At 47.8% G+C, this 101952-nt stretch carries 85 protein-coding genes, 1 tRNA gene and 1 pseudogene; 46 read left to right on the top strand and 41 right to left on the bottom strand.

Features of this window, described 5'->3' with window-relative positions; translation table 11 throughout:
- From BGO59_RS13380 to BGO59_RS13390, 4 genes are all read right to left on the bottom strand, one after another.
- On the bottom strand, positions 1-1198 hold a 1198-nt coding region (locus tag BGO59_RS13380; RefSeq protein WP_293684116.1), incomplete at its 3' end, for a phospho-sugar mutase.
- Complete coding sequence (locus tag BGO59_RS36445) at positions 1189-1431, bottom strand: PIN domain-containing protein (protein ID WP_366937045.1); 243 nt, start codon at positions 1429-1431, stop codon at positions 1189-1191. The genes BGO59_RS13380 and BGO59_RS36445, both read right to left, overlap by 10 nt.
- A gap of 175 nt (positions 1432-1606) precedes the next feature.
- The gene (locus BGO59_RS13385) at positions 1607-1819 is read right to left on the bottom strand and encodes a hypothetical protein (RefSeq protein ID WP_293684117.1); all 213 of its coding nucleotides are present in this window, start codon (positions 1817-1819) and stop codon (positions 1607-1609) included.
- A gap of 110 nt (positions 1820-1929) precedes the next feature.
- A complete protein-coding gene (locus BGO59_RS13390; RefSeq protein WP_293684118.1) occupies positions 1930-3228 on the bottom strand; it encodes a DUF4249 domain-containing protein in 1299 nt (432 codons plus the stop codon).
- Positions 3229-3459: 231 nt separating this feature from the next.
- On the opposite strand from BGO59_RS13390, the gene BGO59_RS13395 reads away from it, so the two are divergent.
- From BGO59_RS13395 to BGO59_RS13420, 6 genes are all read left to right on the top strand, one after another.
- Positions 3460-5865: a TonB-dependent receptor gene (locus BGO59_RS13395; RefSeq protein ID WP_293684119.1), complete on the top strand. Its 2406-nt coding sequence runs from the start codon at positions 3460-3462 to the stop codon at positions 5863-5865.
- A gap of 13 nt (positions 5866-5878) precedes the next feature.
- Positions 5879-7189, top strand: a complete 1311-nt coding sequence (locus BGO59_RS13400) for a DUF4249 domain-containing protein (protein ID WP_293684120.1) — start codon at positions 5879-5881, stop codon at positions 7187-7189.
- A gap of 19 nt (positions 7190-7208) precedes the next feature.
- Positions 7209-8507: a DUF4249 domain-containing protein gene (locus BGO59_RS13405; protein WP_293684121.1), complete on the top strand. Its 1299-nt coding sequence runs from the start codon at positions 7209-7211 to the stop codon at positions 8505-8507.
- A gap of 17 nt (positions 8508-8524) precedes the next feature.
- Positions 8525-9832, top strand: coding sequence for a DUF4249 domain-containing protein (locus BGO59_RS13410; protein WP_293684122.1), 1308 nt, complete (start codon positions 8525-8527; stop codon positions 9830-9832).
- A gap of 174 nt (positions 9833-10006) precedes the next feature.
- On the top strand, positions 10007-10423 hold the full coding sequence (locus tag BGO59_RS13415; protein WP_293684123.1) for an element excision factor XisH family protein: 417 nt from the start codon (positions 10007-10009) through the stop codon (positions 10421-10423).
- Entirely contained in the window at positions 10411-10752 is a 342-nt protein-coding gene (locus tag BGO59_RS13420) for a XisI protein (RefSeq protein ID WP_293684124.1), read from the top strand. Before BGO59_RS13415 ends, BGO59_RS13420 begins: the two co-directional genes overlap by 13 nt.
- A gap of 4 nt (positions 10753-10756) precedes the next feature.
- Here the strand turns inward: BGO59_RS13420 and BGO59_RS13425 are convergent, their stop codons facing one another.
- The 6 genes from BGO59_RS13425 to BGO59_RS13450 form a co-directional block, all read right to left on the bottom strand.
- Entirely contained in the window at positions 10757-11818 is a 1062-nt protein-coding gene (locus tag BGO59_RS13425) for an NAD-dependent epimerase/dehydratase family protein (RefSeq protein WP_293684125.1), read from the bottom strand.
- Positions 11819-11909: 91 nt separating this feature from the next.
- Positions 11910-13862: a KUP/HAK/KT family potassium transporter gene (locus BGO59_RS13430; RefSeq protein ID WP_293684126.1), complete on the bottom strand. Its 1953-nt coding sequence runs from the start codon at positions 13860-13862 to the stop codon at positions 11910-11912.
- A 293-nt stretch (positions 13863-14155) separates the two neighbouring features.
- A complete protein-coding gene (locus tag BGO59_RS13435) occupies positions 14156-15616 on the bottom strand; it encodes a M20 family peptidase (protein ID WP_293684127.1) in 1461 nt (486 codons plus the stop codon).
- Between the two features lie 451 nt (positions 15617-16067).
- A tRNA-OTHER gene (locus BGO59_RS13440) sits at positions 16068-16131 on the bottom strand.
- A gap of 201 nt (positions 16132-16332) precedes the next feature.
- Positions 16333-17862, bottom strand: coding sequence for a TROVE domain-containing protein (locus tag BGO59_RS13445; protein WP_293684128.1), 1530 nt, complete (start codon positions 17860-17862; stop codon positions 16333-16335).
- Between the two features lie 197 nt (positions 17863-18059).
- Positions 18060-19394, bottom strand: a complete 1335-nt coding sequence (locus tag BGO59_RS13450) for an Nramp family divalent metal transporter (RefSeq protein WP_293684129.1) — start codon at positions 19392-19394, stop codon at positions 18060-18062.
- Positions 19395-19580: 186 nt separating this feature from the next.
- Between BGO59_RS13450 and BGO59_RS13455 the strand changes: the two genes are divergently transcribed.
- The 7 genes from BGO59_RS13455 to BGO59_RS13485 all read left to right on the top strand — a co-directional run bounded on the left by BGO59_RS13455 (position 19581) and on the right by BGO59_RS13485 (position 28395).
- Positions 19581-20234 (top strand): metal-dependent transcriptional regulator, encoded by a 654-nt coding sequence (locus BGO59_RS13455; RefSeq protein WP_293684130.1) that lies wholly within the window; start codon positions 19581-19583, stop codon positions 20232-20234.
- Between the two features lie 44 nt (positions 20235-20278).
- On the top strand, positions 20279-21355 hold the full coding sequence (locus BGO59_RS13460) for an LptF/LptG family permease (protein ID WP_293684131.1): 1077 nt from the start codon (positions 20279-20281) through the stop codon (positions 21353-21355).
- An 81-nt stretch (positions 21356-21436) separates the two neighbouring features.
- Positions 21437-22369, top strand: a complete 933-nt coding sequence (locus BGO59_RS13465) for a DMT family transporter (protein WP_293684132.1) — start codon at positions 21437-21439, stop codon at positions 22367-22369.
- Between the two features lie 65 nt (positions 22370-22434).
- Entirely contained in the window at positions 22435-23865 is a 1431-nt protein-coding gene (locus BGO59_RS13470) for a DUF6056 family protein (RefSeq protein ID WP_293684133.1), read from the top strand.
- A gap of 91 nt (positions 23866-23956) precedes the next feature.
- Complete coding sequence (locus BGO59_RS13475; RefSeq protein ID WP_293684134.1) at positions 23957-25711, top strand: hypothetical protein; 1755 nt, start codon at positions 23957-23959, stop codon at positions 25709-25711.
- 79 nt (positions 25712-25790) lie between these two features.
- Positions 25791-26768 carry a glycosyltransferase family 2 protein gene (locus tag BGO59_RS13480; RefSeq protein ID WP_293684135.1) on the top strand — a complete coding sequence of 326 codons (978 nt, stop codon included), beginning with the start codon at positions 25791-25793 and terminating at the stop codon, positions 26766-26768.
- Positions 26769-26862: 94 nt separating this feature from the next.
- Positions 26863-28395, top strand: coding sequence for an MBOAT family O-acyltransferase (locus BGO59_RS13485; RefSeq protein ID WP_293684136.1), 1533 nt, complete (start codon positions 26863-26865; stop codon positions 28393-28395).
- A gap of 15 nt (positions 28396-28410) precedes the next feature.
- Here BGO59_RS13485 and BGO59_RS13490 read toward each other — a convergent pair whose 3' ends face one another.
- From BGO59_RS13490 to prmC, 5 genes are all read right to left on the bottom strand, one after another.
- Positions 28411-29106, bottom strand: coding sequence for a nucleotidyl transferase AbiEii/AbiGii toxin family protein (locus BGO59_RS13490; RefSeq protein WP_293684137.1), 696 nt, complete (start codon positions 29104-29106; stop codon positions 28411-28413).
- Positions 29103-29654, bottom strand: a complete 552-nt coding sequence (locus BGO59_RS13495) for a hypothetical protein (RefSeq protein ID WP_293684138.1) — start codon at positions 29652-29654, stop codon at positions 29103-29105. The genes BGO59_RS13490 and BGO59_RS13495 overlap by 4 nt, the downstream gene beginning before the upstream one ends.
- A gap of 75 nt (positions 29655-29729) precedes the next feature.
- The gene (msrB, locus tag BGO59_RS13500) at positions 29730-30239 is read right to left on the bottom strand and encodes a peptide-methionine (R)-S-oxide reductase MsrB (protein ID WP_293684139.1); all 510 of its coding nucleotides are present in this window, start codon (positions 30237-30239) and stop codon (positions 29730-29732) included.
- 76 nt (positions 30240-30315) lie between these two features.
- Entirely contained in the window at positions 30316-31293 is a 978-nt protein-coding gene (locus tag BGO59_RS13505; protein WP_080057038.1) for an AAA family ATPase, read from the bottom strand.
- A gap of 94 nt (positions 31294-31387) precedes the next feature.
- Positions 31388-32236, bottom strand: a complete 849-nt coding sequence (gene prmC / locus BGO59_RS13510; RefSeq protein ID WP_293684140.1) for a peptide chain release factor N(5)-glutamine methyltransferase — start codon at positions 32234-32236, stop codon at positions 31388-31390.
- A gap of 61 nt (positions 32237-32297) precedes the next feature.
- Between prmC and ribD the strand changes: the two genes are divergently transcribed.
- The gene (ribD, locus tag BGO59_RS13515; protein WP_293684141.1) at positions 32298-33380 is read left to right on the top strand and encodes a bifunctional diaminohydroxyphosphoribosylaminopyrimidine deaminase/5-amino-6-(5-phosphoribosylamino)uracil reductase RibD; all 1083 of its coding nucleotides are present in this window, start codon (positions 32298-32300) and stop codon (positions 33378-33380) included.
- A 195-nt stretch (positions 33381-33575) separates the two neighbouring features.
- Here the strand turns inward: ribD and BGO59_RS13520 are convergent, their stop codons facing one another.
- The 3 genes from BGO59_RS13520 to nagA form a co-directional block, all read right to left on the bottom strand.
- A complete protein-coding gene (locus BGO59_RS13520) occupies positions 33576-34082 on the bottom strand; it encodes a hypothetical protein (protein ID WP_293684142.1) in 507 nt (168 codons plus the stop codon).
- A gap of 12 nt (positions 34083-34094) precedes the next feature.
- On the bottom strand, positions 34095-36980 hold the full coding sequence (locus BGO59_RS13525) for a TonB-dependent receptor (protein ID WP_293684143.1): 2886 nt from the start codon (positions 36978-36980) through the stop codon (positions 34095-34097).
- A gap of 895 nt (positions 36981-37875) precedes the next feature.
- Entirely contained in the window at positions 37876-39036 is a 1161-nt protein-coding gene (nagA, locus tag BGO59_RS13530; protein WP_293684144.1) for an N-acetylglucosamine-6-phosphate deacetylase, read from the bottom strand.
- 169 nt (positions 39037-39205) lie between these two features.
- Between nagA and BGO59_RS13535 the strand changes: the two genes are divergently transcribed.
- The 3 genes from BGO59_RS13535 to BGO59_RS13545 all read left to right on the top strand — a co-directional run bounded on the left by BGO59_RS13535 (position 39206) and on the right by BGO59_RS13545 (position 42122).
- A complete protein-coding gene (locus tag BGO59_RS13535; protein WP_293684145.1) occupies positions 39206-40480 on the top strand; it encodes a 3-phosphoshikimate 1-carboxyvinyltransferase in 1275 nt (424 codons plus the stop codon).
- A gap of 209 nt (positions 40481-40689) precedes the next feature.
- Positions 40690-41268 carry a hypothetical protein gene (locus tag BGO59_RS13540; protein WP_293684146.1) on the top strand — a complete coding sequence of 193 codons (579 nt, stop codon included), beginning with the start codon at positions 40690-40692 and terminating at the stop codon, positions 41266-41268.
- A gap of 44 nt (positions 41269-41312) precedes the next feature.
- A complete protein-coding gene (locus BGO59_RS13545; RefSeq protein ID WP_293684147.1) occupies positions 41313-42122 on the top strand; it encodes a phytanoyl-CoA dioxygenase family protein in 810 nt (269 codons plus the stop codon).
- A gap of 10 nt (positions 42123-42132) precedes the next feature.
- Here BGO59_RS13545 and BGO59_RS13550 read toward each other — a convergent pair whose 3' ends face one another.
- Entirely contained in the window at positions 42133-43050 is a 918-nt protein-coding gene (locus BGO59_RS13550; protein ID WP_293684148.1) for a hypothetical protein, read from the bottom strand.
- 231 nt (positions 43051-43281) lie between these two features.
- On the opposite strand from BGO59_RS13550, the gene BGO59_RS13555 reads away from it, so the two are divergent.
- Positions 43282-43626, top strand: a complete 345-nt coding sequence (locus BGO59_RS13555; protein ID WP_293684149.1) for a DUF4260 domain-containing protein — start codon at positions 43282-43284, stop codon at positions 43624-43626.
- A gap of 4 nt (positions 43627-43630) precedes the next feature.
- Here the strand turns inward: BGO59_RS13555 and BGO59_RS13560 are convergent, their stop codons facing one another.
- The gene (locus BGO59_RS13560) at positions 43631-44713 is read right to left on the bottom strand and encodes an AraC family transcriptional regulator (protein WP_293684150.1); all 1083 of its coding nucleotides are present in this window, start codon (positions 44711-44713) and stop codon (positions 43631-43633) included.
- A 22-nt stretch (positions 44714-44735) separates the two neighbouring features.
- Positions 44736-45485, bottom strand: a complete 750-nt coding sequence (locus tag BGO59_RS13565; RefSeq protein ID WP_293684151.1) for a helical backbone metal receptor — start codon at positions 45483-45485, stop codon at positions 44736-44738.
- 122 nt (positions 45486-45607) lie between these two features.
- Here BGO59_RS13565 and BGO59_RS13570 point away from each other — a divergent pair, with 122 nt between their 5' ends.
- Positions 45608-46468 (top strand): GLPGLI family protein, encoded by an 861-nt coding sequence (locus tag BGO59_RS13570; RefSeq protein WP_293684152.1) that lies wholly within the window; start codon positions 45608-45610, stop codon positions 46466-46468.
- A 65-nt stretch (positions 46469-46533) separates the two neighbouring features.
- The gene (locus tag BGO59_RS13575) at positions 46534-49545 is read left to right on the top strand and encodes an outer membrane beta-barrel protein (RefSeq protein ID WP_293684153.1); all 3012 of its coding nucleotides are present in this window, start codon (positions 46534-46536) and stop codon (positions 49543-49545) included.
- A 73-nt stretch (positions 49546-49618) separates the two neighbouring features.
- Here BGO59_RS13575 and BGO59_RS13580 read toward each other — a convergent pair whose 3' ends face one another.
- Together BGO59_RS13580 and BGO59_RS13585 are read right to left on the bottom strand one after the other, a co-directional pair.
- Positions 49619-50689 carry a M42 family metallopeptidase gene (locus tag BGO59_RS13580; RefSeq protein ID WP_293684154.1) on the bottom strand — a complete coding sequence of 357 codons (1071 nt, stop codon included), beginning with the start codon at positions 50687-50689 and terminating at the stop codon, positions 49619-49621.
- 93 nt (positions 50690-50782) lie between these two features.
- Positions 50783-51190, bottom strand: coding sequence for a helix-turn-helix transcriptional regulator (locus BGO59_RS13585; protein WP_293684155.1), 408 nt, complete (start codon positions 51188-51190; stop codon positions 50783-50785).
- 135 nt (positions 51191-51325) lie between these two features.
- Here BGO59_RS13585 and BGO59_RS13590 point away from each other — a divergent pair, with 135 nt between their 5' ends.
- From BGO59_RS13590 to argB, 10 genes are all read left to right on the top strand, one after another.
- Entirely contained in the window at positions 51326-52015 is a 690-nt protein-coding gene (locus BGO59_RS13590; RefSeq protein WP_080057022.1) for a ClpP family protease, read from the top strand.
- A gap of 237 nt (positions 52016-52252) precedes the next feature.
- The gene (gene clpX / locus BGO59_RS13595; RefSeq protein WP_293684156.1) at positions 52253-53485 is read left to right on the top strand and encodes an ATP-dependent Clp protease ATP-binding subunit ClpX; all 1233 of its coding nucleotides are present in this window, start codon (positions 52253-52255) and stop codon (positions 53483-53485) included.
- A gap of 209 nt (positions 53486-53694) precedes the next feature.
- Positions 53695-54297 (top strand): hypothetical protein, encoded by a 603-nt coding sequence (locus BGO59_RS13600; protein ID WP_293684157.1) that lies wholly within the window; start codon positions 53695-53697, stop codon positions 54295-54297.
- Between the two features lie 203 nt (positions 54298-54500).
- Positions 54501-55079 (top strand): hypothetical protein, encoded by a 579-nt coding sequence (locus BGO59_RS13605; RefSeq protein WP_293684158.1) that lies wholly within the window; start codon positions 54501-54503, stop codon positions 55077-55079.
- A gap of 198 nt (positions 55080-55277) precedes the next feature.
- Positions 55278-55907: a hypothetical protein gene (locus BGO59_RS13610; RefSeq protein ID WP_293684159.1), complete on the top strand. Its 630-nt coding sequence runs from the start codon at positions 55278-55280 to the stop codon at positions 55905-55907.
- A 19-nt stretch (positions 55908-55926) separates the two neighbouring features.
- Positions 55927-56646 carry an alpha/beta hydrolase gene (locus tag BGO59_RS13615; protein WP_293684160.1) on the top strand — a complete coding sequence of 240 codons (720 nt, stop codon included), beginning with the start codon at positions 55927-55929 and terminating at the stop codon, positions 56644-56646.
- 155 nt (positions 56647-56801) lie between these two features.
- A complete protein-coding gene (locus tag BGO59_RS13620) occupies positions 56802-57938 on the top strand; it encodes an aminotransferase class III-fold pyridoxal phosphate-dependent enzyme (protein WP_293684161.1) in 1137 nt (378 codons plus the stop codon).
- Between the two features lie 18 nt (positions 57939-57956).
- On the top strand, positions 57957-58091 hold the full coding sequence (locus BGO59_RS13625; protein ID WP_293684286.1) for a GxxExxY protein: 135 nt from the start codon (positions 57957-57959) through the stop codon (positions 58089-58091).
- A gap of 69 nt (positions 58092-58160) precedes the next feature.
- Positions 58161-59135 carry an N-acetylornithine carbamoyltransferase gene (locus BGO59_RS13630; RefSeq protein WP_293684162.1) on the top strand — a complete coding sequence of 325 codons (975 nt, stop codon included), beginning with the start codon at positions 58161-58163 and terminating at the stop codon, positions 59133-59135.
- An 84-nt stretch (positions 59136-59219) separates the two neighbouring features.
- On the top strand, positions 59220-60002 hold the full coding sequence (gene argB, locus BGO59_RS13635; protein WP_293684163.1) for an acetylglutamate kinase: 783 nt from the start codon (positions 59220-59222) through the stop codon (positions 60000-60002).
- Positions 60003-60085: 83 nt separating this feature from the next.
- On the opposite strand, the gene BGO59_RS13640 is transcribed toward argB, so the two are convergent.
- Both BGO59_RS13640 and BGO59_RS13645 read right to left on the bottom strand, forming a co-directional pair.
- Positions 60086-60640 carry a C40 family peptidase gene (locus BGO59_RS13640; RefSeq protein ID WP_293684164.1) on the bottom strand — a complete coding sequence of 185 codons (555 nt, stop codon included), beginning with the start codon at positions 60638-60640 and terminating at the stop codon, positions 60086-60088.
- 244 nt (positions 60641-60884) lie between these two features.
- Complete coding sequence (locus tag BGO59_RS13645; protein WP_293684165.1) at positions 60885-61319, bottom strand: cytochrome B; 435 nt, start codon at positions 61317-61319, stop codon at positions 60885-60887.
- Between the two features lie 90 nt (positions 61320-61409).
- Between BGO59_RS13645 and BGO59_RS13650 the strand changes: the two genes are divergently transcribed.
- The gene (locus tag BGO59_RS13650) at positions 61410-61712 is read left to right on the top strand and encodes a DUF4286 family protein (protein WP_293684166.1); all 303 of its coding nucleotides are present in this window, start codon (positions 61410-61412) and stop codon (positions 61710-61712) included.
- A gap of 24 nt (positions 61713-61736) precedes the next feature.
- Here the strand turns inward: BGO59_RS13650 and BGO59_RS13655 are convergent, their stop codons facing one another.
- On the bottom strand, positions 61737-64121 hold the full coding sequence (locus BGO59_RS13655; RefSeq protein WP_293684167.1) for an MMPL family transporter: 2385 nt from the start codon (positions 64119-64121) through the stop codon (positions 61737-61739).
- Positions 64122-64336: 215 nt separating this feature from the next.
- On the opposite strand from BGO59_RS13655, the gene BGO59_RS13660 reads away from it, so the two are divergent.
- The 7 genes from BGO59_RS13660 (at position 64337) to BGO59_RS13690 (ending at position 77676) form a co-directional block, all read left to right on the top strand.
- Positions 64337-66514 carry a GEVED domain-containing protein gene (locus BGO59_RS13660; protein WP_293684168.1) on the top strand — a complete coding sequence of 726 codons (2178 nt, stop codon included), beginning with the start codon at positions 64337-64339 and terminating at the stop codon, positions 66512-66514.
- Positions 66515-66826: 312 nt separating this feature from the next.
- A complete protein-coding gene (locus BGO59_RS13665) occupies positions 66827-69175 on the top strand; it encodes a glycosyltransferase family 4 protein (RefSeq protein WP_293684169.1) in 2349 nt (782 codons plus the stop codon).
- Positions 69176-69281: 106 nt separating this feature from the next.
- Complete coding sequence (locus BGO59_RS13670) at positions 69282-70781, top strand: glycoside hydrolase family 130 protein (protein ID WP_293684170.1); 1500 nt, start codon at positions 69282-69284, stop codon at positions 70779-70781.
- A 580-nt stretch (positions 70782-71361) separates the two neighbouring features.
- On the top strand, positions 71362-74598 hold the full coding sequence (locus BGO59_RS13675) for a SusC/RagA family TonB-linked outer membrane protein (RefSeq protein ID WP_293684171.1): 3237 nt from the start codon (positions 71362-71364) through the stop codon (positions 74596-74598).
- A gap of 22 nt (positions 74599-74620) precedes the next feature.
- Positions 74621-76171, top strand: coding sequence for a SusD/RagB family nutrient-binding outer membrane lipoprotein (locus BGO59_RS13680; RefSeq protein WP_293684172.1), 1551 nt, complete (start codon positions 74621-74623; stop codon positions 76169-76171).
- Positions 76172-76696: 525 nt separating this feature from the next.
- Entirely contained in the window at positions 76697-77212 is a 516-nt protein-coding gene (locus BGO59_RS13685) for a hypothetical protein (RefSeq protein ID WP_293684173.1), read from the top strand.
- Between the two features lie 92 nt (positions 77213-77304).
- Positions 77305-77676: a hypothetical protein gene (locus tag BGO59_RS13690; RefSeq protein ID WP_293684174.1), complete on the top strand. Its 372-nt coding sequence runs from the start codon at positions 77305-77307 to the stop codon at positions 77674-77676.
- Between the two features lie 64 nt (positions 77677-77740).
- Here the strand turns inward: BGO59_RS13690 and BGO59_RS13695 are convergent, their stop codons facing one another.
- The 6 genes from BGO59_RS13695 to BGO59_RS13720 all read right to left on the bottom strand — a co-directional run bounded on the left by BGO59_RS13695 (position 77741) and on the right by BGO59_RS13720 (position 83711).
- Positions 77741-79222 carry a hypothetical protein gene (locus BGO59_RS13695; RefSeq protein ID WP_293684175.1) on the bottom strand — a complete coding sequence of 494 codons (1482 nt, stop codon included), beginning with the start codon at positions 79220-79222 and terminating at the stop codon, positions 77741-77743.
- A gap of 52 nt (positions 79223-79274) precedes the next feature.
- Positions 79275-80345, bottom strand: coding sequence for a plastocyanin/azurin family copper-binding protein (locus tag BGO59_RS13700; protein WP_293684176.1), 1071 nt, complete (start codon positions 80343-80345; stop codon positions 79275-79277).
- Positions 80346-80404: 59 nt separating this feature from the next.
- Complete coding sequence (meaB, locus tag BGO59_RS13705; RefSeq protein WP_293684177.1) at positions 80405-81382, bottom strand: methylmalonyl Co-A mutase-associated GTPase MeaB; 978 nt, start codon at positions 81380-81382, stop codon at positions 80405-80407.
- A gap of 49 nt (positions 81383-81431) precedes the next feature.
- Positions 81432-82115 carry a 2-C-methyl-D-erythritol 4-phosphate cytidylyltransferase gene (locus tag BGO59_RS13710; RefSeq protein WP_293684178.1) on the bottom strand — a complete coding sequence of 228 codons (684 nt, stop codon included), beginning with the start codon at positions 82113-82115 and terminating at the stop codon, positions 81432-81434.
- Between the two features lie 72 nt (positions 82116-82187).
- Positions 82188-83231 carry a tRNA preQ1(34) S-adenosylmethionine ribosyltransferase-isomerase QueA gene (gene queA, locus BGO59_RS13715; RefSeq protein WP_020595360.1) on the bottom strand — a complete coding sequence of 348 codons (1044 nt, stop codon included), beginning with the start codon at positions 83229-83231 and terminating at the stop codon, positions 82188-82190.
- Positions 83232-83345: 114 nt separating this feature from the next.
- Positions 83346-83711 (bottom strand): hypothetical protein, encoded by a 366-nt coding sequence (locus tag BGO59_RS13720; protein WP_293684179.1) that lies wholly within the window; start codon positions 83709-83711, stop codon positions 83346-83348.
- Positions 83712-83852: 141 nt separating this feature from the next.
- On the opposite strand from BGO59_RS13720, the gene BGO59_RS13725 reads away from it, so the two are divergent.
- Positions 83853-84839 carry an SMP-30/gluconolactonase/LRE family protein gene (locus BGO59_RS13725; RefSeq protein WP_293684180.1) on the top strand — a complete coding sequence of 329 codons (987 nt, stop codon included), beginning with the start codon at positions 83853-83855 and terminating at the stop codon, positions 84837-84839.
- A gap of 67 nt (positions 84840-84906) precedes the next feature.
- Here the strand turns inward: BGO59_RS13725 and BGO59_RS13730 are convergent, their stop codons facing one another.
- Positions 84907-85548, bottom strand: a complete 642-nt coding sequence (locus tag BGO59_RS13730; protein ID WP_293684181.1) for a DUF1080 domain-containing protein — start codon at positions 85546-85548, stop codon at positions 84907-84909.
- A 199-nt stretch (positions 85549-85747) separates the two neighbouring features.
- On the opposite strand from BGO59_RS13730, the gene BGO59_RS13735 reads away from it, so the two are divergent.
- Both BGO59_RS13735 and BGO59_RS13740 read left to right on the top strand, forming a co-directional pair.
- Positions 85748-86638, top strand: coding sequence for a PE-PGRS family protein (locus tag BGO59_RS13735; protein ID WP_293684182.1), 891 nt, complete (start codon positions 85748-85750; stop codon positions 86636-86638).
- Positions 86639-86735: 97 nt separating this feature from the next.
- A complete protein-coding gene (locus BGO59_RS13740) occupies positions 86736-87920 on the top strand; it encodes a sodium:proton exchanger (protein WP_293684183.1) in 1185 nt (394 codons plus the stop codon).
- Here the strand turns inward: BGO59_RS13740 and BGO59_RS13745 are convergent.
- Positions 87915-88241, bottom strand: coding sequence for a hypothetical protein (locus BGO59_RS13745; protein WP_293684184.1), 327 nt, complete (start codon positions 88239-88241; stop codon positions 87915-87917). The two genes, BGO59_RS13740 and BGO59_RS13745, sit on opposite strands and share 6 nt — an antisense overlap.
- 126 nt (positions 88242-88367) lie before the next feature.
- Between BGO59_RS13745 and nhaD the strand changes: the two genes are divergently transcribed.
- Positions 88368-89654, top strand: a complete 1287-nt coding sequence (gene nhaD, locus BGO59_RS13750) for a sodium:proton antiporter NhaD (protein ID WP_293684185.1) — start codon at positions 88368-88370, stop codon at positions 89652-89654.
- 99 nt (positions 89655-89753) lie between these two features.
- Positions 89754-90452, top strand: a complete 699-nt coding sequence (locus tag BGO59_RS13755; RefSeq protein ID WP_293684186.1) for a hypothetical protein — start codon at positions 89754-89756, stop codon at positions 90450-90452.
- A gap of 66 nt (positions 90453-90518) precedes the next feature.
- Here BGO59_RS13755 and xrtN read toward each other — a convergent pair whose 3' ends face one another.
- The 7 genes from xrtN to BGO59_RS13790 all read right to left on the bottom strand — a co-directional run bounded on the left by xrtN (position 90519) and on the right by BGO59_RS13790 (position 97185).
- Positions 90519-91634, bottom strand: coding sequence for an exosortase N (gene xrtN / locus BGO59_RS13760; protein ID WP_293684187.1), 1116 nt, complete (start codon positions 91632-91634; stop codon positions 90519-90521).
- Positions 91621-94275, bottom strand: a complete 2655-nt coding sequence (locus BGO59_RS13765; protein WP_293684188.1) for an XrtN system VIT domain-containing protein — start codon at positions 94273-94275, stop codon at positions 91621-91623. Before BGO59_RS13765 ends, xrtN begins: the two co-directional genes overlap by 14 nt.
- A gap of 111 nt (positions 94276-94386) precedes the next feature.
- Entirely contained in the window at positions 94387-94686 is a 300-nt protein-coding gene (locus tag BGO59_RS13770) for a transcriptional regulator (protein ID WP_293684189.1), read from the bottom strand.
- Positions 94658-95329, bottom strand: a complete 672-nt coding sequence (locus BGO59_RS13775) for a hypothetical protein (RefSeq protein ID WP_293684190.1) — start codon at positions 95327-95329, stop codon at positions 94658-94660. Before BGO59_RS13775 ends, BGO59_RS13770 begins: the two co-directional genes overlap by 29 nt.
- A gap of 69 nt (positions 95330-95398) precedes the next feature.
- Positions 95399-95830: a diacylglycerol kinase family protein gene (locus BGO59_RS13780; protein ID WP_293684191.1), complete on the bottom strand. Its 432-nt coding sequence runs from the start codon at positions 95828-95830 to the stop codon at positions 95399-95401.
- A gap of 32 nt (positions 95831-95862) precedes the next feature.
- Positions 95863-96441: a hypothetical protein gene (locus BGO59_RS13785; RefSeq protein ID WP_293684192.1), complete on the bottom strand. Its 579-nt coding sequence runs from the start codon at positions 96439-96441 to the stop codon at positions 95863-95865.
- A gap of 45 nt (positions 96442-96486) precedes the next feature.
- A complete protein-coding gene (locus BGO59_RS13790) occupies positions 96487-97185 on the bottom strand; it encodes a DUF1361 domain-containing protein (protein ID WP_293684193.1) in 699 nt (232 codons plus the stop codon).
- Between the two features lie 162 nt (positions 97186-97347).
- On the opposite strand from BGO59_RS13790, the gene mazG reads away from it, so the two are divergent.
- From mazG to BGO59_RS13805, 3 genes and pseudogenes are all read left to right on the top strand, one after another.
- Entirely contained in the window at positions 97348-98157 is an 810-nt protein-coding gene (gene mazG, locus BGO59_RS13795; protein WP_293684194.1) for a nucleoside triphosphate pyrophosphohydrolase, read from the top strand.
- A 69-nt stretch (positions 98158-98226) separates the two neighbouring features.
- Positions 98227-98958, top strand: coding sequence for a metallophosphoesterase (locus BGO59_RS13800; RefSeq protein ID WP_293684195.1), 732 nt, complete (start codon positions 98227-98229; stop codon positions 98956-98958).
- Between the two features lie 66 nt (positions 98959-99024).
- A pseudogene (locus BGO59_RS13805) lies at positions 99025-101952 on the top strand (M36 family metallopeptidase); the annotation flags it as partial.

A 101952-nucleotide genomic window follows, 5' to 3' on the forward strand; every position in this document is an offset into this window, starting at 1 on the left:
CAATAAATTTCTCTTTGCCTTCGAGTTCGCGAATGACTTCAGCGATGTATTTAAAGCCAGTGAGGGTATTGTAACAGGTAACACCGTAGTTCTTACACATCTGATCGATCAGATCGGTGGTCACGATGGTTTTAGCGACAAACTCCTTCCCTGTCAGCTTCCCGGCATCTTTCCAGGCGTTGAGCAGGTAGTAAATGATCAGACTGGCCATCTGGTTACCGTTGAGCAACTCAAATTCGCCATGATGATTACGGGCACCAGCGCCAACACGGTCGGCATCGGGGTCGGTTGCCATTACCAGGTCTGCGTTGATCGATAAGGCCAGATCCAGCGCCAGTTGCATGGCAGCCCGTTCTTCGGGGTTGGGCGATTTTACGGTGGGGAAATTACCATCGGGAGTCGCCTGCTGTTCGACAATATGGACGTTGTTGAAGCCCAGGGCATCAAGTACGCGTGGTACCAGCGTAATGCCTGTTCCGTGAATGGGTGTATAAACAATGTTCAGGTTCGCCTGGCGCTTAATCACATCAGGGTTGACAGCGTTCGACTTTACGCGCTCCACATACGGAGCATCGATTATTTCGTCGATCATTGTGATGCGTTCTGGAATACCCAGGAACTTAATGTCATCGACAGAAGTCACTTTATTGACCTCGGCAATAATACCCTTGTCGTGCGGAGACACAACCTGACCGCCATCGTTCCAGTATACTTTATATCCATTATACTCAGGCGGATTGTGTGAGGCCGTGATAACCAGGCCGCTTTGGCAACCTAATTGCCGAATGGCGAACGACAGCTCCGGTGTTGGGCGCAAACTGCTGAACAGGTATACTTTAATACCATTGGCCGAAAAAATATCGGCTGCTAACTGGGCAAATTCCGGACTCATCCGGCGGCTGTCGTGCGCGATAGCCACGCTTACATCTTCACCGGGAAATGCCGCATTGATGTAGTTGGAAAGCCCCTGTGTAGCTGCCCCGACGGTGTAACGATTCATTCGGTTAGAGCCAACGCCTAAAACCCCACGAAGTCCCCCGGTTCCGAATTCCAGATCGCGATAAAATGAGTCGGTAAGTTCCGTGGTATTTCCTGAGTCGATCAAATGCTGAATCGATTCTTTCGTGGCGGCATCGTAATTGCCACTGAGCCATTTATCAACACGCTGCTGGGTAGAAGGGTCGAGGGTTAATTCCATTGGTCTAAAGTAATAATTTGAGGTTGATTTAATTGGATCAGACGTTTGTCGTTTGTTATAAATACGTCGCAGTTGTGAACTAAAGTAGCACCAAGCTGAAGCGAGTCAAAAGCTTTCAGGCTAAATAATTTCTGTTGTAAATTAAGTGCTTTCGATACGATCTCTGTTGTAATAGAAACCTTTTGCATGCGAGAATCTACCAGCAGTTGATCAAAAGCTTGTATAATATCGATACGATTTTCTCATACAGGTTTTGTTTTAAATTCTAACTCCGTTAAGACACTGGTTGTTAAACTGACAGACCGCTGTTGGCAATAAATCAGAATATCGTTAACCACTGATGCGAACTGAGGATGCCCTTCGATCAGGTATATTAATGGAGCCGTATCGAGAAAGGCAGATTTAAAGTCAATCTTCTTCACGACTCTTGTTTATATACGTTTGAGCATCTGTTTCCCAAACTCCCTTGCCAATACCTATATACTTATCAAAATCAGCAATAGTAGGCAATTCGGTGGGGCGAGCTGCCAGCATTCGATCGACTAATTGATGTAAGAGTTGAAGCTTTTCATTGGGCTTTAACTTATCTACTTCCTGCAAAATAGCTTCTACGGCTTCCATACTAAGTTGACTCCTTTAGTTCGCCAAAATTACAATTACCTTATAGACCACCAAATCTGCACGATAGATTCATGCCGTTTTTTCCTGAATGGAAAGAGAGGTCTTCTGAATCAATCCTGCCAACCATCTGGCTTGTAGGGCGTTCGGCTGTCGCTGGGAACACAGATAGCGGTCGCGGGTCGGGGAGGGCCACCCCATATTCGGATACTGGGGTATGGATAAATGGGTTCTGGTATCGGTTGCCTCCGATTTAAGGAATAGAAAAAGGCTGCTCCCGGTTGCCAGGCTACTTTTTCAGGAACAATATTGCCAAAGGGAAGCCCAGTCACATCGTTTCGGTCGATCCAGTATCGTTTCGGCGAAACGGCCGATGCTGTAAAATATCCTACTACTTTCTCCCGATTATCAGCCACATTGCGGATGTTACCAACAGGTGCAGAAGGGGCCGTATCGGTCAGTCCATTGGTCATCTGGGTGCGTTGAAATTGATTGAAGTAGGCATGAGCGGATTGGGTTAGCGACGACTGACGAATTTCGACCAGGCAGGCGGTACTATCATAATAAGGAATCTGAGCCACGGACCGATGCTGAATCAGGTTGCCATTCGTGTATTGATCATCGAAGACATTTAGTGCATAACTATAGAGGATTTCCCAGCAATCGGTACGGCAGGGATAGTCATAGACATATAACCCTGCCTGAAAGGGCGGCTGACCAGCTTCCATATAATTTACAGGAACGAAACAGTCTTCATAGAGGTCATTGCCCGCTACGTAAAATGTTTTGTCTTTATAAGTATGAAGCAGGATGTTATTCACGGAATAAACACCTTCCTGACAACTTCGGCACCAGCTTTGCTTTTCCCAGAGTTTCCAGTCCCAACGGTAATAATTTGCCTGATCGGCGGGGTCCTGCGTATCGATAAAGACATCATGACCCGCCCGATAGCCTCCATCCAACTGCTGTTCAGCAGGCAATGCCACTGGATTGAAGCGGGCTGATACACTACGAATTGGCGCTACGGCTGGCATGACCTGCCGGGTCGATAGATAGCGAGTACCATCGGAAAGGGTAAACCGCAGTTGGTAAGCGTGTCCGACCTGCCCTTTAAAATCCGAAGGAAGTTGGTAGCTACCATCAACGGTTTCATGACAGGGAATAACCTGTGTGGAGTCAACGATTACCTCTACGGTTGCTTTGGTGATGGGAACAGCACCAAACCGCCCGGTCAATCGGTCGGCTTTGGAGCGGTTTAGCCGGATCACCTGCGGCTCTGGAAGATTCGTGATCGTACCATCCACGACCAGCACATCGATCGTACTGTTGAGGGTAAGATCAAGTGAATCGACACAGGCGGTGAGCCAGTAGGTGATTGATAGACAGATCGCAAGCAAAAGAAATGAACGCATACTTCTGATAAATAAGCTGGCCAGCACGGCTGGATCGCTATTTGGTTAACGAATTAAGTGGCTATTTTGGCAAATGGACTATGTTTATAGGTAGATTTTATAGAAAAGATGGTTTGACTAATATAGTATCATATACTGTTGAACACTAGCCTGTTGTTCCCTGCTCACGAATAAAACAAAGCTACTGTGTGCAATAAAGTATAACCGCACCTTTGTTTACCTTTTCTTTTCATGCTTCGATTTCTATTTATCCTTCTTTTCGGGCTGAACAGTTTATCGGCTTCTGCTCAGATTCTCTATACCCTATCCGGTACGATTCGGGACTCGACCTCCAATCAACCCGTTGTTCGGGCCGCTGTTGTGCTGGACTATGACAAGTCGGCTACGGGTACGTACACCGACGAGCAGGGGCGCTATTCGATCAAGACCCGGATGGGCCAGCACATTGTGGTGGTGCGTAGTATTGGCTTTGTCCCCTTCCGAACAACGATTTCCATTCGGGGCAACACTACCCTGGATGTACGCTTGCCCTCCGTAGCCAGCCAGCTCGAAGAGGTAGTCGTTACCAGTAAAGGCTACGATCGGAATGTTCGTCAGCCGTTGCTGGGTGTCAGTCAGATCAATATTGCTACGCTCAAGAAGATGCCGGCTGCTTTAGGGGAGGTCGATATTATGCGTAGCCTGCAAATGTTGCCGGGCGTTACGAGTGTGGGCGAAGCGGCCAACGGAGTCAATATTCGGGGTGGAACAACCGATCAGAACCTGATTCTGATGGACGATACGCCCATCTTTAATCCTACCCACATGTTTGGGCTTTTTTCGGTATTCCCGCCCGATGCCGTAGGGGGCCTTGATTTATACAAAGGTAATGTGCCCGCTCGGTACGGTGGGCGAGCGGCTTCGGTGCTGGACATTAGCTTGCGCAATCCTGATCTGAACGAGTTTAAGCTGAGCGGAGGAGCCAGTCTGGTGGCCAATCGGTTAACGGTCGAAACCCCAATCATAAAAGGAAAGCTGGGCTTGCTGGTTTCGGGCCGAGGAGCGTTTAATGATTTTCTGCTTCGGCTGGCCTCCAAACGACTGGATGATATTCGGGCTAAGTTTGGCGATGGGGCTGCTAAGCTTTTCTGGCGCATCGACGACCGCAATACAGTTACGGCAATGGGGTATTTCAGTCAGGATTTATTCCAGACTAATCTGCTGGGTAGTCTGGCGAATGTGAATGCAATTAATACGCAGTATGCCCAGCAAACCGCCAATGGGATGGTACGCTGGTTCCATGCCTTCAACCCCCGACTGAATCTGCAAACAACGGCATTGGTCGCTCAGTATATTCCCCGCATCCTGTCGACTGAGGATAGTACGTTCAATAAAGTGGTGTTGAAACAGTCGCTGTTACAGCGGCAGGTCAAGTCGAACCTGAACTATCAGTTAGACAATCAGAAAATCGAAATCGGGATTAGCGGAACACACTACCGACTGAATCCCGGCGAGTTGATACCGAATAACAGCCTGGCGGTAAATTATCAGCGGACACCCATCGAAAATGCTATGGAACTGGGCATCTATGCCGAAGACGAGATGAGTGTGTCGGAAAAGCTGGCGGTATCGGTCGGGCTTCGGTATTCGCATTTTCTTAGCCTGGGACCATCGGTAGTTCGTCGTTACGGTAGTGAAGGAACGGGCGGTGCTGTTTACGATATTACCAATGTTGTCGATTCTGTCCGATACGGGGCTGGTCAGGTGGCGAGTCAATACGGTGGATTCGAACCTCGGCTGGGTTTACGCTATGCATTGGGTGATAACTCATCCATCAAACTGGGTTATAACCTGATGCGGCAGTATTTGCAGGTGATCACCAATACCACAACGCCATTGCCTACGTCGCGCTGGAAGACCTCGGATGCGCACATCCAGCCGCAAGTGAGTCAACTATGGTCGGCGGGGTACTTTCATAATTCGAAGAATAACATTTTTGAGTTGTCAGCCGAGGTGTACTGGCGTAGTACCCAGCATATTCTGGATTACAAACCGGGAGCTGATTTCCTCTTGCAGCCTTATCCCGAAACGCAATTGCTACCCGGTCGAAGCAAGGCCTATGGACTGGAAATCATGATGGCCAAAAAGAAGGGCGAGCTTACGGGTTGGGTCAACTACACCTATGCCCGAACGCTGAATCAGGTAGCCGCAGGGGTCGATTTTCAGCAGCAGATCAATGGTGGCGATTGGTACAAAGCTAATTACGACCGACCGCATAGCCTGAATATCAGCCTGAATATCAACCAGGGCCGACATCACAGCTTTTCGTTCAACTTTTCCTACAGCACGGGCCGACCCTATACGGCCCCAGAAGGGTTCATCCGATATCAGGGGCGAACTTATCCGTATTACGACGAACGGAATCAGTACCGACTGCCCGACTACCATCGGCTGGATTTCGCCTGGAACATTTACAACCCCAGCATGAAAAACCGTCGATGGCAGGGTCACTGGACGTTCACCGTGTATAATCTATATGGTCGCCGGAATGTGTATTCGATCTTTTACCGGACTGAAGGACAGGCGACTAATCCGTATCGGCTGAGCATTTTTGCTGCCCCGATTCCCAGCCTGACCTACAATTTCGAGTTTAAGTAAACGGCTCTACGGAATGCGTTTGTTTCTCACATTATTGCTGGCTGTTGGTTTAGTATCCTGCGTCGATCCTGTGGACGGAATACTGCTTGGAACGGTGGACGTGCTGGTGGTGGATGGGATCATTAATAACCTGCCAGAACCACAGGTAATCCGACTTAATCGATCAAAATCCGATCCATTTACGGGCCAGACCGGCTTTACGCCAATCACCGGGGCAACCATAGAGGTCGTAGTTGATTCGGCCGAAGCGATACCTTGCCATGAAACCACCGAGGGCAATTACCAACTCCCCAGCGATTTTAAGGGGAAAATTGGCCATGCTTATCAACTCCGTTTTTCACTGGCAGATGGAACCCGGTATGCGTCGACTCAACAGATTATGCCAGCTTATCCAGTTCCAGCGATCAATAAACTAACAGCCCGGTTCAATCCGAAAAGTTTACGAACGCCACTGGATGGTTTTTACACGGCTGGGCATGACCTGTTTGTTGAGTTTAAAGACCCCGTCGAGGCTCATAATTATTACCGATGGGACTGGAAGATTTGGGAAAAGCAACAATGGTGTCGGACTTGTCAGCAGGGCGTTTATGCGGTTTACGGCATTCGAGACAGCTTGGTATTGTCGAATGCATCGCGGGGGAACTACTATATCTACACAGAAGATCGGTCAACCCGGTTGGAAGATTGTTATCGGGAATTAACGCCCCCCGCTTTCTCCTATCGTACGCCTTTGCCCAATTACGCCTACGATTACATGTGCCGAACCAATTGCTGGGAAATCTTTTACAGTCACGACATTACCGTGTTCGATGATGTGTATACCAACGGCGGGTTAATTACAGGACTTAAGGCTGCGCAAATTCCGTTTTATACCTATAATCCATGTCTGGTCGAGGTTCGACAAAGCTCGCTCACGGTCGATGCTTATGGCTATTTTAAAGCGATTCAGGATCAGACCGAACGCACTGGCGGCCTGGCCGATACACCGCCATCGGTTTTGGCGGGCAATGTGCATAATGTAGCGAATCGTAAAGAGGTTGTTGTTGGCTTTTTTTCTGCATCTGTCCTAACCTCGCTGCGGTATTGGCTCGACCGGAAAGATGCCTCTGGTGTGTCGTTTGGAGGCTCTGGGCCAGCGGGTTATGGAGGGGATGTAGGGTCAGAGCTATTTTATGTGTTGAACAGGCGTCAGCCTGCCATGGAGCCTACTCCGCCAGCCATTCCACAAATGGTGATACAGAATAGCCTGAACCGGCCCCCAACAGCCTTTTGTTTGCCGAGTGATACACGAACACCCAATAAACCCGAAGGCTGGCGGGATTAAAGCCGTCTGCACGCAACCTATGAAAGTCTTAGGTGATAATAAGTGGCTATGTGTTCGGGTGGTGGGCTGGCTGGTACTTGGCTGGCTACCAATGGCCTGTGTTGATCCAGACGATGTACTATTGCGCGGTACGTTGGATCTTATAGTCGTAGATGGCACGCTGACAAACCTGATTGAGGAGCAACTTATTACGCTCAATCGCTCCCGCGCTGACCCACTTACAGGCCGATTTGGGGTATTGCCGATTACCAAAGCGCAGGTTGAGGTGGTAGTAGATTCGGCCCAAGTCGTAAAAGCCGAAGAAACGGAAGACGGTACTTACCGATTGCCCAGTGATTTTCGCGGGCAAGTGGGCCATGCCTATCAACTGAGGTTTACACTCAATGAAGGTACCCGTTATGTGTCCAGTCAGCAGGTGATGCTACCAGTTTCGCCAATCGATAAAGCACGCGTACAGTTCAATCCGGTCAGTTTGCCGCCGGGCCTGTACCCGACAAATTTCCGGGCAGGGTATGATGCGTTTGTTGACACCAACGACCCGCCCGGTCAGCGTAATTATTATCGTTGGGACTGGATTTTGTACGAAAAGCAGAAATGGTGCAAAAGCTGCTACCAAAGTATTTACATCGACACCATGCAGACCCGCTACATCCAGAATGGTGTGGTAGCTACCATGAAACAAGCCATTGAAAACTGCGTAAATCCATTAACGGTGTTCACAGCTTTTGGCTTTCCCAATGGCGACTGGTATTCCGACTACCTGTGCCGGACACCCTGCTGGGCACGGATTCGTAATTATAACCTGAATGTATTCGACGACCAGCTCAGTAACGGTGGTTTGTTGGTGGGCCGCAAAGTAGCCCAGGTTCCTCTATTGACCCGCCAGCCTGCGTTAATGCAACTGCGGCAGTCGTCGCTAACGGCAGAAGCCTACCGGTATTTTTATCTGTTTCAGCAGCAAACCCAGAATACGGGCGGTCTGGCCGACACGCCCCCGACGGCTTTGGTGGGGAATGTCAGAAATGTTGCGAATGCTAGGGAAGCGGTAGTCGGATTCTTTACGGCAAGCACGGTAGCTGTGAAAGAAATCTGGCTCGATAAAAAAGACGCTACCAAACTACCACTAGGTGCCTATGACGATGCCGGAAATATTGTACAGGACGATGATGAACTATTCTACGCGCTGAAGGTTCGTTTGCCAACGCAAGGTCCCGAAGGACCACCGTTTACGCCGGGTAGTCACGGCCGTTTTATCACCGCTCCCTGTACACCCGGCCCTAACCAAACCCCGCTAAAGCCAGAAGGCTGGCGGGATTAATTCTCAACGTTTCGACTATGTACCTACGACTTTTTTTGATCGGACTTACATTCCTGGTAGTGGCCTGCGTTGACCCTGAAGATTTGTTATTGCATGGTACCAACGATATCATCGTGGTAGATGGTACGATTACAGATCGGGCAGAAGCACAGATTATCAAACTGAATCGCTCCCAGGCCGACCCGCTCACGGGGCGATTTGGAACCCTACCCATTACCAGGGCCACCGTACAGATAATGGTCGATTCTTCCGTTCTGATTACCTGCCATGAAACGATTGATGGCAGCTATCAACTGCCCAGCGATTTCAAAGGGCAAACTGGGCATGCCTATCAACTACGGTTTACGCTAACCGATGGAACCAGCTATCAATCGAGCCAGCAGGTTATGCCGGCTGTAGTACCTATTCAAAAGGCGTATGCTGAGTTTAATCCGAAAAGTCTGCCCGCTAATCAGTTCGACGGTTTTACCGCTGGTCACGATCTTTCTATCGATGTGCAGGACCCGGTTGATCAGCATAATTATTACCGCTGGGACTGGATACTCTATGAACGGCAGTACTGGTGTAAAACCTGCCAGCAGGGCGTTTATGCCGTTTATAAAGTGCTGCCCCACACCTATTTATACGAATACTATTTTGTGGCTGGAAATGAATTGTTCGAAGATTGCTTTAGTCCACCTACCTATACGACTGACTTTGGGGCTCCGTATGTACCCAAAGGCTATTGGTATTACGATTACAATTGCCGAACAGCCTGCTGGGAGATTTTGCGCAACGTAGCGATCAATGTGTTCGATGATCAATACAGCAATGGAGGACTACTGGTGAAACGAAAAGTAGCTAGTATCCCATTTTATCAGCACGCTCCCTGCCTGGTCGATGTTCGGCAGCTATCGCTGACGAAGGATGCTTATCGCTATTTTCAACTGCTCCAGCAACAGACGCAAAATACGGGAGGACTGGCCGATTCGCCCCCAACGGCGTTGGCTGGGAATGTGCGAAATACAGCAAATAGCCGGGAGTCGGTGGCGGGCTATTTCACCACTTCAGCGGTGTCTTTGTATCATCAGTGGCTTGACCGAAAAGATGCAGAAGGTATCCCATTAGGGGCTATGGACCCGGAAGGACCGCACGATAATATTGGGGAGGATTTGTTTTATGCCCTGAATAGCCGTCGGCCCAACCCCGAACCATCGCCCCCGTATCAGGGCAATCGTTTCCCTCCAAATGTTAGAATCTGGCCCAATAATGATCGCCCACCTACCGCTCCCTGTACACCCAGCGAAACAAAAACTCCTTACAAACCCGAAGGCTGGCGGGATTAAAACCGACACTCCTTCCCCCTGTCCAATTGTTGATGAGGGGGAAGGAGTGTCGATTGAAAATAAGTTAAGCTTATTTCAAAATTGGCTCCAGTGCGGCCCGGTTAGCATCGAGCTTATAGGTTAACCTAACTTTGAATGCTTAAATTGCAAAACACTAAGTTTGCAGAATGATTTATGCCCGCCAAAGATGCATATCATACAATTGTCCGCACTGCACTTGAAAAAGACCAATGGCAGATTACGCATGATCCTTTACGAGTTGTTCTGGGGCGGAAAAAAGGGTATGTGGACTTAGCTGCTGAAAAATTACTGGCCGCTCAACGTGGGACAAAAAAAATTGCAGTTGAAATTAAGAGCTTTTTAGGGGCATCAACGCTAGACGAATTTGAGGATGCTCTCGGCCAGTTTTTGATTTATAAGGTTGCCCTGGAAGTAGATGATCCCACTCGCCAACTCTATCTTGCAGTGCCTTTCAGTGTTTATACTGATTTTTTCGACGATTCTTTCTTCTCGGGTATTCTTAAGCGGTTTATGGTGCAATTGCTTATTTTTGATGAGGAACAGCAAACAATAGTGCAATGGATAGACTGAGCAAACATAAAACTATTGTCAGACGTATTCTGGAAGAAATCGCATCAATAAGCCCATCGGATGATCACTCGGAAACACAAGTGATCATCGATGAGGAGCGCGGTCATTATCTTCTGTTTTCTGTGGGATGGGGGCGTAATCGCCGGGAGTATGTCCCATTTGTCCATCTTGATGTACAGCCTAATGCAAAAGTATACATCCAGCACGATGGTACTGATCTGAAAATAGCCGAACGTTTAGTGGAAGAGGGGATTGAAAAGAATCAAATTGTATTGGCTTTTCAATCCCCTAACCGCCGAAAACTTATTCCAGATTTTGCTGTAAGTTAAGAATTTACTTCAAAATTGGCTCCAGCACGGCCCGGTTAGCGTCGAGCCAGGCATGAATGTCGGTGACAATTTCGCGGATGCCGAGTTCAGGCTTCCAGCCCGTTAACTTCGTTACGTTGGTATTATCGGTAATATACAGGCGAATATCAGCGGCTCGGTTCTCTGTAACCTGCTTGATCGGGATGGTTTTGCCCGTAACTTCCTGGCAGATTTTAGTCAATTCCTGGAGTGATGCGCTGCTTTCTACACCACCGCCCGCGTTCAGAATTTCGCCATTGACTTTGTCCAGATTGTGTAGCTCCCAATCGATCAACCGATAAAGATCGGCTATGTGGAGCATGTCGCGGGTTTGCTTACCCGTGCCACCGTACCCGATGTACGCGAGTTGCTGCTCAAAATAGTGTTTGGCGATCCAGAGCACCATGACTCCCTGATCGACTTTACCCATCTGCCAGGGGCCAGTAATAACACCACAGCGATTAATAACCGTTTTCAGTCCGTAGAATTCATTATATTCCTGAATCAACAGTTCAGAGGCTAGTTTCGTAGTACCATACAGCGACCGGGCACCATCGAGTGGGAATATCTCGGCAATGCCTTTCGACGAAACACCGGGTACAGGTTGATCGTCCGTCAGGACAAATCGTGTTTCGGCTTCCTCGAAATTCAGGGTTTCAATCGTCTTGATTGGGTAAACACGACTGGTCGACAGGAAGATAAAGTTGGCCCGGTGCTTTAGCGCATAATTTAGGCAATTGACCGTACCGAATAAGTTGGTGTTGATCAGATAATCGGGCGTTCCATCCAGACCCGCTAGTACCGACGGCTCGGCCGACGCTTCGATAACGGTATCAACGGCAGGCAGCGCATCAAAATCTTCCTTATTCCGAATGTCGCCATGTAGAAACTCGATTCCAGCCGCTTTCAGCCGCGCCAGACTAAGTTCTGAACCCCGGCGTTTGAGGTTGTCGAGGGCAAAGATTTGATAATCGGGATAGTTTTGCTTGAGTGAAATGGCCAGCGATGAGCCAACAAATCCGGCCCCGCCGGTGATGAGAAGTTTCATAAAATCAATGATTGAATGATTGAATTGTTGAATGATTGAATAAAGCGGGCATAAGGCCATTCGTCAATTCAATCATTCAATCATTCAATCATTACGATGTGATGCGTTTGAGTTGGACGTTTTCGACTGGACGAATAACCAGGGGGACTTTTTCGACTTTAACTGAACTGCTATCCAGCCCGAACCAGCGATCTTCGGGCGTTGTGAAATTCTTGATGGTAAAGTAGATGTTCATGATGAGCCGTTCGCGGGGAGGTAGTTCGTTCTCAAATGATAAGAATTTCTCCAATACTACGAACCGGAAATCACCAATGACATTCTGGCGGCTCAGCGATTCGTAACGGCTGGTAATATCCACCTCTTTATTTTTTACCATGTCTTCGATCACCTTGCGGAAGAAGAGGTTAATGCGCTGCTCGACCCGGAAACCTAATTTAAACGTCACTTTATAGGCATCGTCGGGCGCAATGGTGTTCACTTTATACTCCATTGTATACGGGTCATCAGTCGTATCAACGTGTACAAACCAGTAAATATCAGCGCGTTTGGGGCGTTTCTGGAAAATGGAGTAGATAATTTTAGATTCAATTTCCGACTGGCGGGCCGCGTTGCTCATGAATACCAGGTGCGTCGCATACTTGGGAATACTGATGTCGCGGCTAAGTTCTTTGATGGCCTGAATGTATTGGTCGATGCGGACGTACTCGGTCAGGCGAAGTTTGATCTGGAACGCCTGTAGCCAGATATACATGACACCGGCAATGGTAGAACCAATCAAAACGGATACCCAGCCACCATGCGGGAATTTGATCAGGTTAGCGACCAGGAATGAGCCTTCGATACCCAGATAAACCGTCAAAAACAAAACCACCCACCAGGCCTGATACTTGTGGGTGTAGAGGTAATACGACATAAGCAGCGTGGTCATCAGCATCGTCAGGGTGATCGCCAGACCGTAAGCGGCTTCCATGTTCGATGATTCACGGAAATACAGCACCACACCAACGCAGCCTGCCCACAGCAGCATATTCACACTGGGTACATAAAGCTGCCCCTTCTGAACACTCGGATAACGCAATCGAACTTTAGGCCAGAAATTTAATCGGATGGCTTCACTGATCAGGGTGAACGATCCGCTGATCAGGGCCTGACTGGCAATGACCGTAGCGGCTGTAGCAATACTGATACCGATGGTCAGGAACCAGGGAGGCATTACTTCATAAAACGGAATCCGCTCTTTCAGAACCTGTCCTTCCTGTCCAATTAACCAGGCTCCTTGTCCAAAATAGTTGAGAATCAGGCAGGTTTTGACAAATACCCAGCTAACCCGAATATTGGCCCGGCCGCAGTGCCCCATGTCGGAGTAGAGGGCTTCGGCACCCGTTGTGCAAAGGAAGACAGAACCCAGAAGCCAGAAACCGCCGGGGTATTCGGTCAGTAGCCAATACGCGTAATAGGGATTTATAGCCGACAAAATCCCCGGTGCCTGAGCGATTTGAATAATACCGAGTGTTCCCAGCATCACAAACCAAACAAACATGATGGGGCCAAAGGCAGTCCCTACAACGCTGGTACCAAATGCCTGAATCAGAAACAGTATCGTGAGAATAGCGATTACAATTTCGATGATCTGGACATGTGTAATGGCCGGATACAATAAACGTAACCCTTCAACGGCTGACGATACTGAAATAGGGGGCGTAATGATCCCGTCGGCTAGTAGAGCCGCTCCACCTATGATTGCCGGTAATGTTAGCCAGCGAGCGTGCCGACGTACCAGTGCATAAAGGGCAAAAATGCCACCCTCACCCCGGTTGTCGGCCCGAAGGATCAGGATCACATACTTAACCGTTGTTTGCAGAGTGAGCGTCCAGAGTACACAGGAAAGCGCTCCACGAACCACATCGGCTCGAATTGCATTATTGGGTCCAACGATCGCCCGGAGAGTGTACAGAGGGGATGTACCAATATCACCGTAGATAATTCCCATGGCTACCAGCAGTCCGGCAGCGGTAACGGTGTCTAAATGTTTTTTGTCTTCCATAAAATAGGCTTACGCCTTTTTGCCTTACGGGCGGGTCAAAACGGCGCAAAGATAACCGATGTTTAGATTCATTAATCGCACTTTAATCGAAAGTTGCCTTCCCTGTCAAAATGCAATAATCCAGCCGTATGCCGAATAGACGTTGAGTGTGGCCAGAAAACTGTCGGTCGAGAAAATACGTACATACATGTGCCCATATTCTAGTCAGTTTGGGTTTTAATTAGGTGTAGTTGGTAGATGGTCTGTTTACTCAACAGGCCATCTCTTTTGATAGCCCTCCTACAATGAATTGTTTAGTTAGACTGACTATTTCGGATTAAAGCCACATAAAATCGGATCATAGTCTGATAATCAATTAGGCGGATACGTTCATTCGTGCCGTGAATACTCTGGGTTTCCGCTTCATTGAGTGGAATGGGTGAAAATCGATAGATGGCTGGCGAAACGGCTGCATAGAACTTGGCGTCTGTGGCTCCCAGCATCACATAAGGCGCTACAACTACATCAGGGAAAATGCTTCGAATGGTTCGATGGATGGTTAAGAATGAAGGCGAATCCGGATCCGATACGGCGGCTGGATTGTTACCTTTTCCTAGTATCGTTACCGAAAGGCTATCGTTATCAATAACTTGCTTTACACGCTCGATCACACCCTCTACTGTGTCGCCGGGGAGCAGGCGGAAATTTATGGTAGCGGTTGCGTCGATGGGAAGGACATTGTCTTTGGCTCCTGCCCGAAATATGGTTGGGGCTGTGGTGGTGCGGATGGAAGCATTGCCTGATTTGGTTTGGGCAATCGTTTGTTTGATCAATGGGCCAAAAAGCCAGCGATTAGTCAGAACCATCCGTTGACCAAACGGAACCTCAGAGGCCAGGTAGTCCAATAAGCGATCCACCCCACCATCCAGCCGAGATGGGAAAGGGTTATGTTCTAGACGACTAACGGCTTCGGCCACCATACCGATGCTGGTTTGTGCTGGAGGCATAGACGAATGGCCCCCTTTACCAATGGCGCTGATTTCCAGACTTAAATAGCCTTTCTCACTAATGCCGATCAGGGCAACAGGTTTATTGAGACCGGCTACGCCTTCGGTTTTAATGACTCCACCTTCGTCCAGAATATAGTCCAGTGAAATGTTTCGTTTTTTCAGGGCAGCCGCAATGGTTTGCGCTCCTCGCCCCGATGTTTCTTCATCGGGACCAAAGGCTAGAAATAAGGTTCGCTCGGGTTGGAAATTGGTTCGCAGTAGGTATTCAGTCGATTCCAGTAAAGCAATAACACTCATTTTGTCGTCGAGCGTACCGCGTCCATAGAGGTAGTCACCCTCAATAATACCGCCGAAGGGAGGACGCTTCCACATCGTCTGAGTACCCTGAATGACAGGTACTACATCGTAGTGACCCATTAGCAATATAGGTTTCAGATTGGTATTACGCCCTTTCCATTCGAAGAGTAAGCCATACTGGTTAAATGTTTCATGTTTCAGTCGCTGATGGACAAGTGGAAACGCTGTTTGAATGTAAGCCAGGAACTTATCGAATTGAGTCGTATCGGTCAGCGTATAGTCAGTATAGGATACCGTAGGGATTCGAATAGCTCCGGCCAGTCGCTGAGTGGCAGAATCGGGGATGGAAATCGGAGCAGCAGGCGGTACGTTGATCAGTTGGTGCGGTGTCAGGCGAAAGGTATTGACAACCAGCACAATGAGCAGCAACGCAAGCAAGAGCGCTAAAATTCGTAAAAATAATCGCATAGTTTAGGTCAGTATAGCTGATGAAGCCAATAAAACGTGCAGAAAACAATGAAGCCCGTTCATTTCGCTGGCCCAAAAATGAAATTATTTATCAGAATGCAAATGCAGGTGAATTAAAAACAACCTGACGGCTAAAATAAACTCAGTATCGTCCTGATAAACCTATAAAAAACACCAAAGCTGAGCAGCCTGGCAGAGTTTTTAGGCTTCCACATACTACTCAGTTTTGGTAAAATTGAAAAGCAAGGCAACAGGCGAAACGAGAACGTTTGGTGCTCTACCGCTGAGCTACAGATAATCCTATCTGGCCGGATTCGAACCGGCGACCGCCCGGTTATCAGTCGATGGAACTCGTTTCTACGGCACTTGCTAAAGTCATGCAGGGCAACAGGCGAATACGGTGTTTAGATGCTCTAACCAACTGAGCTACACCGGGAAGTTAGGTACAATGTCCCGGAGGCCAGACTCGAACTGGCGACCCTCTCGATCGAAGCGAAGTAACCCTACTCTACGGCACCTGCATCAATGATAAAAACAGGAGTATCAAGCGTAGCGAGAACGGGGCATTGTGAAGCCAGAGTCGAACGGCAGTGGCCGACCGTTGGACCATCTCGTTTCACCGTGGGAACCGCATGGTTCTTCCCCTTATGGTGCGAAGGAGCTCACTTCTACGACATCCTGTTTAGAGCCACGAGCCCAAACTCGTGGCACATTCGTTACAGTGCAATCTGTTCGATGGCACTTAACGTCGTTTGCCCTTCCTCAAGAGCTTGCAATACATCGAACACCTTGTCGGACCAACCTGCTATCAGGTAAACATCGTTTTGTTCGACCCGTAAAGGAGCGTTTCCGTAACCAGCCAGATCGAACACATAAAGTCGCGCATTGGGGAACAAGTGCTTGTACTGTATCCATTTAGCCGATAAACTGTTTGCCTTGTTCTGTTTTGCCGTGCGGTTATCCCACAACTGGGTGTCCGTAAACAGCATGACTTTATCGGCTTTGTACCGTTGCCGGATCAAATCGTCGATGACCAGATATCCATTGGTCGCATAACCGACTTCTCCTTCGCGACCGTAAAATTCATCGACATTCGCTAGTACCTGACCAGGGGGTAGGGCAATGGTTTTCCAGGTATCGCCAAACATTCCGCTCAGCACATTACGGCATTTCGTGTGCAGTAGCATTCCTAACAGTAGGCCGATGTCATACAACAGCACTTTACTTTTTGGCGAAACTGGTTTCTGCATTGATCCCGATACGTCGCAGGCAACCACCACACGGGTATTTGCTGCGAACCCCCGTAGGTTGGCGGTGCTGGCATAAATAGCATCTTCCAGGGCTTCGAGCAGGATGGGTACGTGCCCAAACGGTAACACTTTCAACTCCCGATACGCAGCCAGAAAACGGAACGGTAACTGTTTCGCCTTCTGAACCGCTTTCGCGTCGGCCAGTAAGGCACAGACTTTTTCAACATGGTCTCCGCTGACATCTGCTTCGAGCATATTACGAAGGTTCCGAAGTGTGGCCATGTAACCCAACCGGCCACTATCGATTAGCTCTTCCCATTTTGCCCGTACGGCCAACTGTTTATCGGATGGACCATCGAACGATTGCTGACCTAATGCGCTCAACTCGGTTTCCCAGGTGTAGGGCGTGTTGAGTGTACCAGTCACTAACTTATCGAAAACGGCTTGCTGGGTTTCGCCTTTTGCTTTTGGATGGACCAGAAACAGGGCATCCCGTAGCTTAACGGCCGTATCCCGGTTGTATTTGGCAAATTGGTATTCGTCAAATTTATTGAAGGCCGTCGACAACCCTTTCTGCATCTGCTTCGACAGGCGGTTGAGTTTTTTAGCTCCCGTTCGCCCGTTTGCTAACTGGTAATATGACAACAGTTCGGTAATCTCATCCGGTCGTTGCACAGTCCGCGCTACAGCTTTTCCAACCAAACCATCGCCGTGGTGTACCTTGGCTAATTCTCCCAGCAACACAACCGGAGCCGAACGGAGGTACATCTGCTCCCGAACATAGACCGCCAGCTTTGCAACAAACACTGGATCGACCTGCGCAACTAATTCCTGAATGCGTACCAATCGCTGGTCTTCACTTTCATAATGTGAGTCGTTGAGCATAGTGGTGACCACCGCCGAATACAGGCTTAGTTGTGGCGTCAACGCATAGGCCTGCCCCCCTTCATAGTTGACGGTTTTCGTTACATCGCGGTTGTGGCTGTTGAATTTCATGATCGTCGTTGTTTTGTTAAACTTGACGATACAAAGGTTTTAAGCACCTGCGCAGTCTTTTTGCGCAGTTCAGAAATTTTTTGAGAAAAATGAAAATTTTGCGCAGATTAGAAAAATCACTCTAATGAAAAGCCTCCGCTCGTTCGCAATACAATTAGGGACGAGCGGAGGCTTGGTGGGGGACGAAATTAATACGGTTACGTTAACGTATCCCAAAGCAAATACCCGTTTAGCCCCATGATGATCAGCGCAACGGCCCAGGAGAGTATTTTTAACCAGCTCGGATTGACAAAGCGACCCATTTTGGTTTTATCACTGGTGAACTGTACCAAAGGGATAACCGCGAAGCTGAGTTGTAAAGATAGAATGACCTGGCTAAGGACCAGTAATTCGGCAGTTCCACGTTCGCCATACAAGATAGCTACGATTAAAGCAGGAATAATGGCCACCAAACGAGTAACCAGCCGGCGAACCCAGGGCTTTAGCCGTAGATTCAGAAATCCTTCCATCACAATCTGACCGGCTAGTGTACCCGTCAGTGTAGAGTTCTGGCCGGAAGCAAGCAGCGCTACGGCAAACAGAATACCTGCTAATTTAACACCAAGGATCGGATCGAGCAGACGGTGGGCATCGGCTATATCGGCCACCTGCTGATTGCCTGAAAAGTGGAAGGCCGCTGCCGACAGCACAAGAATGGCGGCATTGATAAAAAAGGCCAGGAAGAGCGAGACCGTTGAATCGATTGTTGCGAACGTAATAGCGACTTTACGACCAGCATCATTGCGTCCATAATTGCGGGTTTGCACAATACTGGAATGTAAATAGAGATTGTGCGGCATAACGGTGGCTCCTAATATACCGATGGCTATGTAAAGCATCCCCGGATTCGTGACGACGGCTGAACGAGGAATCAATCCCGCAGCAACGTCGGCCATGACGGGCTGAGAAACGATCAGTTCATAACCAAAGCAGCCTACGATCAGAAAGATTAAACCCGCTACGATCCGCTCCAGAATCTGGAAACCTTTGTTTTGCAGGTACAGCAGGAGTAATGCGTCGAGCGCTGTAATGAGTACGCCAATCGTAATTGGAAGGCCAAAGAGTAAATTCAGGGCTATAGCTGACCCGATTACTTCGGCCAGATCGCAGGCGGCAATAGCTATTTCGGCCAGTAGCCACAGCCCTATACCTACCGGGCGACTAAAATGATCGCGACAGGCCTGTGCCAGATCACGGCCGGTGGCAATCCCCAGTTTCAGCGCCAAATGTTGCAACAGAATGGCAAACAGGTTGGAAATCAGAACAACAGATAGGAGTTGGTAGCCGAACTGGGCTCCCCCGGCAATATCGGTCGCCCAGTTGCCGGGGTCCATATAGCCAACAGCTACCATCAGACCTGGCCCTGCATAGGCCCGCAATGTTCGGAAGAAACCACGTCCGACCGGAACATGTACTGACCCATGAACATCGGTCAAGGGCGAGGCTGTATCTTCAGTGTACCAGTGTTTCGTTGATGTATTCGTTACTTCCATTGAGCTTAGTCAAGCTGCTTTAGTTGAGTCGATTGATTGTTACCATCTATAACGTAACAAATATAAGTAATGTTGAAATAAAAATTTAGGCTAGTCTAAATTTTTAGAAAGTTTAACATAAAAACTACCTTTGCCCGTAAACTGTTTTGATTTTGTTCGTCGTTCTGAACAAGAGCGCGGTACTGTATGCAATCGTTCACGGAAGAAAACTATCTGAAGACCATCTATAACCTGGCTAATCGGCAGCAGGGCGAAGTCAGTACGAATGCCCTGGCAGAAGTAACCGCTACCAAAGCCGCTTCAGTAACGGATATGCTGCGAAAACTGTCAGAAAAACAGCTTATTCATTACAAAAAATATCAGGGTGTTCGGTTGACGGAAGAAGGGGAGCGGTTGGCGTTGCAGATTATCCGGCGGCATCGGCTCTGGGAGGTTTTTCTGGTTGAAAAACTGGGATTTAGCTGGGACCAGGTTCACGACATTGCCGAAGAACTTGAACATATTCGATCGGAAGAGTTAGTAACGCGGTTAGATACGTATTTAGGCAATCCTCAGTTTGATCCACATGGTGATCCGATTCCAACATCGGCCGGACAAATGCCCGAAACGGGGTATCGGAAGCTGTCAGAAGCAGAGGTTGGAGAAGGCGTATGCCTGATGGCTGTGCTGGAGCATTCGGCAGGGTTTTTACAACACCTTGACTATTCTGATTTGTCGCTTGGGAGCACGGTTATTGTTCAGGAAATCAGCGCGTTCGATAAGTCATTTCGGGTTCAGACCGAAACCGGAAGGACGGTGTTTGTAAGCCACGAAGTGGCTAAAAATTTATTAGTGAATTAGTGCGTGTTTGCGGTTTTGGGAAATCGTAAACGATCAATCGGAATATGAAACTTTTAGACTGGTATATTCTTAAGCGCTTTTTACAGACCTACATTTTTGTGGTAATGGTGATTGTGCTGGTGGTTGTAATGATCGATTACACCGAAAAGGTGGATAACTTTCATAAGACCAACGCACCTGGCAACGAAATTCTGTGGGACTATTATCTCAATTTTATTCCGTATTGGGCCAATTACATCAGCCCGCTGATGGTCTTTATCGCCACCGTATTCCTGACCTCGCGATTGGCTGCCCGGACCGAGATTATAGCTATTCTGAGCAGTGGGGTTAGTTTTGTCCGGCTATTATTTCCCTATACACTAGGAGCAACCGTGCTGGCGGTGCTGACGTATTTTATGGTTAATTACGTGATTCCGAAAGCCAATAAAACCCGGATTGCGTTTGAAATCAAATACATCAACGATGCCTTTACGTACTCGAACCGAAACGTACACCTCAAAATAGCTCCCAATACCTACGCCTATCTGGAAAGCTATAACAACATGAGCAACACCGGGTATAAATTCACCCTGGAACGTGTAGAAGGCAATCAGTTGAAACAAAAACTTTCGGCCGACCATATCGAATGGGATGCCAAGAAGAAGAAATGGTCAATTGTCGATTATCGGATTCGGGATATTAATGGAATGCGTGAAACCCTCACGCCCGGTTCCCGTATCGATACGACACTGAATCTGAAACCAGACGATTTTAGCTCTAATTTCAACCTTTTCGAAACCCTTACCCGACCGGAACTCAACAAATACATCGACTTACTGAAAAGCCGTGGTTCTGATGGGGTTGAGACGTACCTGCTTGAAAAATACAGCCGGGATACCCGCCCGTTTGCGATTATTATCCTGACGATAATTGGAGTTATTATGTCGGCCCGTAAAAGCCGTCGGGGGGTTGGCTGGCAAGTGGCGCTCGGTTTCATACTGGCCTTTACCTACCTGCTGTTTTTCATGCTGGCAAAGGGCATTGCCGAGTCTGGGAATCTGAATCCTATTATCGCCGTATGGCTTCCCAATGCTATTTTTACCGCCATTGGCGTGCTGTTGTACAATACAATTCCCCGGTAATTCTGAATGAGTGAATGATAAAATGCGTGAATGGTTAGCTGTTCCAATTCTATTATTCACTTATTCTATCCGTCAAAGTTGATGACTTATAAACCCACGTTCACCGACTACCTACAGCTCCATTTCATCGTTCTGATCTGGGGGTTTACCGCTATTTTAGGGAAACTACTGGCTCCGCTCGATGCGTCGGGAGTCGTATTGTTTCGTACGGTGCTGGCGGTAGTGGGAATGGGACTCGTTCTACTGGGCCGAAAGCAGAATCTGAACGTAGCTTCTACCGATTATTGGCGATTACTGGCTACGGGTGGATTGATTGGCCTGCATTGGGTATTATTTTTTCTGGCTGCCCGACTGGCCAATGTATCGGTGTGTCTGGCCGGTATGGCGACGAGTTCACTTTGGGCGAGTGTGTTGGAGCCATTGGTGTTGCGTCGGCGGGTAAGGCCGATTGAAGTCGTGCTGGGAGCCGTTGTGATGCTGGGGCTTTACCTGATTTTTCGGTTTGAGTTCGACAAGGTGGTTGGGTTGACAGTAGCTGTGCTATCGGCCATGCTGTCGTCGTTGTTCACCATAATTAATAGTCGGTTTACTCAGCGTTATAATGCCTTGGTTATTTCGTTTTATGAAATGATTGGCGCATCGGTGGCGGCTCTGTGCTTGTGGCTGCTGGTTCAATGGACGGCTTCGGCCGATGCAGCGGTCAGTGCTCAATATGTGCCTGAATCTCCCTGGCAATGGCTTTGGTTATTAGTACTTTCACTGGTTTGTACGGTCTATGCCTATTCAATAGGGGTGAGCCTATTACGAAAGTTCTCGCCCTATATGGCAGTGTTGACCGTAAATTTGGAGCCAGTTTATGGTATCTTGCTGGCCGTTTTGATTTTTGGCGATACCGAACGGATGACATTGGGCTTTTACGGTGGAACGCTGGTGATTCTGGCGGCTGTACTGGCTTATCCGTTTCTTAATAGCCGATTTACAAAAACTCAAGCTCAGTTGCCCACCTCAACCTAATAAGGTGACTGAAGAAGCGATGTATGGTTCACCATTTACCATGATCGTAAACCATAAAGCATTTTATGTCTGGATCTTTATTACGTATTATTACTATTCTGCTGGGTCTGTTTACCATTGTTGTCCTTACGCCTTTAATTGCGCTGGCCACTTATAACCACCCATCACCCACCGACGATTATTGTTTTGCGAATACTGTGATCCACTATGGATTCTGGCAGGCTCAACAGTATTATTATGATGGATGGACTGGGCGTTTCTTTCATAATTTCATTGTTCATACTAACCCAATCATACTGGGCTGGTACGGTGCCTATAAAATTTATCCAATGATTTTGCTGGCGCTGGTAATAGCGGGTTGCTTTGCTGTTGCTAACCAGTTACTAGCCAGTTTTTTGGATCTGAATGCCAAAATCGCCCTGGCCTTTGGGATGTTTATCGGCTTTATTACGACGCTCGCAGGGATTCCTGAATATTTATATTGGTATACAGGGCTGGCTAGTTATGGTCTGTCCAGCGCCCTGTTTTTGTTCTTGCTGGCTGTATTAATGGCGCATCAGCAACGTGGATTCAACTGGAAGTCGGGTTATGTGATTACGGAAAGTTTGCTGGTTACGGCGATTATCGGGTCAAGTGAGATGACGATGGTGCTGGTACTATCTGTGCTGGTGCTGATTGTCTTTGGCGACTTAATCGAACGTCGACGGGTTTCGGCGACGATGGTTATTTTGCTGGGGGTAGCAGCCGTAGCTTGTTATTATTTATTCAAAGCACCGGGCAATGCCATTCGCCTGGGCGGTAATCCGCATGGAAGCGATATTCCGTTTACCCTGATATCGTCGCTTAAATTTGCGATTACATACATTCCTAAACAACTATTTACAACGCCCTGGCTACCGCTGTCGATTTTATACCTGCCTCTGGCCTGGAAACTGGCGGGCACGCGTCGACGTCGATCCGATTTTCCACCCTACCTGCGCTTGCATCCATTTTGGGGGCTGTTGTATATGGTGGCAACGCTTCTGGCTCTTATATCATTACACTTTTACGGTGTGGGTATCGCCCCCATTCCCCGGCTGATCAATTTGATTAACCTGGCTTTCTGGCTATGCTTGTTGTATAACCTGACCTTACTGGTTATTCGGATTCGATACCGCTTCGATCCTGATGCGTTGGTGCCGTATCTGCGCCCGATTATGCTGTTGGCTGTAATCTGGGCGGTAGTGGCTGCGTCGATGGGAACGTTGCTGCCGGTAGTATATGGCGACTGGCTTAGTGGTCGAGCGGCTCAATATGATCGGGAGATGCTCGAACGATATGCTCAGTTGTCAAAACAGGGTGACGCCAACAGCGTTATAACGCCACTGAGCCAATACCCGGTTTCCTTATTTCTGGAAGATATTCATGATAACCCGCAACACCTCTGGAATCGCTGCTGGGCCGATTATTTTCATAAAAAAACGATTATACTGAAAGGCCATCAGCCAACCCCATAATCGGTACACGTACTAACTGGCATATTGCCCTGAAAATTAAATAACGAGTTTCGCCAATTCGGCTTGAGTTGGATGGAATTGGTCAAATCGAATGAATGTAGCGTACCTATCTCGTAATCGGTCGTTGGTTGTTGGTCGGTTCGACAGACTCGCCTGGGTGCTGATCGGTATTCCGATTGTGTGCTTCAGCCTGTTGCTGTTTGCCTATATTGTCGATGTACCCTGGATGGACGACATCGATGCTTTTCTGAGTTTTATCGTTGGGTACATTGATGCGCCTACCGTTGAGCGAAAAATCTACTGGCTGCTAAGCCCTAACAATGAGCATCGTATCCTGACAGGTAAGCTCCTTACCCTGCTCTGTTACAACCTGACAGGAGCCGTTAATTTTCGTTGGTTGATCTTCGCAGCTTTTGCGTTTCTATTAGTACTACTGGCGATTTTTTATCGGGTTTTTCGATTAACGGGACTACCGATTCTGGCGTTTGTACCTATTCCATTTTTATTGCTCCAGCCACAATACTATCTGACAACGACCTGGGCTATCACCAGTCTACAGCATCAGGTCGTGGTTGCGATGGTGATAGCCGTCATATACCTACTGGCCGATGGAAGCCGCAGCCGGTTTGGGATCGGGCTTATCCTACAGGTACTCACATCTTTTTCGATGAGTAACGGCTTGTTTGGCTGGGTGGCCGGGGCTGTGGTACTGGTTATGCAGCGGCAATGGGTTCGACTGGGTATATGGCTGGCCGTTGGGGGAGGGGCTATCGTCTACTATTTTCATGATTTCCCGAATACGCAGGGCAATGACAGTAGTGTCTCATTCTTTCTGGAACACCCGCATCTGATCTTTCTGGGCTTTTTTACTTTCAATGGCGGCCTTTTCGATTTTTTGCCTGAGACATCTATTCTGGTGCGGAGTATACTGCCTACCCTGGCCGGACTGATCCTGATTCCGGCGATGCTATGGCTACTCTGGCAAATGGCGGAACCGATTTTGCGTAGGCCAGTCAGGGCATCTGCCAATTTAGATCGGGCGACGGCGGCACTCTGGAAGCGTCGCTATTTCCTGACGGGCTGTTACGCTTTTCTGATGGTCAATGCGGTGGTAGTTGCTTTTCTGCGGCCCCGGTTTGGTTATGCGGTTATGCTCATCAGCAACTACATGATTTACCCAGCGCTTCTGGTTGTACTGCTGTACCTGAATGTGTTGAGTGAACAGTATAAAAATTCGCGTGTTCTGGAAACCTGGGTACGAGCTGGATTGGTTGTCGGTTTCGTTGTTTGGGGAGCCTGGTATGTCTTTCGGCTGCCCAAAATTGCGTTCCGAAAAGAGCAACTCCTCACCAGCGCATTTAATCAGAAATACAACGAAACGGGTTTAGGGCCAAGCTGGGGACATCCATTTGTGAGTCTGGCTCGTCGGAGCCTCGATCAGGCCGTTCAACGGGGCCTTTATCAGTACCCTACAGATGCCTATTACTCCGCCTATGAACAAATCCTGCTAACCAAAGGGCGGTCCATGAAACCCGATACAAGCCTTACCCTGCATCGTTCGGGTGGAGGGTACAGCTATCTGGTCGAAACGGATTATGGGGTGCTGCCCAAACCGGTTGGTCAGTCAGCCGTAGTGGTTCAATCCGATCAGCGGACGTATTTATTCGCTTCGTCGGTTCATTTTTCGCCAGCAAATTTCTACCTGAATCGACCCATTCAGACGGTTTTTGCGGAGGTAATTATTCCTATGTTACCGCCCGGAACATATCGTTTAGGCATTCTGACAACGTCAGACGAGGCTACTACTCCTATTCGATTTAGTCCGCAAACCATTACCATTCCTTAACAAATGCGCTGTGGGAGTGGCCCAAACGCCAAAAAAACGTACTTTTGCCAACGCTGATACCGTCTCAAGCTATACTACCTTGTTAGAACCTCAGATTTCGATCATTGCTCCACTTTATAACGAAACCGAGTCGTTTCCCTATCTGATTTCCCGGCTGAATGCCGTTATGGAGAAATCTCCCTTACGTATTGAAGTTGTGCTGATTGACGATGGAAGCCGCGACAATACGGCGCTGTTGATGCAGCAGGTAGCCTTGACTGACTCTCGTTATCACTGTGTCTTTCTATCCCGAAATTATGGACACCAGATCGCGCTGACGGCTGGCATTGCGGCTGCTCGTGGCTCCGAAGCCCTGTTTATAATCGATGGCGATTTACAGGACCCGCCTGAGTTACTGACCGAATTTTATGCAAAGTACCAGGAAGGTTACGACGTAGTGTATGCCATTCGGAAGAAGCGAAAAGAGAATTTCTTTAAACGAACGGCGTATGCTGCATTCTATCGGTTTATGAAGGCTATTTCATACGTGGACCTGCCGCTCGATAGTGGTGATTTTTCGCTAATCAGTCGCCGGGTGGCCGATGTGCTGAATCAAATGCCGGAAGAAAGTCGCTTCATCCGGGGTATGCGTAGCTGGATTGGCTTTAAACAAATAGGCGTGGAGTATGAGCGCGATGCCCGGCAGGCGGGTGAGCCGAAGTACTCGTTCAAGATGCTACAGCGGCTGGCCTACAATGGTATCTTCAACTTCAGCGAATACCCGGTCAAGATTATTACCCGGCTAGGGATGCTTACTATTGGGGTCGCGATGATTTACCTGATTCAAACGTTAATCAAGCGCTTTATTTACCACGATGTACCTCAGGGGTTTACGGCTCTCCTGTTTGTTATGGTTTTGTTCAGTGGCGTTCAGCTTATTGCGCTCGGCTTGATTGGTGAATACGTACTCCGCATCTTTTTTCAGGCGAAAGGGCGCCCATTGTACGTCTTACGGGATGTCATTAAGGATCAGCAACGGCAACCCTTAATACCACTGAGGCCGACTAGTGTGTCCTGATCATTGTGTCAGTCAATTTTAGTAATACAGGTTTACTGGTTCTGATGCCCGGCACTACTGAGGCCGAATGCCCTAAACCGTAACGGTAGAACGGATGCTATTTAATTCACTACAGTTTTTACTGTTTTTTATAGTCGTTACCCTGAGCTATTTCAGTCTGAAGTGGCAGGGGCGATGGATATTGTTGCTGGTAGCCAGTTGTTATTTCTACATGGTTTTCCAGCCGTCGTATATCCTGATTCTGTTTCTGACCATTGTCATTGACTACATCGCCGGTATCTGGATTGAACGGTCGAGTGGGCGTTCCCGGCGCTGGCTGCTTATTCTGTCGCTGATTTCGAACCTTGGGATTCTGGCCTTTTTTAAATACCTCGGTTTTTTTACCGAAAACATTGCCGGTTTATTCGACTTTCTGGATATGCCACATATTGCCGAAACCGTGACGGCAGGAGCCAATCGGGTGTTTGTAAAAGTGTTACATATATTCGGTAAAAGCGGTATTTCGTCCTACAAAGACAACATGAGTATTCTGCCCATCGGTTTGTCGTTTCATACGTTTCAGGCCATGAGCTATACGATTGAAGTGTATCGGGGGAACCAGAAAGCCGAGCGACATTTTGGCATTTACGCGCTCTACGTTATGTTCTACCCCCAGTTGGTGGCTGGGCCCATCGAGCGCCCACAGAACGTCCTGTGGCAATTCCATAAAACCTTTGCCTACGATGCTGAAAATGTAAAGGCCGGACTCATGCAAATGGCCTTTGGGTTATTCAAAAAGCTGGTCATTGCCGATCGGTTGGCCATGCTGGTCGATTATGCGTACGGTAACCCGTCGGAACAAAATGGGCTGACACTGCTGGCGGCCACATTTTTTTATACCTTCCAGATCTATTGTGACTTTTCGGGCTATTCAGATGTAGCGATTGGAGCGGCCCGCGTTATGGGTTTCACACTTATGGAAAACTTCCGAACGCCTTACATTGCCCAGTCGATTTCGGAGTTCTGGCGACGCTGGCATATTTCGCTGTCGACCTGGTTTCGGGACTACCTCTATATTCCGCTGGGGGGCAACCGGAAAGGTGAGTTTCGGCAATACCTGAACATGCTGATTGTGTTCCTGGCTAGTGGTCTCTGGCACGGCCCCAACTGGACGTATGTTATTTGGGGTGGATTAAATGGCGTGTATCAAATTCTGGCGGTGCTGCGGGATAAACTTCTGTCGAAGCTGGGCTTCTCGCGTACACAACCCAGTTTGGTTACCTCGCCCGTTAATGATCGGGAAAGTCGGAAGTCGCCCGTGCGGGTGGTTATCAATACGCTTATTACGTTCGTACTGATTATGCTGACGTGGGTGTTTTTCCGAGCGCGGAGCGTGGGTGATGCGTTTATGATTCTGGGGCGAATTGGTACACTGTCTTTCAGTGATGTCATTCATAGCCCTATGAATGCTGTCGAAATGTGGTTCAGTCTCTTTCTGATCGTTTTTCTGCTCATTAAAGAGGCCTTTGTATTTTCCATTCCAACGCGGAATACGGTTCAGTTTGTCCTGCTGTTTACGGTTATTACGTTCGTTACCTATCTGTTCGGCGTCTTCTCATCCAACCAGTTTATCTATTTCCAGTTCTGATATTGTTCAGTGTATCTACAATGCCACGATCTCATTCCAGATTGTAAGCATACGCTTGGTTCGTTGACTGGCCGTCGTGCGTTCCAGATGACTATTAATATTTTCGTAGACACTGGGGTCTTTTAATAATCTCTTTAATTCCGTTTGTAGATATGAGCGGACAGATTCTGGGCATGTATAAATCTCACCCAAAAGGCTTTCCCGATTATCGAACACATAGATAAGATCTTCAAAATCAGAGTTCTTTCTTGGGTCTTGCCCATGCCTAAATGAGTTAAACGCTTCAAGTTTGGTTGCAATAAAGTAAGGGGCGGAGAGAATTCGTATAGACTGTTGTTCACTGATTGGATAATTAATTGCCGTTAGAAGGCCTTCGCCATACCATCGGTTGCTGAATCCTAACACGTTTTCGTCGGTAGGCATAATATCTACAATTATCCCCTGGATTCGATAACGGCAGATTATTCCTGATTCTATATCATTAACAAAACCTAACTGACGTAGCCTTTCTTCAATTTGGCCACTAAATTCAGTATAGGTAGTCACTTCTATGATAAGGTCTATATCGTTGGTTGGTCGGGGTTCTTCTGATGCTGCGTTAGGAGAGTAAAGACTTACGACGGCTCCACCAACAAAAACGACCTTTTCATTTAGTTCTGATAAGGCTGATGCAACAGTGCGTAGACGGGTCAGGTTGATAAGATGGCTCATTCGTTTGTCAGTAATCGTTTTTGGAGTTCGTTTACTGCCAGGTTTACCTCTCTCGCTTTACCTACCCTGATCGAGTCAACCAGCGCCAAGAGTTCATACAAGGTTGGGTCTATGCTAATAGCCTGAACAACAGTAGGGTAAAGAGGTTCAATAGCCTGCCCTCGAACGGGGCCATCGGCACTTGGCCATACATACGGTTCACTTGATTGGATTATATCAGCTAAGGGTTTAGCCGAATGGGCAGTTGGTACACCCCTCACCAACGCGCCCGGTTGCTGTGGAAAAACATATTTTAACCCATGTTGTAAAAACTCGAAAAAAGCTTGTTTCAACACGGCTTTTTGATCTAAATCATACAAACCTGCAAAGGCAGACCTAGCTAGAGACTCGGTTATTTCCGAGGAGCTAATGCCTAGTTCTGTAGCTAAGTTTTTTTGTAAGAGTGGACGTCTTACGTCCCACTGCCCAGCCGTATTTTTCTGTCGGTGGGCGTCAATCTTCAACAGGACTACTATATCCTGTGGCCGCATTCCATTGTGCTTTTTCATGATTCGCGATTCGCGAATTGCGAATTTTCTCAAATCTAGTACTCTAAATAATATGAATATCCTATAGTGCTCAAATTATTTAGTTGGTATAAACGTCAGCGCTACGCCGTTCATGCAATACCGAAGCCCGGTTGGATCGGGGCCGTCGTTGAATACGTGACCCAAGTGGGCATCACAGACCGAACAGCGCACTTCCGTTCGGTTGCCATCGGGTTCGGTGTAAATGGCGTTTGGGACAATGGGTTCGTAAAAACTTGGCCAGCCCGTATGCGAATCGAATTTGGTGGCTGATGAGAATAGGGGATTACGACAACAGACACAGGCATACGTTCCGGTTCGATGTTCATGGTTTAGTTCGCTGCTATTAGGCCATTCGGTCCCTCGTTCGCGTGTGATGTGGTATTGTGCTCTTGTTAATAGCGACTTCCATTCTTCATCGGTTTTCTCGACCCTGCGACTGCCCGGTGAGGTTGTACCTGCCGGAGGATGATGCAGAGGTCGGGGTGTTTTTATAAACGTACCATAAAGCCATAACCCTCCAATGAATATCAGGGCGACAAATAAAAAAAGGTACGTTGGCTTCATTGATTAAAGGGTGAACGAGTAAAAAGAGCGAACAGAGCTAAAATTGATTACTGAAATCTCACTCTTTCGCTCTTGATTACCGTCCAATGGCTACTTTTCGGAGTATGGAATCAATGACCTGTAAGGTGGTAACACCATCCGCTTCGGCTTCGTAATTGAGCATGATGCGGTGATTGAACACATCGGGGGCCACTTCTTTAATGTCCTCAGGAAGGACATAATCGCGCCGGTCGAAATACGCGAGGGCTTTGGCAGCCAGGTTCAGATAAATAGTAGCCCGTGGCGACACGCCGAACTGAATGTAGCGGGCTTCGTCACGTAGATTATACTCCAGGGGGCGTCGTGTTGCAAAAACCAGTTCGATGATGTACCGCTCCAGGGTTTCCGAAATCGTGATGCTATTGATTTCATTTCGAATGGCACTCAACTCTTCTTTTCCCAGTACTGGCTGTACTTCATAATCGAAATTGAGGTTCGACATTCGGCGCATCACCTCCAGCTCGTCGTCTTTGTTGAGATAATCGACAAAGACTTTCATCATGAAGCGGTCTACCTGTGCTTCGGGCAGTGGATAAGTCCCTTCCTGTTCGACCGGGTTTTGGGTAGCCAGTACCAGAAAGGGTCGGTCGAGTACAAATGTTTCTTCGCCAATGGTTACCTGTTTTTCCTGCATGGCCTCGAGCAGAGCCGATTGCACTTTGGCGGGAGATCGGTTGACCTCGTCGGCCAGAATCAGATTGGCAAAAATAGGCCCTTGCTTTACTTCGAATTCAGCCGTTTTCTGATTAAAAATCATCGTGCCGATCAGATCGGCAGGGAGTAGGTCAGGCGTAAACTGTATACGCTGGAAGTCGAGTTCAAGAACTTTGGCGAGTGTATTGATCGTGAGTGTTTTTGCCAGACCGGGAACACCTTCCAATAAAATATGACCACCTGTAAACAGGCCGATCAGCAGGCGGTTGAGCAGGCGTTCCTGCCCAACTACGACCTTGCTCATCTCGCCGAATACCTCGCGGATTTTTGTATGGTAACTAAATGAAGTGGTCGATTGCATCTTTTATTGTTTTCAGTTTACGGTTTTACGGTGGGCTGACGCATTAACGGTTTCACACCTGCTCACCGTAAACCGTGGGCTGTAAACATATAAACTAAAACGTAGCCCGGATACTGCGATCCTTGCCGTGAATATCTTTGTACACCTGTATGTTGGAGAATCCCCGATCGGCAAATACCTGCCGGGTAGCTTCGCCGAAACGCTCATTAATTTCAACGTAACAAGCCCCATCTTTAGTGAGATGGCGTGTGCAGAAATCCGCTACAGCTTTATAGAAAACCAGCGGATCATTGTCATCGACGAATAAGGCCAGATCGGGTTCGTAATTGAGTACGTTCCGGTCCATGACAGCGGCTTCGGAGCGTGTCACATAAGGCGGATTACTGACAACGCAATCAAACCGTCGGCTAAAGTCGGAAGAAACGGCCAGAATGTCCTGAATCTCGAACTGTACATCCGCTTTCAGGTTTTGTGCATTACGGTGGGCGAGTGTTAACGCTTCGGCCGAAACATCCCAACCCGTTACAACAGATTGGGGGAGAAACCGGGCCAGGGTGATGGCAATACACCCACTACCAGTACCAATGTCCACGATCGGCACATCGTCGGTCCGGTCGGCAAAATCGTGCATGATAAGCCGAACCAGGTCTTCGGTTTCAGGTCTTGGAATGAGTACATCAGGCGATACTTCGAACTCTAATCCACAAAAGATCGTCGTACCAATAACATGCTGAATGGGTTCCTGGCGATTAAGGCGTTCCAGAATTTTAAACCAGTCGGGTTCCGTGCGGTTTGGCGGGAGTGGTTTATCGGTCAGGACATCCGTTTTGCGTAGTCCGAAATAATGGTCGAGTAACATGAACGCCATTTCCCGCGCTTCTTCGGGCGGGTAAGCCGTAATGTTCTTGCTGAGTCGGTCGTATAGAGGTTTGGCGGTGGCCATTGGGTTCTATCAGGTAATTTTGCCAAAAATAGGGAAGTTTATGATATTCGGTTTACAGTTTATGGAAAACCCATTTATGCGCCGTGCGCTCGAACTGGCTACACTGGGTCGTGGTTGGGTGAGCCCTAACCCAATGGTTGGCTGTGTAATCGTACATGATCGAAAAGGAGAAGTTGACATTCCCTTCGCCCGAATCATAGGAGAGGGGTGGCACCAACGATACGGCGAAGCGCATGCCGAGCGCAACGCCATCCTGTCGGTTCGGCCAGAGGATACCCATCTGTTGCCCGAAAGTACTGCCTATGTAACGCTGGAGCCCTGCTCGCATTACGGTAAACAGCCCCCCTGTGCCGATTTGTTGATCGAACGAGCGGTTGGTCGGGTCGTTTGCTGTAATGATGATCCTAATCCGCTCGTGGCTGGTCAGGGTTTTGCTCGGCTTCGTGCTGCGGGTATTCAGGTCGAAACAGGGGTTATGAACGAACTGGGCCGTCAGTTGAACGCCCGCTTTTTTACTTTTTTTGAAAAGAAACGTCCCTATATCATCCTGAAATGGGCCGAAACAACCGACGGGTTCCTTGGGGGGGAAGGTAGTAAGCCTGTCAAGGTCAGTGGGAATCTGGCCCATCGGCTGGTGCATCGGTGGCGGAGTGAAGAAGATGGCATTATGGTGGGTACCAATACCGCCTGCAACGACAATCCTCAGCTCAATACCCGCCTTTGGCCCGGTAAAAATCCTGTTCGCATTGTATTGGACCGCAACCTGATCTTACCTGCTGATCTTCATCTATTCGACGGTTCTCAGCCGACGATCGTGTATCATCAAAGCGTAAACAGGAGTCTCGAATCGGAACCAGAAGAACACAACGCAGATACAGCCCTTTTTCCGCTCGACTACGCCATCACTCCATCACTCAACCACACCTTGCAGGACCTTCGCCAACGAGGTATTCAATCGGTTCTTGTCGAGGGCGGAGCGGCACTGTTGCAATCGTTTATGGACGAGGGTGTTTGGGATGAGATGCGCGTATTTCGCAGTCCTGGCTTGATGGGGAAAGGTATAAAAGCGCCTGTTGTACAAGGGAAATTAGTGAGTCGCGAGCAGGTAGGAAAGGATGAATTAAGCATTTACCAACCCAACTAGACTATGGATTGAGATGATTCGTATAACCAGTATCGGCCGTAGTAACGCCAGTAGATTGACAGTTTTTTGTCGGTAGGGCTGTATACGAAAATAGCTCTGGAAAAGAATCCAGAGCTATTAAAAAACACATTTTGCGGAAAAATTCTTAACCTACACGTTATCGATGTGGTGCTTTGAGCGTATTGAAAACGAACCTTACGATTGTGCAACTGGCATTGCATTAACGCCGATATTGCCACTGGCTACCAGTGTTGTGCCCTGCATTATCTTCACATTGGCATCGTATGTACTCAGCTTATCATAGAAGCCCGCTTCATTGATTGTGAAGTACTTGTTGCTGGAGAATATGCCAGTGGCTCCGTTGATGGTGTCCAGCGTTTTCAGCGATGTAGTCGATGCGGTTGATAGTTTGCCCTGGAAGATCGAGGATGAATACGATGTGCCGGTTGCGGTGTTGTACAGACCAACTTCTACCAGCGTAACCGATGTATTGTATTTATAAAAGACAACACGCCCATAAATATTTTTCCCATCCGTCGAAGCCAGGGTATACGCCTTATATGTAGTCAGTGTGCCACCACCCGAAGCCGTATTATAGATGGGCTCATAGTTTTCCTGTTCGCAGGAGGTTGATAGTACAAGCAGTGCAAACAAAAGACCTACAGCAGGCATTGAGCGAAAGAAATAAACAAGGTGTTTCATAGTCGGGATACATTAAAGGTTGAATGACACACGGCCATAGTAATAGGCACCATTTGACCCTTGCTGGTAGTTGGAGTACAGATAAAAACCACGGTTTTCAGGACGAAGGATCTCTGGATACTGGTCCAGAATGTTGCTGCCACCAATAGAGAATTTCAGATTTTTATTTACAGCGTAGCCAATGCTTAGGTCGAAGATCGTCTGGGGTTTAAAGGTCTGATCGTAGTAATTCCCCTTATCGTCGGCCGATACAGAAAGGGCTGTAATTTTCCCATAATAAGTGCCGCGTAACATGACATCCCATTTGTTTTGCCGAAACATCACTGAGCCAATAAGTTTGGTGCGGGGTGTTCCGGTTTCGAACTGACCAATCACATCCCGGCTAAGGTATTTTTCGACTACCTGATCGGGGGTAAGATTCTCTACTTTCAGGCTGGGTGGATTCCGGCTTAGTATGCTGTTCTTGCTGAAAATGGCTGCCAGGCTGTAGGTGAGGCTTTTGTTGCGGGACAGATTCTGGGTGTAATTGCCAACCAGTTCAAGACCTTTGGAACGCACATTGGCCCCATTGACGAAGAACTGAGCCTGACCAGCACCGATTACCTCATCGTAGTGATTGCCTACTTCCTCGGCACTAAAGAAGCTGGTTTGGAAAATGCGGTTATCAACATCAATCTGATAGGCATCTACAGTGACCTCAAAACCCCGTGTAGGCTGGTAGGTTAGCCCTAACCCATACGTCCGGGAGTTTTCCTGGCTTAGCCCTTTGATGCCCAGCACGCGTGCGGCTGTACTATTGGTTGCATAAGTGGTAACGTCGAGGGGTTGAGGAACTCCGTTAGCATCGGGAATGAAAGCTGTAGTTGTGTGCGTGAAGTTCAACTCCTGCAACGAAGGAGCCCGGAAGCCTGAGGCAATAGAGCCCCGGACAGTGAGATTCTTGGCGATGTTGTACCGGGCGGCTAATTTACCGATCGCTACTCCGCCGAAGTCAGAATAGTTTTCAATCCGTACGGCAGCCGCCAGCAAGAGTTTCTGAGTTAGCTCAAGCTCCGTATCCAGGTAAGCCGCCATCGTTGTTCGGAATGCGTTACGTTCATCTTTAGGCCCGAATCCAGAAAAACACTGGCAGTTGGCTGCAAAGTTTTTGACCGTAATTTGTTGACCGGCAAAGACTGACAACGGTTTCCCATCGGCCCCAACAATCGGCTGAGCGGCTTCATTCTGCAACGGTAACCCATTTGGGCCAACCAGCAACCCTGCCTGCGTAGCGGTTAGAATGCCCGCGTCGCCGTAGGTGTAGCTCTCTTCCTGACCTTTGATGATTTTGTAGTTTTCAACCCGCATCTCCGCACCAAACGCGACGTTCAGGCCGTTCATAACTCCCTTGAAATACCGGGAGAAGTCAAGGTTGGTAGAGTTCTGGGTGAACTGGTTCGTGCCAATGTTCATATCGACCGGCGAGTTGGCACCAATCGACGCATTGAAGGTATTGGTCATGCTAATCAGCGAGGTATTCCGACCGAATGTGTTGCTGAAATCGACGCTGAACTCGCCCAGTTTGCTGCGGATACCGACTGTGTTGGATATATCGGCTGTATTGGTGATCAATTGCGGCCGGAAGCCGTTGGGATAGAGCAGGTAGTTGAATCGATCCGTTTGAGCCGGGCGACGGTAGTAGCAGGAGAACCCCTTCAGGTATTTGTACGACATGCCTCCGAAGCTGTAGAGTGTCGTATTGGCGTTGATTTCATAGCCTGCGTTGTAGAACATCGAGCCCATCGTGATACCGGGCATACCCGCATATACCGAAAAATCAGAGGGAGTAAGCCCACGGGCGCTCAGTAAACCCGATTCTGTTTTCAGGCTAGTGGCTAAGGTTGTATTGCCAGTTGCCTGTGCATTAACCAGTTCGGGATTGGTAATAATGGGACGGCCATATTTGTCCGTACGCAGGTTATTTAGGTACGTATTGTCATAGATTTGCCAGTCGTTTACAAATTGACGAATGGTTGGCCGACGCTGGGTGATCTGGCCTGTCAGGTTCAGAAAGCCTTTGTCGCCAATCTTGAAGCCATAGTTTGCATCGAACTGGTAGTTGAAGCCATCGGGTTTGCCCGCCTTCGTCAGATCGCCAGCCTGCCCGCCTGAGTTGAGATAGCCACCACCCGTCAGGCTACTTGTTAATTTATTCGTCCCTTTTTTAAGAATAATGTTAACCACCCCGGCAACGGCATCCGAACCGTACTGAGCGGCTGCGCCATCGCGCAGAATTTCGACCCGATCAATTGAAGCGGCTGGTATGGTCATCATATCGACCGATGTGGAAGGACTACCGACGGCTGTTGTTCCGATCAGGAGCGACGATGTGTGCCGCCGTTTGCCATTGACGAGTACCAGAATCTGGTTGGGGGCCATATTTCGTAGCTGTACCGGATCGACGTGGGAGTCGAGGTCGCCCCCCTGATTTCGGACCGCGTTGAAGCTAGGAGCAACGAAGGCAAGCATCTGGGCCAGGTCAATTTGGGGAAGATCGCCCATAATGTCTTTAATCGAGATGACATCCACGGGAACAGGTGTTTCCAGAATGGTTCGTCCTGTATTGCGTGTACCCGTTACGACTAGCTCGGTCAGTTGGGTGGCATCCTCGTCGAGCGATACGTTAATATTGGTTTGATCGCCTACTTTTATCTCTTTGGATTTGAAGCCGATAAAGCTAACAACCAATACATCACTCGGCGAAGCGTCTACCGAAAACATACCCTGAGCATCTGTAATAGCGCCTTTGCGACTATTGCCTTTCACCAGGACATTGACGCCCTGTAAAATTTCGGTATTGCCGCTGGAGGTGACTTTTCCGGTTATCTTTCGGGTCTGAGCCAATGTTGTTATTGGCACTAGAGTTACCAGTGCCAACATGGTAACTAGCACTGGTAGTACATGAAGTAGAAGTCTCTTTTGTTTCATAATTATTGATGAAAAGTTAGATTGGATAATCCACGGATAAGGAGTAGAAAAGCGCAGAAGTAAGGCAGTCAGTGTGGAAGTACACCCTGTAACTGTCTGGCTTTAAAAAGAATATAGCTGTAGTGGTGAACGAGAAGGAGAAATCAGCTTCGTTGTCGATGAGATTCGGAGGGGTGTTGTTGGCTTAAATTGGCCATGTGCTGCTTAGTGGAGTGTCGCACCTCAGATCGCCCCATTGTCAGGCCGGTTGGCGACCGATAAAGTAGAATTCCAGGAGAATATCTTCGGCCTGTTGTGTATCCGCTGATTGATTCGTACGGTTTCATCATATTGATAAGTTGAACGGTAAGTAATACTTAGTTTTAACGACAAGACAATACACAACCTGACAGGGCTTTTACGACCCATACAGAAGGCGAAAAATTACTATTGAAATCAGGCTATAGCGTATCGACTACGAGTTAGTTTCTGGCTAATAGCTTCTTTGATAGAGTGCCTCTCAATTAGAATTCTATTGCGCGATTTGAGAGTATATTTTGTTGTACTTAGTCGAAATTACAAACTATAATAACGTTGTCAAGTGTAAATATAGAATATAATACTGAATTATATAAATAGTACAACAGAAAATTATATAGCTTCTATTTTTCCTTTGTCTGTTTTATATATATCCGTATTTATACTTACTTGATAAACCGTAAGCGCAGTGGTTCAACTAAAACAAATTACCCCCGAAAAATAGCTGTGCAAGATGGGGTTTATCTGAGCCAGCTACCGTTCGAGAGTAACGTTAGATTATTAGAGAGGAAAGGGTAGGGTACAGCCCTCAACGGATAGCTACACCCTGGGTCCAGACCCCTTTTGTGTGGAGTGATTGATCTGTCCGTACCAGGTTAGCGACGTACCCTGGCTGAATCTTTCCCAGTTGATGACCCATGCCGATAATGTCGGCTGGAACCGTTGAAGCCATGCGAAGCGCATTGGTCAATGGAATCTCCGCTTGCTCAACCGCTATCCGAACGCAGTCGATCAGCGTTATAGCGGAACCTGCCAGATTACCTTCATCGTTGACATAACGCCCTGGGCCGTTGCTATCTGGTTCATAATGAACGACAAACTGGCCTAAGGTGAACGAAGGGCGGGGGGGATTGGCGAATAGAGCATCCGAAATAAGAAATAATCGTTCGCCAAGCAATCGGTAGGCAATGCGGATGGTGGTGGGATTGCAATGGTAGCTGTCTGCAATGATGCTGGCCCGAACAGTAGGATGGTCGAATACGGCCCCGACAACACCCGGCTCTCGACTTTCGAAACCTCGCATGGCATTATACAGGTGCGTAGAAAGCGGCACACCATTGTCGAAGGCGGCTGTAGCCTGCTCATATGTGGCATTACTATGGCCCAGCGAAAGTAGCGTGTTAGGATGCTTCAGCTGCTTGATGGTCTCAAACTGCTCAGGCGAAAAAATTTCAGGAGCCAGTGTTAGTATACGGATGATATCGGCATTTGTACTGAACAGAGCTTCCAGTTCACCTTCGGCGGGCGTTCGTACATACGCCATGCTATGGGCTCCCCGCTTGACAGGGTTGAAATAAGGCCCTTCAATGTGCAGCCCCGGTACCCCAAATGGGTCTTCGTCTCGGGCAACCGCTACGGCTGCCATCGCCTGTTGCATAACAGCCAGCGAGGTTGAGTGAATGGTTGGCAGGAGTGTGGTCGTGCCATTTTGGGCATGCGAATTATAAATATGCCGAACCGTATCCGGGGTCGGCACTTCGTTTAAGAACAGATTCGAACCGCCATATAATTGAAGATCGATGAGGCCAGGAATAAGATAATCGCCAGCCAGATCGATGCTGGACGTTATATCGGTAGAAATATTGTCGGCTGTTGTAATTTCCTGAATCCGGCCGTTTTCTACGCGGACGGTTGCATTGGTAAGCCATTCATCGCCAGTAAAGACGGTCGCATTAACAAACTGATTCATGTAAGGATGGAGCTTTTACTTCGTATTACAGACAAATGATGGCCGGAATCTACCCGATTTTTCGTTTTTTTGTGAATAAATTCTTTTACGGTTTTCAGTTTATGGTGGGCTAACACACGAAGTTTTGTATTCGCCTAGCATAAACTGAAAATTCTAAACAATAAACTGCTTGAACGCTGCTCGTTTAACTCCTCCTGCCAGCCTAACCAGCCCTGGTCTTGTCCAGGCTACAATTCCATTGGCTTCGTCGAAAAGTGAAAGTAATCGTGCACTGATCATTGATGCCCTGACCGGCTTTCAATCGGATCTGCATAACCTGTCGACCGCCCGCGATACACAAACGATGATTCGGTTGCTGAAATCGGATGACAATACCGCCGATGTACTGGATGCAGGTACGACAATGCGTTTTCTGACGGCGTATTTTGCAGCAACTGGACAGAGTAAAACGATGACGGGTACCCCGCGCATGTGTGAACGGCCCATTGGTATTCTGGTCGATGCGTTGCGAACCCTGGGTGCCGATATTACCTATTTGAACAAAGATGGCTATCCTCCGCTGCAATTGAATGGGTTTAAGCCTTCGGATACCAACCGAGTGCAAATTCGGGGTGATGTAAGTAGCCAGTATATTTCGGCCTTGCTGATGATTGCTCCTACCTTGCCCAATGGGCTGACCCTGGAATTGACCGGGGCTATCGGGTCGCGTCCGTACATTGAAATGACACTGGAGCAAATGATCTGCTTCGGGGCCGATGTGCAGGCTGACTGGGATTCGAAAACGATTACTGTAGCTCCCAGGCCGTATACCCCTACAAACTATACTATCGAGTCGGATTGGTCGGGAGCCAGTTACTGGTATAGCGTAGCAGCTTTAGCGCTTGACGAAACGGCTGAGATCTTCCTGTTGGGGTTAAAACCAAAATCGTTGCAGGGCGACAGTGCTATTGTGTCGATTATGCGATTGTTAGGTGTCGAAAGCACGTTTACAGAACAGGGCGTTCGGCTCACCAAACGCCCGGCTGCTGAGTCGCTGGCCTGGGATTTTACCGATTGCCCTGACCTGGCGCAGACGGTGGCGGTTTGTGCAGCTGTAAAAGGAATTACGCTACGACTAACGGGTATCGAAAGTCTGAAAATCAAAGAGACCGACCGGGTAGCCGCTCTACAGGCTGAATTACAAAAAATTGGCGCCGAGTTAGTTGAAATAGAGACTAACCATCGGTATGAAGTTCGACGAATGGACCAGACACACACGGTTCCAGCCATCATCAAGACCTACGACGATCACCGGATGGCTATGGCGTTTGCACCTGTAGCCATGCGGGAAGAAATTATCATTGAAGAACCGGGCGTAGTTGCTAAATCGTATCCTAGTTTCTGGGATGATATGGCCCGAGTGGCTACCGTTGAGTTTGTCTCAGCAGGCCAGATAGCCAACTGACGGATACACGATAGGCGCAAAAGTTTTGGGATGCAGACTGCTTCCAGACTTATTATAGACGGGTAGCGTGTTTTTAAGTATGCATTTAGGTTTGTATTGGTTGCTAAATTCTTGTTGTGTATATTGCGAATAGGTATATTGCCCGACGCTTTACTAATTATATTCGCTAAATGACCCCTAATCGTAGACTTGATCAGTTGGAGCCACTAATGGCTGATTCACTTCAGAAGATTGATCGCTTGATCGAAGGACAAGGCCAGCTTGTTGAATTGGCTACCAATACAAAAAGTGAACTCGACCAGGTAAAAAAAACAGGAGAGCTTACAGCCAGTGGGTTAGCAAATCTAACCGTTACCACGCAAAAACAATTGGAGATATTGCAAGCTGGTCAGGATGAGCTTCGACTTGAACAGAAGAGCTTAAACGAAAACTTCGATGAACTTCGACTTGGTCAGCAACGGTTGGAGGTAAACTATGATGAACTTCGACTTGGACAGGAACGATTAGAGGCCAACTATGATGGATTGCGTCTAAGTCAGGAACGATTAGAGACAAACTATGATGGATTACGCCTAGGTCAGGAACGGATAGAAGCAAATTATGATGGATTACGAATTGGTCAAGAACGGATAGAGGCAAATTATGATGAATTGCGAATTGGCCAGGAAATCTTAAAAATAGGACAAGGTCAGTTAACAAAAGCTTACGAAGAACTTAAAGTGAATCAGGAAAAATTGGTAGCTGGTCAGGAATTGATTTTACAGATTCTACGAGAAAAACTCTCATAAATAACGTTAGGTAAAAAAGTGAATGCCGTTTTGGGCTAAATAATATGATGACACGCCGGGAGCAATTTGATGAACAGGGGTATCTTATCGTTCGGAACATTTTTACACCCGATGAAGTAACCCAATTGCGGCAGGCAGCCTATACCTATCGAGACCAACAGCAGAAACTAGGCCTCGTTAAACAGGTAAAGCAGGCTGCTTCCGTAAAAGGTGATTTGTTGAGTAAGGAGAAGCTGGGCTGGGTAATTTATGATCCACGAATTGTAGCCATTGCTACCGAACTTCTGGGCGATACGCCCGTTTACTTCTCCGACAGTACCTATCAGATTGGCACCGGAACCCGTGGTTTTCACCGTGATAATATTGATCGGTATCAGTTTGGACAGGGAACTGATTGGGATGGCCCGTATCCGCTCATCCGGTTTGGTATTTATTTGCAGAATCACGATACCTACAGTGGCGGCATTCGCTTTAAGGCTGGTAGCCATAACGCAGCCGATGGGGCCGATGTATTTGCCGACACCCGCGCGGGGGATATTGTCGTCTGGAACATGCGGACTCTACATAGCGGAAATGCCCGGCGGATGAAAGTGCTTACTAATCTACCGCTGCACGTTGGGCTTGAAAATCGCCTGCCCGACTTTCTGTTTCGCGAGCAGCAAGGCGAACGGGTTTCTCTCTTCTTTAGCTATGGACTGGAAGGTAAACACCTCGACCGATATCTTGAACAACATATCCAAAAGCGGGCGGATATGCAGGAAAACGTCCGGCTGTCGACCTATTCGACAGACACTCTTCAAAAAGCCAGTGCGAATAACATTCGGGTACTTGACGTAAAAAAACTGGTTGAGTAGGCTTACGGTGCTATCGATCTCGTTCCTGCTTTAGTTCGTGCTGCTTGCCATATATGTACCGAAGTGACATACCAAATCCCCAGCCAGTGCCATTGGCCGTAGCAGATGCGTATTGAATAGAGGATTTGTTGACCGAATAAATCATATCGGATCGAAGGGCATCACCAAGCCCCCAAAATTTTCGTAAATAACCCCCTAGTTCTAGCGAAGAGGATAAGCGCACGTTGTACTCGAAACCTGCCTCTGCAAGCCCGGTAATCTGGTTTGTACTGGTTATGTTGTCGAGCCGGAGGGTATCGATACGGTTGTTACGACCCCCATAAATATACCCGATTAGTTTGAAGTCGTCCAGTTGTTTCGTGCCATTAGGAATAAGCCAGGCGCCACCTGTAACCCAGAAACCTGTACCATTTTCGGCTTTTTTACCAGAGCCAATCCGGCGTTTTAGCCGCACCGGAATACCACTTCCACTATTCTGATACGTAAACACCAGGGGCTGGCTTCCATTTGCAATGGTGATGTTCAGATGAATGGGAGCCCGCGCATAGCCTGTTTCGACTGCCCAGGCATTCCGATATGTGTATCCTGCCAGTACGCTCCAGACACCTTTAAACTGAGTAGCACTGCTAACCAGTCGATTGAACGTGTTTGTTAGATTACTGGCATCGCTCCGAAAGCCACCTTCTATAGCCACAGACCAGGTTTGAATTTCACGAAGCTGATGAAGTAGTAAATAATCGGACTGTCGGCCACTTGCGGTTCGGCTGGTACTTGATCGGGGCAAAGTGGAACGTTGTTCCGGGTCGTCAGTGAGTACGTTCCGGCGGATAGGCGGTGGGGCCGTTTCACTGGTGTCAATCTCAATAATCTGAGCAAGTGCCCAGATGGGTTGACAAAACAGAAACAAGAAGAGTAAACAGTGTTTCACAATATAGGCTTGTTCTGGTAAGTAATGCTACTCACGGTTACGCAACTTTTCTGATAAGTGTTGCCAAATTTAATAAGTTATCGTATTCTGCTAACTCAGAACTTATTTGTTAGTCTACTAGGGCTGCCAGCCTTCATTTTTTCGTGAAAGGTCAGTGGAATTGCGTGCTTTGTCAGCGACCGATTTTGGTGTTCGTCGGACCTTTGTCATGTACTAAAGAGACACAAACCAATGAAGACCTTACTGAAATCAGAAGAGTTGATTCAATTCCTGGCCGCTATTTATTTATTTTCTCGACTAAATTTTGCCTGGTGGTGGTTTCCTGCCCTGATTTTGGTGCCAGACATCAGCATGATTGGTTATCTGGTTAATCCGGCTATTGGAGCTGTTCTATACAATATCGTGCACCACAAAGGTTTGGGGATTGCGATTGGGCTGGTAGGGCTGATGTTGGGTAATCAGCAGTTGATGCTGGCCGGGGTTATTTTGTTTGCCCATTCAAGCATGGACCGAACGATGGGTTACGGCCTGAAATACTTCGATAGTTTCAAACATACCAGTCTGGGAGATCTGTAACACGTTACGAGGCCATTCGGAAAGCTCCCGGCGTTTGGCCTGTCCATTTTTTGAACGACCGGAAAAAGACGCTGGGTTCAGCAAAACCGAGCAGGTAAGCAATATCGGTAGTACTGAGATTGGGTTCACGCAAGTGCCGAACCGCCAGTTCCTTCCGAGTTTCATCGAGTAATTGCTGGTAAGAGGTACCTGCCTCTTTCAGCCGTAGCTGCAAAGTCCGAATGCCCATGGCCAATCGGTCGGCTACGGTAGCCAGGGTAGGTTCTTCGCCTTTCATGATCGTGACAATTTCTGTTTTGACCCGGCTGCTGATGGTTGGTGTTTTTAGTTTGTCGAGTAAATCTTTGGCATGCTTCTCAAATAGCGCCGACAGAGTTGGGCTGGCATTTAAGATAGGAAGGTCGAGCAGAGAGGCATCGAGAATCATGACTGTTTCAGGGGCATCGAAGGAGAGTTTCGCGGGGGCAAATACCCGCTCATGCTCCCGAATATCGATGGGACGCGGATAGGCAAATTGAATTTCCTTTGCCGTTATAGTGATCCCTGTCAACGCCCGCATGGCCGCCAGATAGACCGACAGTTCGGAATTGTAGGTATAATCCGGGTATCGAATATCGGTACTGGTGATTCGTAACGATAGAATATATTGATTGCCAGTTAGTTGCCCGGTGGTGGCAACTCCTTCGCAGGCAATATCCTGATAATGACAAAGTTTTTCCAGCGCCCGGCCTAATGTAGGGCTGTGCATCATCACATAGGCCAGTACACCAACGGCCACGGGATTAACTAGTTCGCCCAGTTTCAGCGGAATGGAGGGATCGCCTGTAACACGAACAATCTCCTGCCATAGGGTCTGTATCTGCCAGATAAATACGCGTCCGTCGGGGTCACGGAGTTGCTCAGGTGTGATTCCAATCGTTTGAATGAGTGGCTCCGTATCAACCCCCTGTTGTCGAACAGCAAACAAAATCAGATTGATGGATGCAACAGAAAGCGTGTCGTTAGTAGTGGTCATGTAGCAGGAAATACGTTCGTCAGCAATAATCAATGATTGGCGATGCCGGGTCTCGTTGCGAATAAAAGCCATTTCCTTTGTAGGCTAGTAGGTACTATGGTTTAGACGCAGCCAGTTCGGTACGCAAGTTCCTAAAATAGTCGGACGACCGTAACAGTCGGCTACCGTACCAGGAAAACAGTTCGCCATCAACCAGCACCACTCGAGCATTTGGACAGATGGCCTGTAGTTCAGCAATATGCTTTTCTGCAAATGGGTACGGCTCAGAGGATAAGAAGATCAGGTCGGGTCTGGCTGTCTGAATATCATAGGCCGCTATTTCGGGGTAGCGTAGGCGATCCGAAAATGCATTGGAAAAACCGGCTACTGCCAGCATGGAATGAATGAACGTCTGCTCGGCTGCCACCATATATGGATTTCGCCAGATCAGATAAGCAACCCGCTTGACCGACGGATCAGGAACTGGGCAAAGCCTATCAGCAATCTGTTGGGCTAGGTCGGTTGCTTCCTGCGTTTTACCAACCAAAGTACCTACCTCACGTATCATCGCCAGCGCATCCGATACCGTAACCACATCCGTTACATGAACCTGGTAGTGCTGTTGTAATTCTTCAATCTGCTCTCGGCTGTTTTCCTCTTTATTGGCAAGGATGAGGTCTGGATATAAGTCTCGAATTTTGTTGTTATTCAGGGTTTTAGTGCCACCGACAATCGTCTTGCTCGTAACTTTATTAGCTGGATGAATACAAAATTTAGTAATGCCCACTATCGCGCTGTCCAGCCCAAGATCAAATAGTAGTTCGGTTTGCGAAGGTACCAGTGAGACAATTCGTTGCGGACTCATAACATATGACATTCGACGGGTAAAATTACCGACTCAGCACTTAATAAACCCCTTTTAACGAGATTTGGACTGCTAGTTGAAAAAATTATGCAACGTTTACAATCAGAAACCCTCATTGCACTATGAAATCAGGTATTTTCACCCTATTACTTACCGGGCTGACCACGACCGCAGTGTTGGCACAGACCACTGCCCCTACATCGGGCAAGATTACATACGAAGGAATGCGTCAGATCGATCGTTCGCAAATGCGGATGGTCATCAACGGCCAGGAGGTTCGTCCGGGAAGCCCTTCCGGGGCTCCTGATGCCCCGGAAGGGCTTCCCGAAACCATATCGTTTACGCAGAAACTGGTGTTTTCCGGTTCAATGGCTAAAGAGGAACGGGATCGACAGCAGGGACCAATGATGTTTCGTCGGCAAATGGGCGATGGCGCTCCCGATGGAAACGGTACTCCCGGTGGTGAACGGCCTAATCGTCCGCGTGGTGATATGCGAATGAACTTCCCATTTGAGCAACAGACATACCTGGACCTGACGAATAAACAGCGGATCGATGTGCTGACTGTAAAAAAAGATTCGGTCACGACCACCTACCGAACTGACCGCCCTATGCCAGCTGCAACTGATTGGCAAACCAGTGAAAAAACGAAGAAAATTGCGGGGTATGTCTGCCATAAAGCCACGGCTACGCATCGAAAAATGCCGTATACAATCTGGTATACAACGGATTTACCATTTACGTATTCGCCCGTATCCGACCTTACACCTCCTCAGGGCGTGGTATTATTGATCGAGTCCGATACGGAATCGTATAAGGCAACTGGCGTATCGACGGAAAGCGTTGCCGAAGCATCTGTTCAGCCGCCTAAAGAGGCAAAAGTGGTTTCTGCCGAAGAAATGGAACAGATTCGCCGGAAAGGCATGGCCGATTTCCGCCAACGAATGATGCAGAACATGCCGTTTCAGCGGAGTAACAACTAGTTATAGAATGAATAATGGACAATGAACAATGTATAATGGACTGTATTTGTGGTCTCAACTGTAAAATGAACACTTCTCAAGTACCTCTGAAGCGATTTCTATTTGCTACCGTATTCATTTTTCTTTGTACATTATTCATTACCTCGGCCTTTGCCCAGTCGACGGGGACCATCAGCGGGGTTGTTGTCGATTCTGTCACTCGCAAGCCGTTAATGGAAGCCTCCATATCGCTGATGCAGGCCAAAGATTCGTCGCTGGTATCGTTTGGGATTACCGATGGCGATGGCAAGTTTGTGTTTTCGAAAATAGCCGAAGGCCAATATCGTGTGCTGGTCACGTACGTAGGCTATCGGAGTCGCGTCAAACGGGTGGCCATCACGCCCAATGACCATACCGTTGATGCAGGAACGATTGACATTGTCGCGCAGTCGCAAACCCTGATGGAAGTATCCGTACAGGGTGAGAAAGCGCCCATTGCAGTGAAGGGCGATACCCTGGAATTCAATGCCGGTTCGTTTAAAACCCGCCCCAATGCGCAAGTGGAAGAATTGCTCAAGAAACTTCCTGGCGTTGAAGTCGACCGCGATGGAGCCATCAAGGCACAGGGGCAAACAGTAACCAAAGTGTTGGTCGACGGAAAGCCTTTTTTCGGAAATGATCCCAAAATGGCTACCCGGAACTTGCCTGCCGATATTATCGATAAAGTACAATTGTTTGACCAGTCATCCGAGCAATCGGCATTTTCGGGTGTGGACGATGGCGACCGCGAAAAAACCATCAACATCACAACCAAACGTGATAAACGCAAGGGCACTTTTGGTCAACAGTCGCTTGCGGCTGGGCCCAAACCCGGCGATGATGCCCGTTATTCCGCTCGTCTGAGCCTGAACCAGTTTAATAATGGCCGACAGATTTCGATGCTGGGGATGGCCAACAACATTAACCAGCAGGGCTTTACCGCACAGGATTTAGGGTTGGGCAATAGCTTCGGTGGCGCTGGGCAGGGCCAGGGCGGTGGCGGAGGTAGCAACGTGGTGCGGGGTGGAGCCGGGGGCGGCAGCTTTGGTGGTGGTGGTCAGGTTGGTAGCAGTGCCATTACGTCGTCGTGGGCGGGGGGAATCAACTACCGCGATGGCTGGGGCAAGAAAATAGATGTTGTGAGCAGCTATAACATCAGCAATACCAACACTATTACCGATCAGAGTAGCCACCGGGTCAATGTAATTCCCAGTACAGGCAGCACGACGCCCACGCGGTCGGATGCCGGGTTTATCCGCGATCAGACCAACGGTTCGGATAATACGAACACCAATAATCGATTCAATCTTCGGTTCGACTATCGGCTCGATACGCTGACGACGATCCGGGTGATTCCGAGTTTATCGTGGCTGAATTCGTCCTACAGCAACCATAGTGAAGCCAATACAAAGACGAGTGAGGGCGTGATGGCCAATACTAGCCAAACGAATTACAACTCGACGGGGGATGGGTTTACGGGAAGCAATCAGTTATTGTTCATGCGGAAGTTCCGTAAAAAAGGACGGACATTTTCGGTGAACTGGACCATTTCGTCTAATAACCAGGATAACGAGGGATTCAACAAGTCGCTGAATCAGTACAATGGTGCGTTCAACGGCGCTTCGACAAGTCTAACTACGGGCATTGTCACAAGAGATACAGTAACGGGTATTACAACCCAAAGGATTGATCAGCGGAACAACCAGCAGACTCGGTCTATGACCAATACGATCAATGTGAGCTATACCGAGCCGCTCTCACTTCGACAAACGCTGGAGTTTCACTACAACCTGTCCGACAACCACAACACCTCGAACCGGGCTGTTAACGATTTTAATGGAACCACAAACCAGTATGACCTGCCGAATACATTACTGAGTAATAATTTCATAAACGACTACGTAACCAACCGGGGCGGGTTGACCTGGCAAACTAAACGCCTGAAATATACCTATGCCCTTGGGGTCGATGCACAACAGGCAAGCCTGAATTCTGATAACCTCAGCAACCGGGATCGAAGTGTAAATAAGTCGTTTTCGAATATTCTGCCCAATGCGTTGTTTACCTACAACTTCGGGAAACAGCGCACGTTACGGTTCAACTACCGTACCCGTATGAATGCCCCTTCGGTAAGCCAGTTACAGGAGGTACCCATCAACACAAATCCATTGAATATTCAACTGGGTAATTCAGGCCTTCAACCCGAATACAGCCATAACCTTACGCTGAATTTCAATCGTTTCGACGCGGCAACGTTCCGGAATCTATTTGTATTCATCAGTGGGAGCCGAACGGATAACAAGATTGTTAATTCAACGACGTTCGCGCCAAATGGAGCTCAGACAACCCGGCCGGTCAATACCAATGGGTACTACACGGTCAATGGCTCATTGGTGTGGGGACAGCCGGTTAAATTTGGTACGCAGAAAACAAACCTGAACCTTAATACTAACCTGACCTACAACAAGGGGCTAAGTTTTGTGAACAACCAGCCCAACGAGGCTAAAAATTTCCTGATTGGACAGGGTGTACGGCTGAGTTCAAACTTCTCGGAAAAACTGGATTTGAATATTGCGGGCAACGTCAACCTGCAATCGGCCAAGTATTCGTTACAGCCCCAGCAGAATACAACCTTCCTGAACCAGACGGCCACGCTGGATATTTTCTATCAACTGCCACTTCGGTTCACTTTTTCTACAGATGTGTATTACAACCATTACGGAGGAAGTTCGGCCAGCTACAACCAGTCGTATACGCTCTGGAACGCTACACTATCGCGGCAGTTGTTCAAGCAGAATCAGGGCGAAATACGGTTTCAGGCATTCGACCTGCTAAATCAGAATCAGAGCATCGTTCGAAACGTAACCGATACCTATACCGAAGAAGTGCGGAGCCGTGTCCTGAATCGCTATTTCATGATCAGCTTCGTCTACAACATACGCCGATTCAATTCAGGGACAACGCCCCCCAATGACCCCTTCCAGCAACGCACCCGTGGGCAGGGCAATTTCCAGCGCGGCCAGGGGAATGGTGGCGGTGGTTTCCGACGTAATGAGTAAGAGAGTAAGTTTTGTTAAAACCCGATGAGTAACATAGACTTATGTTGCTCATCGGGTTTTTTTATGTGGCTATCTATTTGATATACCGAAAATCCTCGTCGCCTTTCAGGGCCAGTAAGGTCTCGTACATCAGTTTGATCACGTTCTGCACATCATCCATATGCACGGTTTCGACGGTAGTATGCATGTATTTGAGAGGCAGTGAAATCAGCGCCGATGCGATCCCTTCAGTTGCGTAGGCAAAGGCATCGGTATCGGTTCCGGTAGAACGACTAACGGCCTGACGCTGGAAAGCGATCTCACTCCGTTCAGCCACGTCGATCATAAAATCGAGGACGTTATTCTGAACCGCTGGACCGTAGCATAGTACTGGACCGGCTCCACATTTGAGGTCGCCCTGTTCTTTTTTGTCATATTTAGGCGATTGCGTGTCGTGCGTAACGTCGGTACAAATGGCGAGGTCGGGTCGTAGTCGACGGGCAATCATTTCGGCACCGCGCAAACCAATTTCTTCCTGCACAGCATTGACCACATACAGTGTGAACGGCAGGGTAACATTATTTTCTTTCAGCAAGCGGGCCACTTCAGCAATCATGAAACCGCCCATTCGGTTGTCGAGCGCCCGGCCCACATAATACCGATTGTTCATCTCCGTCAGTCCATCGACAAACGTGCAGACCGTACCCACATGAATACCCATGTCGAGTACTTCCTGTTTGGAATTTGCCCCCACATCAATAAACAGGTCGGTTACTTTGGGAGCGGTATCTTTAGCCAGATCGCGAACGTGGATAGCAGGCCAGCCAAATACACCCTCAACGACCCCCTTTTTTGTATGCAGATTGACCCGCATCGAAGGGGCGATCAGGGCATCGGAACCACCATTCCGACGGACGAAAATGTAGCCGTCATCGGAAATGTAATTGACGAACCACGAAATTTCATCCGAGTGGGCTTCAATCACCACTTTATACTCTTTGCCGGGTCCGATTACCCCAACGGCCGTACCGTATGTATCAACGATATACTCGTCGGTATAGGGTTTGATGTAATCCAGCCAAATCTGCTGCCCCGACGATTCGAAGCCGGTGGGCGAGGCATTGTTGAGATACTTGTACAGGAATTCTTTACTGTGTTCGTTCATGTAAGCAAACGTATAGGAGTACTTGTAATATGCGAATAACGCTGATTTTGTCGAGCTAAACAGCTTAAATTGCAGAAACTCGTTGATGAACGATTAGAAGCCAATTCGTTCCCGTTCGGGAGAAACACCCATGGAGCGTAGGAGTTCAAAGGCGATGCGCTCGTCGTATTTGCGTTTCCAGTAGTCGGTTTCCAGGCGAAGTTTGTCCAGCTCAACCTGTTGCTTTTCGACCAGTAGCCGGAGCGTTTCAAGTTCGTGGTTGACTGCTGGTTTTTCGTCGACAACCTGGGCGGTAATGACCTCGTCGGAAAGCAGACTCAGGGGAGAAACGTCCAAAACCGTAGCAATCTGGGTCAGACGAGAGAGCGTCAGGTCGGTTTTACCGCGTTCGATATCGCCGTAAGCGGTGGTGGAAAGATTGAGCAGATCGGCCATATTTTCCTGCGATAAACCGCGCTGGAGCCGCTGTAGACGTATTTTTTCGGCAATGGAGGCTTTCATATCAAGTAACGACGATAAAATCTAAACCTAAACTGACAGGGTTTTTCGAGATGATAACGCAATTTTGTGACGAAACGATTCTCGAACTTACACCAAGTGTTCTTGGTTTTCAAATTAACGAATAGAAACCCTAGTATGAATTACGAACAAGAGTTCCGCAAATTCGCCGTTCACCACATGGGCCTCAATGGCCTGACGGTTGATGGCTACATGAATCATACCGTTAATAATCTTACGGTTGAAAACATGACTCGCTCGGTCATTGAAGAACGGCCGATGAATTTCCGCGAAGTAGACGTGTTTTCGCGGTTGATGGCCGACCGGATTATTTTTATGGGCCTGCCTGTTGATGACAACATTGCCAATATTATCGTGGCTCAGTTGCTGTTCCTGGAATCGGCCGATCCGAAGAAAGATATCCTGATGTACCTGAATAGCCCTGGTGGGTCGGTATATGCTGGTCTGGGTATTTACGATACCATGCAGTATGTTCGTCCTGACGTGGCCACGGTTTGTACCAGTCTGGCCGCTTCGATGGGAGCTGTGTTACTAGCCGGTGGAGCGGCTGGCAAACGGTCGGCTCTTCCCCACGCTCGTATCATGATTCACCAACCATCGGGTGGTGCTCAGGGGCAATCGGTCGACATCGAGATTACAGCTCGCGAAATTGTTAAACTTCGCGAAGAACTGTATCAGATTCTGGCGAACCACTCCGGTAAATCGGTTGAACAAATTGAGAAAGATTCGGATCGCGATAAGTGGATGCGTGCTGAAGAAGCTAAAGAATACGGCCTGATCGACGAAGTGTTGCGCCGGGAAAAATAAGAAGTCGCTCGAATAATGCGCTATGATTTCTTGGCTCTGACGGAGAAAATCATAGCGTATTATTCGGTATTCGATGATCCTTTTAATAATTTTGTTTATTACAAAAGACTCAGGTTCGGCCTGAGTCTTTTTTTTAGCGAAATTTAGGTCAATAACGAGTCTGTTTATAGGCAATTGGACGAACGATAAACCATCGGTAGTCTGCTAAACCCCAGCTCTTTTACCCTGCAAACATTCATGCCACAAATTAGCTGCTCGTTCTGTGGACGGCGCAAAAATGAAGTAATGGTGCTGCTGTCGGGCATCGACGCACACATCTGTAACTATTGCATCGAACAAGGCCATCAGGTGGTGCTGGAAGAAATGCGCCCTCGCCGAAGCGAACCAACCGAAGTGAATATCAATCTCATCAAACCTGTTGAGATGAAAAAACACCTCGATCAGTACGTAATTGGTCAGGACGATGCTAAAAAAGCCATTACGGTAGCGGTTTACAATCACTATAAACGGTTGATGCAGCCCAAGACCGATGACGACGTAACGATTGAAAAGTCGAACATCATTATGGTAGGCGAAACGGGAACGGGCAAAACCTATCTGGCCCGCTCCATTGCCAAAATCCTGGAAGTGCCATTCTGCATTGCCGATGCCACCGTTATTACCGAAGCTGGGTATGTGGGTGAGGATGTTGAAACGATTTTGACCCGGTTGTTGCAGGCAGCCGATTACAATGTAGAAGCGGCTGAGCGGGGAATCGTGTATATTGACGAAATCGATAAAATTGCCCGTAAATCAGATAATCCAAGTATTACGCGTGATGTCAGCGGAGAAGGTGTTCAGCAGGCTCTGTTGAAGTTGCTGGAAGGATCGATTGTGAATGTTCCTCCTCAGGGTGGACGCAAGCACCCCGATCAGCGACTTATCGCCCTCAACACCGAGAATATTCTGTTTATCTGTGGGGGAGCCTTTGATGGTATAGAACGCCATATCATGAAGCGGATCAATACCCGCCCCATCGGTTTTTCGGGCGATCGCCGGTTGAACGAGACGCTGGAGCGGGGGCATTTGATGCGCTATATTTCGGCATTGGATCTCAAATCGTTTGGCCTGATTCCCGAACTGATTGGTCGCCTGCCGGTACTAACGCACCTTGAACCACTCGACCGGAAGGCGCTTATGCAAATTCTGACTGAGCCCAAAAATGCCATTACAAAGCAGTATAATAAGCTTTTCACGATGGAAGGCATTACACTGCATTGGGACGATAGCGCCCTGAATTACATTGTTGATCAGGCGCTTCAATACAACCTGGGTGCGCGGGGATTACGGTCGATCTGTGAATCCATCATCATGGATGCCATGTTTGAGTTGCCCTCACAAACAGGCATTAACGAACTGACGGTTAGCCTGGAATATGCCCGTGAGAAATTCGGAAAATCGAGTACCTATCAGATGCGTTCGGTAGCTTAATGGTCTACTGGTAGATTATCTACATGAAATAGCGTACTCTGCATCTATAAGCGGAGTGTGCCTGGCTAAATCCCCTGATTTTTTATGAAAAGTCGGGGGATTTTTTTGTCTGAATCAAATTTGTATCGATGGTCAGTAACAAATGTGAATTTGTCTAGTTTATCGCTTTGATAATGTATTCGTTACACTAAACAATCTCTGGATTTGTTATGAAAAACACATCTAATTCACTGCTGACTAGTTTATTGATGATTCTGGTAATTGCCGCTTGTAGCCGCCCGGTTGCCTATTTCCAACCCAGTCAACGGGAACACTTCTCGGCAAAGACAACCAGCGAAACAACGTCCCCCATCACAACGCCCGTCACTACAGAAGCCACTGATCAACAGGTTGTTGTCACTCCCGCTGAACAACTAGCTCAAACAAATTCGGCCCTTGATAAAGTAGACGCGCTCGTTCGTAACGATAGCAAACTGGCTGAAAATAAATCCGTTCAGAAACGGCTCAATCGAATTCGCACGATGTTGGCCGCCCAGCCAACCGATCGTCAGACCACTACCGCTGTCACAGCTCCCAAGAAAATGAATCTGGTGGAGCGGATGATGGTAAAGAAAATGAATAAAAAAATCAGCCGGCAACTGGCTCCTGCCAACCCTGATAAAACAATGATGAATTCAGGTACATTGGCCACGGGAGCCGTTTTAGTACTCATCGGTCTCTTGTTATTATTACTGACAACGGGTACTGGGGCTACTATAGGGGTAATTGCCCTTATTGTTGGTGCGGTATTACTACTTGTTGGCTTATTATAAATACCCTCTTCATTAGCGCTGTTTATCCCTGGTACCGATTAGCTAAATCGCCATTGGTCAGTCTACTGCTGGCTAATGGCGATTTACTTTTTATTCGGGTGGCAAATGGGTAGGATTTAATCAGGAATTTATCTGTGGTGAGCATAAATGAGTTAAGTTGCACACCACGATGAAATCTATACGGTGTAAAGCTGTTTTCTCCTATGCAGGTAGTCTTTAAAAAATCATTTTTGTTGTTGGGGCTAATCAGTCTGATTTCCTGCCATCGTTCTGCCGTTTCTTTACTACCTGAGCAACGAGTCCGTTTTTCTGAAATACAACCGATTCGTAGGGTATCCGCAATTATGCCCGATGCACCAGATCATTCAGTAAAGCCAACATGTAGCGTATCAAGTAGTAAACAGGATACGGCTGAGGTTTTAGTGCGAAACGACAACAAAATAAACACGGACAATGCTGTTCGGCAGCGGTTTCGTCATACCAAAATCTGGCTGGATTCTCCATCAGCCAGCATCGTAAAGGCGTCTTCTCAATCAAACGAATCCCGGAGGATGACAGGGTTGCAACGGCTCTTGTTGAAAAAAATAACAAAACGGTTGAGTCATCAACGCTCCTCAGTAAATCCGGCAAAACCGGTTCTTGTCGAAGGGATTCTGGTTTTAGGCGCAGTGCTGTTGCTGGGTGGAATCTTATTGGTTTTGCTGGCGTCGGGAACGGGCTTTGCCGTTGGCGTTATCGCGCTGGCTGCTGGTTTAGTATGCTTATTAATCGGTTTGTTTTAACTTTTGAGCTGTTAGAATCGTAGTCCCGTAAAATTGAATTTTAATTGTTACACTCAGCATTTTCTATTGTTTTTCAGGCTATTCCCCAACTTGTTTAAATTTTTTTTTTGCCCTAGCCCAACAAACCAATGATGTTGTAGTTGTTGAGGATGATATTGCAATCGTTTATACTAAATCGTTCACTTTAATTCTTTACTTATGAAAGCACTGTCTAAGTCGTTGTTTTTCCTGCTTTTTGGTCTTGTTGTTCTGGCTTCCTGTAGCCGTCCGGTTGCCTATTTTCAACCCAGCGCCCGTGAGCATTATGCGTCAACACAACCTAAATCAATTGCTCCCACTACTCCTGTCGAAACTACAGTTCCTACAGAAACAAATATCTCTACCCCCGAAGTGGCTCCGGCTGTAGCAGCTCCAGCGCCGGCTGAACAACTTGCTCAGGCAAAAGAAGCCGTTAGCCAGGTAGAAGCCTACGTTCGTAACGATAGCAAACTGGCGTCGAACAAGAAGCTGGCTAAACGGATGGCCCGGCTGAATGAAATGATGACGACTGCTACTGAAAAGGCCGCCGTATCGACAACAACCGCTTCCACCAAAAAAATGACGTTCATGGAGCGGACCATGCTGAAAAAGCTTGATAAGAAAATTAAAAACCATGTAGCGCCCGAGAAAACGAACGTAATGGATCGCAACGTTCGTCTGGGGCTGATCATTGGTCTGATTGGTTTACTGCTATGGCTGCTGGGTGGTGCCAGTGTGCTGGCTGTGATTGGTCTGATCATGTTCGTTGTCGGCTTAGTACTGGTGCTGATCGGTGTTATTAATGGCTAACTGCTAACCTAACGTTGGCATGAGCCAATCTCCTGTTATTTGCCTCATCCACGGTCACGGCGTAGATGCTTCCATCTGGGATAGCATCTACGCCGATTTGGCATTGGAGACCCGCGTGTTGAAACCTGACTTCGCCTATCTGACGAGCCATCATACCATTGAAGCCTATGCTGAGGACTTATACACCCAGTTACAGACTGCACAGGTGGATCAGGTCGTTCTGGTTGGCCATTCGATGGGCGGGTATATTGCCCTTGCATTTGCCGAGCAACATCCCGCTATGATTCATGGCCTGGTTTTGTACCACTCAACGGCCCTTGCCGATGACGAAAATCGCAAGGAAGTACGCCGACATGCGATCGAGGACTTGAAAACGAACGGATCGGCTCCCTTTATTCAGAAACAGCTACCGAAAATGGTTGCTCCCGATTACCCCGTCGATAAGACGCAGCAGTTAATAGATCGGTTTATCAAGTTGCCTGCCGATGCACTCATTGCAGGCATGTCAGCGATGGCCGGTCGCCCTGATCGGACGCATGTGTTGCGTGAAGCTACCTATCCGATTTTGCTGGTGCTGGGTCGGAACGATCAGATTATTGCCCACGATAAAGCGGCTGATCTAGCCAATCTTTCGGATTACATTCGTATCGAAACGATTGAGGATGCAGGGCATTTAAGTATGGTTGAGCAACCCGGCGAATCGTTTCAGATACTCAAAGCATTCGGCACTTTGTGTTAGAATAGGCAAATTGGTAAATAAATTGGGAAGCTTAGCGGCTTCCTTTTTTGTTTTAAGCCCATTTTCAACGGATTATCCGTAAACTTGCACCTCATTTTTTTCAATAACCTGCTGACAAAACCCAGTTTGGGGGAGTCGGCTAATTGTTTACTAGAATGGCTGAGCTTTTTAACGTGTACCCGTTGTACGACATTGAGCCTGTTCGCGCTCAGGGTAGCTATCTTTGGGATGTCAATGGCACCCAATATCTGGACCTTTATGGTGGTCATGCCGTGATTTCGGTAGGGCATACTCACCCCCGGTACGTAAAAGCACTGACCGATCAGTTAAATAAGATTGCGTTTTACTCTAATTCGGTCAAAATTCCTCAGCAACAGGAACTTGCCGATAAGCTGGGAGCTATTTCAGGACATCCGGATTATGCGTTGTTTTTATGTAATTCTGGGGCGGAAGCCAACGAAAATGCCTTAAAACTAGCGTCATTCCACAATGGACGAACTAAGGCTGTTGCGTTTACGAAGTCGTTCCACGGCCGTACGGCTGGGGCTGTAGCCGTTACAGACAACCCATCAATAGTAGCTCCCATTAACTATAAAGAGCACGTTACGTTCTTGCCCTATAACGATGTAGAAGCCGTAAAAGCAGGTATTACCTCCGAAACATGCGCCGTTATTGTTGAAGGAATCCAGGGCGTTGGCGGTATTCAGGTGGCAACAGATGCGTTTTTGCAAACACTCCGCCAGCGTTGCGATGAAACAGGGGCTATCCTGATTCTGGATGGTGTTCAATGTGGCTATGGACGTTCTGGTAAATTTTTCTCGCACCAGTACAGCGGTATCGAAGCGGATATTATTTCAATGGCAAAGGGTATGGGGAACGGGTTTCCAATTGGTGGGATTCTGATTTCGCCCAAATTTAAAGCCACTCATGGTATGCTGGGAACTACCTTTGGGGGTAATCACCTGGCGTGTGCAGCCGCCATTGCCGTACTGGATATTATGAAGGACGAGGGTTTGATGGAAAATGCGCTTCGTGTGGGTAATTACCTCATGGATGGTATCCGACAGGTTGGTGGCTACAAAGACTTGCGTGGTCGTGGCCTGATGATTGGGATCGAATACGATTTTCCTGTCGATTCGCTACGTAAAGCGCTGCTGTTCGATCATAAACAGTTTACCGGTGTAGCTGGGAAGAACACGATTCGTTTACTCCCCTCATTGGCTATCGGGGTAGATGAAGCCGATCAATTTCTGGAAGCGTTGCAATTGTGTTTGAAGGCGGAAGTTGCTTAGAGGCCAAGCTAAAAAGTTATAGTTGAATTGAAAGCAGTTGAGTCATTGATCGATGCTCATCTTGCGCAGATGATGACCAACTTACGCTTATCCGGATGTCGGTTAGGGCTATTGATTAACGTTAATGTGACACTCCTGAAAAACGGTGTGTAGGGTGGTAACTAATCTATAAACACTTTGTGATCTTTGCGAAATACTTAGCGCCTTTGCGTTTTATTACAAATGACTAATTTTCTTTCCCTTTCCGACGTCGTAAATCTGGATGCCCTTATCCAATCGGGCATTGATGCCAAAGCCAACCCGTTTGCTGACCAACACCTTGGTAAGAATAAAACCATCGGTCTGATTTTCTTCAATTCCAGCCTGCGTACGCGGATAAGCACGCAGAAAGCGGCTCAAAACCTGGGATTGAATGTCATAACGATGAACGTTGGACAGGATAGCTGGGGACTCGAAATGGAGGACGGTGTGATCATGAATAGCGACAAGGCCGAACACGTTCGGGAAGCTGCCGCTGTAATTGGTCGCTACTGCAACATCATAGGTATTCGTGCATTTGCCGAACTCAAAGACCGCGCAAAAGACTATCAGGAGCAGGTAATGCACCAGTTTGCAAAGTATGCGGGTGTTCCTATTGTGAACCTTGAATCGGCTACCCGGCATCCCTTACAGTCACTGGCCGACTGCATTACCATTGAAGAAGTTAAACGCCAAACGCCTACATTACCTGCTAAACCTAAAGTAGTGCTGACCTGGTTGCCCCATTTTAAGCCACTACCGCAGGCTGTTGCCAATTCGTTCTGCGAGTGGATGAACGCCCGCGCCAAATCGGGGGATATAGAATTTGTCGTAACTCACCCCGAAGGCTATGAGTTAGCCCCTGAGTTTGTAGGAAATGCGCGAGTCATTTACAATCAGGATGAAGCATTCGAAGGAGCTGACTTTATCTATGGTAAAAACTGGTCGTCGTATACGCATTATGGGCAGGTACTCACACAGGATCCATCCTGGGCAGTAACCATGAACGATATTCACCTGACCAACAATGGTAAGTTTATGCACTGCCTACCCGTTCGTCGGAATCTGAAAGTGGCTGACGAGGTACTTGATAGTCCGCATTCGTTGGTGATTGAACAAGCTGCCAATCGGGAGTGGTCGGCACAGGCGGTATTAAAGGAAATTTTAAAAAGTAATTGAAACGCAGCGGCATAGAGAGTACAGAGCAACTTAATTAAGTACGACTAGTTCTCTATACTCTACGTGCCTTTGTGTTGATAAAACATGAATACACTTACTGTTATTAAAATAGGGGGGAATGTCATCGACGACCCGGCTGCTTTACATCGTTTTCTAACGGCTTTTGCTGGTTTATCAGGCGCTAAAGTGCTTATTCATGGGGGCGGTAAGGTAGCTACTCAGGTTGCCGAAAAATTGGGTATCCAGACCACTATGGTCGAAGGTCGGCGCATTACCGATCAGCCAATGCTCGACGTCGTGACGATGGTTTATGGCGGTCTGGTCAACAAGCAGGTAGTAGCTAAGCTTCAGTCGCTAGAGGTGAATGCTATTGGCCTGACAGGAGCGGATGGGGGCACTGTTCTGGCCCGGAAGCGACCCGTAAAAGATATTGATTACGGTATGGTTGGCGATATTGAAGAAGTTGATTCGGGGCAGATTCAGTTTTTTCTTCGCCAGGATTTAACACCGGTTTTCGCTCCTATTACATACAATACGGCTGGTAACTTGCTTAATACCAACGCCGATACAATGGCTTCGGCTATTGCTGTTGATATGGTCAAGCACAATCAGGTGACGCTGATTTACTGCTTTGAGAAAAAAGGGGTGTTGAAAGATCCGAATGACGATACCAGTGTCATTAACGAACTCAACCCCAGCGCATACGCTGACTATAAAGCGGCTGGAACAATCAACAAAGGCATGATTCCGAAACTGGACAATGCCTTTAAAGCATTAGAAAATGGAGTTTCGAAAGTGATTATCTGCCATGCCGATGAACTGGCTTCGGCGGTCAATCAGGGAGCAGGAACAACGCTACAACTATAACGAGTAAAAATTGGTCAGGCCATAGCCGTTCGTCCGATATAGATACGAATGGCTATGGCCTGACCAATTGTATTGAAAAATGCTTATTTCTCGGCCAATAAATGGGCAACACGTCGGACTCCCATAAACCGACGCTGATAATAGCTGGCGTTTAGGTAGTCGTAGCGAACACCTCCATTCCAGGCGGAGTGTATAAATTTGATCTGATCGCCAATGACTTCGGTAATTAGGCCAACATGCCCGATCCGATTGCTGCCTGAACTGTGACCTTTAAACAGAATCAGATCGCCAGGTTGCGCAGCGTCTTTATCGACGGCCGTTCCTACTGAACCCTGAGCAGCACTAGAGTGGGGGAGGGAAATGCCAAATTTATTGAAACAAAACCGGGTGAAGCCTGAGCAATCGAACCCATGCGTACTTGAACCACCCGATCGGTATCGAATGGAAAGATGCCGTTTGGCAAAACTTAGTACCTCATTCACGAGCGGAATCTGCTCATAAAAACTTGTTTTTTCAGAAGATACGGTGGGTACGTCAGTTACGGCGGGTACTTCGGACGTTACGGAGGATACGTTCTGTGCTTGAACGATGCTAAACGAGACAGTACAAAATACTGCCAGGAGCACTTTCTTCATCATAGAAATAGGTTAAAGCCAGGTTACATGTATAAAAGTATGGCATTGTGGTCAAACTACCTATTTTATGAGGAGGAATTTCTACAAGTTTTTCGAAATTTTTTGTGCCAGATTTATTAAATCTCTGACCGTTAACTAATTGAGTGTTGCTATTTCGAGATTTTTATGAAAAGGATCTAGTTGAAACAAAACTTCCCGAAAGTTCAACGCTTTCGGGAAGTTGATGAGCTTGCCTAGTTGAAGCTTGTTAGAACCAGCCTGCACCGACGATGCGGAAAGGCCAGGGGATGGAGGCCAGAATCAGGAGAAGGCCGAGGCCATAGAAAATACCAACTAGTCGATGTTTGGTTGTAGCGTCAGCGGCTCGTTTAGAGCGAGAATAGCCAATGGTGATCAGGGCAATGGCTATGAGCATGCCTGTTGTATGTTCGACACTATAAAAGCGGTACATTTTCTCGCCTAACATACTGAAATTGACCTTTGGGCTAATAAACAGCAGGATCAGGCCAAGAATGAATTGGGTATGTATGGAAATGAGCGTAAACAAATAAAGCTTCCGATTGCCATCGGTATAACTGCCTCGACCCTGCCATTTGCTAATGCCAGTGCCAACGGCAGCAACCAATAAAACAAGAGCTACCCAGCGAAGCCCTGAGTGTGCATGAAGTAATCCAGAATACATAAAATGTCAGTTTAGCGTATAAATTGCTTTTGGGTAGCAAATAAACAACCAAAAGCTCAACTTACACTGACCATTTGGTGTTTCTGCGATATGATTCTATTTAATACTACCTATAGCGTTGCTACTGAAATAGCCGATGATTGGGTACGCTGGATGAAGCGGTTCTATTTACCTGCTGCCATAGCCACCGAACTTCCTGTGAGCTATAAAATTCTTCGTCTGCTGACGGAACTGGATAACGGGGGGACCACATTTTCAGTGCAGCTCGATTTTACCTCAAGGGCAGACTACGAAACCTACCTGGAGCATCATGCAGATACCCTACGTCAGCGGATACAGCATCGGTTTGGCGGGCAGTTCGTTTCATTTGATACGCTTCTCCAGGAAGAGTGATGAGTTGTCATGAAGGTGAAATGACTATTCATTTTTAACGCTAACTTGCTTTCTGCGGGTATCGACAGTAAGCAGAAAAGCGGGTAGCAGAATCAGGTTGGAGGCCATACCCATCAGCAACGTAATGGAAACCAGAATGCCCAATGCGATAGTCCCCTGAAAAGTGGAAGCCGCAAAAATGGCGAAGCCCGCAAACAGGATCATGGCCGTGTAAAACATGCTGATGCCTGTATAGCGGATTGTTTCGGCAACAGCCTGGTTTAGCGTAAGCTTCTGATTTCGAAGCTCATCCCGGTATTTAGTGATAAAATAAATGGTTCCGTCGGACGAGATACCGAAGGCAATACTAAAAATAAGAATTGTTGAGGGCTTCAAGTGAATGTCAAAGAAACCCATAATCCCCGCTGTAACGATCAGAGGCACCACACTTGGCAAAATGGCAATCAGACTTAGTCGTATATCGCGGAGTAGAATAATCAGAATTATTGAGACCAGTACCACCGCCAGTACAGTACTTTCAGCCAGATTTCTAAGCAAATAGTCATTACCACGGGTGAATACTACGCTGTTGCCCGTAATGTTCACCTCATACTGTTCATCGGCGGCTACCCGTTTGCCAGTTGTTCGGTCGACGTTGAAAATGGAATCGGCTTTGGGTTGTAGTGTATTGAGCAATTGGGTCGTGCGAACGGTGCCGACATCGGGCATCTGAAAACTGATGCGGGTATATCGGAACGTCGTATCCATATATGCTTTAAAGGCAGCACCACCGCCTGACCCTTTTGCACCTTTTAACTGAGGAGCATAGCTGGCCAGCTTACTCAGTTCCAAAGCACCGGGCATCGCGAAGTATTTTGGATCGCCCCCACGATACGACTGGTAAAAGAATTTGACGGCTTCGACCAGCGATAGAGGCCGTGTAAACTCGTTGTATTTACTGAATTCCCGCTCCAGAACCTTAATTTTTGTCAGCGTTTGCGGAGTCAATACTCGGCCCGGCCGTTTGGTATCGATACTAACCTCAAACGGCATCACTCCTTTAAACCGACTTTCAATAAACTTGAGATCTGTATAAATAGGGTCGTTTTTGGGTAAATCATCGACGACATAACCGATTGGGTTGATCTGCAAAGCGCCTATAGTGGCAACAGCCGTCACGATGCCAATAAATGTGTAGATGACGGCTCGTTTATGATGGACAATATGGTTGACCCAGGTCAGAAAACCGCTAACCTGACGGCGTTCCAGATGACCCCGCTGCTTGTTTGAGGGAACTGGTAAGTAGCTGAAAACAATCGGTATCAGAATGAGCGATACCGCATAGGTAGTCATAATGCCAAAAGCGGCCACCAGTCCAAATTGAAGCAGGAGGGGACTGCCTGTGAAATAAAAGACAAAGAAGCCGATGCTGGTGGTGATGTTGGCGAAGAACGTTGTTTCCCCAACTTTCTCAGTGGCTATCTGTAGGGCTTCGTGCTTACTGCGGTGTCGATTAAGTTCTTCATGATAGCGATTAAGTAAGAAAATGGCGTTTGGTACACCGATTACAATAATGAGCGGGGGTAGTAAGCCGGTTAGCAATGTAATGTCGTAACCAAACACCACGATGTATCCCGTTACCCAAATCACCCCTATACCAACCACTAATAATGCGACCAGCGTAACAGTGATCGATCGGAAAAAGTAGAAGAGAATCAACCCCGTAACCAGAAAAGCCAGCCCCATGAACAGGGATAACTCATGACTGATCTTGGCCGAAAACTCTGTCCGAATGTACGGCATGCCTGACATATGGACGGTGGCATCGGGGCCAAGCAGGGTATGGCGCCGTCCAAACGAATCGGCAATCGCTTCTACCTGTCGAACAAGGCCAATCCGATTCTTGGTATTGACTACCTTCTGATCGAAAGTGATGGCCATTAAATGAGCACGTCCTGAACTGTCGCTGACCAGGTTTCGGTAAAAGGGTAAAGCGGCTATGCGCTCACGCAGGCTGTCAACACTTGATTGGGTAACAAGTGGACTGGTAATTAATGGACGAATGCGAAAGGTATGGGCAGTGTCGTCACGAATGACTGTAAATAGATTGGCATTTGATACCACGTCTTTAATTCCCCCAATACGACGAATTTTCTGACTCAATGCATACCAGTCGTTGAAGAAGGGTAAGTAATACATGCTATCGGTTTCGACGCATAGTACCATTACGCTACCGTCCTGGCCAAAGCGTGATTTGAAGGCTTCGTACCGCTGATATTCTGGATCGCTAACGGGCAGGACTTTGGCAAGCTCATAGGAGAGTTTAACCTTGGTGGCCTGATACCCCATGAAGGCCGTACCCAGCAAAACCACTATAATCAGCGCGATTCGATTCGATAGTATAAAGGAGGAGATTCGGGGCCAGATCATGCCTGATGAACGCGGGATAAGGGCGCAAGGTACATAAAAATGATGGCGTTTAGGAAATTTAACAGCAGGCTAAACGTAATCCGGGATGTAGTTATTGGAAATAAATACGAGGGTGATTTTACTCAAAATGGCTCAGTTATTGATACTAATAAGTATACGTAGTTAGTATTAATGATTGATTATAAATGGGCAAGCTATAAGACTTTTTTTATGATATGTCTGATGTACATAGCATCCGTTTGGCACTAAGAGCGAATAGCTTCTGGTATGTATTCATTAGTGTACTACTTATTCCGACCAGTACACTAGTAGCACAGATGGCTCCTCAGCCAGTAGTGCTGTGTGCTACTGAAACGTTGTCTCCTTCTGACCGGAAAGCGCTTGAGGCTGAAGCCGCACTTGCACTACAGTTAAAACGGGCTTCTGGCGCGGCCTTTACCACGCTAACTTATGTACCGATCAGGCCCCATATACTCCGTAAATCGGATGGAACGGGCGGGTATAGTCTGGCTAGCCTGAATAATGTAATGGCGCTTACCAATAAATATTTTCTCCAGAATGGAGCGGGTATTCAATTCTATTTTGCTGGTACCACGCCCGATTATATCGATAATGATGCATTATATAATCAATATCGACAAGGAACGGATGATGCCACAGTGGCTCCATATGATGTCACAAATGCATTGAATCAATACTACGTGCATAAATTTGACAAGGACGGATTAGGTGGCTATGCCCAGTTCCCATCTAACAATGTTAGCTCGACCCGAACCATTATCCTGGATGAAAATTATGATGAGGATATGGGCAACCGACTGGTTCCTCATGAGCTTGGGCATACCTTTAATCTGCTACACACGTTTGAAGCTGCTTACGGATACGAACGGGTTACGCGTGGAAGCGGGGCTAATTGCAGTACTGCCGGAGATTTGGTTTGCGATACACCGGCTGATCCCTACGGTCGATTCCCAGGTGCCAGTGCTTCCTGTGTTACAGGTTGTCCATCAACGTTCACCTGTACATTTACGGATGATCAGAACAACGTATACCAGCCATCGGCCACAAATATCATGTCGTATTATTATCCTTGTACCCATGATTTTACGGCAGGGCAATACGATCGTATTCAGGCTGGGCTGGCGATCCGTCAGAGTCATACGGCGTATACCTTAAATGCGCCCGAAACGAGTATGGCGGCCCCGTCGAATGTAGTTGCTACCATAATGAACGGCACTATCGTTATCAACTGGCAAGATAATTCGAGCAGCGAAATGGGGTATTTTATCGAACGATCTACCTCACCTACAACTGGGTTCGTACCCATAGTGGGCTTGGCTCCCAATACAACAACCTTTACGGATGCATCGACAACAGCGCGTATTCGATACTATTATCGGATTAAAGCGTCTAATACAACAACAGGGAGCACTAGCCCAGTCGTCAGCGTTGTGGCCCCTGTCTGCCAGCCTGACTTTGATGATGATGGTTGTCCCTTTGCTATCTATCTAAAGGGTGTTACAATTAATGGTGCTGTTATAAGTCAGAATTCAGGCTGTTCACCCGCCACTACTGGTTACTATAGTTCATTTACAGCTGTCAGCGGGACGGTTACCGCAGGGCAATCGGCAACAGTGGCCATCAGCAAAGGAACGACTAATGAAATGGGGGTTGCCATTTGGGTTGATTTGAATAACAACGGCGTTTTTGAAACGAGCGAGTTGCTCTATCAAATGACAAATGTCGATTTTGCCAGCACAGTTTCAGCGACTTTGACAATACCTGCCAGTACCACGGCCACTAACGTAGCCATGCGTGTTGTTGGGGCTTACGCAGAAGTTCCTGCTGACCCCTGTGGAAAGTATTGGTATGGCGAAACAGAAGACTATAGGCTGATCGTGAAGCCCCCATGCACACCTCTAGTCGCTACACTGAGTGCAACGACAACCACCATTACGGCCGGACAAGTGGCTACACTCACTGCCAGTTTAACCGGTAATTCGCCTTTTTCACTCACGCTCAATGCCAGCAATGGCGTACCGTCCATATTCACAGATATTACTAGTTCTTTATTTAGTTTTACAGTTGCCCCAACGGTCAGTACGACCTACACAATAGGCCAGGTGGCCGTTGGCTGTAGCTCTGGTACCACAAGCGGTACGGCCATTGTAACGGTCATCCCGTGTACTGTGTTATATACCCTTAAAGCTGGAAGTTGGGATGACCCAACCGTTTGGTCATGTAATCGAGTTCCCACACAAACCGATCGGGTTCGCCTTGCACATATAGTTACAGTCCCCATCAATGATATGGCAAGAGCATCACAAATCGAGTATGTTACGGGTGGAGCCATCGCAATGGGTATAGGTGCCCAGTTACTTTTTACTCCCTGATTACTTTTCTGACAGGTAAAATACCAATTGGAATGCGTGGATTACTGGCTCAACGCATTGCTAAATGAGTTGCGTATAGACAGCATCGAACGCCTTTATTATGGTAGACCTATATTATTCTAGATCATAATTTGATTTGTTAATTATAGGGTAAAAATGTGAAATAGTTGGATAATAAATTGTTGGATTGCAAAATAGCCTCATTACGCTATTAAAATATCTGATTAGCCCAAACAAAAGGTATTACTAGTCGATTATAGTTGTATAGTTAATAGCGCGGCTACCAACCTTCTAAAAAATTAACTCAACTATATGACTACTCTTACAGGCCATACCCAACTGTCTGACCAACAAGAACAAGCAGAACTTTGGAAACATCAACCCAAAAACGTTGCCTTTATTGGTGATTATCTGCCCCGGCAGTGCGGCATCGCTACATTTACATCCGATCTATTTGCCTCCTATAATTCGTTTATTCCAGAATCTAAACCTATAGTTATATCGGTTAACGATACGCCAGACGGATATATATACCCTAGTGAAGTTCGGTACGACTTTTATCAGCAGGACCAGGAAGCTTACCGGAAAGCGGCTGAGTTTTTGAATTCGAAAGATGTTGATGTGGTTTGTCTTCAGCATGAATATGGCATTTTTGGAGGATCGGCCGGCAATTATATTTTGACATTGCTGCGGAATCTGACTATGCCGATCATAACTACCTTTCACACGATTCTAAAAGATCCTAATGAAGAGCAGTTGCTTGTCCTGAAAAGTATTGCCGATTTATCGTCGCGGGTGATTTGCATGTCAGAAAAAGGTCGAGATTTTCTGATTAATATTTACGAGATACCAGCCGATAAAATTGACCTGATTCCGCATGGCATTCCGAACATGCCCTTTGTGGACCCACATTTTTACAAAGACAAGTTTGGTATGGAAGGCAAGCAGACGTTACTGACGTTTGGGTTGCTTTCACCCAACAAAGGGATAGAGAATGTTATTCGGGCATTACCACATATCGTTGCGCAGCATCCGAATGTGGTCTATATGGTGCTTGGCGCCACGCATCCGCATTTGTTGAAACACGAAGGCGAAGCCTATCGCGACAGTCTGAAAAAGTTAGCCGCCGATCTTGGGGTTCGAGACCATGTTCGGTTCTATAATCAATTTGTTGAACTGGAGGATTTGCTTGAATACCTTGGTTCGGCCGATATATACATCACTCCCTATCTGAACCCGGCCCAGATTACTTCTGGTACCTTATCGTATGCTTTTGGATGTGGGAAAGCTGTTGTGTCCACACCTTACTGGCATGCGGAAGAATTGTTGGCAGATGGGCGCGGTGTATTAGTACCCTTTGGCGACTCAGAAGCTATTGCTGATCAGATTACCAATCTGCTCACTGATGAGCCGGTACGTCATGCCATGCGTAAAAAAGGCTACCTGATGGGCCGGGAGATGATCTGGGAACGGGCTATTCAGATGTATGCCAACGCGTTTGCCAAAGCGCGCCAGGAACGTATGAGTACCATCAACAGTCAGGTGCCCTATACGATGGGAGCAAACACCAGTGCCGCTTTTAAACTGCCTTCGATGCAACTGGATCACTTGTATCGCCTGACCGATTCAACGGGTATCGTTCAGCATGCCCGACATCATCTGCCGTTTTATGAAGAGGGGTATTGTTCGGACGATAATGCACGGGCTCTTATTCTGGCGCAGATGCTACTGGAGGGAGGAATAAATGACCCTAAACTAGCTCGAACGGCTGATAACTACTGCGCGTTCATCAACCATGCTTACAACCATGAGTACAAGCGGTTCCGTAACTTTATGAGTTATGATCGGCGCTGGCTCGAAGAGTTTGGGTCAGATGATAGCACTGGCCGAACGATATGGGCGCTAGGTACCTGCATTGGTCGCTCGACGGATCGTAATACCATTTCCTGGGCTATTCCATTGTTAGAGTACGTACTGCCAAGTGTCGTTCAGATGACTTCGCCCCGTGCCTGGGCTTTTGCGTTGTTGGGTATTTATGAATACCAGAAGAAATTCAACGACGACCGGATGGTCAAGACCATTCAACGGCAATTGCTTGATAAGTTGCTATTCCGATATACCGAAACAGCTACGGAAGATTGGCCGTGGTTTGAGAATACACTATCGTACGATAACGCCGTATTAGCTCATGCACTTATTCGGTCGGGCGAAGAGAAACTGGTGCCTATTGGTGTCAATTCGCTTCGCTGGCTCATTGGAATACAAACGGCTAAGAGCGGCCATTTTCAACCAATCGGCTCGAACGGATTCTACACAAAAGGCCAACCCCGTGCTTACTTCGATCAGCAACCTCTTGAAGCGCAAAGCACAGTATCGGCCTGCCTGGCTGCCTTCGACGTAACAGGCAATGACGAGTGGCATCGTACCGCTATCCGTGTGTTCAAATGGTTTTTAGGATTGAACGATCTGGGGCTTTCGCTCTATGACCAGCAAACTGGCGGTTGTCGCGACGGTTTGCATATCGATAGAGCAAACCAGAATCAGGGGGCAGAATCAACTCTGTCGTACTTGATTGCCCTGGCTGATCTGTACACGGTTCAGAAAAAAAACACAGCCGTAAAGCCCGTTAATGTAGCCATGCCCATGCTGATGAATGGGTAGTTAGAGAGGGCATACGGTTTTCAGTTTCTGATATAATGTGATATAATTTAAGAGCTATATGCCGTTATGGCTTTAGTTCTTCTTTTTGAAACCATCCATTCCGACAATGAGTGTAAAAGCTATTCGAACCGGGATTGTGCTGCAACCCGATCCGACGCGGGTGTTATTTCGACCATTTGAGCTGGGTAGCACAACCCGTACGCTGAAAATCATTGCCCGCGTGGGCAGCATGACTGATGAAGAAGCCGAACAGAAACTTGATGAGGTAATCCGGGAGTTTGGCGGTCGCCATTATAAACTAGAGCGATTTCTGCTACAGCGATTTGAGCAGATCAAACCACAGCTTCTAACGGACGAACCCCTGACCGAAGATCGGAAACTACTTCTGGGCGCTTATTTTACGATGGAATACTCGCTCGAATCGGCAGCGTTGTTCAATCCATCGATGGTATGGCATCCCGATCAGACGAATGTTCCACCGGGCTATAAACGGTTTATCTTAAGCCTGCGGGCAACCGGCGAAGGGCACGTTTCATCCATTTCGTTCCGGATGGGCTACATTGATGAGGCAGGAAAAATCATCCTGAGAAAGCCATCGCGGTATGTTACGTCCCCCGATATGGTGCCTAATCACCTGTTCAACCGGACCGTGTTTGAACGCAAACTGTATGAGTTGCGGCTGGAAAATAGTATCCAGGAGAAAATGATGGCTGGACTTGGTGATGAATTCAGCCTGGCAGAACTCGAAGCACAAATAAAGCGAGTCTCTTCTCAATATCGCTACAATGCGGAATATGAGACTATTGCCAGCGGTTTGTTAGCCTTAGCCAAGTCAAATTATGAGATTCATTTTGAGGAAGATCAAAGTCTGGATGAACGATGCATTTTCCCTAATTCGCCCAACGAAACCAACGGAATCGAAGACGCTCGCTTCGTTCAGTTCACGGATGATAACGGCGAAGTTACCTATTACGCCACCTACACTGCTTATAATGGGAAAGTGACATTCCCGCAGTTGCTGGAAACTAAAGATTTTACCCATTTCAGTGTCAGCACGCTCAACGGAGCTGAAGTGTCGAATAAGGGTATGGCGCTCTTTCCACGTAAAGTGAATGGGAAATATGCCATGATTTCGCGTCAGGATGGCGAAAACATCTACCTCATGTACTCCGATGACCTATATTTCTGGCAAACGAAAGATATTCTGCTCAAGCCAACCTATAGTTGGGAATATGTACAACTGGGAAACTGTGGATCGCCTATTGAAACCGAGGATGGCTGGCTGGTTTTAAGTCATGGGGTAGGGCCTATGCGGAAATATGCTATCGGCGCTTTCTTACTGGATCTGAACGATCCCGGTAAGGTAATTGGCCGAACGGCGGAGCCAATTCTTAGCCCTGATGAGAATGAACGGGAAGGCTATGTACCCAATGTCGTGTACAGTTGCGGAGGATTGATTAACAACGAAGAGTTAATTATCCCCTATGCCATGGCGGACTACGCGAGTAGTTTTGCAACCGTGAATGTAAAGGAACTATTGGCCGAATTGAAAGGCGAAGCTACGGCTAAACCTATTGAAAAGCAGGAAGAAATGATCAATAAATAAGCCTGTTTTACTAATTGAACCAAGCAGCACATTGAGGCTTGTCCTTTTAAGTTGTGTCCTGTTAAATCATTTAGTAAAGCATCAGAAACCCACCTTTCAGCATTTATGTAGGAAAGGTGGGTTTTAATTTTTTATACGTATAAATACTGGCTTTGGTGGTTAATATTCTTATAGTGAGTGTTTTTACTTAGCCAAGAGTTAACCTTAAGCGAATAGTAATTTTGTTATCATTTAGATTACAAATCATTTTTTTGAAAAATAGCCAAAAACTAGTTTCTTAATTGGCTAATCAAATTTTAATAGTTGACCTGTATTTTTTAATTTTTCGGGTATATACGCAGACAAAAAAGTATTTGTTGCATCTGACTGAATAAAAATTTATTATTTTTTTTATTTTATTATTAGTGATAATATTTTGTTTTTGTGGTATTGTAGATTGAAATATAGAAATAATATTTTGTAAAAGTTGGTTATGTAACCTCTGGTGGTGTTAGGGGTGATTTTAATGTGATTAATATTTTTTTAATACATTTGGATTGGTTTTTTACCAGTTTTTCATTCTTAACTTAAACGAGAGCATATGCGTAAATATTTACTCACACAGTTTTTACTGTGTCTGTTCGCTATTCCATTGCTTGCCCAAAATCGGACAATCACTGGAAAAATCACTTCATCAGAAGACGGCTCAGTCTTACCAGGGGTCACCGTATTATTAAAAGGTACGAACCAGGGTACAACAACAAACTCCGACGGTACATACCAGATCTCTGCAAATAAGGGTGATGTGCTTCAGGTAAGCTTTATTGGTTTTGCAACCACAAGTATTAAAATTGAGAACCAATCGACGGTTGATGTTGCGTTAAAGCCTGATGCTTCTCAGCTTCAGGAGGTCGTTGTAACGGCCCAGGGTGTTCGGAAAAGTCAGCGGGAATTGGGGTATGCCGTATCGAAGGTGGCTACGGAGGACGTAACCGTAGGTCGTTCTCCGCAATTAGCTCAGGCGCTTTCCGGTAAAGTAACTGGTCTTGCTGTTTACAACATCAACAACAGTGTTGACCCGGCGGTAAAAGTCGTACTCCGTGGGTATCGTTCGCTAACGGGTAACAACGAGGCCCTGGTTGTATTGGACGGTATGCAAACTACGTCGACGGTTCTGGCATTGATCAACCCCAACGACATTGAGAGCGTAACGATTCTGAAAGGCGGTCAGGCGGCTACACTGTATGGTTCAGCAGGTATCAACGGAGCCATTCTGATCACGACAAAGAAAGGGGTGAAAGGAAAGCTGAAAGTTGCTTATTCGAACAGTACAAACTTCGACCAGATCAGCTTTCTGCCAGCACTTCAGGATAAATACGGTTCGGGTTCTCACTATGCTACATCGTTTGGTGGCGCTGGTTATAAGACCGATTACCTGGAGCGCATGAAAGACAACTGGCGGCCGTACGAAAATCAGCAGTATGGCGATGCGTTCGATGGGTCAACACGGATTCAGGGCCGTACAGCCGAAGATGGTAGCCAGCTAATTATTCCTTACTCGGCTATTCCCGATGCACGTAGGAAAGCATTCAACACGGGCGTATCGGTAAACAATCAGGTAAACTTTTCAGGAGGAGACGAAACCAGCTCATTCTATATGTCGATTGAAAATCAGTCGATTGCCGGTATCGTTCCCAATGATAAAAGTAACCGCACGGGTACTCGTCTGTCGGCAACCAAAGAATATGGTAAAGTAACGGCTAGCTTTAATGCGGCTTATACGCAGGCCAATTACGACCGTACTTCGTCTGATTTCTATAACGATGTGCTGAACCAGCCTGCCAACTTACCGCTGGCTGATCTGCGCAACTGGCAGACCAATCCGCTGGCTAATCCGAACGGTTTTTATAATGACTACTATAATAACCCGTATTTCAACGCTGATAACCAACGCATGAAATACAAGGATGCCAACCTGAACGGTAACCTGAACATCAACTTCAAGCCTACTCCCTGGTTGTCGTTCAATGAGCGTCTGGGTGTAATGAACAACTCGCGTACGGGTAAGAATACAACGGGCAAATTCCTGTATTCGGACTGGGCCAAGACCAAGTCGTTCATTCCGGCACCGTATTATCATGATGGCGATGGTACAGGTATCTATCGGGCTATTACGGATATTCTCGGTAGCGTTCTGGATTATTCGGGTACAGAGAACGTTATCAACAACGAATTTCAGATCAATCTGACCAAGGATTTTGGTCCGGTGACTACCAAATTATTACTGGGTAACAGCGTTTATCAGCGTACAACTAAGAACATTGCCATTGGGTCAAGCTCAATTGTTGTACCAAATGTATATAACGTAGCCAACCGCCAGGGAGAATTGACTGGGGGCGAAATTCTTACACAGGAACGTCGTATCGGTTATTATGCTGACTTAACGGCAAACTACAAGAACTGGCTGATTTTGAACGGATCATTCCGTTTCGACCAGACGTCGAAGTTCTTTAAGCCAAGCCGTCCATCGAATTATTACTCGTACCCCTACTATGGTGCTGCTCTTTCGTTCATTGCAACGGATGCTTTTCCAAACATCCGGTCGTCGTTCCTGAACTATGCCAAGTTCCGGGCTAACTACAACAAAAATGCGAACGACAACATCCCATTATACGGCCTGGATCTGACCTACCCGAACGGCTCTGGTTTCCCCTACGGAAACACTGTCGGCCTGACAGTTGGTAACACGCTGCCCGATGCAAACCTGAAGCCCGAGATCGTGTATTCGTCTGAAATCGGTGCCGAATTCCAATTGCTGAACAACCGGATCAACATTGACGTATCGGCGTATACGCAGACATCGCAGGGCCAGGTAATTACGGTTCGTATCCCGAACTCAACTGGTTTCCAGAACCTGCTGATCAACGTGGGTGAAACCAAGAACTGGGGGTATGAGGCAGAATTGAAGTACCTGATTGCTCGGGGTAACAAATTCTCCTGGGATGCCAGTGTACGGTATTCATACAACGACAATAAAGTAGTGGATCTGTATCCGGGTGTAAATGAATTCCAGTATGGCGGATTCTCGTATGCTAATACGAACGTAATCAAAGACTTGCGTTTCCCATATCTGAAAACGGACGGCTATCAATACGCTCCGGATGGTTCGGGCCGAGTACTGGTGAACGCTACCACCGGTTATCCATTACGTAATACTCAGTTGCAGGGTCGGGGAGGGGTGTTGCCACGCCACATCGCTGGGTTAGGTTCTAAGATTGAATACGGTGACTTCGGCTTTACCTTTAACTTCGAGTATCGGGGTGGTAACGTGATGTTCAGTGATCTGGGCCGTCAAATGACCTTCACCGGAACCGGTAAATGGACCGAAGACCGCGCACCACACATCTTCCCGAATTCGGCTTACTTAGGTCCAGATGGAACCACGGTTGTTCCGAACACGACGCTGAACGTTCGGGAAGCTGAGTACTCGCTATGGGTAGATAACTACCGGCTGATCTCTGAAAACTTCGTCACGCCAGCCTGGTTTATCAAACTTCGCGATATTAACCTGTCGTATCGGTTGCCACAGAACCTGATCAACAAAACGAAAATTTTCTCGGGAGCCAGCATCGCCCTGTATGGCCGGAACCTGCTGACGATTGTTGATAAGCTCAACTACTATACCGATCCTGAGTTCAGCTATCAGGGTAACCCAACGCCAGGTAGCCAGGCAACTTCGACACCTACGGTGACATCTGCTATTGGAACGGGTATCAACACCACAACCCAGACTCCTCCAGTACGGCAGTATGGCGTGAACATCAACCTCTCGTTTTAATTATCCCAACGATTGACTTGACATGAAATTAAAAACATTAGCTATAGCGGCTCTTATTGTCGCAGCAGGAACCAGTTGTGATACGAAATCATTCCTGGATATTAACACCAACCCGAACCAGTTACCCACGGCTTCGCCCAGTTATGTATTTACGAATGCCCTGAATACATCGGCACGAAATATTGCCGGTAATAATGACGGGGGTGGTTCGAGCGAAATCGGCTTCTACTGGTCGGGTCAGTGGACACAAGGCAATGGTTATATTATCAATACGGCCCAGTTCGCTTACCAGTATACCAACGGGGACTTCAACTTTTGGGACCCGTACTTCGATAACCTGGAAGATTACCAATATGTAATCAATAATGCAGATGCCAATAACCAGAAGTATCTGAAGGGACCATCGAAAGTAATGAAAGCGATGCTGTATCAACAGCTTGTGGATATGTATGGTAACGTTCCTTATTCCGACGCGTTGAAAGCAACCGCTTCGCTGGCTCCTAAATTTGATGATCAGAAAACGGTTTATGAAGGATTGATCACATTGCTGGACGAGGCTATCGTTGATCTGAAAGCCAATCCATTTGCAAGTGCTTTTACTGGCTCCGACATCGTTTTCAACGGGAATACAACCAAATGGGCTCAATTCGCCAATTCGCTTAAACTGCGGATTCTGATTCGTCAGTCAAAAGTTTCGGGAAGAGATACATACATCAAAACCGAAATCAATAAGATTGTTACAGAAGGGTCTGGCTTTATTACTGGGGCTGAAGTCGGTGTTGGTGGAACGTCGTTCTTTCTGGCTACGGCAGGTAAGCTGAATCCCGTTTACGATCGCTGGGGCTATGATGCCAACGGTGCCAAGCGTGCATTGAACAACTACCCACGTTTGACGAAGTTCCTGATCGACAACCTAAAAGCATCGGGCGATACGCTACGGATGAAGCGGATTGCATATGCCAATGGTGGCGAGAGCTCGACGACGCCGGGTGTTAGTACGCAGAAAGAAATTTCGGCCAACTATTCGGGAACGCCTTTTGGGGTAAGCTCGGGTTACCTGCCTGCCAATACAACCTCGCTGGGGCCCAGCCTGCTTGTAAAAGGTGAGTATAACCGCCCGTACATTATCATGACCGCTTCAGAAGTTCAGTTCCTGCTGGCAGAGGCTAAACAACGCTATAGCGATGTAACGCTTCCCAATACGGCTAAAGCATATTTTGAAGAGGGCATTCTGCAATCGTTCCGGGTACTGGGAGCAAATACGGCAGGTGCAGCGGCTTATAAAGGCAGTGGTATCCAGAATTATGACTGGGATGCATCGACCGATAAGCTGACGGCTATCGCTATCCAGAAATGGATATCGTTCGTGAACTTCAATGGCCTTGAAGCATGGGCAGAATACCGTCGGACAAATTTGCCGGTTATTCCACAAAGTGTTCAGGTACCAGAAGCTAACAAACGGCCGCTTCGGTTCTTCTATCCGAACACTGAGTCCGGTTCGAACTCGGCTAACGTCACAGCACAGGGGACTATTGATGTATTCAGCACCAAACTGTTCTGGGATGTCGATTAACCTATCCTGAGTCAAGTTTATAAAAGGAGGTCATCTTTTCGGGTGACCTCCTTTTTTATGGGCTTACTGGTCAACGATGATTGTTCTCCGTTGCTGGAACATAAAAAAAGCGGATCGATAAGATCGGTCCGCTTTCTGCATTACGCTTTATCCAACTATTAAAATTTACGATCCAACAAAAATTGCTTGGGCATTACAGATACGCTGGTCAGCTTTTGTAGCAAGTCTTGATGGGCTTTACCCTATTGTTAGGGTGTAAATTTGTCAGGCAATTAAATGGCATTCCCTATCCCATCATAGCAAACCTGTAGTAATGTATACTTTGCGGTATATATATTAATTTTTCGGTAGGTAGCTCAATAAGGTTAAGCGTAGTTACATACTGTTAAAAGAAACTGGAACCTCTTGAGGACGTTCGATACACGGCCACGTTTATTGGTTATGATGACAATTTACTGTACACCGAACCGCATAAACTTTTTCGATATTCTGAAGTTATTTTATAAAACCAGTTGACTCAACGACATGAAAGAGGAAAAGAATGTAAATCATGAAGATGCCCAGATAACTGGTCGCTCGGAAGGTCCTTTTGGATCGGGCGATACGGATCGGGATCGGCCTGTAGAGGACAACCGCAATCGATATAGCCAGGAGAATTCGGTGAATGGGCTCGGTAGTGAGCAGGTTCGGGGTGGACAGGATGGTCGCAACGATCGCGCTATTGGTAGTACCGACATGGATAGTAAGAATGGTTTACTGCGCATGGGGGATATGAGTAATAGCACCATGGAATTGACCGAAGAAGGAAAGAACGCAGCCGCAGCCGACGAAGTCAAAACAAATACGGCTATGGTCGATGTAACAACGCACGGGCCTGACGATTATGCATCGGATGAGGAGGTTCCTAATCCGAAAGCGCAGGAGTCGGCAAAACATCAGAATGATCCGAAGGAAAGTGAATTGGATGAAGAAACGCAGTCGGATCATGAAACTTCACTGGCTGAAACGGGTACCGATCTGAACAACAAACCAGCGTATTGATCGTAACCTGAACGAGCCTCTACACCCTTACAGTGAGCTGACAGCGTATGGTTTGGCTCGCAACGAGTTTTCACCCTTAAATAAACAACGTTATGAGCGTAAGTAGCAATTCCCGGAAAGAAAGTACTGAGTCTTATGCCGCTCAGGCCATGCACAATACCATGGGTATTCCGCCTGCATTGGCACAGTTAAACGATAAAAATCTTGATAACGAATTGCCATCGCGCGTAGCCGATAGCAACGATACTGATGTGCCCGGCGATGTGGCCGAAGCAGATGCCCTGACTGCGGAGGCAGACGACGATAGGACCAGTGCAGAAATCGAAGAGTCGAAGCGGGCTTCGTGGGGGCAGCCTCCGGTATCCAATGATCAGAATAATCCTGATTGGAACAGCCAGGCAACTGAGCAATCAGTACCGGCTACACGGGCCAACGAGCCTGAACGAACATTAGGCAATGCCTAAATCAAAATTAGTTGTTTTGCGCTAGTCGTCAGTCAGTAGGTTGTTAACCCGTATTGGCTGACGACTAGCGTTTTAGTTTATTTAGTGTATAGCATATCAGGTGATTCATCAACTTTTTCTGCCCTGCCTTTAAATCGCCAAGCGTAAGTTCGTAAATACGGCCGGGCGTCAATTCGGCCAGGGTAAGCGACACGGTTTTGTGATCGCCGGAAAGGGAAACGGCAGTTACTGGAACCGATTTAACATCCATCTGCGGAGAGCCATAGGCCTGGTGGTATTCGTAGTAATAGCTTCGAAAGTGATAGGCCGCTACTGCCCGAGCCGAAGCCTCATCCAGGGGTTGCGTAAACGTTAGGGTAAACCCGGTAGGCGTTAGTTGCATACTCATAATGTCGAGTGGAGCGCCGTTGCCAGATAGGTTGCCTTTGTAGCGTATTCGCTGAATACCACGAGCGCCCAGCCAGCCATGATCCGTTTGGCCGAGGTACAGGCTTCCATCGGGAGCGAAGGCCAGTCGATTGTTGCCAATCCGTAATCGGACTCCATGGTTACCGCCGTTGTCGAAAAACCGAACACAAGCTCCCTGCATCTGCCCATCAACTTCATCCGGCAGAATTCGTAGAAGATGCGGGAAATCCATCTCGCCAATAAACAACTGATTTGTAAAGGGACCGAACTTGCCGCCTGTATTATCCACAACGATCTGGGTAGGTGAGTGAGCCATCGACTCATGGGGGAATGCCACACTCTCCACTGTCCGCATACTGTCAAGCGTTTTTACTGGCAACGTTAACGGATCAATATCGGGAAATCCTGGTCGCCAGACCAAACTGGCTGGATGTCCGTAAAATTTACCCTCTTCAACGTGATACAGCTTACTGGTACCTAGCCAGTCGCCCTGATTGTCGGTAACGAACAAGCGTCCTTGTGCGTCAAAACCAATACCATTTGGCGACCGGAATCCACTGGCAAACGGTTTTAACTGACCGTCGGGGGTAAGCTGCATAACCCAGCCTCTGTATGGGACACAGGCATACATGCGTCCCTGGCGACCCAGGGCATCGTATTGACCCCGTAATTCATTCCGAATTCCCGCTCCATTAGACGCCGTATTCAGGCTGATGTATATGTTCCCTTTGGCATCTCGCACGGGGCCAAACGCAAACTCATGATAGTTTCCCGACATGCCATATTGATCGGTTATGGTCTCATACGTATCGGCTACACCATCTCCATCTGAATCGGTCAGGCGGGTTAATTCAGGACGTTGCACGACCAGCAGCTGACGGTTATTCAGGGCTACAACCCCCAGTGGATCATGCAGTCCTTCGGCAAAGAGTTTCCAGATTTTCGTTTTGGGATTATACAGCATAACCTCGCCCCGATGAAAGCAGGCTGCCAATCGACCATCAGGCAGAAAAGACAGCCCCCCTGTTTCGGCAACCAGTCCTGGCGGTGTAGGAATCGTTTCAACCTCATAATAATCTGAGATCGTGTCGACTGGGGCAACGAGCAGGAATGAGGAAAGAAGAAGTGTCGCGAGCATAGGAAAGAGAATAATCAGCAGAATGTGAGCACAGATAACATAACGTCATACATTAGTTGGACATGGTTAAAGTAAACTGACGGGTTCCGGCCGGTAGCCGTAACACACCATTTTTAAACTGCCCAACCGACGGTTTTAGCTGAATTCCTGATTGTGCCATCGCTAAAAAAGAGACAGATTCTTTGGAGGGGCTCAACGTAAAGGAGCGAACCAGCCCCCGCCCTGTAGGAAGCGGCCGGATAAGTTCATGTATAGTCACGCCATTGACGATATACTGAAATTCAGGATACCGATTCCGTAACCGATACCCTTTAAACTGGGGTATCTGTTCATTGGCTGTACCGATTCGCCAGGGAAAGCCGCCTGTATCCCGGAAGTAAATTTCACCCACAATTTTGGTGAGCCGCTGACCCTTGCCTTCCCACTGATCTGTATTATCGACAAAACCACCTGACCATGCATACCGCAGGCGACATTGTCCTGCATCGAATACATACGATTGCCCCCCTTCCGGGCCAGGCAGCCCAACCGCGATCGCAGCAGGTCCACAATCCGGCATGAACGTTCGGTAAACGGCTGGTAACTGTAATGCATAGGGATGGCCCGAATTCATCGGTTGGTGATGTTGATGGCCCGTTTCGGCCAAGCGTTCAGGGTTTGGCATATTGGGGTCCTGACTAGCGGGTGGGAGCCGTTTGGGTTCATTGGTGGCGTAGATAACCCCGTACATGATCGACCCATGCCCCGGATACGTACAGACAAATGGAAAAGCGCCTTCGGTCAGGGTGACAACCAGGGAATCTATGGTGCCGGGCTCAACGCTTCGGGTGTGAGCGAGTACTTCATCCATTACGGGTACATGGTGCTGCGCAGGACCTTTTGGGCCAAGTGCCAGCGCAAATTCGACAACCCGCAGACGTGAGTTCGGTCGGGTGATTACCAGGTTATGAGCCATGTCGTCTTTGTTCTGAAAAATAAGCGTCAACCGCGTCTGCTGGCGAACTACCAATCGCTTCTGGTCGAATTGAAGCGCATCAGTAGTCGTGACCGTAATCGTTGTATCCCGTTGCGCTTTGACTGTCTGAACGAGCAGGACAAAGCCTATCAGAAGAAATTTATACATACGAACAAAAGTAAGCAAAGTGATGAACAGGGGATAAGTTACTCCTGGTTATCTGCCATTTATCGATTGGCTAATAACGCATCAACCGCTGGTGCGGGTAGGCGATTGCCAGCCAGAACCTGTTCTTCCATCGCGGCAATTTGCTGACCCATACCCGGCTGAGCATAAAATTGGCTTTCAAGGCGTTGTCGCAGCAATGACCGGAACCAGGTTCGTTGCTGCTCCTGCCGACGCTGGCGCCAGTGCCCGTTGGTAGTCGTTAATTGCTGGTGTTCCTGAATGGTTTGCCAGATACCCGCCAATCCTTCATGGGTAATGGCCGAACAGGTGAGCACGGGCGGAAACCAGCCCGTGCCGGTGGGTGGAAACAGATGGAGGGCATTTTGGTACTCTACCTGTGCGCGGTTGGCTGCCGATCGATTGTCGCCGTCAGCTTTGGTAATACAGAGCGCGTCGGCCAGTTCCATGATCCCACGTTTCATGCCCTGTAATTCATCACCTGCCCCGGCTAGCATCAACAGCAGAAAGAAATCGACCATGCCATGTACTACAGTTTCCGACTGCCCCACACCTACCGTTTCGACCAAAATGATGTCGAAGCCCGCTGCTTCGCATAGTAGAATGGTCTCACGGGTGCGATGAGCCACGCCCCCCAGCGAATCGCCAGCTGGTGAAGGGCGAATGTAGGCGCTGGGATTCATCGAGAGGGTTTCCATGCGTGTTTTATCCCCCAGCAGACTGCCGCCCGAACGTTGACTGGTAGGGTCAATGGTCAACACGGCCAGCCGATGCCCCAAGTTCGTCAGATACTGCCCAAACCCCTCAATAAAGGTGCTTTTTCCAACGCCGGGAACGCCTGTAATACCCACCCGAATCGATTGGCCGGTAGCTGGTAAAACAGCTTCCAGAACTTGCTGGGCCAGAGCCTGATCGTCGGGGCGACGGCTTTCAACCAGCGTAATGGCTCGGCTCAGTAACAGTCGGTCGCCAGCTAGAATACCTTCGATGTATTGATGAGCAAGCAGTCGTTGACGCATTCCGAGCTGAGTATGGGTGATGGTAACCTGTTCAGGCTGTTACACTGGCTTATTTTAAATCCTCTGGTGTTGTAATCTTGATGTTTTCGTACGAACCGTCGATCAGTGTAATCGGAAATCCGGCAAATTCCATCACACTGGCGCAATCCGTAAAAAAAGGTTGTTCTTCCGCTGTAAAGGCTTGTCTGAACAGGTTGAGTTGAAAGGTTTGTGGGGTTTGTACCAACCGATACTGGCTTCGATTAACTGCCTGACTTCGGCCATCGGCATGAACAACGCGAACCGAGTCTTTTACCGGGACGCAGGTAACTGCCGAACCCATCCGGGCGGCTGTGTCAAAACTATTTTGTATAATTTCGGCCGACACAAACGGTCGTACACCATCATGAACGGCTACTAATCCTTCGGTCATGGGAATCGCGCTTAGTCCATTTCGTACCGACTGGAAACGGGTGCCCCCCCCATCAACAAGTGCAATGGATGGAGAAAACTGATGCTGCTCACACAGATTTAACCAGGTGATTCGATCCGTAGCTGGCAGAACCAGAAAAATCTGTGAAGCCGGAAGCACGTCCAGAAACCGCTCCAGGGTATGCTGAAGAATAGGTTTACCGCGTAGCAGAAGAAATTGCTTCGGTATATCCGATTTCATCCGGCTGCCACTGCCTCCGGCAACAATAATGGCATATCGGTCGGCAGCCGGGCTATTGGCCGATTGATCGTCGTCAGTCATGGGTGAATTGCAAAAAATAAGGGGCACTAAGGCCCCAAAAATACAAATGACTACTGACTAATCCCTAACGACTTACAGAATCAACATGGCGTCGCCGTAGCTGAAGAAACGATATTTTTCTTTGATCGCAATCTGGTACGCTTCTTTAATAAGCTCATGCCCACCGAAAGCGCTCGTCATCATGATCAGGATAGATTCAGGAAGGTGTAGGCTTGTCAGCAGCGAATTGGCGATTTTAAAATCGTAGGGCGGGAAAATGAACCGATCTGTCCAGCCTTCAATGGGCTTCAATCGGCTATTGGCCGATACCGACGATTCAATGGCTTTGAGGGAAGTGGTCCCTACTGCACAAACCCGTTTTCCGGCATCCAGCGCCGTGTTGACGATCTGAGCAGAGCCGTCCGTGATTTTAAAGTTTTCGGAATCGGTTTTGTGTTTGGTGAGGTCTTCTACGTCCACCTGCCGGAACGTGCCCAGGCCTACATGCAGCGTGATGGGAGCGAAATGGATGCCTTTAATTTCCATCCGCTTCATCATGGCACGGGTGAAATGAAGACCAGCCGTAGGAGCTGCCACAGCGCCAATATGTTGGGCAAAAACGGTTTGGTAATCATCCCGGTCGGCCGATTCTGCTTCCCGATTCATTGCCCGTGGAATTGGGGTTTCGCCCAGTTCATCGATGGCTTTCATAAACTCTTCATGGTTACCATCGAACAGGAAACGGATTGTACGGCCGCGCGAGGTAGTATTGTCGATTACTTCGGCAACTAGATCGCTATCACCAAAATACAGTTTATTGCCAACACGAATTTTACGAGCAGGATCGACCAGTACATCCCAAAGCTTCATTTCGCGGTTAAGCTCACGAAGTAGAAACACCTCAATTTTAGCTCCGGTTTTTTCCTTGTTGCCATAAAGCCGTGCTGGAAATACTTTCGTATCGTTAATTACCATCACGTCGCCATCATCAAAATAGCTGAGGATGTCCGAAAACTGTTTGTGCTCAATGGTTTTAGTTTTCCGGTCAACGACCATCAGCCGCGATTCACCCCGCTCTACCGGGTACTTGGCAATAAGACTATCGGGTAAATCAAATTTGAATTCGGATAACTTCATAGTGTATCAGCACGGAACGAACGGTGCATTTTTTGTAAAGGCCGCAAATATAGTGAAAAACCCGGAAAATTTACCATCTTCCGGGAGTTTTTCTTGTAAATATCCGAGAAATGATTAGTGCGGAGATTCTTGTTGGTCTAATGGTTGTACCGAACCTTCGGTAGTGGTTACATGGTTGCGGTCTGAGATCGTAAATTTAGCCATTAGTTCGGGCGATACTTCGTTTGAATAGGTGCCTTGAGCAGCTACAAAAACCCCCTTCATGCCGTTGGAGGCCGTGATGGCGTACAACGTCATTTCATCACCAGGATCCGAAGTACCTTCGAATCGGTAAAATTTATCGACGTGAAAATCCTCACTTTTTAATTTCGTCTGGGTACTTTTTTCTTCCAGAAAATCTTTGCGGGGGCCAAACTCGTGGGTGTACCCCTCGGTCCGAAGTTTATCCATGGCTTCGGTTAGGGTTGTCATGTGGTTCATAACGGTAGAGAATTAGTATAGGATTAAAACACAAAACAGGCAGGATGGTTTTCGGCAGATAAGTGCCCGGTTAAGCCTTTTGCTAAACATTAGGATCAAGAAAGCTATTAAATAGTCAGTATATAACACTCGAAGATTATCATGATAACTCGCACCTATTCGATTCCCACATTGCTTTTGGTGGGATTAAGCTTAGCAGCCTGTAACTCCACAGATCCAGAGTTTAATGCACCCGTAATTCCCCAACGGATCGATTTTGTGGCTACGCGTCAGTATCCAGAAGGAATAACCTACTCACCTACAATCGACAAATTTCTGGTTAGTTCGATAACGCAGGGGAAAATCGGGACAGTTGACCAGAATGGACGGTATGAAGAACTGATAGCGAATGATAAACAGTTGATCAGTAGTATTGGCATGAAAGTTCGTGACGGCCTGCTCTATGTGTGCAATGGGGATCAGGGTGTTTCGGATAAGAGTACACCGCAAACGGCACTTAAGACAGCTGGCCTGTTTGTCTATGATCTGGCTACAAAGCAGAAAGTTCGCCAGATTGATCTGGCCAGTTTGTTACCAACCTCGAATCATTTTGCCAATGATATTGCCTTTGATAACGACGGCAACGCTTATGTAACAGACTCATTTGCACCCGTTATTTATAAAATATCGGCTAATTCGGAGCAGGCAGTTGTGGCCGTTACATCGACACTTTTTTCAGGTGACCAGGGTATCAATTTAAACGGTATTGTGTATCACCCAGATAAGTATCTACTCGTGGTAAAGTCCAACGAGGGTAAATTGTTCAAAGTTGAGCTGGACGATAATACGATAACGGAAGTAACGGGTGTGAGCTTGCCGAATGGCGATGGTATGCTGCTCTACAACAATGATTTATACGTCGTAAACAGCCGTAATAAAGTATCGCAGGTGCGCAGTACGGACGGGTGGAAAACGGCTACGCTGGTTAAAACCGATGAGGCTGGCTATGACCAGGCCACGACGAATGTATTGGTTGGCGATAAAATTTATTCGTTGAACGCCCGAATCGATGAAGTCAGTGCGGCCGCAGCGGCCAAAGATCCCAGCCGACTGCAAGCTAATACGTACAGCATTCAGCAATTTAAATAGCAAAGCGGTCAGGTATGGAACAAGAGGGCGCTTTACCCACTGCTCCATACTCTGACCGTTTTGTTAATTAATCAGGCAGCACTTTAATCATGATGTCTTTATAATACACTTTGCTCTTTGGGTCGTGGCCTTGTAAGGCAATGGTCCCCATGCTGAGCTTTTTGGGTTTAGACGACGTGCTGATGCTGTCGGGTTCAGTATAATCGTTGATCACTTTGTCGTTGACTTTAATGATCACTTTTTTCCCATTCACAATAATGTGTTCTGTGTACCATTCGTCGTCTTTAACAAAGACCTCTTTTACGTCCTGAACACCATAAACGCTTCCGGTTTTCCGCCAGTCGGTATGGGTTTGGTTGACCTGGATTTCATATCCTTGTGATGGCCAGCCCGATGGCTGATACGCCGTATGGATAAACATACCTGAGTTGGAGCCGGGCATCGTTTTGACACTGGCTTTCCACTCGAAGTTTTTGAAGGAATGATTGTGAACAGGACCTTCGTAAAACAGATGGGCTCGTGGGCCGTTGACAACAATCGCTCCATCCTGGATGGTAAATGTACCTGGGCTGTCTTCGGTAACTTTCCAGCCGTTGAATGTCTTGCCATCGAAAATACTAACCCATCCGTCGGCCGATGGGCGAATAGTAAAACTTAAGCAGAAACCAAGTAGGAGCGTTGCTGCTAAAAAAGTCATGCGATTTTTCATACAAATAGGGCGAGTTATGGTTGAGAGCAGCCCATTTCTAAAAGCATGACTTATCAAAAAACTAACGACCTGTCTGTATTCCGGCATGGTTTTAGAATAAATCCCTGTTTCCATGCGATCAAATAGCTTTATTCCCATGCGTTCATCATTTTTGTCCGCCAATTCGTTAGATTGGCAACCGAATCAACCAGACTATATCATGCGCAATTTCGTTCTGCTGGTTTTGGGGTTGGTCTTCGCTTCGTGTAAGCTCACCGTTCCCAGTGTATTTGACGCTCAATTTTCATCGACACCAACTGAAGCTCCCGTAACACCGGGCCAAATTGATGAAGCTTCGGGTATGGTTGATAGTCGTACTCAGCCCGGCTATATCTGGATTGAGCAGGATAGCGGAAGTCCCAATGAGCTGGCCTTGCTGGGCTACGATGGGAAAGTAAAAGGCAAGATTACCATACCGAACGCCACAAACCGCGATTGGGAAGAAATGTCAATTGGGCCAGGGCCAAAAGACGGGATCAATTATCTCTACATAGGCGATATTGGTGATAATAACGCTCAATATTCAGGTTGTGTCATTTATCGATTCCCTGAGCCTTCCTCTTTACAGGCTAGTGTAACTGGGGTTGAACGGATCAATTTTCGGTATCCTGATGGACCACACGATGCCGAAGCCATGTTTGTCGATCCAGGAACAAAAGATATCTACATCATCACTAAGCGTGAAGAAAAAGTCCGGCTTTACAGTTTACCGTATCCACAGAATATAAATGAGGTAACGGTCGCGACAGCCTTTGGTGAACTACCGTCGTTTGGTGGGGGCGGCCTGGCCAATTACGTCACGTCGGCGGCCATTTCGCCGGATGGCAGCGAGTTGCTGGTTCGTACCTACACGCAACTGTATTACTGGAAGCGCAATAGCGGGCAATCCGTTGCGGATGCGTTGCAATACGGTACATCGCGCCAGCTAACAGTTCGGCTGGAGCCACAAGGCGAAGCCGTGTGTTTCGATAAAGATAACAAAGGCTTTTTTACCATCAGCGAACGAGCCAATGCGGCTTCTGTGAATCTTTATTATTACGCCAGGAAATAATTATTAATGAGCGAACGAGCGGACGAGTGAAAGAGCGAAAATTTGTCGCAAGCTTTATTACGATCGTTCAGTCGTTCACTCGTTCGCTCTTTCGCTTATGGATTCATCGATACTGATTATAGTTCTGAGTTTGTCGGTACTGATTTCGTATGCGTTCGATTTGTTCAGTAGTCGATTCAAAACCCCGTCGGTTATGTTGCTATTACTGCTGGGTATGCTGACCAAGCAGGCAACCGACTATTTCAATGTGCAGGTCCCTTATGTGGCCACCATCTTACCTACCCTTGGTACACTTGGCCTGATTCTGATTGTACTGGAAGGGGGACTCGATCTGGAGCTTCATGCCGAGCGATTAAGTGTTATTCGCCGAACCCTTCTGGCTTCGTTGATGGCTATTATTGGGAGTACGCTTCTGATGGCCAGTATGTTGTACCTACTCCTGAACGATTCATTTTATCATTGCCTGATTGCAGCCCTGCCGTTTTCTATCGTTAGCAGCACCGTAACCGTACAGACTGTTGCCAAACTGACGGGCGGTCAGCAGGAGTACGCGGTTTATGAATCAGCTTTTGCGAGTATTCTGGGTATTATGGCCTACAACTTTCTGTTGCTAAGTCGAAACTCGTTGCTGGGCGCTGTCTGGTCGTTTACGCGCGATACGCTGGCGATGGCTCTGATTTCGTTGGGTTGCTGCTTTTTACTTCTTTATCTGATTAGTCGAATTAACCACCGCATCAAATTCCTGCCCATTATTTCGGTGCTGTTTCTGGTGTATGCACTGGCCGAAATCAATCATCTGTCGTCGTTGCTGCTCATCCTGATCTTTGGTCTTTTTCTGAACAATACCGATCTGTTCATCCGGGGGCGACTGAGCCAGATTTTGAAAAACGACTTGTTCGAAAAAGAGCTAGACCAGTTGAAAAGCCTGGCTGCTGAAGGTGCTTTTGTGGTACGGACGTTCTTTTACTTATTATTGGGCTATGCTGCTGTGCCCCGGAGCTTAATTGATATCGATGCGCTGGTGGTAAGTGTATTGTTTGTTGGGGTGATTATTGGCTGGCGCTGGGTTACGCTTCGGGTAACGTATCAGGGCGAACTGACGCCCTTGCTCTGGATTGCTCCCCGTGGCCTGATTACAATCCTACTCTATCTCAATATTCCCGACGACCTCCGACTGGTCGGCTTTCGGGAGGGTATCCCGGTTCTGGTCGTCGTATTCTCGTCCTTAGTAGCCACGATTGGTATCCTGGGCAATAAGCGATTGATGAATTATAAATTATAGCGTATCATTCGTCAAATAGTGCCAGAATTGCCACAAAGACCGATTTGCCAAATACGTTAGGTTCTGATCGTTGGCAAAGGCTTCCCGTTCGAAACTGATATTTCTGTAAGCCGTATAATGATCCCGGTATTGAAATCGCCGAATCAGATACTCGATTACATACCAGAGATAAAAGGGAAGTATACCCAATTCGGCCTGTTGGCGAAGATGAATCCGCTCATGGTTAAGCAATGTTGGGCCCGGATTAGGTCGTTTTACTAATATGAATGGAAACAAGGCCATACCGTCGGCCCGCATAGACGAAAAGCGAACGACAAACATATACGTACGTTTATGGTAACCGAACAATGATAAGCACAAATGCATTCAGAAAGGTTTATAAAGTACGTGTTTTAGGCTGGGTTTTCATTGCATGGCCCAGCATGCAGCGACTAAAAACAGTATATAATGTCAACTCTGTTAATACTCCTCTTTGTAACCGGCTACAGTTTAATCACGCTTGAACATTCGATTCGGCTCAACAAAACCGCAACAGCGCTTATTACCGGCATTATTTGCTGGACGGCTTATGCGTTGATGAGCGATAATAAAGAGCTAGTTGGCGAGCAGCTCAGCAACCATTTATCGACTATTTCCGAAATTCTGTTTTTTCTGCTGGGGGCTATGACCGTTGTCGAATTGATTGATGCCCATGATGGGTTTACGCTCATTACAGACCGAGTTGCTACCCGCAGTATCCGAACTTTACTCTGGATCATAAGTCTGCTGGCGTTTTTCCTGTCGGCGTTGCTGGATAACCTAACAACGGCTATTGTCATGGTGTCAGTAGCCCGTAAGCTGGTGCGTAATACAGAACAGCGTCATATTATGGCCGGAATGATCATTGTAGCTTCAAATGCTGGAGGGGCCTGGTCGCCCATTGGCGATGTAACAACCACAATGCTCTGGATTGGAGGGCAGGTGACGACCCTGGCTATTATTCGCGGTTTATTCCTGCCCAGTCTCATATCAATGGTCGTCCCCTTGGTATTGCTGACCCGATTGCAGCCGAAGGAAGAAATTAAATCGTCATCGCAGGGTATTAGTCGACCGTATGTGACACCCATTGCGCGTCGGTATCGGCGGATCATGTTAGCCGTCGGGTTGGGGGGGATGCTATTTGTGCCGATTTTCAAGACATTGACCCATTTGCCTCCTTACATGGGGATGATGCTGGTTTTAGGAATGATTTGGGTAGTATCGGAAGTGTTGCATAGTGATAAGGATGAGTCGGAGCGGAAACGGTTTACGGCGGCACATGCGCTAAGTCGGATCGATGTACCGAGTATCTTATTCTTTCTGGGGATATTACTGGCGGTGGGTGCACTGGAAGCCACATCTATCCTGCCGGCATTGGCCGAATCCTTAAACAAGGCAGTAGGCAATCTGGATGCCATCGTGTTCCTGATTGGGATCGTTTCAGCAGTGGTCGATAATGTGCCCATCGTAGCAGCCGCTATGGGTATGTACGATTTACAAACCTATCCGGCCGATGCTAAACTTTGGGAGTTTCTGGCCTACTGTGCAGGTACCGGAGGAAGTTTACTGGTAATTGGTTCGGCTGCGGGGGTGGCTGTGATGGGCATGGAGCGCCTGTCATTTGGCTGGTATTTACGAAAAATTAGCTGGTTGGCACTAATCGGCTATGTAGCTGGTGCTTTGGTCTATCTGGCTGAATTTGCCCTGTCGAATTAGTAGCTGTTAATCGGGAAAAGTTTTGTGCGCAAAGCTTGCTGTATACTTGATGTTTACTCCTTCATATAGTACCTTTGGTAGGATAAAATGTAAATAATCATGAGAAAAACAGGACTTATCGTAGCTTTTCTGATGGGTTGGCAAACCTTGCTGGCTCAATCAACGCCAACCGCCGAAGAAATCATGGACAAATACATTACCGCTATCGGTGGCAAAGACGCCTTATTGAAAGTTACTGATCTGACTACGAATATGTCGTCGGAGATGAATGGTAACGCCATCATTATGACTCGCAAGCAAAAGCTACCCAACAAATTCTCGATGGTTATTAATGCCAATGGCATGGAGGTCATGAAGCAAACGAGCGATGGCGAAAAAGTCGTAATGGGAGGGATGCAGGGAAGTCGCACGCTGGATGGCCCCATGGCTAAACAGATGGTGGTTATGAACACACTTTTCCCGGAGCTACACTATGCCGAAAACGGGGTGAAAAGTACGGTAGTGGGCCCCGAAAAAGTGGATGGGAAAGACACGTATAAGTTAAGTCATTCAACGGGCGATGGTGGTGCCACCTGGACGGATAACTTTGACACCACAACGGGGCTGAAAGTACAGTCGACGACCAAAACGCAGCAGGGGGAAATGACGACAGTCTATGCTGATTATAAGGAAGCTAATGGAATTAAATTCCCGATGACACTCCTGCAGCAATCACCGCGTGGCCCAATGACCATGTCGGTCGATAACGTCAAGGTAAATAAAGGCCTAAAAGATTCTGATTTCAATACCGCACAGTGAACCGTGTTCTGGTTGATTCAACTTCCTAAATGTGTTGACACGTTTGGGAAGTTTTTTTGGGGGATATTATACCTGGAATAAGGGCTTTTCGGAGGTAATATTGACCAGTACGAATCCGGTTGTCCCGTTTATCATAGCAGCCCGCATATTCAACTGGCTGGTCGTAACGATTGCTCCATTGCTGAACCACCAGACCGTATGTAGAATTTGGCCCTTCTTCTGTAGCTCGCCTGCATAAGCCGGATGCCCATTAAACAAAATTTCTCGTACATGTCGAAGTTCATAGCCACTGCCGAGCCAACAGACCATGGGACTATGATCGGCACTGATCCAATCGGTCTGGGGTTTTATGTAGATAAGTAAACCCGGTTTGGCTAATTGGACGAAACCATTCTGAAGGGGTTTGCAATGACAATCGGCGGTGTAGCGATGCCAGCTTGTATCCGTGCGTTGCAGAGAACGACACCAATCAGTAGCTGGCGTAGTATGGCTGGTTGTTAGCATACGAAAGCCAATACCAAAAGCCAGTAAACAAACGCTCCAGCCCGCCGATTTTAGCATAGTATTTGAGGTTGGAGTGTATGCATAAGCCGAGTCAGACTTTCCGTGTCGTTTTACCAGCATACTGGCCATCCACCAGCTTGGTCCCCAGGTATAAACCCCTACGCACACCAGCCCAATGACTTCATGGGCCAGTGTACCCGGCATTGCTGTAAACGCGACCAGCAAAACAATTCGAAACAGATTGCATAGCACAGTTAAACCTAAGGTAACCATTTCATAAATAAAGAGCCAGCCTAGTAGGACTCGTTTATGCTGGAGTCGTTCCTGCCAGATGAGACTGAACAGGCTTACCAGCAACGATACACCAGTCAGTTGTAACCCCATACAGGCTGGGTCGACAGCCATCTCAATAGGCTCGGTACCAGATGCGGTTCGTATCAGTACATTGCCGTCAACCTGCACCGACAGGCCAGCCGCGTTTAACAGATAACCAGCCCAGGTACTTAGTTTCAGGCGGATGGGAAACGAAAAAAGGCTCGATAGGTACCGTAAGCCCGGTGATAGCAGGCATAATGTGAGTAATCGGCCAGTCCACCGTTCGCGTCCGAAAGTGCCGGGCCACCAGGCATATACCAGCAACGCTATCGCCAGCCAGGAAATCAGATCAAGAGAGGGCATAGTGCTTTCGCCAGATTAACCAACCAAGTAATAAGACTAGGAGCCCCAATAGCGCCCATTCCTGTGGCTCAGGTACCGCCCCTTCTTCTTTCAATGTCGCATTCTCAAGACCAGATTTGTCCTTTTTAATACCGAATCGGTCGTAGTCAGCTGTAGTTTCGAGGACGACCAGACTGGATAAAGGCGAAACAATGTTGGCCAGTTGAGCTTGCAGAATCAGCGTATCCGTCTGGTAGTTTTTTACGAAATACTTCCTGCCAATGTGTTGTAACAACTGGTTATAGCTGAAGAGCCGCGCCAGGTGGTCGGGGGCTGTCGATGCGTTCGTAGCTTGTGTGTTGACCGATTGAATAGCCATATGAGCTTCTGGTATACTACTACGTGATGAATCGCGGATAGACTGGGGGAATTGGCGTTTTTTGTAGAAATCAATGAGCGTACATGTGTTGCCATTCAGCACATTCAGTACACCCAGTTCAGCCAGTGTTTTTAGATAAGGAGGCAAATTGACTCGCCCGTCATTCGAGGTGAAACAGAAGGTTCGAACAGGAGGCTGTGCATTGGCCAGTTCACTAAACCGATCGGCGAAACGACTGTTTTGCAAATCGCTCAGGACTGGCCCTGTCATTGCCCCTTTCGTAATAAGTAAGGCAGTGGCAGGGTGGTGTATCCGGTAGATCGGAAACAAGCTGAACGCTTGCTGATGGAGCCGGTCGTAAGTAACGTCGAGGTCAGATTCCCGGACTTGTTTGAGGCCATCATCGAATATCCACACCCGACAGTTACGTCGTTTTGCCGCCGTCCAGTAAGCCGTGGTGAATTCATCTTTCCGCCACGATGCATTAACGTCCAGATAGACGTCGGTGGGTGTAAACGTTTCACTCATTTGTCGAAGGGGTAGTACCCGATAACCCGTTCCGTTCAGGACAAAGACTTCGTTGGATAATGGGGGAGCCTGGAACCGAACTTCCCAACCCGGATGGTAATTCCCCTGATGCGTCAGTATGTTTTCCTGAAGGCCATCTAAAAACCAAGGCGTTTGCAGGTCGGTTGGATGCGAGGCAAAGTCGATGTGGATGAGTTCGTTTGCTGAGCTGGCGTCGGGGCCTTCGACTATGGGAGCCTGGTAAACTAAGTAATTGTCTGAAAGGCGTAGCGGGGAGGTGACTCCAATTTTTACGCGTCGATCCTGCCCGGCCCGACACGGAAATACGCGGACGGTTACGCGGTTTCCTTCCTGCCAGTGAACCACCGATGGATCGCGTGCCAGTCTCCGGGAGTCAACACCAACAATGGTTCGATAAGCGGTATCGGCTTTGGCAACCGTAGTTAGTCGGGCGGGTTCTTCACGGCCATTCACCCAAAGCGACATGGAGGAAACCACCGACCCGGCAGGTAATTGAAAGGTAAAAAGGGCCTCTTCAGTGGTGTTTCGAGCCTGGTTCCGAATGCGGAAGGTTTGCTCGGTGTAGCTAATCCGGAACTGTGGCCAGATCCGAATCTGCGAAACCACATCTTCGGTGATGAGGTGGCGTCCAGTCCAAAGTTTTTCTTCGGCTCCGTGCCGATTGGCCGATAGTACTTTTAGTAAGGCCAGTTGATCAGCATTATCCAGTACATCGGCAGGAAACAATAAGGAGGCAATGGCAACCAGCGGGTCATGTTCCCGAACCTCGTCGAGTTTGGTAAAACTGGTTAGGCCGATACCAGTACCACTATCCCCAAGCATCCGATCATACACCCGATCGCTTAGCAGTAACCGATTGGTAATCCAGGTGGGTTTCAAGCGTTGGGCTATAAGCACCCAATCGGGCAGATCGCTTGTTTTACGAACCGTAGCTTCTAGCTGTGTCTGTTCAATACTGTTTAAGTCATGAATCCAGCCACTCAGGAAAAGCCCAAGCGCAAGGATCGGTGTGATCGCCCCAACGCCTATTCCCAGCCGTAGATGTTCGTCCTGATGACCATCGAACCAGAGTCGTTTGCCCAGGGCGATGGTAAACAGGAGGGGAATAAAGGTATGAATGGATAGCCCCAGGCCGATCAGCATAGGAATGCTGATGAGGTAGATGGGCGCAATGTAAATAGCCATGTACAGAAATAGCCACCACCCAATAGCCAGTGAGGCATAGAGGGCTTGCTGCATCCGAACCGATAAAGCATCTTTCCAGGCGAAAAGTACCATCGCCACACCCGTTATGACCAGCGCCCAGCATAGCCAGGTGGTTGATTGCTGAAAAACCGCTAACTCCCGATTCAGCCCATAGGCGCTAATAAGCCACAAAAGTAATCCGACCCATCGTGTCGGTCTGCCTGCAGCATAGTGGTCGGAACGGTACCTGAAATAGCCCTGTGTCCATAAAAGAATCGAAAAGATGACGGCTAAACAATAGTGAAGCATGATCATCCCTCCGTTATAATTGCCTGCCTGACGAGAATCGCCCAGCAGTTCATACACTAAAAATGCCCCGCCCGATGTAGCCAGGAACCCTAAACCGATACCAAACCATGAATCCTGAAACGGCTCCAGAAAGCGGGTTCGGGCAGAAGAATTGGGAAAGTCATGGTCCGTGGCATCAGGCTGAATGGCAGTGCCCCGTACAGGTGAGGTAAATAAACGGGTAGTTGATTTTGGGTTCATAAAAGTACTTTGTTTTTCAAAGTAAAATGATAAATAAAAAATATAGCCAACCTATCAACGAGAGTTGAAAGAACGGACTAGTGCCTAGCTAAGTCTTCAGTAGCTAAGCTGCTACATATTTTTAATAAATGCTTCCAGGGCGTTCAGGTGATCGGTAAACGCTTGCTGACCGGCTGGGGTAGCCGAATACGTAGTGTTGGGTTTGCGGCCAACAAACTGTTTCTGTACCAAAACATAGCCTGCGTCTTCCAGCGCACGGAGGTGCGTGGCGAGGTTGCCATCGGTTAAGCTAAGTAATTCTTTCAGCGCGTTGAAACTCAGAGAGTCATTGACCATTAGGACCGACATAATACTCAGCCGCGCTTTGCTTTCAAAGGCTTTGTTAAACTGAGCCAGCAGGTCGTTCTTCATGTGGGGTACGTTCGTATTTATAATACATGGCTAAGCCATAGGCAATATGCAGCAGGCCAAATCCAATAGCCCAGGTCAGCAGGTTATAGCCTGGCCAGAACAAGGAAAGTAAGCCGAGAGCAATTTCGCAGTAGGCTAACGATTCAACGTCGCGCAGGGTGTATTTGCTCCCGTTGAGCAGGGCCAGACCGTAAAAAATCAGTGTTGCCGGAAAAGATAGCCAAATCAGGTTATAATACAGTAACGCCAGACAAAATACACCTCCGGTTGCCAACGGAACGATCATAGCCCATAACAACCGTTTCGACGGTTGATTCCAGACGGTCAATCCCTGACGCCTGGCTTTACGAACGGTAAAATACGTGCCAGATGCCAGCGCTAAGGCCAATACGCTAATGGCTACGGTTACCAGAAACTGCCTGACATCGTGCTGATTGACAGGATTGCCCGGTCGTGAGTCGTAAGTGCCTATGGTCGTAAACAGACCCGTGCGTAGTCGTGTATAAACAACAGCCGCTCCTCCGAGTGCAATTACCCCGGCCGATACGCCCGATAAACCACTAAGCGACAGAAATTTGGAAGACCGCTCCATTAATAGGCGGATTTCCGACAGGGTTTGCAGATGTTCGCGGGATTCGTGCATGGCTACGTATGAGTCAGAAAGGTAAAGATTGGGTAATAGGAATACGAAATATAAACTATAGGCTTTCGATTAGAAGCAGGCCAGAGTTGGGTCGAATGGAATCGAAAACCAGAGTCTGGAATTATTTGTCATGCTTAGAAAATCATTGAGCAAATGGCTGCCGAAAATAATAATACCAACGAGTACGGCAGCTATGACCAGGATCAACACTGCGCCGGATGAAAGGTCTTTGATCGCTTTGATTTGCGGATGGATACCCGGTGAAACAAAGTCGCACAATTTTTCGATGGCCGTATTAAAGGCCTCTGCCGCCCAGACCAGACCAATTTGGGTCAGGATAATGGTCCATTCGATATGGGTCAGTTGAACCCAGAAACCACCTGCCAAAACCAGTCCGGCTACCAATAGATGTACTTTGGCATTGTTCTCGAAACGGAACAAGTCCAGAATACCCTGCCCGGCAAACCCAAAACTTCGGATGACCTTTCGAAAATCAATCATACCGCAAACATAGCATTGCAGCCTGGAATAGCCTACCTCGATTTTCGAGGGCGGACATCATTAAATTTTGTCAAAATCAGTTGACTTCTACGATCGATTATTTTGTAGTAATACGTAAAAGCGGGTTTTAAGGTGTCTTCCGCCGATTCCACAAGAAACAAATGCCGTGTTCCTTCACTATCAGTAGGATTATCTAACTGGTAAGGATACCACCACGACTCCGTTGATGTATCATGAACAATACCGCCAATCCGATTGCGATTCAAGAATTTTATCACGCTTAGCAACCGAGCAACCTTGGCTTTCGGCAAATTTACAAACCCTGGATTGAGTAGGGACACCGTGTCGATTTTGCCAATGTTGTAGTGAGAGCGAAGCATAGTCGATTTATCAACCTTGAAATGAAAAATACTGTCCTGGCGGACATAGCAACTTAAAAATATGGTTGGATTGATCGCTTCACACCATTGACGTAATACGCGCATTGAGTCCTGAACGGATTGGACCGGATCGTTCAGCGCGATCTGGGATTGATAAACCACCGGGCTTGGTCTGAAAGCAAAGTAGTAGACCAAACCAGCAATACCTATGGGAGCAATAAGAAATTTCATGTAGAGTGCTTCTAAAAAGCTATTATATAAATGCCTGAACTGAAGCTAAGAATGGTCGTCATGGGCTGCATACCAGTAGAAAGCGATGTAGAGCGCTATCAGAACGAAGCCATAAGCCAGGGTCAATTGTACGCTTAAATGATCATGATAGGCATGAGCGATGGCCCTGGTCAGGGAGGTCGGGCGTGCCAGAACATCCCAACTATTCCAACGACCAAACCGACCCAGGTAAATCCCAAATCCCGACAGGAGCTGACTGGTCGTGATAACCGCCCAGGTATACACGTTGCCAAGCAGTGGCTTGACCATACGGTGAACGATTAGTATCGAGTAAAGGCCTGTTAGTAAGCCAGTCAGGGCGAATATAAAGATGGACATCGTGTCGAACCAGAGCAACGGATGGTCGATATATTTAAGATGAAATAAATCGGTAATGATGTAGGGGGCGTTGGGAAGAAAAGCTAGCCAGAGCATCAGACCACTTAGCATCAGCCACGGACTTCGAAAGCCAGCCGTTCGCAGATCGCGAAGGGTAAGTATGGTGCCAAGCGGAAACCAGGCTAAAGCCAGATTCCAGGTGAGGCATATAAAGAACCACCAGTTTCCGGTCAATAGCCCGCGTGCCACAACCAGACTCAGCCCAGTGGCGCTTAGCAAGGCTAAAATGCGTAGTCCTTTACCTGACCGGGCATCCCGGTGCTCCCAAAAGCCAGAGCGATACGAAGGAGAATATAGTGTTTGCATATTTAAAGTACTTTGTTTTGCAAAGTAAAACGTTTATTCGGTTGCGAGTCAAGTAATTTGATAAAAAATAATAGGGTGGTTAGGGGAGGGTATGAGGTCGGTAGGGCTTACGGTCAATCGTTCCTGCTTTGCGGCTTCCTCCTTTTACCGTATTTTTACCAGATGACTTTTGATCAATTGCCCCCCCGCCGTCAGGAACAACTGATGGCATTCGACCGATTGCTGACGATTATGGACGAGTTGCGTGAACAGTGCCCCTGGGATCGCAAACAAACATTAGAAAGTCTGCGCCATTTGACCATCGAAGAAACCTACGAGCTGTCCGACGCCATTCTGGAGAATGATCTACCTGAAATCCGTAAAGAGTTGGGTGATATTCAGTTACACCTGGTTTTTTACGCTAAGATCGCATCGGAATCGGGTGCTTTCGACATGGCCGATGTGTTGAATAGCGTGTGTGATAAACTCATCAGCCGCCATCCGCATATATACGGCAACGTCGTTGCCGAAACGGAAGAACAGGTAAAGGCAAACTGGGAGCAACTGAAGTTGAAGGAGGGCAACAAGTCGGTGTTGGGTGGGGTGCCAGGCTCGTTGCCTGCGCTGGTCAAAGCCATGCGTATTCAGGAAAAAGCGCGGGGAGCCGGATTTGACTGGGACGAAAAACAGCAGGTTTGGGAAAAGGTGGAAGAAGAAATGCAGGAGTTCAAAGCTGAATTCAATGCAGAAGCCAATGAAACCATCGACCAACAGCGGGCCGAAGGCGAGTTTGGGGATTTACTGTTTTCGCTGGTCAATTATGCCCGATTTATTGACATCAATCCGGAAACCGCGCTAGAGCGTACGAATAAAAAATTTATCAGGCGCTTTCAGTATCTGGAAGAGCAGGCTCGGGCGCATGGTAAAAACCTTAGCGACATGACCCTGGCTGAAATGGATGTGTACTGGAACGAAGCAAAAGTGCGGGGATGATACAGGATGTAAGAGATATAGTGTACATTGCTACCCCATACGTGCCAGACCACAGATCACACACTGATTATGCGAATTGCGTTTATTACTGATATGCATCTCGATACCGAGGGCGAAAAACCCCAGGGCGTTGATGTTCGTACGAATTTTTTGAATGCACTGGCTTTTCTGAATGAGCTAAAGCCGAATTGTGTTGTGATTGGTGGCGACATCTGCAATACGGAAGGCGATAAAGCAATTTATGAATGGGTCGAACAGCAATTGGGGAAACTGATTATTCCGTATTACATCATTCCGGGTAATCACGACGACGCTACGCTCATTGCGGAAGTTTTTCATAAAAAGCACGACTTGTTCGATAACGAGCTGTACTATGCGCTGCCCCTTGAAGGACGCCCGGTTCTGTTTCTGGACTCATCGAAAGGCGTATTTTCCGATGCGCAATGGACCTGGCTAACGGATTATCTGACCGCCTTGCGCGACAATAATGTCGTGATCATGATGCACCATCCACCGTTGCCGGCCGATGTCCGCTTCATGGATGCCAAATATCCTTTTCGGCAGAGTGATGAATTCCTCGATCTGGTGCAGAAACTACCTTGCCATGTGACCGTGATTTGTGGGCATTATCATGTCGAAAAAGTGATTCAGCGAGGCAATTTGCTGGTACTGTTGTCTCCATCGACGTTTTACCAGATGAAACAGGATACACCCGGATTTGCCGTTGATAACTACCGGGTAGGTATCCGCGAAGTCAACCTGACTACACATGGTACCATCAGCACGGTACACTACCTCTGACCAGACTGACCTCCGAAAAAAGTGTAAATTTGGTACTATCTTTGATTAGTAGCATCGTTAGGATCAATGATGCAGCAAGTTTACACGTCTGTCGGTAAGTGTTCCCGAGCCGGGATCGTTACGGCCGTACTCGTTTTGTTCGGCCTTTTGCAGACCTATGCGCAAACCACAATAGAAACGGCAAAACAGTATGTCGTTACCAATGCTGGAACGCATAACCTGACAGCTCCCGATGTCAATGGAGCGATTGTGTCAAGTGCCTATCAATCACCTACGACAGGCTGGTATCACGTTTATTTTAATCAAGCCTACCAGTCGGTTGAGATCTACAACCGGCTCATGAGTGTGGTACTGGTCGATAGTCAGGTTGCCTACCTTACGCATAATTTTATACCCCGTATTGACTTCGTATCCAAAAAAGGGTCGCTGAAAGGGTTGATCACACCACTGAGTGCCTTACAGAAAGCGGTTGCCAATTTGGGGCTGAATCAGGCCAGTTTAACGACTATCCGGGAACTCATTACGACAAAACTAACCGATGGAACGCTAACGCAGAGTGTTTTCTCGATACCAGCCCTTTCCGACGAAAAAATTAATGTCAAACTCTACTGGTTGCCGGTCGAAGTAGATCAGAAAGGACAAAAACAGATTGAAAAACTGGCGCTTACCTGGAATGTACGCTTTCTGACCAAAGATGCCCAAAAAGGCTGGAATATTCACGTAGATGCGGCCTCGGGCGATATTGTTCAGAAAACGGACGACGTTATACACTGTAATTTCGGCGGGCCTCATCAGGTAAGTCGCTCATCGGTAGGTCATGCTAGCCGTGACCAGGTCCGCTATTTTGGGCAGGATAAGGTGAGCTTTGTGGCGAATAGTTATACTGTTTTTGATTATCCGCTCGAAAGCCCGAACCACGGTTCCCGTACTGTTTCAGTAAACCCTTATACCCGTTTTGTTCCTTCCGGAACTGGCCCGAGCACAACAAATGGCTGGCATAATGATGGAACGACGAATTACCTGACAACGCGCGGAAATAATGTCTGGGCCCAGGAAGACACAACAGATATTGATAGCATTGGCTACAGCCCGACTTCGGTAACGAAAGAATTTAATTATCCTTATACGCTGGGTTTGAATACGGCTTCCAGTAATCAGAATGCCGCCATTACCAATCTATTTTACTGGAATAACCTGCTTCACGATGTGTTATGGAAATTTGGTTTTGATGAACCCAGTGGAAATTTTCAGAATAATAACCGTGGGCGAGGAGGGCTGGGTAATGATTTTGTCTATGCCGATGCGCAGGATGGAGGGAGCACCAACAATGCCAATTTTTATCCCCCTCCCGATGGGATAAATGGTCGTATGCAGATGTACCTCTGGACTATCCCGACTACGTACCAGGCTGATGGGGATTTTGATAACGGCATCATCGCTCATGAATATGCGCATGGCTGGTCGACTCGATTAACGGGCGGTCCTGCCAACTCGTCCTGTTTACAGAATGCAGAGCAGGGGGGCGAAGGCTGGAGCGATTATCTGGCCTTAATGCTCACCACGAACTGGTCTTCGTTGAGTGCTACCGTGGCCAGTGCCAATATTCCGCGGGGTATTGGTACCTATGCCATTGGAGAGCCGACAACTGGAATAGGGATCAGAAATTATGCCTATTCCTACGATATGGCGAATGTAAACGGAGCCGTCACGTACGCTAAAATAGGGGACTCCAATTTCTCAATTCCGCATGGTGTTGGCTCAATATGGGCGACTATGCTATGGGATATGACCTGGGAGATTATTTTGCAGGATAATCAGATCACACCGAATATCTACGATACGCCAACCAGTGTAACGGCAATGCGGGGAAATATTGCTGCCCTGAAGCTGGTTAATGAAGGGTTACGATTACAGCCTTGCAGCCCGAGTTTTGTACAGTCGAGAGACGCGATTTTACAGGCGGACCAACTTTTATTTGGCGGTCGGTATCGGTGTGCCATCGGGCGGGCATTTGCGCGCAGGGGTTTAGGAGCGAATGCGTCTACAGGAGCTTCGTCAAACGACCGAATCGTGATAGAGGATTATACGCCTTTGGGTGGCAATACGCTTAGTTCGCCAACGTTGCTTACGGTTTGTTCAGGAACCTCATTTACCTACACGGCCACATCAAGTACGACTGGTGTGAGTTTTAGCTGGACGCGGCCAGCCGTAACGGGTATTAGCAATGCAACGGCCAGTGTCAACTCGGCCATTATCAACGAAACCCTGGTCAATACAACGAATCAACCCGTCTCTGTGCCCTATAGCTTCCTGCTAAACCCAAGTGGCTGTGTCGTTGGCACTTTTCCCCAGTCAGTTAGTGTCGTGGTCAACCCTGTTAGTACACCTACTGTAGGTTCGTATTCGGTATGCCAGAATGCAGCAGTGCCAGCGGGTGAAGGCCTTGTTGTTCCCAGACTGATTCTAAATACGGTAAAGGGAGCCTTATCGACCAGTTCACCAACCTATGTTCGGGCATCGGGCGATGATGCTATCGCTTATGTAGCAGGCTATACGGTGTATTATCAATCGTTTACCTTTACGGCTCCGGTAAGTGGTCCGCTAACGGTCGGCATCTCAGACGCAGCTTTAAGTGATGGATTCAATGACACCTATTTGTCGCTCTATAAAGCACCATTTAATCCGGCTAGTCCGGCTACTAATTTCCTTCATGGCGACGACGATAGCGGCCCGGCTTATTTATCCCAATTGACACACACCCTCACAAAAGACACCACCTATGTACTCGTGGTCGCTACTTATTTTGGGGGCGTAACCGGACCATTTACCGCACAGGCGAATGGCCCCGTCTTTTTAGGTGGACTACCGAATTGGTTCACCGCATCGACGGGGGGCACTCCTATTGCCACCGATACGCTGTTTAACCCTGTAGGATTGGCTGGGTCTGGTATTCCCAATACGGCTACGGCAGGTACGACAACGTTTTATGTAGCC

The sequence above is a fragment of the Spirosoma sp. 48-14 genome, assembly GCF_001898575.1.
Lineage (GTDB): Bacteria > Bacteroidota > Bacteroidia > Cytophagales > Spirosomataceae > Spirosoma.

What these genes read in the sequence shown, in the direction of transcription:
- BGO59_RS13385 (WP_293684117.1), bottom strand. Translation starts at nt 1,819, where the DNA reads ATGGAAGCCGTAGAAGCTATTTTGCAGGAAGTAGATAAGTTAAAGCCC.
- BGO59_RS13390 (WP_293684118.1), bottom strand. Translation starts at nt 3,228, where the DNA reads ATGCGTTCATTTCTTTTGCTTGCGATCTGTCTATCAATCACCTACTGG.
- BGO59_RS13395 (WP_293684119.1), top strand. Translation starts at nt 3,460, where the DNA reads ATGCTTCGATTTCTATTTATCCTTCTTTTCGGGCTGAACAGTTTATCG.
- BGO59_RS13400 (WP_293684120.1), top strand. Translation starts at nt 5,879, where the DNA reads ATGCGTTTGTTTCTCACATTATTGCTGGCTGTTGGTTTAGTATCCTGC.
- BGO59_RS13405 (WP_293684121.1), top strand. Translation starts at nt 7,209, where the DNA reads ATGAAAGTCTTAGGTGATAATAAGTGGCTATGTGTTCGGGTGGTGGGC.
- BGO59_RS13410 (WP_293684122.1), top strand. Translation starts at nt 8,525, where the DNA reads ATGTACCTACGACTTTTTTTGATCGGACTTACATTCCTGGTAGTGGCC.
- BGO59_RS13415 (WP_293684123.1), top strand. Translation starts at nt 10,007, where the DNA reads ATGCCCGCCAAAGATGCATATCATACAATTGTCCGCACTGCACTTGAA.
- BGO59_RS13420 (WP_293684124.1), top strand. Translation starts at nt 10,411, where the DNA reads ATGGATAGACTGAGCAAACATAAAACTATTGTCAGACGTATTCTGGAA.
- BGO59_RS13425 (WP_293684125.1), bottom strand. Translation starts at nt 11,818, where the DNA reads ATGAAACTTCTCATCACCGGCGGGGCCGGATTTGTTGGCTCATCGCTG.
- BGO59_RS13430 (WP_293684126.1), bottom strand. Translation starts at nt 13,862, where the DNA reads ATGGAAGACAAAAAACATTTAGACACCGTTACCGCTGCCGGACTGCTG.
- BGO59_RS13435 (WP_293684127.1), bottom strand. Translation starts at nt 15,616, where the DNA reads ATGCGATTATTTTTACGAATTTTAGCGCTCTTGCTTGCGTTGCTGCTC.
- BGO59_RS13445 (WP_293684128.1), bottom strand. Translation starts at nt 17,862, where the DNA reads ATGAAATTCAACAGCCACAACCGCGATGTAACGAAAACCGTCAACTAT.
- BGO59_RS13450 (WP_293684129.1), bottom strand. Translation starts at nt 19,394, where the DNA reads ATGGAAGTAACGAATACATCAACGAAACACTGGTACACTGAAGATACA.
- BGO59_RS13455 (WP_293684130.1), top strand. Translation starts at nt 19,581, where the DNA reads ATGCAATCGTTCACGGAAGAAAACTATCTGAAGACCATCTATAACCTG.
- BGO59_RS13460 (WP_293684131.1), top strand. Translation starts at nt 20,279, where the DNA reads ATGAAACTTTTAGACTGGTATATTCTTAAGCGCTTTTTACAGACCTAC.
- BGO59_RS13465 (WP_293684132.1), top strand. Translation starts at nt 21,437, where the DNA reads ATGACTTATAAACCCACGTTCACCGACTACCTACAGCTCCATTTCATC.
- BGO59_RS13470 (WP_293684133.1), top strand. Translation starts at nt 22,435, where the DNA reads ATGTCTGGATCTTTATTACGTATTATTACTATTCTGCTGGGTCTGTTT.
- BGO59_RS13475 (WP_293684134.1), top strand. Translation starts at nt 23,957, where the DNA reads ATGAATGTAGCGTACCTATCTCGTAATCGGTCGTTGGTTGTTGGTCGG.
- BGO59_RS13485 (WP_293684136.1), top strand. Translation starts at nt 26,863, where the DNA reads ATGCTATTTAATTCACTACAGTTTTTACTGTTTTTTATAGTCGTTACC.
- BGO59_RS13490 (WP_293684137.1), bottom strand. Translation starts at nt 29,106, where the DNA reads ATGAGCCATCTTATCAACCTGACCCGTCTACGCACTGTTGCATCAGCC.
- BGO59_RS13495 (WP_293684138.1), bottom strand. Translation starts at nt 29,654, where the DNA reads ATGAAAAAGCACAATGGAATGCGGCCACAGGATATAGTAGTCCTGTTG.
- msrB (WP_293684139.1), bottom strand. Translation starts at nt 30,239, where the DNA reads ATGAAGCCAACGTACCTTTTTTTATTTGTCGCCCTGATATTCATTGGA.
- BGO59_RS13505 (WP_080057038.1), bottom strand. Translation starts at nt 31,293, where the DNA reads ATGCAATCGACCACTTCATTTAGTTACCATACAAAAATCCGCGAGGTA.
- prmC (WP_293684140.1), bottom strand. Translation starts at nt 32,236, where the DNA reads ATGGCCACCGCCAAACCTCTATACGACCGACTCAGCAAGAACATTACG.
- ribD (WP_293684141.1), top strand. Translation starts at nt 32,298, where the DNA reads ATGGAAAACCCATTTATGCGCCGTGCGCTCGAACTGGCTACACTGGGT.
- BGO59_RS13520 (WP_293684142.1), bottom strand. Translation starts at nt 34,082, where the DNA reads ATGAAACACCTTGTTTATTTCTTTCGCTCAATGCCTGCTGTAGGTCTT.
- nagA (WP_293684144.1), bottom strand. Translation starts at nt 39,036, where the DNA reads ATGAATCAGTTTGTTAATGCGACCGTCTTTACTGGCGATGAATGGCTT.
- BGO59_RS13540 (WP_293684146.1), top strand. Translation starts at nt 40,690, where the DNA reads ATGGCTGATTCACTTCAGAAGATTGATCGCTTGATCGAAGGACAAGGC.
- BGO59_RS13545 (WP_293684147.1), top strand. Translation starts at nt 41,313, where the DNA reads ATGATGACACGCCGGGAGCAATTTGATGAACAGGGGTATCTTATCGTT.
- BGO59_RS13555 (WP_293684149.1), top strand. Translation starts at nt 43,282, where the DNA reads ATGAAGACCTTACTGAAATCAGAAGAGTTGATTCAATTCCTGGCCGCT.
- BGO59_RS13560 (WP_293684150.1), bottom strand. Translation starts at nt 44,713, where the DNA reads ATGGCTTTTATTCGCAACGAGACCCGGCATCGCCAATCATTGATTATT.
- BGO59_RS13565 (WP_293684151.1), bottom strand. Translation starts at nt 45,485, where the DNA reads ATGAGTCCGCAACGAATTGTCTCACTGGTACCTTCGCAAACCGAACTA.
- BGO59_RS13570 (WP_293684152.1), top strand. Translation starts at nt 45,608, where the DNA reads ATGAAATCAGGTATTTTCACCCTATTACTTACCGGGCTGACCACGACC.
- BGO59_RS13575 (WP_293684153.1), top strand. Translation starts at nt 46,534, where the DNA reads ATGAACACTTCTCAAGTACCTCTGAAGCGATTTCTATTTGCTACCGTA.
- BGO59_RS13580 (WP_293684154.1), bottom strand. Translation starts at nt 50,689, where the DNA reads ATGAACGAACACAGTAAAGAATTCCTGTACAAGTATCTCAACAATGCC.
- BGO59_RS13585 (WP_293684155.1), bottom strand. Translation starts at nt 51,190, where the DNA reads ATGAAAGCCTCCATTGCCGAAAAAATACGTCTACAGCGGCTCCAGCGC.
- BGO59_RS13590 (WP_080057022.1), top strand. Translation starts at nt 51,326, where the DNA reads ATGAATTACGAACAAGAGTTCCGCAAATTCGCCGTTCACCACATGGGC.
- clpX (WP_293684156.1), top strand. Translation starts at nt 52,253, where the DNA reads ATGCCACAAATTAGCTGCTCGTTCTGTGGACGGCGCAAAAATGAAGTA.
- BGO59_RS13600 (WP_293684157.1), top strand. Translation starts at nt 53,695, where the DNA reads ATGAAAAACACATCTAATTCACTGCTGACTAGTTTATTGATGATTCTG.
- BGO59_RS13605 (WP_293684158.1), top strand. Translation starts at nt 54,501, where the DNA reads ATGCAGGTAGTCTTTAAAAAATCATTTTTGTTGTTGGGGCTAATCAGT.
- BGO59_RS13610 (WP_293684159.1), top strand. Translation starts at nt 55,278, where the DNA reads ATGAAAGCACTGTCTAAGTCGTTGTTTTTCCTGCTTTTTGGTCTTGTT.
- BGO59_RS13615 (WP_293684160.1), top strand. Translation starts at nt 55,927, where the DNA reads ATGAGCCAATCTCCTGTTATTTGCCTCATCCACGGTCACGGCGTAGAT.
- BGO59_RS13620 (WP_293684161.1), top strand. Translation starts at nt 56,802, where the DNA reads ATGGCTGAGCTTTTTAACGTGTACCCGTTGTACGACATTGAGCCTGTT.
- BGO59_RS13630 (WP_293684162.1), top strand. Translation starts at nt 58,161, where the DNA reads ATGACTAATTTTCTTTCCCTTTCCGACGTCGTAAATCTGGATGCCCTT.
- argB (WP_293684163.1), top strand. Translation starts at nt 59,220, where the DNA reads ATGAATACACTTACTGTTATTAAAATAGGGGGGAATGTCATCGACGAC.
- BGO59_RS13640 (WP_293684164.1), bottom strand. Translation starts at nt 60,640, where the DNA reads ATGATGAAGAAAGTGCTCCTGGCAGTATTTTGTACTGTCTCGTTTAGC.
- BGO59_RS13645 (WP_293684165.1), bottom strand. Translation starts at nt 61,319, where the DNA reads ATGTATTCTGGATTACTTCATGCACACTCAGGGCTTCGCTGGGTAGCT.
- BGO59_RS13650 (WP_293684166.1), top strand. Translation starts at nt 61,410, where the DNA reads ATGATTCTATTTAATACTACCTATAGCGTTGCTACTGAAATAGCCGAT.
- BGO59_RS13655 (WP_293684167.1), bottom strand. Translation starts at nt 64,121, where the DNA reads ATGATCTGGCCCCGAATCTCCTCCTTTATACTATCGAATCGAATCGCG.
- BGO59_RS13660 (WP_293684168.1), top strand. Translation starts at nt 64,337, where the DNA reads ATGTCTGATGTACATAGCATCCGTTTGGCACTAAGAGCGAATAGCTTC.
- BGO59_RS13665 (WP_293684169.1), top strand. Translation starts at nt 66,827, where the DNA reads ATGACTACTCTTACAGGCCATACCCAACTGTCTGACCAACAAGAACAA.
- BGO59_RS13670 (WP_293684170.1), top strand. Translation starts at nt 69,282, where the DNA reads ATGAGTGTAAAAGCTATTCGAACCGGGATTGTGCTGCAACCCGATCCG.
- BGO59_RS13675 (WP_293684171.1), top strand. Translation starts at nt 71,362, where the DNA reads ATGCGTAAATATTTACTCACACAGTTTTTACTGTGTCTGTTCGCTATT.
- BGO59_RS13680 (WP_293684172.1), top strand. Translation starts at nt 74,621, where the DNA reads ATGAAATTAAAAACATTAGCTATAGCGGCTCTTATTGTCGCAGCAGGA.
- BGO59_RS13685 (WP_293684173.1), top strand. Translation starts at nt 76,697, where the DNA reads ATGAAAGAGGAAAAGAATGTAAATCATGAAGATGCCCAGATAACTGGT.
- BGO59_RS13690 (WP_293684174.1), top strand. Translation starts at nt 77,305, where the DNA reads ATGAGCGTAAGTAGCAATTCCCGGAAAGAAAGTACTGAGTCTTATGCC.
- BGO59_RS13695 (WP_293684175.1), bottom strand. Translation starts at nt 79,222, where the DNA reads ATGCTCGCGACACTTCTTCTTTCCTCATTCCTGCTCGTTGCCCCAGTC.
- BGO59_RS13700 (WP_293684176.1), bottom strand. Translation starts at nt 80,345, where the DNA reads ATGTATAAATTTCTTCTGATAGGCTTTGTCCTGCTCGTTCAGACAGTC.
- meaB (WP_293684177.1), bottom strand. Translation starts at nt 81,382, where the DNA reads ATGCGTCAACGACTGCTTGCTCATCAATACATCGAAGGTATTCTAGCT.
- BGO59_RS13710 (WP_293684178.1), bottom strand. Translation starts at nt 82,115, where the DNA reads ATGACTGACGACGATCAATCGGCCAATAGCCCGGCTGCCGACCGATAT.
- queA (WP_020595360.1), bottom strand. Translation starts at nt 83,231, where the DNA reads ATGAAGTTATCCGAATTCAAATTTGATTTACCCGATAGTCTTATTGCC.
- BGO59_RS13720 (WP_293684179.1), bottom strand. Translation starts at nt 83,711, where the DNA reads ATGAACCACATGACAACCCTAACCGAAGCCATGGATAAACTTCGGACC.
- BGO59_RS13725 (WP_293684180.1), top strand. Translation starts at nt 83,853, where the DNA reads ATGATAACTCGCACCTATTCGATTCCCACATTGCTTTTGGTGGGATTA.
- BGO59_RS13730 (WP_293684181.1), bottom strand. Translation starts at nt 85,548, where the DNA reads ATGAAAAATCGCATGACTTTTTTAGCAGCAACGCTCCTACTTGGTTTC.
- BGO59_RS13735 (WP_293684182.1), top strand. Translation starts at nt 85,748, where the DNA reads ATGCGCAATTTCGTTCTGCTGGTTTTGGGGTTGGTCTTCGCTTCGTGT.
- BGO59_RS13740 (WP_293684183.1), top strand. Translation starts at nt 86,736, where the DNA reads ATGGATTCATCGATACTGATTATAGTTCTGAGTTTGTCGGTACTGATT.
- BGO59_RS13745 (WP_293684184.1), bottom strand. Translation starts at nt 88,241, where the DNA reads ATGTTTGTCGTTCGCTTTTCGTCTATGCGGGCCGACGGTATGGCCTTG.
- nhaD (WP_293684185.1), top strand. Translation starts at nt 88,368, where the DNA reads ATGTCAACTCTGTTAATACTCCTCTTTGTAACCGGCTACAGTTTAATC.
- BGO59_RS13755 (WP_293684186.1), top strand. Translation starts at nt 89,754, where the DNA reads ATGAGAAAAACAGGACTTATCGTAGCTTTTCTGATGGGTTGGCAAACC.
- xrtN (WP_293684187.1), bottom strand. Translation starts at nt 91,634, where the DNA reads ATGCCCTCTCTTGATCTGATTTCCTGGCTGGCGATAGCGTTGCTGGTA.
- BGO59_RS13765 (WP_293684188.1), bottom strand. Translation starts at nt 94,275, where the DNA reads ATGAACCCAAAATCAACTACCCGTTTATTTACCTCACCTGTACGGGGC.
- BGO59_RS13770 (WP_293684189.1), bottom strand. Translation starts at nt 94,686, where the DNA reads ATGAAGAACGACCTGCTGGCTCAGTTTAACAAAGCCTTTGAAAGCAAA.
- BGO59_RS13775 (WP_293684190.1), bottom strand. Translation starts at nt 95,329, where the DNA reads ATGCACGAATCCCGCGAACATCTGCAAACCCTGTCGGAAATCCGCCTA.
- BGO59_RS13780 (WP_293684191.1), bottom strand. Translation starts at nt 95,830, where the DNA reads ATGATTGATTTTCGAAAGGTCATCCGAAGTTTTGGGTTTGCCGGGCAG.
- BGO59_RS13785 (WP_293684192.1), bottom strand. Translation starts at nt 96,441, where the DNA reads ATGAAATTTCTTATTGCTCCCATAGGTATTGCTGGTTTGGTCTACTAC.
- BGO59_RS13790 (WP_293684193.1), bottom strand. Translation starts at nt 97,185, where the DNA reads ATGCAAACACTATATTCTCCTTCGTATCGCTCTGGCTTTTGGGAGCAC.
- mazG (WP_293684194.1), top strand. Translation starts at nt 97,348, where the DNA reads ATGACTTTTGATCAATTGCCCCCCCGCCGTCAGGAACAACTGATGGCA.
- BGO59_RS13800 (WP_293684195.1), top strand. Translation starts at nt 98,227, where the DNA reads ATGCGAATTGCGTTTATTACTGATATGCATCTCGATACCGAGGGCGAA.